Here is a 115,343-nt window from a genome sequence, read left to right as displayed (position 1 = left end):
GCCCTGTCACGGCGCAGCCGCGCGTGCCGGGCGTACGCCCAGGTCAGCAGGAAGGTGCTGAGGAACTGGCCGAGCCCCGCCAGCAGGGCGACGTTGACCGCCCCGACGACGGGCCGGGCCATGATCCCCGGCGCCATGGTGGCCGCGACCACGTAGGCGACGTACCAGAGGAAGAATCCGGCGGTCGCGGGGACGACGAACCCGCGGTAGCGGCTGCGGACCTCCTGGAAGGCGGCGCTGCGCTGCACTTCGAGGTAGATGTCGGATGCCCCGGGCGCGGCCCGGCCGCCGGCGGCGGGACGCGGGGGCGCCGGGTCCTCGCCCTCGCCCTCCCCCCAGCCGACGGCGAGCGCGTCGTACCAGGGGTCGTCGAGCCGGATCGTTCCGGCATCAGGACCTTCGTGCTTGTCCACCGAACTCTCCTTGTCCGCCGCCGCATTGGCCGCGTGCCCACAAGGATGTGCGGTATGGACGTTTTCCGGACTGGTGTCCCGGTGCTCTTCACTCCAACAGGTGATGGAGTGAAGAACACCGGTGTGCCGGTGCGCCCGTCAGGCGTCGATGCGCGAGCGGTCCAGCGTCGCCGCGGAGCTCGTGATGAACTCCTTGCGCGGCGCGACCTCGTTGCCCATCAGCAGGTCGAAGACCTGCTCGGCCGAGTCCAGGTCGCCGATGTTGATCCGGCGCAGCGTACGGAACCGGGGGTCCATGGTGGTCTCCGCCAGCTGGTCCGCATCCATCTCGCCGAGACCCTTGTAGCGCTGGATCGAATCCTTGTACCGGACGTTCTTGCGCTGGAATTCGAGCAGCGTCTGGCGCAGCTCGTTGTCCGAATACGTGTAGACGTACTTGTCCTGGCCCTTCTTGGGCTGGACGAGTTCGATCCGGTGCAGCGGCGGCACCGCGGCGAACACCCGGCCCGCCTCGACCATCGGCCGCATGTACCGCTGGAAGAGCGTCAGCAGCAGACAGCGGATGTGCGCGCCGTCCACGTCGGCGTCGACGAGCAGGACGATCTTCCCGTAGCGCGCGGCGTCGATGTCGAAGGTCCGGCCCGAGCCGGCTCCTATGACCTGGATGATCGCTCCGCACTCGGCGTTCTTGAGCATGTCCGAGACCGACGACTTCTGGACGTTCAGGATCTTGCCGCGGATCGGCAGCAGTGCCTGGAACTCCGAGTTCCGCGCGAGCTTGGCGGTGCCGAGGGCGGAGTCGCCCTCGACGATGAAGAGCTCGCTGCGCTCCACGTCGTCGCTGCGGCAGTCGGCCAGCTTCGCGGGCAGCGAGGAGGTCTCCAGTGCCGTCTTGCGGCGCTGCGCCTCCTTGTGCTGGCGGGCGGCGATCCGGGTCCGGGCGGCCGCGACGATCTTCTCCATCACGGCGCGGGCCTGCTGCTTGTCGTCGCGCTTCGTGCTGGTCAGGAAGGTCTTAAGCTCCTTGGCGACCACGGCCGCGACGATCCGGGCGGCCGCCGAGGTGCCGAGCACCTCCTTGGTCTGGCCCTCGAACTGCGGCTCGGCCAGCCGGACGGTGACGACCGCCGTCATGCCCTCCATCGCGTCGTCCTTGACCACGTCGTCCTCGGCGACGCGCAGCAGCTTCGCGGAGCGCAGCACCTCGTTCACGGTCTTGGCGACCGAGCGCTCGAAGCCGGTGATGTGGGTGCCGCCCTTGGGCGTGGCGATGATGTTGACGAAGGACTTGACTTGCGTCTCGTACCCGGTGCCCCAGCGCAGGGCGATGTCCACGCCGAGCTCGCGGGTGACCTCGGTGGGGGTCATGTGGCCCCGCTCGTCGAGGACGGGGACGGTCTCCTTGAAGGTGCCCTGGCCGGTCAGGCGCAGCACGTCGCAGACGGCCTTGTCCTGCGCGAGGTACTCGCAGAACTCGCTGATGCCCCCGTCGAAGCGGAAGGTCTCCTCGGTCTTGCCGGCCCCGTCGATGGCGCGCTCGTCGCGGACGACGATGGTCAGGCCCGGGACGAGGAAGGCGGTCTGGCGGGCGCGCTGGTAGAGCGTCTCCAGGGAGAGCCGGGCGTCCTTGAGGAAGATCTGCCGGTCGGCCCAGTAGCGGACCCGGGTGCCGGTCTTTCCCTTGGCGACCCGCTTGACCTTGCGCAGGCCGTTGGCGGGGTCGAACGGGCTGTCGGGGCCCTGCTCGGTGAACATGCCCGGGACGCCGCGGCGGAAGCTGATCGCGTGGGTGGAGCTGTTGCGGTCCACCTCGACGTCCAGCCGGGCGGAGAGGGCGTTGACCACGGAGGCGCCGACGCCGTGCAGGCCGCCGGAGGCCGCGTACGAGCCACCGCCGAACTTGCCGCCGGCGTGCAGCTTGGTCATGACGACCTCGACGCCGGACAGCCCGGTCTTGGGCTCGACGTCGACGGGGATGCCGCGGCCGTTGTCGCGGACCTCGACCGAGGCGTCCTCGTGGAGGATCACCTCGATGTGGTCGCAGTAGCCGCCCAGGGCCTCGTCCACGGCGTTGTCGATGATCTCCCAGAGGCAGTGCACGAGGCCCCGGGAGTCGGTGGAACCGATATACATGCCGGGGCGCTTGCGGACGGCCTCGAGGCCTTCGAGGACGAGCAGGTGCCGCGCGGTGTAGTTGGAGCCGTCCCGGTCTGCTCCGGACAGCAGCGCGCTGGAAGGCACGGACGTGTCGGCGGTCACGCAGTTCGCTCCTCGCTGAATTTCTTTTTCTGGCCCGTCGGGCGCAGGGTGGCTCGGTTGCCGGTCGAAGGGTACCGAGGCCTGGTAGAGCCGATGCAACGCCACCCTCGTCCTTCATCAGCCTAGTGCAGGGCCGCACGGGTGTTCGATCCCCCGGGGGAGTGAAGCAAACATCACGTTCCCTTCCAGGCATGAACCATTTAGGGTTCGGGCACGTCCTCATGAACAACCGGCACTCACGCCGGGGAGGACGGAACTGCTACAAGCGAACGACTGACAACGCGAAACCGTAAAGCAACGCAATACGGCTCCTTCGCCGCCAACCGGCAACAGCCGGCCAGCTTCGGAAGGTAGTTTCGAGGAAAAGCCGCGAGCGGGAACGTTTTCGGCCTGGTTGGATGTTGACCCTGGTACGACAGCTCGTCGAGCTAGAGAAGAGGCGACGTGACTACTGTTCTGACACCCGCGACCCCGCTGACGGCCGCTGACCGATGCGACCGTTGCGGCGCCCAGGCATATCTGCGCGTCGTCCTGCTGAGCGGCGGTGAACTGCTGTTCTGCGCCCACCACGGGCGTAAGTTCGAGCCGGAACTCAAGAAGATCGCCGCGGATATACAGGATGAGACCGAGCGGCTCACGTCCGCTCCGACGGCCAATGCCGACACCGAGGACCGCTGACACAGGCCTATACCTCGCATCCGACGAGCCAGGACCGGCCAGGCCGGTCGACGGGCGGCACCTCTGAGACCCAGGGGCGCCGCCCGTCCTCATGCCCGGAGCCCCGCCGGGGGCCCGATGGTGTGCGGGCTCGCCCGCCGGTGCCGTCCCCCGGGTGCTCCCGGGGGTCCCTGCGGCTCCCCTGCCACATGCCCCCGTACGGGCCGTGCAGCCGGTCGGGAGCGCCCTTGGGCACCCCACGCGATGTCCTGGCCGACGCCTTGCCGCGCGGCCGCCTCAGGGGCTGTCACGAAGCCGGTGAGCGGCGCGATCTTGGTGTACACCCCCGGACTGTCGGGGCGCCCGCAGCCCCGCCCCCAGGACACCAGCCCGATGAGCCGGCCCTGGGCGACCAGCGGCCCACCGCTGTCTCCCTGGCAGGCGTCCCTCCCGCCGTCGCGGTGCCCCGCGCACACCATGGACTCCGGCCGGTACTGCCCGTCCGCGTCCCCCGGGTAGGCACGCCGGCAGACCTCGTCCGACAGGACCGTCACTCGCGCGGCGTGCAGCGCGTACGCGTAGTCACCGAATCCGCTCGTGTCGCCCCAGCCGTACACGGCCGCTTCGCCGCCCGCCGCATAGCCGGGATGCCCGTCGCCGGCCATGGGGAGCACGTAGTGCGCGGGTACGGCCTCGTCGAGCTCCAGCACGGCCAGGTCGCCGGCATTGCTCCGTGTGTCGTAGCCCGGGTTCACCCGGGCCGAGCGGACCGCGATCTCCCGGCCCTCATCAGCCCGCAGCTCCGTACGCCCGGTGATCACCCGGAAGTCGGGGACGGACTCGATCGTGCCGCCCAGCACCTGGCGGCCCAGGCAGTGGGCCGCGGTCAGCACCTTCGTCGGGCCCACGATGACGCCCCCGCAGAACTGGCCGCCCCGCGTACCCCCGAACCGGTCACGGCTGGCGAGGGCCACCACCCACGGGCTGTCGGCCGCCTTCACCGGCCTCCCGCCGATCACCACACTGTCCGCAGCCGCGTGCGGTGCCTGGGCCAGAGGCGCCGCGGCCGCTCCCGCCACCAGGGCCAGCGCGCCCGCCAGAGCACGGGAAAAGGGACGACGCATGAGGCCTCCTGACTCTGAGTGTGCATGACTCCACCCAGAGTGGGACGCCCGGTGGCCGAGCGCACCCGCGCACGGCCACCTCGTACGGTCCCCGGCCCGGTCAGTCCAGGTAGTCGCGCAGGACCTGGGAGCGGGACGGGTGGCGCAGCTTCGACATCGTCTTGGACTCGATCTGACGGATGCGCTCGCGCGTGACGCCGTAGACCTTGCCGATCTCGTCGAGGGTCTTCGGCTGTCCGTCGGTGAGGCCGAAGCGCATCGAGACCACGCCGGCCTCGCGCTCGCTGAGCGTGTCGAGCACCGAGTGCAGCTGCTCCTGCAGGAGCGTGAAGCTCACGGCGTCCGCCGGGACGACCGCCTCGGAGTCCTCGATGAGGTCGCCGAACTCGCTGTCGCCGTCCTCGCCGAGCGGCGTGTGCAGGGAGATCGGCTCGCGGCCGTACTTCTGGACCTCGATGACCTTCTCGGGGGTCATGTCGAGTTCCTTGGCCAGCTCCTCCGGGGTGGGCTCGCGGCCCAGGTCCTGGAGCATCTGGCGCTGCACGCGGGCGAGCTTGTTGATGACCTCGACCATGTGCACCGGGATGCGAATGGTGCGGGCCTGGTCGGCCATGGCGCGGGTGATCGCCTGGCGGATCCACCAGGTCGCGTACGTGGAGAACTTGTAGCCCTTGGTGTAGTCGAACTTCTCGACCGCACGGATCAGGCCCAGGTTGCCCTCCTGGATCAGGTCCAGGAAGAGCATGCCGCGGCCGGTGTAACGCTTGGCCAGCGAGACCACGAGGCGGAGGTTGGCCTCCAGCAGGTGGTTCTTGGCGCGGCGACCGTCCTCGGCGATGATCTCCAGCTCGCGCTTGAGCTTGGGGGCCAGCTTGTCGGAGTTGGCCAGCTTGTCCTCGGCGAACAGGCCCGCCTCGATCCGCTTGGCGAGCTCGACCTCCTGCTCGGCGTTGAGGAGGGGGACCTTGCCGATCTGCTTGAGGTAGTCCTTGACCGGGTCGGCGGTGGCACCGGCGACCACGACCTGCTGGGCGGGGGCGTCGTCCTCGTCGTCGGAGATGACGAAGCCCTTGTTCTCCCCGCCCTCCTCCTCTTCCTCGGCCTCGGCCTTGGCGGCGTCGGGACCCTCGTCCGGGGTCTCGTCCTCGCCGCCCCCGTCCGCGTCCTTCTTGGATGCGGTCTTCTTCGCCGCCGTCTTCTTGGCAGCGGTCTTCTTGGCGGGCGCGGCCTTCTTGGCCGCCGTCTTCTTCGCCGCCGTCTTCTTCGCGGCAGGCTCGGTTCCGGGCTCCTCCGCGAGAGCGTCCACGGGCTCCGGGTCCACCGACTCGGCCGCCGGTGCCGCAGCGGCGACGGTCCGCGCAGCCGTCGTCTTCGCCGCGACGGTCTTGGTGGCCGTCCGCTTGGCCGGGGTCTTCGCTGCGACGCTCTTGCGGGTGGTGCGCTTGGGCGACTCCGCGGCACTGACCATCAGCGTCACACCCTCTTCCTCGAGGATCTGGTTGAGGCTGCGCAGAACATTCTTCCACTGGGTCGCAGGAATCTGGTCAGCCTCGAAGGCCCGACGCACGTCATCGCCGGCGATCTGCCCCTCGGCCTTGCCCCGCTCGATGAGCGCCATCACAGACTCGGAATCGGCGATCTCCGGCGGGAGCGTACGGGATGTGCTGGCCGACACGAACAACCTCTCGGAACGATGGAAACGGCTTCCGACCCCGGCCGGGTGGTGCTGGACCGGAGCCGACGACCACCGACTGGGGATGGGCCGGGGGCGCGGGCAGGGGCCGGGGAGCTGCACAGCACCCGCAAGGGCTGCTGTCTTCCCTCCGTCGGCCATCACCTCTCTAGGTCATCGCTTGACCTCGCGGAGTGTTACGCCCAATTCTTCGTGGCCCGAGTCACACCCCGATTGCCCCGATGCCGGTCATACGGTCGTACACGCGGGCCGGACACGGCCGGATGCCGTCGTGCGAGGTCGCCGACGGTGGTGCGGGGCCGGCCCCCGCCGGGCCCGTGTGCGCCGACCTGCGGTCGAACACGTGCGCTCGCCGGTGTCGCCTGGGCGTCTCCCCGGCCTCCCGCCGGGAGGCACCCCCACCGGACCGTGTCCCGGGTACCTCCAGGGCGTCGGCGCCACCGCCAACGCCCCCGGCGGCACGTGCGAGTACTCCCGCGCCGCCGTCCGTCCCGCCCGTCAGTGCTCGCGCGGGGCGGGGACCACGCGCTCGACCTCCGGATGCACCATCAGGAGCTGGCGCATGGCGTTCTCGGCGCCCGTCGCATCCCCGGCCGCGAGGGCCTCGACGATCCGGGCGTGGTGCGCGACGCAGGCCTCGCTGGGGCGCTCGCAGGCGATGACGGGGCTTCCCGAGACCTGGAGCGCGGAGGAGACGATGCCGGAGAGGTGCTCCAGCATGCGGTTGCCCGCGACCTGGATGAGGAGCGCGTGGAACTCGTTGTCGGCGCGCGCGAAGGTGATCGCGTCGCCTTGGCCGAGGGCGTGGCCCATGATCTCGACCATGTCGGCGAGGCGCTGCTGGATGTCGGGGCGGCCGTGGCCTGCGGCGAGGCGGGCGGCGAGCGGCTCGATGGTCCAGCGGAGCTCGTTGAGCTCGCGGCGCTGGTCGTCGCGCTGCGGGCCGAAGGCGCGCCACTCGATGATGTCGGGGTCGAGCAGGTTCCAGTCGGCGACGGGCCGGACGCGGGTGCCGACGTTGGGGCGGGCGCTGACGAGGCCCTTGGCCTCCAGCACGCGCAGCGATTCGCGGACCACCGTGCGGGAGACCTCGAAGCGCTGGCCGATCTCCTCGGGGACCAGCGGGCGGTCCGCGCCGAGGTCGCCGGAGACGATCATCTGGCCGAGCTGCTGGACGAGTTGGCCGTGCAGTCCGCGGCCGCGGCTGCCTGCCGCGCGGCGGCCGACCCGGCTCAACTCGACGTCGGCGCCGTCCCAGTGGGGAGCTCCGACGCGGTCGGTCCCGGAGGCTTCCGCGTAGGGGTAGCGGTCGAGTTCGCCCGGGCCGGCGAGGCCGGAGTCGGCATGGCGGGCGGTGGTCATCATGGTGTGCGCAAGGGTACTCACGAATCCTTTGTCGGCCTTGCCTCGATGACCCTTGAGGTCTTTGGTGAAAAGCACACGAAAGGGTGATCGGTGCCACCTACGCAATTGACGACTTATCGTAAAGAACCGGGCCCTTTGGGGGGAGTTGTGGTCCGGTTCACGTGATGTGGACCGGATCGGTCCTGTCGAGACATTCTCCGGCACCGGAACGATCACGAACGGTCCGTTACCAACGGACGCGGCTGCGCAGTCCTGTGAACCCATAGGCGCACAACAGGACCATCAGCGACAACACCAGTGCGGTGCCGACGGGTTGGGCCATCACCCGCAAGGCCCCCAGGACCAGACGGTCCGCCTCCGGGGGCCACTGCGCCCAGGCCAGCCCGCGCAGCCGGGCCGCGAGTCCGCTCGCCGGGTACGCGGACGGACCGTCCAGGGCCTTGCGGACCAGCGGGACGACTACGACCGGGACGGCGAGCACGGCGGCCAGGCCGGCGGTGGCCGACCGGAAGACGCCGGAGGCCAGCACGCCGGCCCAGGCGCAGCCGATGAGCAGTCCGGCCCAGCTCACGGCCGGGGAGACCCATTCCGCGGGGGTGCGCAGCGGGCCGCGGTCGAAGACGAGCTTCAGGGCGGCAGCGTCGGCGGCGACGGCGAGCGCACCGAACACCAGAGCGAGGCCCGCACAGACGGCCAGTTTGGCGGCGAGCAGGCCCATCCGGCGCGGCACGGTGCCGCGGTCGGCGGCGAGCGCGGGGTAGCGGTACTCCTCGCCGAAGGCCAGGGCGCCGAGCAGTCCCGCGCCGAGGGCGGCGGGGGGCAGGGGCAGCAACTCCGGCCAGGCGGCGAGCAGCCGGTTCTGCGGGGTGCCGCCGGCCCGGGCCAGCACCAGGGCGGTGACGGCGGAGACGGCGACGACGACGGCCGCGGTGAGGACGGGCATGGCGGTACCGAAGACCCGGCGCAGCTCGTAGCGCAGCGGCCGCAGCGGTCCGCCGACCCGGCGTACCGCCGAGGCCGGGGTCCCGCTGCGGGCAGCCGACCGGATGCCGCCTTGGGCGGGCAGGGACCCGGCTTCGGCCGGGGCGGCAGTACCCGCCGGGTCCGTGCCGGGCTCGCTGCGCGCCGGCGGCACCGGCGGTACGGACGGGCAGGGCGCCCCGGCGTCCCCGGTCTCGTCGGCGAGCTGGTGGACCAGCACGCCGTGCCGGAACGCCGCTTCGCCGACCTCCGCGCAGCTGCTGCCGTACACCGACAGGCGGCTGCCGGACTCCTCGACGATCTCCACCGCACGCTGGGCGTCCCGGGCCTCGCGGCCGAGCACGTCGGCCAGCCGGGCGGCGTGCGGGCTGCGCACGGCGACCCGCGGCCGAAGCCGGGTGCGGGCGAACTCGGCCGCGTCCTGGTCGGCGACGAGCCGGCCCGCCTCGATGCTCACGACCCGGTCCGCGCTGCGGGCGGCCTCCTTCGCGTCGTCGGTGGTGAAGAGCACCGCGCCGCCGAGGGAGGCGTGACCGCGCAGCAGCCCGTGCAGCCAGCCGCGTTCGCGGGGCGAGAGTCCGGCGGCGGGCTCGTCGAGGAGCAGCGTGCACGGATCGGCGAGCAGCGCCGCGGCCAGCGCCACCCGGCGGCCCATGCCGAGCGAGAGCGAGCCGAGCCGCTGGTCGCGCAGGCCCGCGATGCCGACGATCTCCAGCATGGTGTCGGCCCGGGAGGCCGGCACGTCGGCGGCGGCGCACAGCATCCGCAGCTGACCCCGGACGGTGCGCGCCGGGTTGCCTGGGACGTCGCCGAGCAGCACGCCGACCTCACGGCCGGGATGCGGGATCCGGTGCAGCGGGCGTCCGCGGAAGTAGGTGACGCCGCGGCCCGGTTCGAGTTCGAGCATGAGCCGCAGTGCGGTGGTCTTGCCCGATCCCGGTTCACCGAGGAGGGCGGTCACGGTCCCCGGGCGGGCCTCGAAGGTGAGGTCGTCCACGAGGGGCGGGAGGTCTCGACGGGGTGTGCTGGTGAGTCCGATGGCCTTGAGCATCGCTTCTCTCGCGGGGGGTGAGACCGCTCTGCGGCAGCGTGAGTACCGCAATCAAGATAACGCGATATGTCCGATTTTCGGCGCAACCAGGGTGCGTTCGCGGCCGTGTCGACGACGGACCGGGTGGCGATGGCCCGGGTCCCGATGGTACGGGTGGCGAGGGCGCGGTTGGCGGGGCCTCAGACTTCCGGGCGCAGCATGGGCGGGTTGAGCAGGTTCGCCCCGCCGGCCCGGAACAGCTGGGCGGGCCGACCGCCCTGACGGGTCGTCGTCCCCCCGGCCGGCACCAGGAACCCGGGGGTCCCGGTGACCTTGCGGTGGAAGTTGCGGGGGTCGAGGGCCACGCCCCACACGGCCTCGTAGACCCGGCGCAGCTCGCCGACGGTGAACGCGGGCGGGCAGAACGCGGTGGCCAGCGAGGAGTACTCGATCTTGGAGCGGGCCCGCTCCACGCCGTCGGCGAGGATCCGGGCGTGGTCGAAGGCGAGCCCCGAGGCCGCCTCGTCCTCGACGGCCAGGAGCTCGTCGACGGGGGCCCAGCGCGCGCTGTTGGCATCTCCGCCGGCCCGGGGTGCGGGCAGGTCCGGAGCCAGGACCAGATGCGCGACGCTGACGACACGCATGCGCGGATCCCGCTTCGGATCCCCGTACGTGGCCAGCTGTTCGAGATGCGCCCCGTTGCCCGCGCCCGGCTCGGCCGGGTCGTGGGCGCACAGGCCGGTTTCCTCGGAGAGCTCCCGGGCCGCGGCAGCGGCCAGGTCCTCGTCTCCGCGCACGAAGCCGCCGGGCAGGGCCCAGCGTCCCTGGAACGGCTGCTCACCCCGCCGGACGACCAGCGCGCAGAGCGCGTGACGCCGCACGGTGAGCACGACCAGGTCGACGGTGACTGCGAAGGGCGGATAGGCCGACGGGTCGTAGGGCGACATGCCGCGATCATAGTCGTCTGCCTGACGATAAACAGAGCTTTCGTGATCCCGAAGGCGGCGATCGGCAAGCTACCCGCCCAGTTGGAGCGCATCGGCAGCCTCCTCCACCATGGCCAGGCCGAGTCGGCTGATCCGGACGGCGAACGGCTGCCCCGAGACCCGCAGGCCGGAGAACCGGAGGGCCCCGAGGGGAGCACCGGGCAGCGGGACGAGGGCGACCGTGCCCGCGGGTGCGTCGGGACGGATCCCGGCGAGCGCGGTCAGGGCATGGACTCCGGCCGCCGCCGCCACCGCCGCGGGGCGGCAGGCCGCCGGGTGCGGAAGCGGAGCGCTGCCCACCGTGCGCTGCTCGGCGGCGTACATCTCCGGCAGCCGGTACCCGAAGCCCTCCGCGGCATCCAGCAGGCCGCGCAGCAGTCCGGCGGCCTCCTTCTCGAAGCCGGCCTGGGCCAGCCCGGCGACCGCCACGGCGCTCTCGTACGCCCGCACCGCGCCCGAGCGGTGGCCGAAGGGGTTGTGACCCGGCTCCCGGAACGCCATGCTGCGCAGCCCCCATCCCGAATCCATGGCGGGGGCCCCGAGGAGGCGGGCGAGCTGTTCGGTGCGGACCCGGTCCAGCAGCCCCGGGGCGAGCCGACCGCCGCCCAGCAGGCCGGTGTCCAGCAGGTGCACGGCCGCCCCCGTCAGCCGGGGCAGCGGCCGCCCGTCGGGGTGCAGGGCCGTCGCGGGCCGTCCGCCGTCCGGGCCGTCGATCCAGAACGCCTCCCGGAACCGCTTCCGCAGCGCGGCCGCCCACTCCCGCCACTCCTCGGCGCCGGCCCGCCCGCATCCGGCGAGCAGGTCGGCCCCGAGCAGCGCGGCCCGGTGGGCGTGGGCCTGGGTCTCGCAGCGGCGCGGACCGGGATCGGGATCCGCCAGGAACCCGTCCTGCCCCAGGGCGCCGCGCAGCCAGTCCAGGCACCGCTCGGCCGCCGGGAGGAGCCGGGCCACCTCCTCCTCGGGCATCCCCCAGCGCCGGGCCTCGGCGAGCACCGCCGGGAAGCCGAGGGTCGCCTCGGTGCCGGTGCACCCCGGAGGCAGCTGCGGACCCGCCCCGCGCAGCGGCCCCGGGATCTTCCCGGCGTCGGGGCCGCGGCCCCCCGTCTGGGTCCGGGCGAGGGTGCGCAGGGTGGCCGCGGCGAGCCCGGTCCCGAGCGGCAGGGCCATCCGGGCGGCCCAGAGGGACTCCGCCGGGGCCAGCCCGAGCCGCCACGGCACCCCGGCCGCGGCGAACGCGTCGGCCGGCTCCTCGCGGTCCCTCATCAGCAGCGCGCCGAGATCTTCGACGCTGGTGCGGAACCAGGCCTCGACCCGCGGGTCGTCCCCCTCGGCCCGGGCGTCGGCCAGCGGATTGGCCACCTGCCCGGCCGGGGCCCGCGCCGTGCGGTCCTGCGTGGTCCGCAGCTCGATGGTGCGGGACTCCCCCGGCCCCAGCTCGAGCTGCCAGCGCAGCAGTCCCGCCGAGGCGAGGGCGTCGTCGGGGGCCGGCTCGGCCGCGGTGACGGCCTGCGCCTCCCCGGTGCTCCAGCGCAGCCCGGCGGCATGCACCCCGGCCGGCAGTTCGGGCCCGGTCCGGCCGGCGGCCACCTCGGCCAGCTCCGCCAGGTCGGTGCCGAGCGCCACCTCCACCGGAAGGCGCATCGGCCGGGCCGTGAAACTGCGCAGGGTGATCCGCTCGGTGCCGTCCGCGTGCCGGACCCGTTCCACGCCGATGTCGGGGTCGGGGCCGGCTTCGGCCCCGGTACGGACGGTCGCGGTGAAGGCGGCCCGGTCGGAGCCGAGGCTGCGGCCCTGGACGGCGACCGGCTCCCGGCCGCCGACCCGGAGCACGCAGCGGGACAGCAGCCGCCGCCCGGAGCGGTAGATCCCGTCGATCCCCCGTCCGGTCAGCTGGCCGTGTTCCGGCGAGATGACCAGGCAGGGCGCGGCGACGCAGATGACGGCGCCGTGCACGGGCGGCAACTCGGTCCTGCGGGCGGGCGGTACGGAGTGGGCCATGGGTCGCCTTGTCTGCGCTGTCTGCGCTCCGGCCGGTTTCGGTGGGCGGCGGCGCGGCCGGGCTCCCGCCACCCTCCAGCTGAACGCCCCCGCCCCCGCCCGGGTCACGGGCCCCGGGGGCGGCTGCGCCCGTACTGGGCCGTGCCGGTGACGCAGTCGCCGCCGCAGGGCGGTGATCGCGGCGTTCCGGATCCGCCGCACGGGATTCCCTCGGCTCGGGCCCGAGCCCGCACTCCGGCCCCTGGCCCGGTTTCGGCTCACTGTTCGCTCCCTGCGGTGCGGCGGGGATCGCGGCGGGGCTGCGTCTCCCGGCGGCCCGGAGGGCGGGTGGTGGCCGCTGCACGCTTGCGGCGGGGTTCCCGGCGCCGCCGCTCCTCCCGCAGGCAGGCCCGCAGCCCCTCCGGGTCGATGCCCTCGTTGCAGGCGTGGTGGAGCAGTTGGGCGAAGCGGTACTCGGCATCGGCCCGCAAGGCCAGCCCGAGGGCGATCCGGGCGGTCGGCTCGTCGCCGGTGGACCACGAGACCCATCCGGCGAGGGTGAGCGGGGCCGCCGCGTGCTCCTCGTAGGCCCCGACGCAGCGGCGGGCCAGCGCCCGCCACAGCCGCAGGGCGGGGGCTGCTTCCTCGCCCTCCATCCACTCGGCCGCGACGTCCCGGATCTCGCGATCCTGGAGGCCGAGGATCACGGTGGCGGCCTCGTCGTGGCCGAGCAGGGCGTCGTCCCACTCGTCGGCTCCGGGGCCGCCCTCGACGGGTGGGGCGAGGGTCAACCTCCGCATCAGGGTGCGGGCCAGCGTGACGGTCTCCGCGCCGACCTCCTGCTGGGTGGCCCCGTCGAGGATCTTCGGCACGAGGGCGGCGGCCGCCCGGTCCAGGGCCCGCTCCATCTCCACCGCCGCACCGCCCCGCAGCGGTGCCAGCCGGCCCTCGATCTCCCGGAGGGAGCCCCTGACCTGGAGTCCGGCGAAGGTTGCCGTCGCCGCCATCACCGAGGTGCCGGTCGCGGCCAGTGGACTGCCCTCGGCCGGGCAGCACCGCCCGTCGGGGCAGCAGTAGGACCAGTACCGCCCGCCGGAGATGCAGAGCGCCTCCATCACGGGCACGTCGAGTGCGCCGCAGGCCAGCCGGATGCGTTGGGCCAGCGGCCGCAGCCGGGTCATCACCCGCTGGCCGCTCTCGCCGCCGGCCGGGTCCTGGCAGAGGAAGACGACGATGCCGTCGGGCTTGTCGCCGCGTCGCTCGCTGCCCCGGACCAGGCAGTCGGCGACCTGCCGGGCGGTGTCCTCCCATTCCGTGGGGGCCGAGGGGATGCCGACGCGGAGCCGGCCGCCGAATCGGCCGCCCTCGCCGTGCACGGTGACCATGACCAGGGAGTCGGTGGGATGGAAACCGAGCATGTAGGGCAGCGCGTCGGCCAGTTCGGCCGGGCTGCGCAGGGTGATCCGAGGGTCGAGGGCGGGTCCGGACGGGCTGATGGAGGGCCGGTCGGACGGGCTGCGTGATTCGCGGTCGTTCGTCATGTCCCGACGGTCCCGCGGACGATCGGATCCCGAAACCCCTGTGGATAACTATTGATCGTTCAACATCCACAGGTTCGGAGTGCCGTTGGCGCGATGTCGGAACCATCGCGTTGCATGGCGGCATGAACGCAGAAATCTGGCTCATGCCCGCACCGTCAAACTCCGTCCAGCGGCCGACTCCGCCGACCCGCGCGGCGGGCGCCCCATTCCCCGCCGACCAGCAGCCGGTCCAGAGCCGCGGGGAGTTCTGCACGCCGGCGGATGCTGAGCTTGCGGTACGCGTGGGTCAGATGGGTTTCGGCGGTACGCCGGGCCAGGTGCAGGAGCTCGCCGATCTCGGCGTTCGTCAGGCCGCCCGCGGCGAGTTCCGCGATGCACCGCTCGCTGTCGGTCAGCGCGGCCGGCCCGGTGTGCGATGTCGCGGCGCGCCGGGCGCCGCCCTCGCGCAGCACCTTCTCGGCCACGGCGCGCAGCCGGACCGCGCCGATCCGTTCGGCGCGCTCGGCCGCTTCCCGCAGCGGATCGCGGGCCCGGGTCCGGTCTCCGGCGGCGGCGAGCTGCCGGCCCGGAGCGATCAGCGCCAGGATCAGCTCCGTCTCGGCCGGCGTGTCCCGCAGCAGCGCTACGGCCTGCTCGGCCAGCTCCAGGCCGCGCAGACCCCCGGTCGCCGTGCCCAGGACGCGCAGGCAACGCCCCAGCAGGCGTGGTGTGTTCCAGAGCGTGGCCAGCCGCAGCCGGTGGTGATCCGCATGCCGGAGCCCGTGGTCCGCCGGATGCCGGCCACGCAGGGCGGCCGCCTCCAGAACCCCGGGAACCCGACCCCGGCCGCACCCCCGCCCGCCGCCACGTAGGGGGTCCGGCCGGCTCCGCCACGGAGTGCCGGCCGCGTGGGCGACGTTCAGCCTGCCGTCGCGAGGATCAGCGGAAGGACCGGCCCACTGCCCGCCTGGCGGAGCAGGCGCGCGGCGACCGCCAGGGTCCAGCCGGAGTCGGAGTAGTCGTCCACGAGGAGGACGGGCCCGGGCGACTGCGCGAGGGCGTCGGCCAGTTCCTCGGAGACGGCGAAGGTGCCGGCCAGCGCCCTGAGGCGCTGGGCGGAGTTGCTGCGGCGTGCCGCGTGCGCGCCGTCCGGCCCGGTGTAGGTCAGGGTGCCCAGGTACGGGAGGCGGCCGATGCTCGCGATCCCCTGCGCGAGGGAGCCGACGAGCTGCGGGCGGGCGAGGGACGGTACGGCGACGACGCCCACGGGCCGGTCGGAGGCGTCCGGGACATCGGGTGCCCAGCCGCCCGCAGAGCGCGCCCAGTCGGCGAGGACCGCCACCGCGGCGTGCAGGACGTCTTCGGGGACCGGCCCGTCGGGGGCGTTCTCGGCCAGCAGGGGGCGCAGCCGGTTGCCCCAGCCGATGTCCGAGAGCCGGCCCAGGGCCCGCCCGGTGGAGCACTGCTCGCCGGCCGGGATGCGTCCCTTGACGTTGATACCCAGTGCGGACATGCCCGTCGGCCACATCCGGCGCGGCTCCACCTCCACCCCCGGGCGGTCCAGTTCCTTCGCCGCCCCGCTCAGCGTCTCCGCCGACACGGAGGAATCGGCCCAGGCGCCCGCGCAGTTGTCGCACCGGCCGCACGGAGCCGCCCCCTCGTCGTCCAGCTGCCGGCGCAGGAACTCCATCCGGCACCCGGACGTGCTCACGTAGTCGCGCATGGCCTGTTGTTCGGCGGCCCGCTGGCGGGCGACCCACGCGTACCGCTCGGAGTCGTACGTCCACTCCCGGCCGGTGGAGGACCAGCCGCCCTTCACCCGCTTGACCGCTCCGTCGACGTCGAGCACCTTGAGCATGGTCTCCAGCCGGGTGCGCCGAAGCTCCACCGCCGCTTCCAGGGCCGGTACGGACAGCGGCCGTCCCGCATCGGCGAGGGCCGACAGGGTCTGCCGTACCTGGACCTCGGGCGGGAAGGCGGTATCGGCGAAGTAGCGCCAGATGGCCTCGTCCTCCTTGCCGGGCAGCAGCAGTACCTCGGCGTGTTCCACACCGCGCCCGGCGCGGCCGACCTGCTGGTAGTAGGCGATCGGCGAGGACGGCGAGCCGAGGTGGATCACGAAGCCCAGGTCGGGCTTGTCGAAGCCCATGCCCAGCGCCGACGTCGCGACCAGCGCCTTGACCCGGTTCTCCATCAGGTCGACCTCGGCCTGCAGCCGGTCGGCGTTCTCCGTCTTCCCCGTGTACGAGGCCACCGGGAAGCCGCGCTGCCGCAGGAAGGCGGCGGCCTCCTCGGCCGCGGCCACCGTCAGCGTGTAGATGATCCCCGAGCCGGGCAGCTCGTCCAGGTGCTCGGCGAGCCAGGCCAGGCGGTGCGCGGCGTCCGGCAGCTGCACCACGCCGAGGCGCAGGCTTTCTCGGTCCAGCGGGCCGCGCAACACCAGGGCCTCGCCGGCGCCCGTTCCCAGCTGCTCCGCCACGTCCGCGGTGACCCGGGCGTTGGCGGTCGCGGTGGTGGCCAGGACCGGCACACCGGGGGCGAGCTCGGCGAGCATGGCCCGCAGCCGGCGGTAGTCGGGGCGGAAGTCGTGGCCCCAGTCGGAGATGCAGTGGGCTTCGTCGACCACCAGCAGACCGGTGGTGGCCGCGAGCTTGGGCAGCACCTGCTCGCGGAAGTCCACGGAGTTGAGGCGTTCCGGGCTGACGAGGAGGACGTCGGTCTCGCCCCGCTCGACCTCCTCGTAGATGGTGTCCCACACCTCCGGGTTGGCCGAGTTGATGGTGCGCGCCTGGATACCGGCCCGCGCCGCCGCCTCGACCTGGTTGCGCATCAGCGCCAGCAGCGGCGAAATGATCACCGTGGGGCCGGATCCGCGCCGTCGCAGCAGGGCGGTGGCGACGAAGTACACCGCCGACTTACCCCAGCCGGTGCGCTGCACCACCAGGGCCCGCCGGCGCTCCTCCACCAGGGCCGCCACCGCCTGCCACTGGTCCTCCCGCAGCCGCGCCGAACCTCCCGGGGCGCCCACGAGCTCGGCAAGGACGGCATCGGCTTCGGTGCGGAGCTCCAGGTTGTCCATGCCCCCATGCAACCGGATGGCACGGACAATCGGCCAATTCACCCAACGTGACGAGCGTGTCACGGACGGCCTGCGCGTCGTACGGCGCGAGCGGCCACGCCGGGGAGAGTGCCTCCACCAGGCCTGGACCGGGACCCCGGCGCCGCCGTCGACTCTGGCCCGTAGCGAGTGTTTCCGCTGGTACTGGCGCTTCGGCCATAGTCGAATGAGTCATCTTCGGTGTGACGGGGCAAGGATATGAACGGCATACCGGCGAATTCCGGTCGGCGGCGCCAATTGCTCGTTGCCGCATGCTCACGGGCCACGCGAGAATCGGAGTGCTCCCGCTCGGCTCGACGGCGCTCTCCTGGGCCGCGCCGCGGCGTGCCCGCACTTCAGCTGTGCCCGTCCGCGGGCGTGTACCCGAAGGGAGGACCGTGACCTTCGGATTCGCCCCGCCCTCGACCACGTCTCTGACACAGGCAGCCGGCGGCGCCAGCCGGCACGGCCGACTGCTGGAACCCGCCGAGTGGAGTTCGGCGGGCATCCCCCTGCTGCGCAATCCGCGCGAGGTGGTCAGCGGGCTGCACTCCCGGCACGGTCCGGTGCCCTCGACGGCGGTGATCGCCGTCCTCGGCCCCGAGGAACAGCTCGTCGCGAGCGCCTCCTTCGTCCAGCGCTCGGCCTCGGCCGACGGATGGGAGTACCGCAACGCCCTGCTCGCCGCGCTGCGCCGGGTCCTCCCGCACGACCTGCGGCGCCGGACCCCGGTGCGGACGGCCGTCCTGCTGTACTGCCGCGAGGGCGACGAGCGGTGGACCGAGGAGGACGGCGCCTGGATGTGGGGTCTGCGGGACGCCTGCACCCTGCACGGGCTGCGCTGCGGCGCATACATCACGCTGACCCGCGGGGGCTGGCAGGTGCTGGGCGAAGGCCGGGGCGGCCGGCGGCCCAGCTCCGACTCGCGCCCCGAGCGCCTCGGCGACACCGTGGCCGAGTTCCCCCCGGTGACCCTGCGCACCGGCGGCGGCGCGCCCGAGGTCCTGCGCCGTACCGCCGCGCGCTGAGCCCCGCCGCACCCGTACGCCGGCCCGCCCGCGGGCAGCCCTCACGGCCGCACACCCTGGAGCGGGCGTACGACAGGTCAGGCCTCGGGCTTCAGCGGGGCCGGCTCCGCCGGACACCCCCTGGCCCCACCCCTCGACCGCGCCGGGGTACGGGGCGTCAGACGCCCGTGCCCAGCACGGAGTTGATCTGCTGCGGGTCGCCGCACACGATGAGCAGCGCACCGGCCCGCGTCAGCGCGGTCGGCAGGGCGGCGGCGGTCGCCTCGGCCGGTCCGCCGTTGGCCGCGAAGACCACGACGGGACGGCCCGCAGCGCGCTGGACCTGCGCCGCGTCCGCGTAGAAGACGTCGTCCCCGGCATCGTGCAGGGCCCAGTACGCGGCCTCGCCGAAGGACAGCTCGTGAGCGGCCCACGGGTGCGGGTCGCCGGTGGTGAACACCAGGATGTCGCCGGGCGCGCGCCCGGTGTCGAGCAGCAGGTCGACGGCCTCTTCGGCCGCGTCCAGCGCGCCCTCGGCGGAGGCCGGGATCAGCTGGATCTGCGGCACCGCCGCGGAGACGGACGGTGTGGTGGGGGCGTCGGGAACGGGTCCGGGGGTGGCCTGCGGCGCACGCTGCGCGGGCGGGGCGGGCCTGGGGGCGCCTCCCGCGCGGCTTGCCGCTGCGGGGGAGGGACCGGGGCGTCCGGGCCGCGGCACGGCGGCGGGACGCGGACCAGGTACGGGGCGGGGGGTCTGCGCGGTGCGGCTCGCAGCCGGCGTGACGCGGGGACCCTGGGCACTCTCGTGAATCTGAGGCTCCTCGGGGGTGAGAGGCATGAGTTGATGTCTATCAAACACCGGTACGAAACGTACCGGCGGGTGGCACGTGGGTGCGATCAGAAATCGAAGCCGAGTTGGCCTCCGTTTTCCAGCTCCACGGCCTCCTCGCTGCGGCGCACCTTCTTGAGGTGGCTCCACCGGGGCAGCGCATCGAGGTACGACCACGAGAGCCGGTGGTACGGGGTCGGCCCCAGTTCCTCGAGCGCGGCCCGGTGCACGGGCGAGGGGTATCCGGCGTTGTCACCGAAGGCGAAGTCCTCGACGCCGCCGCCCTGTTGACCGAGTTCGACCATCATGCGGTCGCGCCTGACCTTGGCGATCACCGAGGCCGCCGCGACGGCGACGCAGGACTGGTCGCCCTTGATCACCGTACGAACCCGCCAGGGCGGGCCGAGATAGTCGTGCTTGCCGTCGAGGATCACCGCGTCGGGCCGCACGGGCAGCGCTTCCAGGGCGCGCTCCGCGGCGAGCCGCAGGGCGGCGGTCATCCCGAGTGCGTCGATCTCCTCCGGGGAGGCGTGCCCCAGGGCGTACGCGGTGACCCAGGCCTCCAGGACGTCGAGGAGCGCAACGCGTCGCTTCTGGGTGAGCAGTTTGGAGTCGGTGAGCCCTGCGGGCGGCCGGCGCAGACCGGTGATCGCCGCGCACACGGTGACCGGACCGGCCCAGGCCCCTCGTCCGACTTCGTCGACCCCGGCGATGACCTTGGCACCGGTGGTTGCACGGAGGGAGCGTTCGACGGTGTGGGTGGGTGCTTCGTACGGCATGGCGCCAGCAAGGGTACGCCGCCCCGAGCCGACTGCACACCCCGGCCCGGGTGAGTCGGTGCGGCGTCTCACCCCCTGAGCAGCGGCACCATCACCTGATCGATCATTTCCGCGACGTCCGGATCGGTCCATTCGCTCCCGCACACCTTCGCGCCGTACATCATCATCGCCGGAATGACGTCGGCGACGAACGGGCCGGTCGCATCCGGCCGCACGTCTCCCCGCTCGATCCCCCGCTGGACAAGCTCCCTGATCAACCGGTGGGCGGGTTCGTGCAGCCCTGCCCGGATGACGTCGTGGAACCGGCCCGCATGGGTGTGGTCGCATTCGTGAAGGACGGCACGCAGCGCCTGGCCGGCCCGCGACTCCATCACCTCCCGCATCCGCACACACAACCGGATGAGGTCGCCCCGGATCGATCCGTGGTCGGCGATCCCCCCGATCGGCGGCAGCCCGGTCCGCAGCACGTCGGCCACCAGGTCCGCCTTCGAGGGCCAGCGCCGGTACACCGCCGCCTTGCCGGTGTGCGCACAGGCCGCGACGCCCTCCATGGTGAGCCCGTTCCAGCCGACGGTGCTCAGCTGCTCCAAGGCCGCGTCGAGAATCGCCCGTTCGAGTTCCGGACCCCGCCTGCGCCCCGGTGATGTCGCTGACCAGCGCGAACCCACCATCACCTCTGCCTCCGGCCGACCCACGCGCCCCTCGCACGCGTTTTCAGCCCTAGTGAACGGTTGCGTTCACTATCAAGGGCCTCCTACCGTGGACCCGCAGTGAACGGATGCGTTCACTATTTCACTATGGGGGGTTCCACGGTGAAAGGCTCTCAACTCGCCACGCCCCGGATACCGGGCGCGGCCCGCCGGGAAGGCCGCCCGGGCGTGGCGCTCACGGTCATCGCCGCGTGCCAGCTGATGGTCGTCCTCGACGCGACGATCGTGAACATCGCACTCCCGCACATCCAGACCGCCCTCTCCTTCTCCACCACCGACCTGTCCTGGGTGATCAGCGCGTACACGCTGGCCTTCGGCGGCCTCCTGCTGCTCGGCGGCCGGGCCGGCGACATCCTCGGCCGGCGCCGCGTGTTCCTGACCGGAATCCTGCTGTTCACCCTGGCCTCCCTGCTCGGCGGCTTCGCGCAGGAGCCCTGGCAACTGCTCGCCGCCCGAGCCCTGCAGGGGGTCGGCGGCGCGATCGCCTCGCCGACCTCGCTGGCCCTGATCACCACCACGTTCGCCGAAGGCCCCGAGCGCAACCGGGCGTTCGGGGTGTTCGCGGCCGTCTCCGCGGGCGGCGGCGCGATCGGCCTGCTGGCCGGCGGGATGCTGACCGAGTGGCTCGACTGGCGCTGGGTGCTGTTCGTCAACGTGCCGATCGGCGTGCTGATCGCCGCGCTCACCCCGCTGTACATCACCGAGTCCGAGCGCCACCCGGGCCGGTTCGACATCGCGGGCGCCCTCACCTCCACCGGCGGCATGGCCACGCTCGTCTACGGGTTCATCCGCGCCTCCGAGGATGGCTGGCGCGACGGGCTCACCCTCGCCTCCTTCGCCGCGGCCGTCGTCCTGCTCGCGCTCTTCGTGGCCATCGAGTCGCGGGCCCACGAGCCGATCATCCCGCTGCGGATGTTCGCCGACCGCAACCGCGCGGGCACGTACCTGATCATGCTCGGCCTCGCCGCCGCGATGTTCGGCATGTTCTTCTTCATCGTCCAGTTCGTCCAGAACGTGCTGGACTTCTCCCCGATCCGGTCGGGGCTCGGCTTCCTGCCCGTGACCGTCGCGATCGTCACCGCCGCCGGCCTCTCGCAGCGCTTCCTGCCACGCTTCGGCCCCAAGCCGTTCATGGTCGCCGGATCCGGCCTCACCGGCATCGGGCTGGCCTGGCTGACCCTCATCCGCACCGACAGCTCATACGTCTCCGGGGTCCTCGGGCCGATGCTGCTGTTCGGTTTCGGCATGGGCCTGAACTTCGTGACGCTCACCCTCACCGCCGTCTCCGGGGTCGCCCAGCGGGAGGCGGGCGCGGCGTCCGGGCTGCTCAACGCCAGCCAGCAGGTCGGCGGCTCCCTCGGCCTGTCGATCCTCGTCACCGTCTTCGGCACGGCCAGCCGGAGCGAGGGCGAGAAGCAGATGCCGGACTTCATGGCCCACGCCGATCCCGGGCAGGTGGCGGCCTTCACCGAGACCAAGCGGCTGCCCGACCCCTGGGGGGACCTCGTCCTCACCCAGGGCATCTCCACCGCCTTCACCGCGGCCGTCGCCATGGCCGGGCTCGCCCTGGCCACCGCGCTGCTGGTGATCCGGGTGCGCAAGAGCGACCTGGAGGCCCTTAACGGCGCCGCCGCGGAGGCCGGTCCGGCCGCCTGAGCCCGGTCCGGCGTACGGAGGCCCGGGCGCGGGGATGATCCCGCGCCCGGGCCCTCGTGCGGCCTCCGCCGGGCGGCTACCCGGCGGTGCGGCTGTGGAAGGTGCCGAGGCTCGAGCAGACCTCGTACGAGGCCTTCACCGGGCGCTCGCGAAGGATCTGCCGGGCCCGGTACTCACCGAGGCTCATCGCGTACCAGGGCACCCGACCGCCCCTCGACAGCTCGTTGTTGATGCCGCGCAGGGCGCAGGAGCGGCGGGGTTCGGGCAGCCGGTCCAGGGCGGGCACTGCATCCGCCGAGAGAGACTGGAAGTAGGCCAGGTCGATCTTGCCGTCCTGCTGGAAGCGGGCCATGTTCTTCTCGGCGACCATCCCGTCCGGGGACAGCAGCCCGAACGCCAGGACGGCGGCTGCCGCGCTGCCCGCGACCGCGCGCGGCAGCCGGCTCGCGCCGAACACCCCGGCAGCCATGATCAGTACGATGACCAGCCCGAGCCAGAGCTCCATCGCGGCCACCGAAACGCGCAGCCGGGTCAGTCCGTACGCGTCCACGTACAGGTCCATCCGGCGCAGCGCGGAGGCGACCACGACCAGGGTCAGCGCACACAGCATGCCCAGGACGACGCGGACGAACCGCCGGTCGCCGGCCCCGGCGCGCGGGGCCCAGCGCAGGGCGAGGGCGATCACGGCGAGGGTGAGCAGGGTGGCCCAGAGCAGCTGCCAGAAGCCCTGGCGGGCGTACTCGGCGTAGGTGAGCCCGGTGCTCTCCAGGACCTTGTCGTAGCCGCCGAACAGGACCGCCAGCTGGACGGCGTTGAAGCCGGCGAAGAGCAGGTTGAGCACGACGAGCGGAAGCGCCCATTCGACGCGGGAGCGCGGCTTTCCGGGCGCCACCCGGATCCGGTCCCAGCGCGAGGGCGCCGCGGCGGCGCGGGCGGCGGCGAGTGCGAGGAGGGCTCCGAGCAGGAACAGCAGGAAGCGCACCGGGCTGTTGCCGACGGAGACGTCGGGGGTCAGCCCGCTGAGCAGGTCCGCGAAGGCGGCGTCGGCGGAGGCGAAGAGTGCGCCGAAGAGCACCAGCAGGACCACGGCCACCAGCGCTGCCTTGGCCACAGGCAGCCAGCGGCTCCGGTCGACTCCGCTGCCGCGCGAGCGCAGCCCGCTCCAGGCCCAGCGGAACCCGAGCACGGTGGCGTCGACGAAGCCGAGCGGGCTGAGCAGGACGCCGGGCCAGGTGCGGCTGCCGTGCAGGGCCAGTGCGCCGAGCAGGACGGCGGCGAGCAGCGCGAGGGTGGAGGGCCAGCCGGCGTCGCGGAGCGCGGGTACGGCGAGGAGGGCTACGCAGCCGATCGCCCAGACCAGGGTCCAGGGGCGGGCGGTACGCCGGGCCGCGCGGGCGGCGACGTACGCGGCGGCGATGGCGGGCACGACGGCGAGCAGCAGGCCGGGGCCCAGGCCGTCGCCGAGGAAGAGGGCCGAGGCGATGCCGGCGACGACGGCGGAAACCAGCACGGCGGTGGGCACGGGCCCGGCCTGCCCCGGCCGCGCGAGCTCGGCCCAGGCGAGCGGCGCGATGGACCACGCCCCGGACTCGGCCCGCTGCTGCCGCACTTGATAGACCCGCCACGCTTTGGGATCCCAGCCGGCCGGCGCAACGCCGGCCGCCGCCCCGGCGGCTGCGCGGCGCCCCGCCGTTGCCGGAGCCGGCTGCCCCGGATCGGCAGCCGAGCCCCCGACCGCGTCCCCGGCCGCGGCGTCGGCCGCCCCTTCGGTGTGCTCTGACATCGGGTTCCCCTCCCCTGTCGGCCGCCCCCGTCGTCACGACGGAGGCGGCAGCGCGCGGACAGGGTAGGCCCGTGACGTGCGGCTTCAGCCATACCGGAACGGTCCCTGTGGCAGGACCGTGACAATCAGAACGGGGCATATCGCCCACCGCGGACGCCCGCTCCCCCGGCCCGGCGACCAGGCCGCAAGGCCACCCGGCCACCCGGCCACAGGCAACCGCGCCGTCGGCTAACGCGCCGCCGTCTCCGGCAGCCAGGCCGGCAGGGCCTCCGTACGGGCCAGCCAGGCGGCGGGCAGCACCGCGTCCCCGCGCGCCCCCAGCACCCCGCCGACGATCGCGCAGGTCGTGTCGACGTCGCCGCCCACCTGCGCGGTGGTCCAGAACGCCCGCTCGTAGTCGTCCAGCGACCGCGCCGCCGACCACAGGGCGAACGGCACGGTGTCGTGGGCGCTCGTGCGCCGCCCGCAGCCCAGTACCGCCGCGACCGTGGTCGCGTCGCCGTAGTCCAGCATGTCCCGCGCCCGCCGCAGCCCCGCTCCCACGGCGCTGCGCGGCACCAGCGCGATCACCCCGTCCAGCAGGTCGGCGGCCTTCGGCGGGCCGGCCGGAGCCGCCGCCAGTGCGGCCGCCGCGGCGACGGCCATCGCCCCGCACACCGCCTCGCGGTGCTGGTGGGTGGTGTAGGCGGAGATCTCCGCCTGGTGCGTGGCCTGCTCGGGGTCGTCGGCGTACCAGGCGCCCAGCGGCGCGATGCGCATCGCAGCGCCGTTGCCCCACGAGCCCTGCCCGTTGAACAGCTCGGCGGCCAGCGTGCGCCAGTCCTCGCCCTCCCGCACGAGCCGCAGCATCCGGTTCACGGCGGGCCCGTAGCCGCGGTCGAAGTCGTGGTGGTGGGCGAACGAGCTCGCCAGGGCGTCCTGGTCGATGCGTCCGTGGTCGGCGAGGACGGCGACCACCGAGCAGGCCATCTCGGTGTCGTCGGTCCACTGCCAGGTCTCGGTGCCGGCGGGCACCTCGCGGCGCTTGAGGAGGGGGTAGTTCACGGGGACGAAGTACTGGGAGCCCAGGGCGTCACCCAGAGCCAGCCCGCGGAGGCTGGCCATGGCGCGTGCGTAGCGCCTTTCGGAAGAGGAGTCAGAGGTCATCCCGCGTCACTTTAGCCGTCCAGGTCATAAGGCTCCGGTGTGGTCCACCGCTCAAATGGGCGGTCCATCCGGTATCGGCCGTCCGGACCGGGCACAAGCACCCGGAATTCGCCGTTCCCCGGGTTGGAGAGGGCCTCGAACTCGGCCACCGACCAGTGGAACCAGCGCATGCAGAACAGCCGCATGGTCAGGCCGTGCGTCACGAGCAGCACGTTCGGCGGATGGTCCGGGGCCTCGAAGCTTCGGTAGAGGCTCTCCAGGAAGGACCCGACGCGGTCGTACACGTCCGCGCCGGACTCGCCCTGCGCGAAGCGGTAGAAGAAGTGCCCGTACGCGTCGCGGTACGCCTTCTGCAGCCGTACGTCGTCCCGGTCCTGCCAGTTCCCCCAGTCCTGCTCGCGCAGCCTCGGCTCCTCGCGCATCCGGACCCGCACCGGGTCCAGCCGCAGCTCCCGGAAGGTCTGCAGGGTCCGGCGGTAGGGGGAGACGTACGCGCTGACGGCTTCGTCGCCGAACAGCTCGCGCAGCCGTACGCCGGCCTCCGCGGCCTCTTCGTGCCCCCGGCGGGTCAGGCGCAGGGCGTGGTCGGGCTCCCGCTCGTACACCGTGTCATCGGCATTGCCCTCCGATTCCCCGTGCCGGACAAGGACGATGCGCCGTGGTCGTGCCATTCCCCGACCCTATTCGGCCACCGGCGGGCCGGGCACGCCGGGCACGCCGGTCGGGCCCGCCGATCGTCGTACGGTCATACCGTCCAGGACGATTCGAGGTCGACGACGTCACCGGTGAGGGCTTCCACGTCGGCCTCGGTCTGGGCGCGCAGCGAGAGCCGTTCGACCCGTTCCTGACGGTACTTGCCGTGTTCGGCGGCGGCATGCCACATCGACAGCACGAGGAACTCCCGCCCCGGCGCCTCCCCGAAGAGGCCCCGGATCATTCCGGGTGAGCCGGCCATGGCGGGGTTCCACACCTTCTCCTGCATGAGGGCGAAGTGGTCCATGCGGCCCTCCCTCACCCGGGTGTGGGCCACGCGCACGACGTCCGCGTCGGTGAACCGCGGCTCGAAGCCGGTCTTCACGTCGAAGCGGTGGTCGAAGAGCGTCACCCGGGCATTGGTGTACGTGCCGGTCTGGGCCGCTGCCAGCCGGTCGTACGACCGGGCCATGAAGGAGTCGTAGAAAGAACGGCTCTCCCAGAACGCAAAGACATGCGCGACCCCCTGCCTCCCCCGGCTCCAGCCGCCACCCTGTCCCCGGAATCCCGGCTCGCCAGGCAGCCCCGCCCATTTGCGCTGCCCGCGCTCGAACCCGCGTCGGTCCGTCACCGTGCAGCGAATCCACTTGACCAGCACCGCGCCATCGTACGGGCCCGGCGCGGCCCCGGTCAGTCCCTATGGCGGTTGATCCGCGCCAGTTCCTCCGCATCCCGCCCGGACAGCCGAAGCCCGAACTCGCGGTCGAGCAGCGCGAGCAGCTCGTCCGGGGCCACGGACTGCCGCTCGACCCGCCCGTCGGCGTACAGCCGGGTGAGCTCGCGCCCCACCAGCGCCCGGCGAACGGGGTGGTGCACGAAATCGCCCGGGTGCTGGACGATCACCTGCCCGACGAAGGCGGAGCGGGGGTGGGAGGAGCTGTAGTGGTTGAGCAGGACGTAGTCGACGGGGTAGTAGGGCTGCGGGGAGAACGCGTACAGGTCCCGCCAGGCCCCCTCGCGCAGCATGCACAGCACGAGGATCCCGTCGCCCTCCTCGCGGACGGCGTACGTCCACTCCCCCTGCACGACCTCGGCTCCGGGCCGCACCAGCGGGACGGGCTCGCGCGGGCCCTGGTGGCCGAACCCGGCGTCACACAACCAGGGTTCCCCCTCGACGGTGGCGACGAGGACGGCGTGCGTCACCGCGAGCAGGGTGTCCCCCCGGGTGCGGTTGCGGGCGCCGCGCCCGGACACCTCGAAGCCGATCCGCTCCAGGGCAGCAGCCAGCAGCGAGTTCTGCTCGTAGCAGTAGCCGCCGCGGCGGTCGTGTACGAGCTTGTCCTCCAGGGCCTTGACACCCAGCTCGACGGGGCGGCCGAGCAGCACGTCCAGGTTCTCGAAGGTGATGGCGCCGGTGTGGGCCCGGTGCACTGCGTACAACGTCCCGAGGTCCGGCCGGAGTTCCCCGTCGTCCCCGACGGGCCCGTCGTAGCCGATCCGCGCCAGATAGGCATCGAGATCCAACTGGTCACCGCTCCACATGTCTCCCCCGCTTCCGCTCGTGAAACTGCAGGCACCCGATCGCCCCGCTGCGCACAATGATCACCATGACGGCCCTGCACACCAACCCGCTGTTCGCCCGGCTCGCCGAAGCCGAGCACATCCTGATCGCCGGTGCCGGCGGCGGATTCGACATCTACTCCGGCCTCCCGATCGCCCTCTCCCTCCTGCACCAGGGCAAGGACGTCCACCTGGCGAACCTCTCCTTCAGCGCGCTCGCGGGCCTGCCCATCGAGGACTGGGTGGCCCCCGACCTCGCCGCCGTCACGCCCGAAACCGCGCCCCACCAGGCCTACTTCCCGGAACGGACGCTGGCCCGCTGGCTCCGGCGGCACGGCTACCCGGCCACGGTGTACGCGTTCCCCCAGGTCGGCGTGCAGCCGCTGCGCGCCGCCTACCGGGCGCTGATCGACCTCCACCGGATCGACGCAGTCGTGCTCGTGGACGGCGGCACGGACATCCTGATGCGCGGCGACGAAGCCGGCCTCGGCACCCCGGAGGAGGACCTGACCAGCGTCGCCGCGCTGGCCGCACTGGACGACGTACCCGAACGGCTCGTCGTCTCGGTCGGCTTCGGCGTGGACGCCCACCACGGGGTCAGCCATGCCCTGGTCCTGGAGAACATCGCGGCGCTGGAGCGCGACGGGGCTTACCTGGGCGCTTTCTCGATCCCCCGCGCCACCCGCGAGGGCGCCCTCTTCCTGGACGCGGTGGCCCACGCCCAGGAGAACACCCCGGACCGTCCCAGCATCGTCAACGGTTCCATCGCCGCAGCCGTCCGCGGCTCCTTCGGCGACGTCCACTTCACCGACCGGACCCGGGGCAGCGAGCTGTTCGTGAACCCGCTGATGTCCCTGTGCTTCGCCTTCGACCTGCCCGGCCTGGCGGCCCGCTGCCTCTACCTGGACCGCATCGAGCACACCCACCTGATGCGCCAGGTCCACTCCGAGATCGCGGCCTTCCGCGAGGACACGATCACCCGCCCGGCCCGCCGCATCCCCCACTGACGAAGGGGACCGGCCTTGGGCCGGTCCCCTTCGTGAACTGCTGGTCAGCTGTCTGCCCGGGCTACGCCCGGCGTCAGATGGTACTGGTCGAGATCACTTATTCCTGGCGTGCGGTATTCCCCGCGTCGTGGGGCCCGTGCGATCCGTGGAAGACGTTGCGCTCCGTGGCACGCCGTCCTGGGTGGCGCCGTTCCTCCGCCGGGTAGCCGACCGAGACCAACAGGGCGATGGCCAGATCGTCACGGCCGTCGATCCCGATCACCTTCTTCACCTTGGCCTCGTCCCAACCGTTCATGGGCGAGGTCGCCAGACCCATCTCCGTAGCAGCGAGCATCAGGAATGAGGCCGCGATCATGGCGTCCTTGACCGCGTACTCCCGAAGCAGACCGCGCCGATCGAGATCCTCCTGGAAGGCCCTCGACGCGGCGCAGAACATCGCGATGAACTCGTCGTTCCATGCTCCGCTGCGCCGCGCCTGCTCATAGACGTCGCTGTGGTCATCACGCCAGGACTGCGGCTCGGCGACGAAGACCAGTACGATCGGGGCCTCTTGGGGCTGGGGCTGGCCTCCGGTAGCCCATGCCAGCCCCGCACGGCCTTCTTCTCCGGACACCACGACGATCGACCGGTCTTGCAGGTTCCAGCTGGTGGGGGCCTCGACCGCGAGATCAAGGAGCGCTTCGAGCGTGCTCGGCGGAATCGGGTCGGGCCGGTAGCGGCGGACGGTGCGGCGGGTGCGGATCGCTTCTGCGACAGACATCGTGTGGCTCGTCATGTACTCACTATTGGAGAGTGACTCTCCATCGGGAAGAGGGCACCTTTTTGTGCGCTACTCTCCCGGCATGAAGACCGTGGTGGAAGCATCCGGACTACCTGCCGACGTCTACTCCGCAAAGTGCCCGACGCGCCAGGTCCTCGACCACATCTCCGGCAAGTGGACGATCCTCGTCGTGGACGCCCTCCTCGAAGGGACCCTGCGGTACACCGACTTGATGCGGCGCATCGAGGGTGTCTCACAGAAGATGCTCACCCAGACGCTGCGCGGCCTGGAGGCCGACGGGTTCGTCACTCGCACCGTCTACCCCACCATCCCGCCCCGGGTCGAATACGACCTGACGGAGCTCGGTCGCAGTCTGGCGGAGCCGATCACTGCACTCCGCCACTGGACCGAAACCCATATCAACGAGATCGAGCGGGCCCGGGCCCGGAGCGCCTCGGAAGCGGCGGAAGCGGCGGAAGCCACCTGAGCAGTTGCATCGGATGCAACGGGCAGTGACGCCGACGGGGAGCCGGCATTTCGCCGACTCCCCGCTTTGACCAGGCACGTCATACCTGGTGGGCGCCTACTTTCAGCTGCAGCCGCTGGTCGAGCCGCAGCCCTCGCAGATGTAGCAGGAGCCTGCGCGCTGCATCTTCGTACCGCACGAGAAGCAGAGCGGGGCGTCGGCGGAGACGCCGAGCTGCATCTCGACCAGTTCGGCGTTGGAGTGCGCCGTCTTCGGGGCCTGGACCTCGACGACCGCGGCCGGCTTCGGGGCTGCCGGAACGGCGGCCAGCGGAGCCGACTGGGCCAGGGACTCCGTGTCCAGGTCGTCCTCGAGCGGCTCGTACGAGCCGGTGTCCAGGTGGCGCTGACGCTCCTCGGCGGTGTGGATGCCGAGCGCCGAGCGGGTCTCGAAGGGCAGGAAGTCGAGCGCCAGACGGCGGAAGATGTAGTCGACGATCGACTGCGCCATCCGCACGTCCGGGTCGTCCGTCATGCCGGCCGGCTCGAAGCGCATGTTCGTGAACTTCGAGACGTACGTCTCCAGCGGGACGCCGTACTGCAGACCGACCGAGACGGCGATCGAGAAGGCGTCCATCATGCCCGCGAGGGTCGAACCCTGCTTGGACATCTTCAGGAACACCTCGCCCAGACCGTCGTCCGGGTAGGAGTTCGCGGTCATGTAGCCCTCGGCGCCACCGACCGTGAAGGAGGTGGTGATGCCCGGGCGGCCCTTGGGGAGGCGCTTGCGGACCGGACGGTACTCGATGACCTTCTCGACCGCCGCGCGGATGGTGTCCTCCGCCTTGGCGGTGACCTCCACCTTCTCCTCTTCCTTCTTCTTCGCGGAGAGGGGCTGGCCGACCTTGCAGTTGTCGCGGTAGATCGCGAGCGCCTTGACGCCCATCTTCCACGCCTCGAAGTAGATCTCCTCGATCTCCTCGACGGTCGCCGACTCCGGCATGTTGACCGTCTTCGAGATCGCGCCGGAGATCCAGGGCTGGATCGCGGCCATCATCCGGACGTGGCCCATCGGGGAGATGGATCGCTCGCCCATCGCGCAGTCGAAGATCGAGTAGTGCTCGGTCTTCAGACCCGGGGCGTCGACGACCACGCCGTGCTCGGCGATGTGCGCGACGATCGCCTCGATCTGCTCCTCCTGGTAGCCCAGGCGGCGCAGGGCCTGCGGGACGGTGCCGTTGACGATCTGCATCGAGCCGCCGCCGACGAGCTTCTTGAACTTGACCAGGGCCAGGTCCGGCTCAACACCGGTGGTGTCGCAGGACATCGCGAGACCGATGGTGCCGGTCGGCGCGAGGACGGAGGCCTGGGAGTTGCGGAAGCCGTTCTTCTCGCCGAGGCGCAGGACGTCCTGCCAGGCCTCGGTGGCCGCGGCCCAGATCGAGTTGTCCAGGTCCTCGGTGCGCGGTGCGACACCGTTGGCGTCGGCGTGCTGCTTCATGACGCGCTTGTGTGCCTCGGCGTTGCGGGCGTAGCCGTCGTACGGGCCGACGATGGCGGCCAGCTCGGCGGAGCGCTTGTACGCCGTGCCGGTCATCAGCGAGGTGATCGACGCGGCGAGGGTGCGGCCGCCGTCCGAGTCGTACGCGTGGCCGGTCGCCATCAGCAGGGCGCCGAGGTTGGCGTAGCCGATGCCCAGCTGGCGGAAGGCGCGGGTGTTCTCGCCGATCTTCTGCGTCGGGAAGTCCGCGAAGCAGATCGAGATGTCCATCGCGGTGATGACGAGCTCGACGACCTTGGCGAAGCGCTCGGCGTCGAAGGACTGGTTGCCCTTGCCGTCGTCGTTCAGGAACTTCATCAGGTTCAGCGAGGCGAGGTTGCAGGACGTGTTGTCCAGGTGCATGTACTCGCTGCAGGGGTTGGACGCGGTGATGCGGCCGGACTCGGGGCAGGTGTGCCAGTTGTTGATCACACCGTCGTACTGGATGCCCGGGTCGGCGCAGGCCCACGCGGCCTCGGCCAGCTTGCGGAAGAGCGCCTTGGCGTCGACCTTCTCGATGACCTCGCCGGTCATGCGGGCACGCAGGCCGAACTCGGTGCCGTTCTCGACGGCCGTCATGAACTCGTCGTTCACGCGGACGGAGTTGTTGGCGTTCTGGTACTGGACGGACGTGATGTCGTCGCCGCCCAGGTCCATGTCGAAGCCCGCGTCGCGCAGGGCGCGGATCTTCTCCTCTTCCTTCACCTTGGTGGCGATGAAGTCCTCGACGTCCGGGTGGTCCACGTCCAGGACGACCATCTTGGCCGCGCGGCGGGTGGCGCCGCCCGACTTGATCGTTCCTGCGGACGCGTCGGCGCCGCGCATGAAGGAGACCGGACCCGAGGCGTTGCCGCCGGACGAGAGGAGCTCCTTGGAGGAGCGGATGCGGGAGAGGTTCAGGCCGGCGCCGGAGCCGCCCTTGAAGATCATGCCCTCTTCCTTGTACCAGTCGAGGATCGACTCCATGGAGTCGTCGACGGCAAGGATGAAGCAGGCGGAGACCTGCTGCGGCTGGGGCGTGCCGACGTTGAACCACACCGGCGAGTTGAAGCTGAAGATCTGGTGCAGGAGGGCGTACGTCAGCTCGTGCTCGAAGATCTCCGCGTCGGCGGGGGACGCGAAGTAGTCGTAGTCCTCGCCGGCCTTCGTGTACGTCTTCACGATGCGGTCGATGAGCTGCTTCAGACCGGTCTCGCGCTGCGGGGTGCCGACCGCGCCGCGGAAGTACTTGCTGGTGACGATGTTGACCGCGTTCACCGACCAGAAGTCGGGGAACTCGACGCCACGCTGCTCGAAGTTCACCGATCCGTCGCGCCAGTTGGTCATGACGACGTCACGGCGCTCCCAGCTCACCTCGTCGTACGGGTGCACGCCGGGGGTGGTGTGGATGCGCTCGATCCGAAGGCCGCTCTTGGCAGTCTTGGTCCCCTTGGCGCGGGAACCTCGTGCCGAGCTGCTCGCCGTCTCTGTCATGCCGCTTCCTCCCATATGCGGGCAAAAACGCCCTAAAGTGCCAGCGTTATTCCGCGGCACGGCCTGTCTTGTATCTACGTTTCTTCGCCTGAGCTTTCCGGGCGGCCGCGCTGCGCTGCGGCCGGCCGGTCAGTCGGCGGCGGAGGCGGGCACGGGGACCTGGACGGTCCCACCGGGCCCGCACTCTTCGGGGTGAGGCCGCGGCACGCGGAGTTCCGCGATGGCGGTCTCGAAGTCTTCGAGTGTGTCGAACGCCTTGTAAACGGAAGCGAACCGGAGGTACGCGACCAGGTCGAGCTCCTGCAACGGGCCGAGTATGGCCAGACCCACGTCATGGGTGGTCAGCTCGGCACTCCCGGTGGCGCGCACCGCCTCCTCGACCCGCTGGCCGAGCTTGGCGAGGGCGTCCTCGGTGACCGGCCGCCCCTGGCACGCCTTGCGCACGCCGGAGATGACCTTGGTACGGCTGAAGGGTTCGGTCACCCCGCTGCGCTTGATCACCATCAGCGAGGCCGTCTCCACCGTCGTGAAACGACGGGAGCAGTCGGGGCACTGACGGCGCCGACGGATCGACGTGCCGTCGTCCGTGGTGCGGCTGTCGACGACGCGGCTGTCGGGGTGCCTGCAGAAGGGGCAGTGCATGGTTCCCTCACCCTCCCTCTTGGCACGACTGAATCACCTCACGAGGCCCCTGAACGACGGGGACGGGTCCCTGTCGGGGGCTCGTGAAGCAGCCACCAGCATATGCGATGCCGAGGGCCTCGACGGACCGAGGACCACAACTTCTGGGCGGCAGCGCACATCCAACCACTAGATCTTGGGTTGTGGTGGATTTGGTTCGCTCCGCGTGTCGCCGGGTCCGATGCCCGGACCCGGGCGTTCCCGGTGCCACACTGGGCGCGGGACCGGAAGGCGGCGATCCGACCGCGAAGGGTACCGTAAACAGCGGAGGCGGGAACGAACCCGCGTTCGGCGGACCGATCGTCCATACACCCCTTGTTCTGACCACGCTGGACGATCTGCGATTTTTCACTCGAACGTGTGTTTGGCGCAACCTTTCGAAAGCTACTACCGTTGTCCAGCTAGGGAGAACATTTCGAGAGGGGCCGACGTGACCACCACCGCAGACAGTGCCACCATCACTGCCCAGAACCGCTCCCAGAGCCGACTCGAGCCGGTGCATCCCATGAATGACGCAAGCCTGAACCCGGAGGCGGAGCCCGTACGCCCCGCACGATCGCTGCCAGGCCGACCTCCAGGCATCCGCGCCGACAGCTCCGGGCTCACGGACCGGCAGCGGAGGGTCATCGAGGTCATTCGCGATTCGGTGCAGCGGCGCGGCTACCCGCCGTCGATGCGGGAGATCGGCCAGGCGGTCGGCCTGTCCAGCACGTCGTCGGTCGCGCACCAGCTGATGGCCCTCGAGCGCAAGGGCTTCCTGCGCCGGGACCCGCACCGCCCCCGGGCGTACGAGGTCCGCGGCTCCGACCAGCCCAGCTCGCAGCCCACGGACACCACCGGCAAGCCGGCCGCCTCGTACGTCCCTCTGGTCGGCCGGATCGCGGCCGGCGGCCCGATCCTCGCCGAGGAGTCGGTGGAGGACGTGTTCCCGCTCCCCCGCCAGCTGGTCGGCGACGGAGAGCTCTTCGTCCTCAAGGTCGTCGGCGACTCGATGATCGAAGCCGCCATCTGCGACGGTGACTGGGTCACGGTCCGTCGCCAGCCGGTCGCGGAGAACGGCGACATCGTGGCTGCGATGCTCGACGGTGAAGCCACCGTCAAGCGCTTCAAGCGCGAGGACGGCCATGTCTGGCTGCTCCCGCACAACGCCGCCTACCAGCCGATCCCCGGCGACGAGGCGACCATCCTCGGCAAGGTCGTCGCGGTACTGCGCCGGGTCTGACCCGCGTCGCTTCCCAGCCAGCCCCCGGGACCCACTGCGCCGGTCCCGGGGGTTGTTTCGTACCTCGGGACAGGCAGCGGAACTGCTCGGACTACTTACCGTCCGCCTTGGCCGTCGCGTCGATCGCGGCCAGCGAGCGACGGGCCTGGTTGCGGTCCGTGGTGTACCAGAAGTCCGGCAGCGTGGCCCGCAGGAAGCTCCCATACCGAGCCGTGGCCAGCCGGGGGTCCAGGACCGCGACGACACCCCGGTCGTCGCCGGCGCGTACGAGCCGGCCCGCGCCCTGGGCCATCAGGAGCGCCGCATGCGTGGCCGCGACGGCCATGAAACCGTTGCCGCCGTGCTCCTCGACCGACTTCTGCCGGGCGCTCATCAGCGGGTCGTCGGGACGCGGGAACGGGATCCGGTCCATGACCACGAGCTGGCAGCTGGGACCGGGCACGTCCACGCCCTGCCAGAGCGACAGCGTCCCGAACAGGCAGGTCTTCGGGTCCGCCGCGAACGCCTTGATCAGCTCGCCCAGCGTCTCCTCGCCCTGGAGCAGGATCGGGTTGTCCAGCCGGCCGCGCAGCTCCTCGGCGGCCGCCTTGGCGCCCCGCATGGAGGAGAACAGGCCGAGGGTGCGGCCGCCGGCCGCCTCGATCAGCTCGGCGAGCTCGTCCATCATGTCGCCGCGGGTTCCCTCCCGGCCGGGCGTGGCCAGGTGCTTCGCGACGTAGAGGATGCCCTGCTTGGGGTAGTCGAACGGCGAGCCGACGTCCAGGCCCTTCCAGACCGGCGCGTCCTCCCCCTCGACCCCTTCGGGAGACAGACCCAGCGAGGCCGCGACCCCGTTGAAGTCGCCGCCCAGTTTGAGGGTCGCCGAGGTCAGGACCACCGAGCGGTCCTCGAACAGCTTCTCGCGCAGCAGCCCGGACACCGACAGCGGGGCGACCCGGAGGGTGGCGCCGAAGCGGTCGTGCCGCTCGTACCAGACGACGTCGTATTCGGAGCGGAGCAGAATCCGCTCGGCCACCCCGTGGACGCTCTCCACCGCGGCCAAGGCCTGCTTGCGGACGGCGTCCTCGTCGTGGACGGACTTGTCTCGGGTCGCACCGATCGCCGAGATGACATTGCGCGCCGCGTCCCGCAGGGCCGCCAGTGCGTAACCGAGGTCCTCGGGGACCTCCTCCAGCCGGCCCGGGAGGGCCAGCTCCATGACCCGCTCGAAGGACTCGGACGCGGTCTGCAGCGAATCCGCGGTCTTCTCGTCGACCAGCTTGGCCGCGCGCTTCACGGCGCGGTTGACCTGGCCCGGGGTGAGCTCGCCGGTGGCGACCCCGGTCACCCGGGAGACCAGCTCGTGCGCCTCGTCCACGATCAGCACCTCGTGCTGCGGCAGCACCGGGGCGCCCTCGATGGCGTCGATGGCCAGCAGCGCGTGGTTGGTGACGACCACGTCGGCGAGCTTGGCCCGCTCGCGGGCGGCCTCGGCGAAGCACTCGGCGCCGTACGCGCACTTCGTCGCGCCCAGGCACTCCCGGGAGGAGACGGAGATCTGCGACCAGGCCTTGTCGGAGACACCCGGGGTCAGGTCGTCCCGGTCGCCGGTCTCGGTCTCGTCGGCCCAGTCGCGCAGGCGCAGCAGGTCCTTGCCGAGCTTGCTGGTGGGGGTGGCCGCCTCGAACTGGTCGAAGAGGCCCTCCTCCTCGTCCTGCGGCGCACCCTCGTGGAGCCGGTGCAGGCACAGGTAGTTGGACCGGCCCTTGAGCATGGCGAACTGCGGGCGGCGGCGGAGCTGCGGGTGCAGCGCGTCGACCGTCCGGGGCAGGTCGCGCTCGACCAGCTGCCGCTGGAGCGCGAGGGTGGCGGTGGCGACGACCACGCGCTCGCCGTGCGCGAGGGCCGGTACCAGGTAGCCGAGGGACTTGCCGGTGCCGGTGCCGGCCTGGATGAGCCGGTGCGTGTTGTCGTCGATCGCTTCGGCGACGGCTTCGGCCATGGCCACCTGGCCGGGCCGCTCCGTGCCGCCGACGGCGGAGACGGCGGCGTGCAGCAGGTCGGGGAGGGAGGGCTTCGTCATAGCAATGACAACCCTACGGGGCGCCACCGACAGTGACCGCCACGACGATGATTCATGGCCGGTACAAGGGGTTGGGCACCGTGCCGTACTCCACCACGCGCGGGCGGTCGGGGCGGTCGCGGTAGCCGTCCTCGTACAGCCGGTTCCGGTTCAGGCAGAGCCGCCCGATGCGCTCGCCGAGCAGGTCGAAAAGCTCGTAGCGCTCCTTGAGCTCGGGGAAGCGGGCCTGGTGGCGCAGGATCTCCCCCCGTACGAGCGACCAGAACTCCTCCTCCGGGACGCCGAGGCGGTCCTCGCACAGGGCGGAGAGGTAGCGGAAGACTCCGACGAAGAGGCCGGAGTGGATGTACTGGGGCAGGAAGTCCGCAGGCTTGTCGCGCAGCGCTGCGCGTACCTCGGCGGGCACGCCGGCGAGCTCGGGCAGCGGCTCGCGGCAGATGCTGACCTCGTCCACGAAGTCCTTGAGGGCGATCCGGACCGGGACGTCGTGCTCGTCGAAGATCACGGTGGTGTTCTCGCCGTGCGGGGAGAAGACGGTGCCGTAGCGGTAGAGGAAATGGAGCAGCGGCGGCAGCAGGGCGGTGAAGAGCCGCTGGAGCCAGCAGGCAGCCGTGAGCCCGGACCGGGCGACGAGCTCGGCGGTGAAGGACCGGCCGCGCGGGTCGACGTGGAGGAGGGAGGCGAGCGTACGGGCCCGCTCACCGGGGGTGAGCCGGCCGGTAAGGGGCTCGCGCCAGATCGCCCCGAGGAGCTCCTTGTACTGGTACGGGGCCTCGGGGAGCTCGTCGTAGACGGGGTGGCGCACGGTGACCGAGGCGACCTCGCCGAGGAGGACCACTCGGCATTCCTCGCGAAGGAAGGGGTCGGCGTCGTGGAGTGACCGGATCCAGGCGGTGACGGCGGGCGCGGCGGCGGAGTGGTCGGAGGGCAGGCCGCGCCAGACCAAGGTGTTGAAGACGGAGAGCGGCAGCTTCACGCTGTGCCGGTCGGGGCGGCTGAGGTTGAGAAAGGTGCGGACCGACTGCTGCGGGATACGTATGTCTGGATCGGCGGGGAGCGGGACCAGGGCACCCGAGGCCAGGGCCGGGGCGAAGAGGGGGAGCACGATCTCGTCCCACTGCCAGGGGTGGACCGGAAGGTAGAGGTAGCCGAGCGGGTCGAGGCCGCGGGCGCGCAGGGCCCGGTCGAAGGCGGCCCGGGTGACGGGGTCGAGCTCCTGGGCGTAGAGACGGGCCGGGTCTTCCAGGCCGGCCGTGCCGCGGTAGGCCGCGAGGGAGGTGTGGGCCGCGAGCCAGGGCAGCCGCTGGCGGGTGCGGGCCTCGGGGGCCCAGGCGGCGGTGTCGGCGGCGGACAGTCCTATGCGGCCTTTGTTGACGACGAGCCAGGGGTGGCCGGTCTGGTGGCCTTCGAGCTCGGCGTGGTCGAGATCGGCGAGGACGTCGGCGGTGAGCGCGGTGTGCTCGATGCGGGCGTCGGCGGCGAGGGTGGCGCTGAGCTCGCGGACCAGGTGGCCGAGGGTGGCGCCGTCGACACCGAGGAGGATGCGGGTGCGGATCAGGAAGGCGTACGGGTCCGCGAAGGCGGTCGGGGGCTCCGGTGACGGGGACGGCGGGCTGAGGGTGACGGTGTCGGGGGCGACGTGCCAGCTGCCGTAGGCGCGGCGGCGGGCCCGGAAGCCGAGGCTGCTGCCGTCGTCGAGGGTCAGCTGCCAGGCGTCGCCGGAGGTGGTGCCCGGGGCCGGGACGGGCCTGATGATCTCCTCGTACGCGAACTCGCCCAGCAGCTTGGCGAGCAGCCGACGGGCGGCGGACTCCCAGGTCGCGCTGTTGAGTTCGGGCGGTGTGCAGGGGTGCTGGGGGGGATGGCGGAACGGCAGGTTCCGAGAAGTGGGGGCCGGTGGAGTCGGGGGTGGCTGGGAAATTCGGCACGGGACTCCTCGGGGATCGGGAACTTTGCTGCGCGACGCAGAGTTTTCGAAGGGTGAGGCGTGAACGGGGAGCGCTGGACGGGGCGAACCGGGGGCGTGGAGCGGGGGACTGAACGGGGGAGGCGTGGAGCGGCGGGATCGCGGGACGTCGGGCGGCAATTCAGATGAGATTGCGCAGCGCCCGCTCCCGGATCATCAAGGCGGCGCGCTTCTCGGGAAGGTCGATCTCCGTGGAACAGCGGAATCCGGAGTTGAGAAAGGCTGATACGGAGGGGGTGTTGCGGATGTCCGGTTCGGCGATGACGCGTGTGCAGCGGGGACGGTTGTCGAGCACCAGGTCGGCCACGGCGCGCATCAGGACGGTGCCCAGACCGCGGCCGCGGTTCGTGCCGTCTCCGATGAGCAGGTGGATACCCGTGTCGTGGGGGCGCGCCGGGTAGTGGCGGGAGAGCGGGTCGAGGTCGGCCCGGTAGATCTCCCAGTAGCTCATCGGCGTGCCGTCGAGGAGGCCGAGGCAGGGGATGCTGTGGCCGTTCCCGTCGAGCTGGGCCCGCACGTGGGCGGCGGTGACGGCGGCGGGACCGGCGAGTTCCCAGTAGGCGGCCACCTCGGGGTCGTTCATCCAGCTGGTGAGCAGCTCCAGGTCGCGGCCGAGCCGTACGGGTTCGAGGCGGAAGGGTCCGGCCGGGGTGGTGGCGGTGCCCCATCCGGCCGGGGAGTCGAGGAGTTCGGCCTCGGCGAGCAGGGGCAGCAGCAAGGTGGTGAGCCGTCGTCCCGGGATACGGGTGCCGATGGTGGCGGTGGCGGTGCCGGTTGCCGTGGGGGCGGCGGTGACGGGGGCGAGGGCAGTGGTGAAGGTGTCGGTGGAGGGCATCGGCACTCAATCGTGGAGGGGGTTGGTGAGGGTGATGTAGACGGACTGGGAGTCGACGGGGCCGACGAGCTCGTCGAGGCCGCCCAGGCGGGTGAGCAGATTCGCCTTGCAGCGCAGGGTGGGTGAGTCGAGCAGCCGCGCGGGGAGCGGTCCGAGTCCGGAGGCCTTGCCGAGGAACCGGCGGAAGGCGGCGAGCAGGACGCGTTCGTCCGCGAGCTGCTGGGATCCGAAGGCGCCGATGAGGCCGAGCACGTTGTTGATGCCGAGGTAGTAGGCGAAGCGTTCGTCGGTGACGGCGTCGGAGACGAAGGTGTCGCTGGCGCTGCCGATGCCGGGGAGCCGGCGCTCGAGTTCCGCGCGGTGGGATGCGCGGAAGTAGTAGCCCTGGTTGTCGCGGTAACGGCCGCCGACCGGCCAGCCGGCCGGGTCGAGGAGGACCAGGGTGTTCTGCTGGTGCGCTTCGAGGGCGATCCCGGCGAGCGCGTCGAAGGCGAGGACCGGCAGAACGACGTGCTCGAGGTAGCGCAGGAACCACTCGGCGGCGACGGCGGAGGTCGGGCGTCCGGTGGTGGCGGCGAGTCGGGAGACGGCCTCGGCGAGCCGGGAGCGCATGGTGGTCCGGCCCGGCCACGGGCGGGGCGCGGTGAGTGCGGCGACGCAGACGGCGTCGTCGTGGGAGCGGAAGGGGTTGTGACGCAGCACGGCGTCGAGTCCGGGGACGGGGGTGCCGTCCGGGGCGTCGACGGCGATCCAGGCGGGGTCGCGCACGATGTCGAAGCCGGGGTGGGCCGCCTGCCACTGTTCCGCGAGGCCGGTGCGGAGCAGCCGGTGCACCTCGACACCGCGGTGGAGTTCCTTGCGGAGGTTCTCGCGGCGGGAGTTGGTGATGCGCAGGCCCAGGGAGAGCTTGAGCATCGCGGGGGTGCCGGGGCGGTGGACGGTGCGGACGGAGGAGGTGGGGTACCAGGGCTCGCCGTACGGGCCCAGGTCGTGCAGGAGACCGGCGTCGCAGAGGGCGGCGACGGCGGGGCGCTGGAGCAGGTCGCCGGCCTGCCAGGGGTGCAGGGGAAGGGGGGTCGTGCCGTCGGGCAGGGGGAGTCCGGGGGCGAGCCGGCCGAGGAGCCGGGCGGCGGACACGGGGCGGCCGCGTTCGGTCCAGGCGGAGTCGGTGGCGAGCGCAGAGGGTTCGACGGCGAGCCAGTGCAGGGGGAAGGAGCCGTGGAGTTCGGGTGAGTAGCGGCGTGCTTCGGCCTCGGAGAGTCCTTCGCGGCCCTTCGGGTCCGGTTGGAGGGGGTGGCCGAGGAGGAGGGACTGTTCGGCGGTGAGGAAGAGGTCGCCGGCGACGGGTTCGGGCGGGGTGGGGCGTTCGCGCCGGTCGGCGATGAACTCGGCGGTGCGGCGCACCGAGTCGGCGACCCGGCCGACGAGGTCGGCGCCGCCGCGGCCGCCGCTGTCGCCTTCGCGGGCGAGCAGTGAGGCGAGGGTGACGGCGTCCACGGCCGGGGCGTGGGCGGGCGCGCCTTCGAGCCGGGCGGGGGCGAAGCGGTGCCAGCCGGCCGGGGACCAGTAGCGGACGGCAACGAGCAGGGCGGCGCCGGATGCGGGGAGGGGGATACGGAGCAGGGTTCCGACGGGCCCGTCGGGACGACCGATGCCGTTTTCGCGGACCCAGCACCGCAGCAGGTTCTCCACCGCCGCGGCCTCGGCGGCGACGGCCGGGTCGGGGTGGTCCAACAGGTCGGGCAGCATCGCGGGTTCGGGCCCGACCGGACCGCCAGAGCCGACCCGGGCCCGAAGCGTCCCGTCCTTCTGCCGCGGCACGATCCCCCCACCGAGGGCACCAAGGCCACCGCTCCCCGGGGCGGCCTGCGAAGCCGCCCCCTGAGGGGACTGCGAGGCCGAGGCAGCGCCCTCCGGCGCGGGCTCCGGGATGAACCCCCCAAGGCCGCCGCTACTCCGGGGACCACCGGGGGCCCCGAGGCCCCCCGTTCCACCGGTCCCGGGGGTTGGCCACGGCATGGCCTGCGGGACCGGAGCGGAACCCTCCGGCACGGACTTCGGGGTGTCCGCGCCAAGGCCACCACCGACGCCGCTGCTCCGGGTGCCACCGGGAGCCCCGAGGCTGCCCGTTCCGCCCGGGCCGCCGGGCCCCGGGGCTGGCCACGGCATGGCCTGCGGGACCGAAGCGGTGCCTTCCGACACGGGCTCCTCGGTGGACCCGCCAACGCCGCTGGCGCCGCCATTCCCCTGGGTGCCACCAGGGACAGCAGGACCGCCGGTCCCTGCGACCTGGCCGGCCCCGCTCCCACCGTGGCCGCCCGACCCACCAGGGGCGCCGAGGCCATGGGTTTCACCAGGGCCGCCGGTCCCCGGGGTCGGCCGCCGGGCCGCCTGCAAAAAACCCGAGCCCAACGGGGACTGCGGGGCCGGGGCAGAGCCCGCCGACTCCACCGGCTGCAGCCCGGGACCGCCCCAGGTAGTGGAACCGCCGACGCTCCCCGAATCGCCGGGGGCACCAGGACTGCCCGTCCCTGCAGTCCCGTCGGCCCAGCAACCGCTCGGGGCGCCGGACGCATCGGGGCTGCCGATCTCGGCCTGCCGCGGGGTGAGCTGGGGGCCCGAGGACTCCAGAGCGGCGCCCTCCGGCCCGGGCTCCGAGGCGGACCCGCCGAGGCCTCCGGCGCAGCCGTTCCACTGGCCTCCGGGGACACCGAGACCCTCCATCCCTGCGACCCCGCTGCTCGGGCCGTCGGCGGGGGCCCCGAGACCTGCGGTCCCCGAGGCCTGCCACGGGGTGCCCTCGGCCTTCGGGCTCTGTGCCCCGCCGGCACAGCTCAGGCCTGGGCCGCCGGGCGCACCGGGACTGCCGATCCCTGCGGTCCCCTCGGCCCCGCTCGGGAGCGAGTTCCCGCCGGTTCCGGTCAGACCACCGGAGGCACGGAGGCTGCCGATGTCGGGGAACGGCCACAGGGTGGCCTTGGAGCCCGAACCCATCCAGGGCTGCCGGGCGGGGGCGAGGCCCGTCAACTCCGGCTCCGGGGTGGCCCCGCCGAGGTGGGTGGCATCGCCCAGGCGCTCCGGGGCACTGGTCCCGGCATGGACATCAGACCCAGGAGGCGGCAGCCGATGGGGCTGGGACGCCGAGCCTGGCAGGGGCTGCGGGGACCGGGTCGCGCCCGGCGCCTCCCGCTCCGGCGCGGGCTCGCCTGGGACGCCGGAACCGCAGAGCGGGTCGGGCTCGCCCGGGGTGCCGGTCCCGGCAGGGACACCAGACCCGGGCGGCGACCACGGCTTGGCCGGGGACGCCGAGCCTGACGGCTGCGGTGCGGGCTCACCGGTACCGGGGGCCGGCCACCCGGTGGGCTGCAGAGCCGAGCCCTTCGGCTGCTGGTCCGGTGCCGGGACGTCGATCCGGGCGGGACCACCCGGGGCACTGGTTCCAGGAGGCGGCGAGCGGAAGGCATGCAGGGCCGAGCCCGCCGGCTCGTGGTCCGGTGTGGAGTCACCGACCGCGGCGGGCCCGTCCAAAGCGCCGGTCCCAGGAAGCAGCCAGCGGAAGGCATGCGGGGCCGAGCCCGTCAGCTGCTGGTCCAGTGCCGGGGCGCCGACAGGGCCGGGCCCGTCCAGCGCCGCGTTTCCGGGGGGCAGCAGGCGGGTGGGGTCCGGACGCGAGGCGGAGCCGGGCTCCGTGCTGCTCGGGCAGACGGTGGCGGGGGGTCGGTGCGGGGTGGCCTGGGCGGAGCCCGACGACTCCGGCTCCGCCACCGGGCCACCACGACCGGCCGGGAACGGGCCGGCGGGGGCCGCAGCGGCGTCAGGCCCGTCCAGGGCGGCGGGGGCAGCGGCCCTGCCCGGGTCGGCGGGAGCGCCGGGCATGCCCGGGGCGGCAGAGGCGCCAGGCCTAGCGGGGGCGGCAGGGGCGCCGGGCTGACCCGGGGCCGCAGAGACGCCGGGCCTGCCCGCGGCGGCAACGGCGTCAGGCCTGCCGGGGGCCGCAGCGGCGTCAGGGCTGCCTGGGGTGCCGGCACCGCCCGGGGTGCCGGCGCTGCCCGGGGTGCCGGCGCTGCCCGGGGTGCCGGCGCTGCCCGGGGTGCCGGCGCTGCCCGGGGTGCCGGCGCTGCCCGGGGCGGCAAGGAATCGGGGGGGCTGTGGGGCTGTCGGGGGGTGGAGGGCCGAGGGCTCGTGCGTTCCGCCCGGGGGTGCGGGGTGGGGGGCCGGGGTCGCGGTGGCGGGGTGCTGCGAGTCGGGCATCGCGGGTCCTTGCGGGTCAGTGGAGCCGGCAGGCTGCGGCGGCGGCGGGGATGGCGTCGGCCAGGCGGTCCAGGACGGCGGAGGCCTGTTCGTCGGTGAGCGTCAGCGGGGGCAGGAGGCGGACGACGCTGGAGTGGCGGCCGCCGAGTTCGACGATCAGGCCGCGGTTCAGGCACTCCTGCCGGACGGCCGCGGCGAGGGCCTGCGCCGCGGTCCCGGTCTCGGGGTCGACGAGTTCGACGCCGATCATCAGGCCGCGGCCCCGCACGTCCCCGATGCAGGGATGGTCGGAGGCCAGCCCGCGCAGGGCCGCCAGCATCCGCTCGCCCAGGGCCCCGGCGCGCTCGGCGAGACGGTTCTTCCGTACGTACGCCAGGGTTGCGGCCCCGGCCGCCATGGCCAGCTGGTTGCCGCGGAAGGTGCCCGCATGTGCCCCGGGGGCCCACACGTCCAGGCCCGACCGGTACACGATCACCGCCAGCGGGAGGCTGCCGCCGATCGCCTTGGACAGGACCATCACGTCCGGCACCACCCCGGCAAGGTCGACGCCCCAGAATGCGCCGGTCCGCCCGACCCCCGTCTGCACCTCGTCGGCGATCAGCGGGATCCCCCGGGCCTCGGTGATCTCGCGCATCCGGCGCAGCCATGCGTCCGGGGCCGGGAAGACCCCGCCCTCGCCCTGCACCGGCTCCACGATCATCGCCGCGGGCGTCGGCACCCCGCCCTTGGGGTCGTCCAGCAGGCTCTCGGTCCAACGGGCCCCGAGCCGGGCGCCCTCGGGGCCGCCGACCCCGAACGGGCAGCGGAAGTCCTGCGGGAACGGCAGCCGGGTCACCCGTACGTCCGGGGCTCCGCCCGAGGCTCCCAGAGCCCCGGCGGTCATCCCGTGGTAGGCCCCGGTGAAGGCCAGCAGCCCCGAGCGCCCGGTGGCGGTGCGGACCAGCTTGAGCGCAGCCTCCACCGCATCCGTACCGGCGGGCCCGCAGAACTGGATGCGGGCGTCCGCCGACAGAGCCGGCGGGAGGCAGGCGAACAGCTCGGTGGTGAAGGCGTCCTTGACCGGCGTCGCGAGGTCCAGGACGTGCAGCGGCGCTCCGGAGTCGAGGACGCCCCGGACGGCTTCGAGCACCACCGGGTGGTTGTGCCCCAGCGCGAGGGTGCCCGCGCCGGAGAGGCAGTCGAGGTAGCGCCGCCCGTCCGCGCCCTCGATCGTCAGCCCCCGGGCGCGCACCGGAACGATGGGCAGCGAGCGCGCGTACGTCCGGGCGGCGGACTCCCGCAACGCCTGCCGGCGCAGGATGCCCTCCGCCGCGGCCGGCCCGCCGGGCCCCGCCGCCCCCGTCCCCCGGCTCCCCTGCGGCGGCACCTGCGGAACAGGCGGAACCTCCAAAGGCACCTGAAATACCGGAGACGCCTGAGGTGCCTGAGGTACCTGCGCGGCGGCCGCGCCCTGCTCGGTCAAAGCCACGACTGTCGGACCTCCCGCACGGACTGCTCCACCGGATTGCGCCTCGAACATGAACGCTGCTCCCCCATCCCCCGTACGTACCAACGACGGTGGCGGCGGCGGATCACGGGTGGGCCCAAGATCCTTGTCCCGCTCGGACTTCGAGGCGCCCTTCCAGGACCGGAACCGCGGCCCCGGGCTGTGCCGTCCCCAACGGCAGCGGCATAGTGGGGTGCTGCACTCGGCGGCACGCACCTCGCGTGCCCCACGCACCTCAACTGCACCGCGTCTCACGCCCAGAATCACCAGGGGGATTCACGACATGCGACCGAACCGACCGGTCACCGCGATCCTGTGCGCGGCGGCACTCGCCATGACCGCCGCGGCCTGCGGACCCGGCGACGGGGAGGCCGGCGGCGACGCCAAGCCGACCGTGGCTGCGAGCCTCCCGTCCGGAGCCGACGGGATCAAGATCCCGGACCAGCTCAAGGACAAGCTCAAGCAGCACGGCATCGACCTGGAGAAGTGGAAGGGGGGTGCGTGGAAGAACTGGAAGCAGGAGGACTGGCTCCGCGAGGCGGGCGACTACATCAACCCGATCATCGAGGACCTGTGGGACCCGGACCGGATGCGCGAGGCCGACAAGACCCCGCAGCCCCCGGCCGTCGACCAGGACGCCGGCAAGGACCAGGGCGTCACCGACCCGACCCCGGCGCCGGTACAGGCCAAGGCCGCCAACGCGCCGTACCACACGAGCGTTCCGGTCTCCGGCAAGGTCTTCTTCGACGGCCCCGAGGGCTCCATGGTCTGCTCGGCGACCGTGGTCAAGGACCCGGCCCACCCCGGCAAGTCCAACATGGTCTGGACGGCCGGCCACTGCGTGCACGCGGGCAAGTCCGGCGGCTGGTACCGCAACATCGCCTTCGTCCCGTCGTACAACAACGCGGGCAAGCCGGCGGCGCAGCTCAAGGGCGCCCCGCGCGAGCAGGTGGCCCCGTACGGCGTGTGGTGGAGCGACTGGGCGCAGACCTCGGACCAGTGGATCGCGAACGGCGGTCCGACCGGTGGTGCGGGTGCCCCGTACGACTTCGCGGTGCTGCACGTGACCCCGGAGAAGAGCACCGGTAAGTCCCTGGAGGAGACGGTCGGTTCGGCGCTCCCGGTGGAGTTCAACGCCCCGGCGGTGCCGAAGGTCGCGAGCATCACGGCGACGGGCTACCCGGCGGCGGCTCCGTTCGACGGCCAGAAGGCCTTCCAGTGCACGGACAAGCCGGGCCGGCTGTCGCTGGCCGCGAGCGCCCCGGTGATGTACCGCATCGGCTGCACGATGACCGGTGGCTCCTCCGGCGGCGGCTGGGTGGCCGCGGGCAGTGACGGCAAGCCGGCGCTGGTGTCGAACACCTCGATCGGCCCCGCCAAGGCGGGCTGGCTGGCCGGACCCCGGCTGGGCCCGGAGGCCAAGGGGATCTTCGACGCCGTGAGCGCCAAGTTCAAGTAGCCCCACCCGAAGTTCAAGTAGCCCGACCCGCGTAACGCCTCACAGCGCGGTACAAGACCGAGGGCCCCCTGCATCGCAGGGGGCCCTCGGTTCGTTCATACCGCGTACGCGTTACCGCTTCGCCGGCACGTACGGCGCCAGGTCCGCCGCCAGTTCCTGGTGGACCCGCACCTTGAGCAGGGTGCCCTCCGGGGTGTGCTCCTCGGAGATCACCTCGCCCTCGGCGTGCGCCCGGGCGACCAGCGAGCCGCGGGTGTACGGCACCAGGGCCTCCACCTCGACCTCGGGCCGCGGCAGTTCGGAGTCGATGAGCCCGAGGAGCTCCTCGATGCCCTGCCCCGTGCGCGCCGAGACGGCGATGGAGTGCCGCTCGATCCGCAGCAGCCGCTGCAGTACGAGCGGATCCGCGGCGTCGGCCTTGTTGATCACCACGATCTCGGGCACGTTGACCGCGCCGACGTCGCGGATGACCTCGCGCACCGCCGCCAGCTGCTCCTCCGGCGCCGGGTGCGAGCCGTCCACGATGTGCAGGATGAGGTCGGAGTCGCCGACCTCCTCCATCGTGGAGCGGAACGCCTCGACCAGGTGGTGGGGCAGGTGCCGGACGAAGCCGACGGTGTCGGCCAGGGTGTAGATCCGGCCGCTGGGCGTCTCGGCCCGGCGCACGGTCGGGTCGAGGGTGGCGAACAGCGCGTTCTCCACCAGTACACCCGCGCCCGTGAGGCGGTTGAGCAGCGAGGACTTGCCGGCGTTGGTGTAGCCGGCGATGGCGACCGAGGGCACCTTGTTGCGGCGCCGTTCCTGCCGCTTGATGTCGCGGCCGGTCTTCATGTCCGCGATCTCCCGGCGCATCTTCGCCATCTTCTCGCGGATCCGTCGCCGGTCGGTCTCGATCTTGGTCTCACCGGGGCCTCGGGTGGCCATGCCGCCACCGCCGCCGCCACCCATCTGACGGGACAGCGACGCACCCCAGCCGCGCAGGCGCGGCAGCATGTACTGCATCTGCGCGAGTGCGACCTGCGCCTTGCCCTCTCGGGACTTGGCGTGCTGGGCGAAGATGTCGAGGATCAGGGCGGTCCGGTCGACGACCTTGACCTTGACGACGTCCTCGAGGGCGATGAGCTGGCCGGGGCTGAGCTCACCGTCGCAGACGACGGTGTCGGCTCCGCTCTCGAGCACGATGTCGCGCAGCTCGCGGGCCTTGCCCGAGCCGATGAAGGTGGCCGGGTCCGGCTTGTCACGGCGCTGGATCACACCGTCGAGTACGAGGGCGCCCGCCGTCTCGGCGAGGGCGGCGAGCTCCGCGAGGGAGTTCTCGGCGTCCTGCACCGTGCCGGAGGTCCATACGCCCACCAGCACGACGCGCTCGAGGCGCAGCTGCCGGTACTCGACCTCGGTGACGTCTTCGAGCTCGGTGGAGAGGCCGGCCACACGGCGCAGCGCCGCACGCTCGGAGCGCTCGAACTGCTCGCCGTCCCGGTCTCCGTCGACCTCGTGGCTCCAGGCGACGTCCTCTTCCATCAGGGCGTCGGCCCGAAGGCTCTCGGTGAAGCTCTGCGAGTCAGGCACGTCCTGTGCGTCCCGCGCGTCCTGGGAAGGGGAAGAAGAGGAGGTCATTGGATCCTTACGTCGATATCGAATGGGGCCCGTGGCCAGGCCTGACAGTAACTCTCACACTGCCACGTCCAACGTGTCACATCGCCGGGAGATTCCCCCCGGCGTGCGGCCCTGTCGATGGTGACATGCCCGTTCCCTGCCGGTCACACGCTTTTCGGGCTGCCCCACTCCGGGTGCCCGGGCATCGCCGGGGTCGTCTTCCCGTACAGCCACGGCTTCAGGAAGGCCTCCAGATCCCGTCCGGCCACCTCCGAGGCCATGCGTACGAAGTCGTCGGTGCCGGCGATCCCGTCCTGGTGCTCCGCCACCCAGCGGCGCTCCAGGACGTCGAAGGCCTTCGCGCCGATCTCCTGCCGCAGCGCGTACAGCACCAGCGCGGCCCCGTCGTAGACCACCGGCCGGAACAGCCCGATCTTCTCGCCGGGGGCGGCGGGCTTCGGTGCGGCCGGGGGCCCGCCGGCCGCCCGCCACTGGTCGGAGCGCTGGTACGCCTCGCGCATGCGCCGCTCCATGGAGTACTTGCCGAGGCCGTCCGCGTACAGGGCCTCGTACCAGGTGGCGTGCCCCTCATTGAGCCACAGGTCGGACCATGTCCGCGGGGTGACGCTGTCGCCGAACCACTGGTGGGCGAGCTCGTGGACCATCACGGCCTCCACGTACCACTCGGGGTAGCCCGCTCCCGAGAACAGGCCGTTCTCGAAGAGCGAGAGGGTCTGCGTCTCCAGCTCGAAGCCGGTCTTCGCCCGCGCGATCAGTACGCCGTAGTTCTCGAAGGGGTAGCGGCCGACGTGCTGCTCCATCCACTGGACGTGCCCGGCGGTCTTCTTCAGCCAGGGTTCCAGCCGCTGCCGGTCCGCGGCGGGGACCACGTGGCGCAGCGGCAGCCCGTGCGGACCGGTGCCCGCCACCACGGCGGAGTCGCCGATGGAGACCTGCGCGAGTTCGGTGGCCATCGGGTGCAGGGTCCGGTACGTCCAGGTGGTCGAGCCTGCGGCCCGGGGGGCCGGGAGGGCGCTCGGCACCCCGTTGGCGACGGCGGTGAGACCGGCGGGCGCGGTGATCCGGAAGGTGAAGTACGCCTTGTCCGCCGGGTGGTCGTTGCACGGGAAGACCCGGTGGGCGGCGTCGGCCTGGTTGGCCATGGCCAGGCCGTCGTCGGTGGGCACCCAGCCCCCGTCGGCGATACCGCGCGGATCGCTGGTGTGCCGGATCGCGATGTGCAGCGGCACGTTGGCCGCGACGGGGCTCGCCGGGGTGAGCACGAGGTCCTCCCCGGCGCTCTCGAAGTGCGCCGGCTCGCCGTTGACCTCGACGGACGCCACCGTTCCGTGGGTGAAGTCCAGGTTGATCCGCTCCAGCGGCTCCAGGGCGCGGGCGTCGATGACGGTGACCGCGTCGAGCGGGCTCTTGTTGTCCTTGTACGTGAAGGACAGGTCGTACGAGAGGACGTCGTACCCGGGGTTCCCGAGCTGCGGGAACAGCGTGTCGCCGATGCCCAGCGGCTTCGGCGGGGGCAGCACGGCGGCGACGAGGGTGAGGGAGGCCGCGGCGAGCAGGGCGGCGCGCAGGCGCGGGGAGGAGAGCTGCATCCCCCACCGCTTACCAGCCCCCGCCGCGCACCCGGGCACGACGCGCGACGGTTCCACCCGAACGGGACCTTCCGGCGACGACGCGGCCCAGGCCCGGCCCGGGCTCGGCCGGGGTCCGGGCCTCGCTCGGCCCCGGTGCGGCCTACGCCCGGCGCACGTCGTAGACGCCCGGTACGTCCCGCATCGCCCGCATCAGGGCCGGCAGTCCGGTCGCGTCGGGCAGCTGCAGCGTGTACGTGTGCCGGACGCGCTGCTCCACGGGCGGTTCCACGGTCGCGGAGACCACCTCGACCCCTTGGCGGGCGATGGCCTCGGTCAGGTCGGCCAGCAGGTGCGGGCGGCCGAACGATTCGGCGAGCAGGGTGACCCGACAGTCCGCCGTGGCCCGCCAGTGCACCGCGACGGAGGTCCGCCCGAGCGAGCGCATCTGAGCCACCGCCGCGCAGTGGATGCGGTGGACGGTGACGGCCCCGCCCCGTACGACGAACCCGGCGACGGCGTCCGGCGGCACCGGCGTGCAGCAGCCGGCCAGCCGTACGGTGGCGTCCGGCAGGTCGGCGACCGCGTTGCCGCCGCCGCCCCGGGCGCCGACCACGGACAGCGGTGCCCGGGCGGGCGCAGTGGCGGGTTTCACCGAGTCGGGATGCGCCTGGAGCCAGCTGCTGATGGCGATCCGGGCGGCCGGGGTCCTGGCGTGCTCCAGCCAGTCGGCGGCAGGCCCCGAGGAGGCGTCCTGGGCGATCAGCAGCTGGACGGTGTCACCGTCGGACAGCCGGGAGGCCAGGGAGGTGAGGCGCCCGTTGACCCGGGCGCCGATACAGCCGTGGGCCGCCTCGCCGTACTGCGCGTAGGCGGCGTCGATACAGCTGGCCCCGGCAGGCAGGCTGATCGTGCCCGGGGCACCGCCGTCGGCGCGGAACACGGTGATCTCCCGGTCCTGCGCCAGCTCGGCGCGCAGGACGCTCCAGAAGGTGTCCGGGTCGGGCGCCGACTGCTGCCAGTCGAGGAGGCGCGACAGCCAGCCGGGCCGGGTCGGGTCGACCCGCTCCTCGTCGCAGTCGGCGGCGTCGGCCGGAGAGCCGGCCTCCGCGGGTGCGGCGGCCTCCGCCGCGGCGTGGGCGTACGGATTGCCGAGGGCGACCACGCCGGCCTCGGCGACCAGGTGCATCTGGCGGGTACGGACGATGACTTCGGCGACGTACCCCTCGGGCGTGGCGACGGCGGTGTGCAGCGACTGGTAAAGGTTGAACTTCGGGGCGGCGATGAAGTCCTTGAACTCCGAGACGACCGGGGTGAAGCAGGTGTGCAGCTCGCCCAGCACGGCGTAGCAGTCGGCGTTCTCGCCGACGAGCACGAGAATGCGGCCGAAGTCGGAGCCGCGCAGCTCGCCGCGGTTGAGGGCGATCCGGTGCACGGAGACGAAGTGCCGGGGCCGGACCTGTACCTCGGCGGCGATGCCGGCGTCGCGCAGGACGGCTTTGACGGAGTCGGCGATGGCGGGCAGCGGGTCGCGCTCCCCGGCGTGGGCCGCGATGAGCGCGCGGGTGTGCTCGTACTCCTCGGGGTGCAGGATCGCGAAGACGAGGTCTTCCAGCTCGGTCTTGAGGGCCTGGACGCCGAGCCGTTCGGCGAGCGGGATGAGGACGTCGCGGGTGACCTTGGCGATGCGCGCCTGTTTCTCGGGGCGCATCACGCCGAGGGTGCGCATGTTGTGCAGCCGGTCGGCGAGTTTGATGGACATGACGCGGACGTCGTTGCCGGTGGCGACGAGCATCTTGCGGAAGGTCTCGGGTTCGGCGGCCGCCCCGTAGTCGATCTTCTCCACCTTGGTGACGCCGTCGACGATGAAGCAGACCTCGTCGCCGAATTCGGCGCGGACCTGATCGAGGGTCACCTCGGTGTCCTCGACGGTGTCGTGGAGCAGAGAGGCCGTCAAGGTGGTGGTCTCGGCGCCGAGTTCGGCGAGGATCAGGGTGACGGCGAGCGGGTGTGTGATGTACGGCTCACCGCTTTTCCGCATCTGGCCGCGGTGCGAGGACTCCGCAAGCACGTATGCGCGGCGCAGGATGGACAGGTCCGCGTCCGGGTGGTGGGCGCGGTGCGCCTCGGCGACGTGGCCGATGGCATCGGGGAGCCGGTCTCGGGACGTGGGCCCGAGAAGGGCAGCGCGCCCAAGTCGTCGCAGGTCAAGGCGGGTCCGGCCTCGTCTGCGGAGTTCGGGGCGCGCTTCGGGTCGTGCTTCGGGGTTCGTGGCCTCTGCACTCATGGGCACCTCCGGCGGCTTCGACCGGCGGTGGTGGGCATGGGGTGAGCCCTCAGGGCCGGTGCCTGATGCTACCGACCCCACCACGTGGCGCAGTCCGCCTCTCGCTCAGCGTGAAACGGATCACCCATTAGAGGGAAGCTTCAGCCGAAAGCCGTTTCGGTGAGCCAGGCCGCGTCGAACTCGCCCGCGGCCACGATCACGGCCGGTCCGGTCATGTCGACCTGCCCGTCGGGGTGTTCGGTGATGAGGAGGGTGCCGCCGGGGAGGTCGACGGTGTACGTGACGGGCTCGCCGGTGACGGCCGGGTCGGCGCCGTCGCGGCGGATGGCGGCCACGGCGACGGCGCAGGCGCCGGTGCCGCAGGAGCGGGTCTCGCCGGAGCCGCGCTCGTGGACGCGCATGGCGACGTGCCGGGGGCCGCGGTCGACGACGAACTCCACGTTGACACCCGTCGGGTAGACCTCGGCGGGGCTGAACGGAGGCGGGTCGAGCAGCCTTCCGGCGTGGTCCAGGCTGTCAACGAACGCGACGGCGTGCGGGTTGCCCATGTTGACGTTGCGGGCGGGCCAGGCGCGCTCGCCGACCGTCACGGTGACCTGCTCCTCGGGGAGGACGGCGCGGCCCATGGAGACCGTCACGTCGCCGCTCTTGTCGAGGTGCACCCGCTTGACGCCGCCGCGGGTGGCGACGGCGAGGTCGCCGGGCTCGACGTGGCCGGCGTAATGGAGGTAGCGGGCGAAGACGCGGACGCCGTTGCCGCACATCTCGGCGACGGAGCCGTCGCTGTTCCGGTAGTCCATGAACCACTCGGCCTCGTCGGCCAGGTGCGCCGCCTCGGGGTGCGCGGCGGACCGGACGACGTGCAGCACGCCGTCCGCGCCGATCCCGGCGCGCCGGTCGCAGAGCTTCGCGACGGCGGTCGCGGACAGCTCGACGGCGTTGTCCGGGTCCGGGACGATCACGAAGTCGTTCTCGGTGCCGTGGCCCTTGAGGAAGGAGAGGCTCGTCTGCGTCACCCGCCCATGGTACCGAGCGGGGCCTTCGGGCAGGTCGGCGGCGTCCAGGGCCTGTCTTTCGGACAGGTGCTACCGGAGCCGCGCGACCCGGTACACGGCCAGTGCCACGAGTGCCAGCGCGACCAGGGCGTACAGCCCGGCCATGCGCCAGTCGGGGCGGCGGCCGCTGCCCCGGGGCGGGAGCCCGGGCCAGGTGTAGCCCACGCGGCGCGCGGCCATCATGCCCCAGCCGCCGGCGCAGGAGCTGATGAGGAAGCCGAGCATGGCGACCACGGCTCCCCCGTCGCCGAACTCGAAGGCGAGCGGGAAGGCGAACATCAGGGAGCCGGCCGCGGCCAGCATCACGATGGGGGCGATCTGCCAGATGCGCAGTCGGCGCTGCGGGCGCAGCTCGACCTCGAACTCGGGACCGGCGGCGGCCTCCGCCTCGGCGGTGTCCGGTGCGTCCGGGCCGTCGGGGGTCAGCCGTGCCGGGTCTGCGGGCAGCCCGAGGCCGTCGGGCACGGGAGGCTCCCCAGCTGCTGCTGGGAGGTGCCCGAGAAGCGTCGGGTCCGCTTCCCGTCTCGTCCCGTCCTGCCCAGTGTCGCGAGGGCCGGCCTCCATTGCCACACGCCCTCCCCACTCGGACTTCGCACGCCGTCGTTCACCGCTGGTGACCGCACCTGCGGAATTTGATGATGGCACGGCTCAGGGCCCCGAACGGGCGCGCGGGGCGTCCCGATGCCATCACGTGATCAGGCTGTAACCGCTCGTTCGACCAACGACTGCGCGAGTCCGACGAGTTCCCCCCGGTCGGCGACGGCGCCGCTGAGCCAGTGCACGCGGGGGTCCCGGCGGAACCAGGAGTCCTGCCGCCGGGCGAACCGCTTGGTGGCGCGGGCGGTCTCGGCCCGGGCCTCGTCCTCGGTGCACTCGCCGGCGAGGGCGGTCAGCACCTGCTGGTAGCCGAGCGCCCTGGAAGCGGTGACTCCGTCGCGCAGGCCCCGGGCCTCCAGCGCGCGCACCTCGTCCACGAGCCCGGCCTCCCACATCCGGTCCACGCGCAGCGCGATCCGCTCGTCGAGCTCCGGCCGGGCCACGTCGACGCCGATCTGCACGGTGTCGTAGACCGACTCGTGGCCGGGCAGGTTGGCGGTGAACGGCTTCCCGGTGATCTCGATGACCTCCAGGGCGCGGACGATGCGGCGCCCGTTGCTGGGCAGGATCGCCTGGGCGGCGGCCGGGTCGGCGGCGGCGAGGCGGGCGTGCAGGGCGCCGGGGCCGCGCAGCACGGCCTCCGCCTCCAGACGGGCCCGGACCTCCGGGTCGGTGCCGGGGAACTCCATGGCGTCGAGGGCGCCGCGGACGTACAGGCCCGATCCGCCGACGAGGACCGGCGTACGGCCCTGGGCGAGCAGCTTGTCGATCTCCGCGCGGGCCAGGCGCTGGTACTCGGCGACGCTCGCGGTCTCCGTGACGTCCCAGATGTCGAGGAGGTGGTGCGGGACGCCGCCGCGCTCCTCCGTCGTCAGCTTGGCGGTGCCGATGTCCATCCCCCGATACAGCTGCATGGAGTCGGCGTTGACGACTTCGCCGTCGAAACGGCGGGCCAGGGCTACGCCCAGATCGGACTTTCCGGCCGCGGTGGGACCGACGACGGCGATGACCCGCGGGGCGGGGGCTGCATTCCTCACCGCCCCAGTCTCGCAGCCCCCGGTCAAGGCACTGCCATGTACCCGATCGAGTTACGTGACGCGCTGTCGGCGGGGTCGTTGCCCTGGCGAGGTTCCGCCGGGCGTACGCCCGGCGGAGGCCGGGCCGCACAAGGCGGAACTTCACCCGCACGAGTACCGTTACAGGAGTAGACATGGGCGTTTTTGATCGGCTTTTTCGTCGTAAGGGCCAAGATGCGACCGCAGAGGTCGCGTCCGGGGACGTGACGACGGAGTCCGAGGCTGCGGTCGGCGAGACCGAGGCCGAGCCGGCCGCGACGGAGGCTCCTGCGGCGGAAGCCGTGGAGATCCCGAAGCAGCAGTCGGCGGAGGCCGCCGCGGACAGCGAGGCCGGCGAGAGCGCCCGTACGTAGCCACCGCCACTGGAAGGTGACCCATGGGCCTGCTGGACACTCTGAAGGCCAAGCTCGCTCCGGCGAAGGACAAGGTCGGCGACCTCGCACAGCAGCACGAGGGCAGGATCGGCCAGAACCTCGACAAGATGGCGCAGGCCGTGGACTCCAAGACCAAGGGCAAGTACCACGGCAAGATCGAGACCGGCACGAGCAAGGCGAAGGACGCCCTGGGCAAGATCGCGCACAAGGACGCCCCCGGCGGGCCGACACCGCCGGCGGCGGCTTCCTGACGCGGTCCCGCAAGGAAGGGGCGCGGGTTCGACGGAACCCGCGCCCTTTCTCGTTCCTGCCGGTCAGGACCAGGCGGCGACGAAGTAGCCGACCCCGTACGGGGCGTCCTCGTACAGCAGCCGCCCGTCGAGGCCCGCGCCCTCGGCGGCGCCGGCCAGCACCTGCCAAGGGGCCCGGCCGGCGGCCTTGAGCTCGTACGCGAGCTCGGTGTCGAGGGCGGCGAGCGCGGCCACGTCGGCGGCGGCGAGGGCGCGGGCCGCGGCGGCGTCGAAGGCGGCGGCGCGGTCGTCGAGGTAACCGGGGGCCTTCAGGGTGCGGCAGGCGCTGCCGTCGCCCATGACGAGGAGCGCGACGCGCTCTTCGCGCGCGGCGAGGTCCCGGCCGGCCTCCAGGCACCGGGCGGTCTCGAGCGGTTCCCCGACCCCGAGGCCCTCCACGGGCGCGGAGCCCCAGCCGGCGCGGCCGAGCAGCCAGGCGCCGACGGCGAGGGACGGAGGCAGCAGGCGCGGCCCCTCCTCCCCGTCCCCGAGTTGTACGTCGGCCTCGACCCCGAATCCGCGGAAGCCGCCGCGGGCGCCCTGCGGGTAGGGGCCGCGGTGGTCCTGGTCGGCGGCTCCGACAACGACCAGCAGGTCGGGGCGGGAGGCGGCGAGCACCGCGAGCGCGTCGGAGCAGGCGGTACGGGCGTCGCCGAGTTCGGCGGCGGCCCCCGCGGCGACCTCGGGCACGAGGAGCGGCGGGGCGGGGCAGACGGCGGCGGCAACGAGCATGATCCGCAGCCTAGCCCCGCGCGGCCCGCACTGAGGCCCCGCCGGGCCACCCCGCTCTCGCAGGGCCGGCCTCGCGTCCGGACCCGCGGGGCCGGACGCGGTCAGGAAGAAGTCGGCAGGGCGCAGCCCGAGGTGGCCACCGGGAGGGGGGCCGGGATGCCCAGGGTGGGGATGCCCAGCATGACGCCCTGGGGCTGCGCCGGCGCCGCATTGCGCTTCTCCCAGGCGTCCCCCGCCCGCGTACGGCGCACCGACTCCGTCGGGCCCTCCGCCAGGAGGTGGTGCGGAGCCGCGTACGTGATGTCGACGGTCACCACGTCACCGGGACGGACCTCCGCCTCCGGCTTCGTGAAGTGCACCAGGCGGTTGTCGGGGGCCCGCCCGGACAGGCGGTGCGTCGCACCGTCCTTGCGGCCCTCGCCCTCCGCGACCATGACCTCCAGCGTGCGGCCGACCTGCTTCTTGTTCTCCTCCCAGGAGATCTCCTCCTGCAGGGCGACCAGCCGCATGTAGCGCTCCTGGACGACCTCCTTCGGGATCTGCCCCTCCATGTCGGCCGCCGGGGTCCCGGGGCGCTTGGAGTACTGGAAGGTGAACGCGTTCGCGAAGCGCGCCTCGCGCACCGCGTGCATCGTCTGCTCGAAGTCCTCCTCGGTCTCGCCGGGGAAGCCCACGATGATGTCGGTGGAGATCGCCGCGTGCGGGATCGCGACGCGGACCTTCTCGATGATGCCGAGGAAGCGCTCCTGCCGGTACGAGCGGCGCATCGCCTTCAGGATCGTGTCCGAGCCGGACTGCATCGGCATGTGCAGCTGCGGCATCACGTTCGGCGTCTCGGCCATCGCCGCGATCACGTCGTCCGTGAAGTCCCGCGGGTGCGGCGAGGTGAACCGGACCCGCTCCAGGCCCTCGATCTGCCCGCAGGCACGCAGCAGCTTCGAGAACGCCTCGCGGTCGCCCAGGTCGGAGCCGTACGCGTTGACGTTCTGGCCGAGCAGGGTGATCTCGGAGACGCCCTCGGCGACCAGGGCCTCCACCTCGGCGAGGATGTCGCCGGGCCGGCGGTCCTCCTCCTTGCCGCGCAGCGCCGGGACGATGCAGAAGGTGCAGGTGTTGTTGCAGCCGACGGAGATCGAGACCCAGGCTGCGTACGCGGACTCGCGGCGGGTCGGCAGCGTGGAGGGGAAGGCCTCCAGCGACTCGGCGATCTCGACCTGCGCCTCCTCCTGGATGCGCGCGCGCTCCAGCAGGACGGGCAGCTTGCCGATGTTGTGCGTACCGAAGACCACGTCGACCCAGGGGGCCCGCTTGACGATCGTGTCGCGGTCCTTCTGCGCGAGGCAGCCGCCGACGGCGATCTGCATGCCGGGGCGCTTGGTCTTCATCGGGGCGAGCCGGCCGAGGTTGCCGTACAGCTTGTTGTCGGCGTTCTCGCGGACGGCGCAGGTGTTGAACACCACGACGTCGGCGTCGCCGTCGGAGCCCTCGGGCGCGCGCGTGTAGCCCGCGCCCTCCAGCAGACCGGACAGTCGCTCGGAGTCGTGCACGTTCATCTGGCACCCGTAGGTGCGCACCTCGTATGTTCCCTTGACGTCCACTGCCGTGCTCCGGTCGCTGCTGCTGGTCATGCAACAAGGGTAGGCGGTACCCGGAAGCCCTCCGGCCCCCCGTGCAGCCGGCCCGCGGGCAGGCGGCGCCCGAAGAGGACGAGCAGCAGGTCCTGGGCGGCCCCGTGTACGGGGGTTCCGCTGCCGTGGGACCAGTCGAGGTCGTCGGCGCACAGCCGGATGCCGGTCAGGTCGGCTCCGAAGAACCTCAGGCCGCGTGGCGTGATCGCGGAGAGCAGGGGGCGCAGCCGGTCCTCGGGGACGCGGCGCGGGTGGCCGAGGGCGACGGTGATGTCGAGGCCGTGGACCACGTCGTGGGCGAGCCCGGCGGTGGGCCCGCCCGCCGGGGGCTTCCACGGGTGGCCGGCGTTGTCGCGCAGCAGGGCCGCCAGTTCGTACGGGGTGAAGGCGGCGGCGTCGCGGCGGGGGACCGGCTGCGCGGCGTCGCGCGGACCAGGTTCGCCTCCGGGGCCGCACCGGCCCCCGGCTCCGGGGGCCCGGGACCGGGCCGCCCGTGACAGCGCGGCGGGTCGGTGGCAGGATCGCGGCCATGGCTCACGTACCGCCCCGCATCCGCAGGCGCACCGCCCTGTGGGGGCTGGTGGCCGTACTCGGGGTGCTGGCGCTGCTCGCATGGTGGCTGAAGCCCTTCGGCGAGCCGGAGCTGAAGGGCGGGCTGAGCTTCAGCACGGGCGTCCGCACCGGCGTCTACCACCGCTACGGCCAGCTGCTGGAGCAGGCACTCGCCCGGGACATGCCCGAAATGAAGGTGAAGCTGGAGACCAGCCAGGGCTCGCAGGAGAACCTCCAGCGGCTGGCTTCCGGGGAGGCCGACTTCACCATCGCCACCGCCGACGCGGTCTCCAAGTACCGGGCCGACGGGAAGCCGGGCGCGGACCGGCTGCGCGGCGTCGCGCGGCTGTACGACGACTACGTGCAGCTGGTGGTGCCGGCGGGCTCGCCGGTGCAGTCGGCGCGGGACCTGAAGGGCAAGCGGGTCGCGATCGGCCAGCAGGGTTCCGGGGTGCGGCTGATCTCGGAGCGGCTGCTGACGGCGGCCAAGCTGGACCCGGCGCGCGACATCACCCCGGTGTCCATCGGCATCGACACCATGCCGGCGGAGCTGGAGGCCGGTCGGATCGACGCGTTCTTCTGGTCCGGCGGCCTGCCGACGAACGCTGTGCGCGAGCTGTCGGACCGGTTCGAGATCCGGCTCGTGCAGCTCGGCGACCTGGTGGAAGCCCTCCAGGCGAGCGGGAGCCCGGCGCGGTACTACCGGGCGGCGGTGATGCCCCAGGACGCGTACACCCGGGCCCGGAACACCTCGGCGGTGGCGACCCTGGCCGTACCGAACCTGCTGGTCACCACCGAGGAGAAGGACCCGGAGCTGACCGAGCAGTTCACTCGGACGGTGATCCTCAGCCGCGACCGGATCGGGCACGAGGTGCACGCGGCGCAGCTGGTGGACCTGCGCACCGCGATCTACACGGACCCGCTGGACCTGCACGAAGGGGCCCAGCGGTACTACCGCTCGGTCAAGCCGTAGGAAGGCGAGCCGTAAGGACGCTCACGCAGCGCTCACGCGGCGGGCAGCAGCATCAGCGCCGCCGCAGCCGCGCCGATCAGTCCCGCGTGGGTGCCCAGGGCCGCCGGGACCACCTGCAGGCCCCTCACGAACGAGAGCGTGGCGTAGTCCGCCAGGTGTGCGCGGATCGGCGCGAACAGGGTGTCGCCCGAGGTGGCGACGCCCCCGCCGATGACCGCGATGTCCGTTTCGACGAGGGTCGCGGTGGCCGCGATGGCGGCGGCCAGGGCGCGGCCCGCCCGGTCGAAGGCGGCCACGGCGACAGGGTCCCCGGCCTCGGCGGCCACGGCCACACCCGCTGCGGTGGCGTCCCCGTCCGGGCTCGCCGGGGCCCAGCCCTGGGCCTTGGCCCACCGGGCGATGGCGGTGCCCGAGGCGATGGACTCCACGCAGCCGTGGCCTCCACAGACGCACTGCTCACCGTCGAAGGCCACGCTGATGTGGCCGATGTGGCCCGCGTTGCCCGTGGGGCCGGGGTGGAGCTGGTTGTTCAGGATCAGCCCGCCGCCCACCCCGGTGGAGACCACCATGCACAGGGCGTTCGCGTGCCCCCGGGCCGCGCCCAGCCAGTGCTCGGCGGCGGTCATCGCCGGCCCGTCGCCGGCGAGCACGGTGGGGAGGACCGCGCCGTGCCTGGCCAGTTCGGCCTCGATCCGGGCCTGGACCGGGAACTCCCGCCACGCCCCGATGTTGACAGGGCTCACCGTGCCGCGGGAGGCGTCCACGGGGCCCGCGCTGCCGATCCCGCAGCGGACCGCCGAGGGCCAGAGCGGGGAGGCCGCGAGGTCGGCGACGACCTCGGTGACGGCGGCGAAGACCGCGTCGCCGTCCGCGCCCCGCGGGGTCGGGCGGCGGGTGGTGGCCGTCATGGTGCCGTCGGGGTGCACCAGGGCGCCGGCGATCTTCGTACCGCCGATGTCGATCGCGACCGTCAGGCCGGTGGCCGAGGCGATGGCCCGCGGTGCGGGGAAGGCGGGGTGGGGACTCGTCACGGCAGCGGCTCCAGGAAGGGGTCGGATTCAGTATGCGGTCGGCGGCGGGGCCGTACTCTCCCGGGGCTCCAGCCGGGGCTGCTCGCTCTCGCGGGCCCGCGGCGGGCTCCCGGCGAGCACGGCGAGGAGCTCCTCGGCGGCGAGCCGGCCGAAGCCGGCGGTGTCGCGTACGAGGGCGGTGAGCCGGGGGTGGGTGACCCGGCACAGCGCGGAGTCGTCCCAGGCGACCATGGAGATCCGGCCGGGGACCGCGATGTCCAGCTCGGCGGCGACGGCGATGCCGGCCACCGCCATCACGTCGTTGTCGTAGACGAGCGCGGTCGGCGGTTCGGGCTCGGCGAGGACCCGGCGGGTGGCGGCCGCCCCCTCGGCGTCGGAGTAGTCGGTGACCACCGAGCGCACGTGCTCCGGGCCGAGCCCGCGCGCCTCGGCCTCGGTGCGCAGCGAGGCGATCCGGCGGGCGGTGTGGGCGAGGCCGGGCAGCCCGGCGATGTGGGTGATCCGGCGGTGGCCCAGCCCGTACAGGTGGTCCAGGACCTGGGCCATGGCCCGGGCGTCGTCGGCCCGGACGGAGGACAACGGGCCGGTTCCGCTTCCGTCGGCCCGGACCGACGACAGGGGGCCGGTCCCGCCCGCTGCGCCGATCATGACCGCCGGGAGGCCGAGCTGTGCGAGGAGCTCCGGGCGCGGGTCGTCCGTACGCGGGTCGACGACGAGGACCCCGTCCACGCGCCGTTCGGCCCACCAGCGGCGGTAGACGGCGCATTCGGCGTCGATGCCGTCCACGACCTGGAAGAGCAGGGCGACCCGGCCCGCGGACAGCACCTCCTGGATGCCGGAGACCAGTTGGAGGAAGAAGGACTCGACGCCGAGGGTCTGCGCGGGCCGGGCGAGCACCAGTCCGACCGCGCCGGAGCGTTCGCCGGACAGGGCGCGGGCGGCGCTGTTGGGCTGCCAGCCGAGTTCCTCTGCGACCCGGCGGATCCGGGCGCGGGTGTCCCGGGACACGCCGGGCCGGTCGTTGAGCGCGAAGGACACGGCGCTCTCGGACACCCCGGCCCGGCGGGCGATGTCCTTGATGGTGGGTCTGCGGGCCATGGCCTGCCTGCCTCTTCTTCATCCCTGGGGTACGTCGGGCACGCCGGATACGCGGACGGCGATGGCGGGACCGTACGCGATCCTGCCCTGGCAGGCCGCCTTGACCAGCATCCAGTACGTGCCCGGCACGGCTCCCGGCGGCGGCCGGAGCTCGAACTCCACCTCCGCCGGGTGGTCCGCCGGTACGTGCACGGGCTGTCCGGCGGGGCCGGTGAACTGCCAGGTCCCGTACGGGGAGACGGCATACGCCCGGCCCGTCAGCGGGCTCCGGATCCCGGTGCTGCCGATCCGGGCCCGTACGAGGGCCCGCCCGCCGGGGGCCACCTCCACCTCGGGATCGGGCGCCTCCACCCACAGCACGGGAGGGGCGTCCGGGTCGCCGGGCACATCGACGGCGAGGACGTCCTCGAACTCCCCCGCCGGAGTGCTCGCGAGGATGCGGACCAGGTGGGTACCGGGCCGGGCACCGGCCGCGGGGGTCACCGCCAGCGGGAGCCGCTCGTAGCCGCCGGGCGGCAGTTCGACCGTGCGCCGGGTCCAGGAGGCCTGCCAGCCCTCGGGGGCCCGGACCTCCAGCCCGACCGGGCCTCCGGCGCCTTCGCCGTGCGCCGCGACCGTCACCGCGGCGTCGGCCGGGACGCCCGTGCACGTCACCGCGTACGGCGCGTCGCCCAGGGGCGCCGTTCCCGTGTTGTGGAGCCAGTACCGGCTGAACACCGGCTGGTACGGCTCGCGTTCGCCCTGCCGCAGCGGCATGCCCGACGCGGCCGGCAGCAGCACGGTCGCCGTCCCCGCGCCGCCGATCCCGCCGGGGAACGGGCCGAGGGGGCGGTCCAGTAGATCCGCCTCGGCGGCGGGGGCCGCGGGCCAGTGCAGCCGGACCTGCGCCGGGCGGCCATGGGTCTCGTGCAGCCGGACCGCCAGAGCGCCCGAGCCGCCGGCCGCGCGCTTGACCGCCTCGATCAGGGCCCGGTCGGCGGGTTCGACGCCGAGCAGTGAACGGGCGGGCGGCTGCGGGCCGGCGTCCGGCGCGGCGGTGACGGCGGTCAGCGGCTTGTTGAACTCCCGGCCCCGGCGGACCAGATCGGTCTCCCGCCAGTCTCCGCATCCCGCGACCAGCGCGTGCTCGAAGACGTGGGTCCAGTGCTGGAGCTGGAAGGAGCTGCCGTCCGGGGCCGTGCGCCGCGGCGGGTCCATCAACTCCCCGGCGGGCCGGCCGGTGCAGGAGCGCATCAGGCTGCCGTGCAGCCGGCCCTCGGTGTCCACGGCGAAGCCGGGCGTCCTCTTGACCAGGATCCCGACGGTCCGGCCGGCGTACGGGGCTTCGGGCGGGCCGGGGTACGGGGCTTCGGGCGCGGCCGCCCCGGCCGGCGGGTCCACGGCCTCGAGCCTGCCCGACGCGGCGACGGCCGATGCAGCCTCCCCCGCCGGCCCGGCGAGCACCAGGACCGGCAGGTCCCGGATGCCGGTCAGGTCGCAGCCGGGGCTCCAGAGCGCGCGGAGCCCGGCCCGAGCCGGTACCCAGACCTGCGCGTGTTCTCGTACGGCCTTCTCGTACGCGGGATCGGCCGCCGCCAGCACCGCTGCCGTGAAGGTGTTCCGCTCGGGGCCGCCGAGTGCGATCCGGAAGTCCGGGAGGCTGCTGTCCGCGGCCAGGTCGCCCCAGCGCGGGCCGCCCGGCCGGGTCGGGGTGGCGGTGACCCCGTACCGGGCGAGCGCGACGACCAACTCCCGCAGGCCGTCAGGGGTTCCCGCGTCCGGGAGCACGATCTCGCCGGCTCCCACCGCCCGGCCCGGACCCCCGCCCCGGGCCCCGCCCACCACCAGCGGCGCCGAGAGCCCGAACCAGTTCAGGCACGGGCTGTCCAGGGTCCACGGAGCCCGCGTGTGGTCGGCCCCCGCATCCGCCTCGGGGAACGCGAACCCGCGCCCCACCACCGCGGCCGCCGTCTCCGCGACGGGCAGCGCCCCCGGCACGTCGGCCGGGATGCGCAGCCGCAGCAGCCGGTCGGAGCCGCTGAACTCATGCACGGTGGTGGTCAGTTCGACCCGGTCGAGGCCCTCCCACAGGGTCGTGGTCCGGGTCCAGCGGACCGGGCCGGTGCGCCCGGAGGCCACGATCCGCGCCCCCAGCGGCCCCCGCTCCACGCGGCAGGAGTCGGCGGGCGCGCTGCCCGAGCCGGTGCCGGGCCCCTTGGGCAGCAGATGCCAGGGGCCCTCCCCGAAGAACGGGTGCCGGTCGTACTCCTCCTGCACGACCAGCTCGTCCACCTCACCCGGCGTCAGCAGCTCGTCCCCCGTACGCCGGTCCAGCAGCCGGGCGAGGCCGCCGCCCCGCGTGGGATCGGCTTCCGCCCGGAAGTACGCGTTCTCGACGGCCAGGCCTGCCGCCGGCTCCCAGCCGCCGGAGACCGGCGACGGGGCGGCGGCGAGCCACCAGGTGCGGTGCCCCAGCGGCGGCACGTCGACGGCCAGGAAGGCCAGCTCCGCCCGGCCGCCGGCCACGGCTTCGAGGTGGACGGCCGCGCCGCGCCCCTCGGCGTCCAGGACCGTGATGCACCGGGCCTCCTCCACGCCCGCGCCCAGGCCCAGTTCCGCGAGGTCCACGGTCGTACGGACCAGGTCGGTCCGCGTCCAGGACACCGGGTTGTGGACGGTCACGGCGAGGGCGCCCGGCCCGCGGGTGTCGGCCGCCCGGGTCAGCGCGCGCAGCGCCTCCTCCCGTACGGAGGCGGCCAGTTCGTGGGCCTCCCGCCAGGCCGGGAGCAGGTCCAGGTACACCTGGTCGGAGAAGGTCCCGGTGGCCGCGTCGTGGTGCGCGGCGTGCAGCAGGTGCCGCCAGGCCTTGGCGAGGGTCTGCTCCGGGTAGTCCAGCAGCCCTTCCGCGCAGGCCAGCGCGGCGAAGGTCTCGGCCTGTTCGAGCAGGTTCTCGGCAGCCCGGTGGGCCTGTTTCACATCGGCGTAGCTGACGTCCTTGCCGGTGTACACCGGGCCCATCTCCCGGGTCACCGGCAGCGGCCGCTCCCCGCGGGCGGCCAGTTCGGCGCGGACGGCCTCGAAGTGGGCGCGCGGGCCGGAGTGCTCCATGCGCGGCCAGCAGTAGCGGCGGTTCCAGGCGTGCTGAACGTCCAGGCCCCAGCGGTGCGGCCAGGAGAAGTCGGTGCCCATCGGGATCAGGACGTTCCGCGTCGCGGCGCCGGTCCGGAGCAGTTCGTACAGCTCGAGCAGCTGCCCGGCGGCGGCCTCGGCGTCCGGGGCCTGGTGGGAGGGCCAGCCGGCCGAGTAGTGCGCGGGCAGGTAGTGCAGCAGCAGCCCCCGGCCGTCGGGCGCGATCCACTCGTACTCGGCGGGCAGCTGCATCGCGGACGGGGCCCGGAGCGTGTCGCCCCAGGTGTCCTGCATCGGGCCCCAGTGGTGGTGCGGGCCGCGGGCGAGGACGGCGGAGTCGAGCCCGGCGCCGGCCATCAGGGAGGGGAAGGAGGGGTCGTGGCCGAACACGTCGAGCTGCCAGGCGGTGCGCGGGTCGGCGCCGAGGGTGCCGCGGTGCAGGGCGAGTCCGTGGACGGCGCTGCGGATGGTGCTCTCGGCGGAGGTGAGGTTGGTGGAGGGCTCGTTGTACGTGCCGCCGACGATCTCGACGCGGCCCCCGGCGATCAGGGCGCGCAGCTCGGCGCGGTCCTCGGGACGGCTGTCCCAGTACGGCTTGAGGTAGTCGACTTCGGAGAGCACGAAGCGGTACGCGGGGTCCTCGCGCGCCTGTTGCAGGTGGAGCGGGATCAGGGTGAAGGCGGGGACGCCGGTGTACTCCCAGCCGCGCTCGGGCTCGCCGGGCCGCAGCGGGGCGTCCCACAGGGTGGTGTACGCGGCCTGGGTGTTCCACCACAGGGGGTCGTAGTGAAAGTGCGGGACGAGCCGGACAGTCCAGCCCGGCTCGGCGACGGCCAGGCCGAACGGCAGCTCGGCGAGCGGCCGCCCGTCGGGGGTGGCGACGCGGGCGGTGACGGGCAGTACGGCCCCGGGCGCGGCGCCGCCCGTGCGGACGGCGACCTCGACGGTGGACTCCACCGCCGCGCCGGTCCCGGCACCGGCGGTGTCCCACGCGTCGGCGGTGTCGGCGCGCAGGATGCGCGGGTGCGGGGTGCCGACTCCGGGGCCGTGCACGGTGACGTACAGCGGGCCGGCCGGACGCTCCCTGCGGATCCGCACGCGGACCACCTGCGCCGGGCTTTGCGCAGAACCGGTAAAGAGGGCCGGGGTGGCGACCTCGGTGACCGAAATGCCGCTGTCCATTTCCGCACGCTTTCCCGTGGCAGGACTAAACCGCATTAGCTCGATCAGCTTGGGAGGGCCGGAGCCCTTCTGTCAACGGGACTGAAGCGCATAAGTTCCCGTTCCGGAGGCGCTGTTGACTTACCCCGTGACACCCGGCAGGTTGTGCGTCACCCGGCGCATTTCCGAGAACTCCAGGACGCCTTGTGTACGACGAATCCGCCCCTCGTCCGCTCCGTTTCGGCGCCAACTACACCCCGGCCCGCGGCTGGTTCCACCACTGGCTCGATTTCGACCTCGACGAGGTCAGGGCCGACCTCGACTCGGTCGCCGCGCTCGGCCTGGACCACGTACGGGTCTTCCCGCTGTGGCCGGTGTTCCAGCCGAACCGGACGCTCATCCGGCCGCGCGCCGTCGAACAGCTCGTCGCGCTCGCCGACGCGGCCGCCGAGCGCGGGCTCGACGTCAGCGTGGACGGTCTGCAAGGGCACTTGTCGAGCTTCGACTTCCTGCCCGCGTGGACCGGGACCTGGCACCGGCGGAACATCTTCACCGACCCGGACGTCGTCACCGGGCAGGAGGAGTACCTGCGCACGCTGGCCGCCGCCCTCGCCGACCGGCCCAATTTCCTCGGCATGACGGTCGGCAACGAGATCAACCAGTTCTCCGACGCCCCGCACCCGGACCCGGACCGGATCACCCGCGAGCAGGCGGGCCGCTGGCTGGAGCGGATGCTCGCGGCCTGCGAGAAGGGCGCCCCGGGCCGCTTCCACCTGCACGCCGAGTACGACGCCGCCTGGTACCAGGACGGGCACCCCTTCACGGTCGCGCAGGCGGCCCGGCTGGGCGCGGCCACGGCCGTGCACTCGTGGGTGTTCAACGGCACCGCGCAGCGCCATGGCCGGACCGGGACGGCGACCGAGCACCACGCCGCGTACCTGGTCGAGCTGTCGAAGGCCTGGGCGCTCGATCCGCACCGGCCGGTGTGGCTCCAGGAGGTCGGGGCGCCCGCGCCGCTGATCCCGGCGGAGCACGCGGCCGCCTTCACCGAGGCGACCGTGGCGAACGTGCTGGACTGCCCGGACCTGTGGGGCGTGACCTGGTGGTGCTCGCACGACGTGTCCCGGGAGCTCGCGGACTTCCCGGAACTGGAGTACGGGCTCGGCCTGCTCACCAACGACCGCAAGGCCAAGCCGGCCGGCGCCGCCGTCGCCCGGATCGCCGCGCAGTGGCGGGGCCGGGAGCACCGCCCGGCCGTCCGGTCCACCGCGCTGGCCGTGGACGTCGGCGGGGCGGAGGCCGCGCCGAGGCGGTCGGTGTGCGCCCCGGGCGGGGCGTTCTTCGAGGCCTGGGCCGCGCTGACGGCCCAGGGGGTCCGCCCTGCGGTGGTCCTGGCGGAGCTCGCCGAGGACCCCGCCCATCTGGCCGCGCGCGGCATCACCGAGGTGCTGCGCGTGCCCGACGTCACCTGACGATCACCACGTCACCCGTCACCCGTCACCCGTCACCGAGGAGCCCCGCATGTCCGAGACCGGCAACGGCGCCGACCCTCGCACCGCCCGTTCCCTCCGTACGGCACCTCCGGCACCTCCGATGCATTCGGCCCGTACGGCGCCGCCGACCCGGCGCGGGGTGCTCGCCGCCGGAGCCGGGGCGGGTGCCGCCGCGCTGCTCGGCGCCACCGGCGCGACCACGAGAGCCCAGGCCGCAGCAACCGCTCCGGGAACTCGGTCCGGCGCCACCCCGTCCCCGGCCGACCTGGCCCCGTACGCCTCGTACTGGTTCCCCGACTCGCTCCCCCAGGGCTCCCCCGGCCCGGGCATCACCTGGCGCTCGCTGAAGCAGTGGACCCCCGAGTCCGACCCGGACCTCGCTTACAACACCGCGACCGTGCCGCTCGCGCCCCGCTTCACCCCGGTGCCGCCGAACGCGGGCGCCCGCAGTGGCCAGGCGCGGATCTCCTCCCTCGTGTCCTTCGGGCCCACCGCCCAGAACCCCTCCCAGGGCTCCGCGACCGCCGACCACTACGCGCTGACGCACTGGGCGTACCTCGACGAGCTGGTGTTCTGGGGCGGCTCCTCCGGCGAAGGCATCGTGCTCGCCCCGAACGCGCCCGTGGTCGACGCGGCCCACCGCAACGGCGTCCCGGTGCTGGGCAACATCTTCCTGCCGCCCGTCGCGTACGGCGGCGACCTCCGGTGGACGCGGGACCTGGTGCAGCAGGACGCCCTCGGCCGGTTCCCGATCGCCGAGAAGCTCGTCCAGGTGGCGCGGACGTACGGGTTCGACGGCTGGTTCGTGAACGCCGAGACCGACGGCGGGGACAGCTCGCTCGCCGCCCGGATGCGGGAGTTCCTGCGCGCCCTGCGGGCGGCCGGAGCCCCGCACGGCCTGCGGATCACCTGGTACGACGCCATGAACAGCACCGGCCGGGTCGGCTGGCAGGGTGCGCTCAACCAGCTCAACCAGGAGTTCTTCGAGGACCGGGCGGGCCGGGTCGCGGACACGATGTTCGTCGACTTCCGCTGGACGCAGCAGACCCTGGCCGCCTCCGGCGCGCTCGCCGGCCGGCTGGGCCGCTCCCGCCGCGAGCTGTGGGCGGCGCTCGACATGGAGTCCAACGGCTGGAATTCCACCGTCCGTTGGGATGCGATCATCCCGCGCGACCGCGACCACGTCGTCAGCATCGGCTTCTACCGCCCCGAGTGGACGCGCAACCACCTCACCGACCGCTCCCCCGGCGCCTTCCACCGCGCCGACGACCGGTTCTGGACGGGCGAGTCCCTGGACCCGGCGCACCCCGCGCCCGAGGGCACCTGGCGGGCGCCCGCCACCGCCGTCGCGGACCGGTCCACCGTCACCGCCCTGCCCTTCGCCTGCGCTTTCAACACCGGTCACGGGGAGCGCTGGTACGAGGACGGCAAGGTCACCTCCGACAGCGCCTGGAACCACCTCGGGCTCCAGGACCGGCTCCCGGGCCGCCGCTGGGCCGTGCAGAGCGCCGGGCAGCGCCCGACCGTCAGCCTGGACTTCGCGAAGGCCTGGCGCGGCGGCTCCAGCCTCCTCGTGGCGGGCAGACTCACCGCCCCGGCCGCGGTCGGGCTGCACGCGACCCGGCTGCCCCTGACCGGCTCCACCGTGCTGGAGCTGGTGCACACGACCGAGGCGGGCGCGCTCACCGTCGAGGTGGGCGTGGCCACGCGCGAGCCGGCCGCCCCGGGCGAGCCGGTCCCGTACACCTGGCTGAAGACGCAGGCCCAGGGCTCCGGCCAGGGCGGCTGGCGCACCTCCCGGGTCGGGCTCTCGTCCCTGGCGGGCCGGACCGCGTACGGGCTTGCCGTACGGATCACGGCCCGCGGGAACACGGCGGTGTCGTGGCGGCTCGGCGCCCTGTCGGTACGCGACGACACCGCGCGGCGGCGCCCGGCGTCTCCGAGTGCGCTGACCGTGGACGCCCAGACCCAGCAGGACGGCAAGGCCTCCGTGCGACTGTCCTGGCGCCGGGCAGCGGGGCCGGTCCGCCACTACGAGCTGTACCGCGTGCTCCCGGACGGCACCCGCCGCTTCCTCGGCGGCACCTGCGGCACGGCCCTCCACCTCCCGGCCGTCACCCGCGCCGGCCGGGAGCGGGCGGCCGCCTTCGAGGTCCGGGCCGTGGACGAGCTGTACGCGGCCTCCGCCCCGGCCGGCACCACCCTCCCGTGGGCCGGATCCGCCTGACCGGCCCAGACGGCCCCTGACCGGCCCTTGGCCCGGCCCCGCAGCGGCAGTGCTCAGGCCGTGTGCGTATCGCTGCGCGGGACGGCCACCGTGACCCGCAGCCCGTGCGGCGGGTTCGTCTCGTAGGAGAGGGACCCGCCGCCCGCGGCGAGGAGGGCCCGGGAGATCGACAGGCCGAGCCCGGAGCCCTTGATGTTCTGGTGGCGGCCGCTGCGCCAGAACCGGTCGCCGACGCGGAGCAGCTCCTCGTCGGTCAGGCCGGGGCCGCGGTCGGCGACGGCGACCTGCACGAAGGGCCCGGCCGCGGCGACTGACACCTCAACCTCTTCCCCCTCAGGGGTGAACTTGAGGGCGTTGTCGATGACGGCGTCGAGCGCGCTGGAGAGCGCGACGGGGTCGGCCCAGCCGGTGACGGCGGCCCGGCCCGTCTCGGTGAGCCGTACGCCCTTCTCCTCGGCGTACGGACGCCAGGCGGTCACCCGTTCGGCGGTCAGCGCCGCGATGTCGGTCAGGCTGAGCTCGGCGGAGGTGTGCTCGGCCAGCGCCAGGTCCAGCAGGTCGTCGAGGACCTGGGTCAGGCGCTTGCCCTCGGTCCGCACGGAGGCGATCTCCTCGTTGCCCTCGGGCAGTTCTAGGGCGAGCAGCTCGATCCGCAGGAGCAGCGCCGCGAGCGGGTTGCGCAGCTGGTGAGAGGCGTCGGCGACGAACGCCCGCTGCTGCTCCAGGACCTCTTCCACGTTGTCGGCCATCTCGTTGAACGAGTGGGCCAGGCGCTGGAGTTCCGGGGGCCCGCCGGCCGCCGCGACCCGGGAGTTCATCCGCCCGGTGGCAATGCCGTGGGCGGCCGCGTCCAGGGTCTGTACGGGCTTGAGCACCCAGCTGGTGAGCCGCAGGGCGGCGCCGAAGGCCACCAGCATGGCGGCGGCGAGCCCGGCGACGATCAGCAGCCAGCCGCTCAGGATCCGGGCCCGCATCTGGTCGGTGGGCGACTCGGTGACGACGACCGCGACGACGTCGCCGTCGAGGACGACCGGGGAGGCGACGAGGAGTTTGCCGTGGGTCTGCCAGGGCCAGACCTGGGGCGGGTCGTGGCTGCGCCGCCCGGCCAGCGCCTCCTGGAAGGCGCGGCGGCCCTCGCCCACCGCCGGGAGCTCCCACCAGCCGGGGGCCTGGGCCATGGCGTAGTCGTCGCGCAGGAAGACGCCGACTCGGATGCCGTACAGCTGCTGGTAGCGGGCAAGTTCGAGCTGGAGGGTGTCGCGCCGGTCGGCGGCGCCGGTGGATCCGGAGCCCTCGGCGTCGATGACGAACTGGGCGAGGGCGGCGAAGCGGGCGCTGTCGTCGATCCGGTCCACGACCACGCGCTGCTGCTGGCCGGCGGCCAGGCTCACGGCGAGCGGGAGGCCGAGGGCGAGCAGCACGCCCGCCATCAGGACGACGAGCAGCGGGAGCAGCCGGGCGCGCACGACGGGGCCCCGCTAGGAGGCGGCCGGGGTGACGAGCCGGTAGCCCACCCCGCGGACGGTCTCGATGAGGGCGGGCATGCGCAGCTTGGAGCGCAACGAGGCGACGTGGACCTCGAGGGTCCGCCCGGTGCCCTCCCAGCTGGTGCGCCACACCTCGCTGATGATCTGCTCGCGGCGGAACACGACCCCGGGGCGCTGCGCGAGCAGGGCCAGCAGGTCGAACTCCTTGCGGGTGAGCGGTACGTCGGTGCCGTCCACGCTGACCCGCCGGGTGGGCAGCTCGATGCTGACCGGGCCGAGCCGTACCACGTTGAGGGCGCCCGTCCCGGTGGCGGCGGCCTCCTCGGAGGCGCCGGTGCGCCGGGCGACGGCGTGGATGCGTGCGAGGAGTTCACCGGTGTCGTAGGGCTTGACGACGTAGTCGTCGGCGCCCATGTTGAGGCCGTGGATGCGGGAGCGGACGTCGGCGCGCGCGGTCACCATGATGACGGGCGTCGCGGTGCGCTTGCGGATCTTGCCGCACACCTCGTAGCCGTCCTGGTCGGGCAGGCCGAGGTCCAGGAGGACGACGCCGAAGGGCGGCGCTCCGGCGGGCAGCAGGGCCTGCAGGGCTTCCTCGCCGCTGCGGGCGTGGGTCACCTGGAAGCCGTGCCGGGCGAGGATCGCGGACAGGGCGGCGGCGACGTGGTCGTCGTCCTCGACGAGCAGCAGTCTCATTGCGTCCCCCTTTCCTGTTTTTTCTGATCAGGGCCCGCAGTCAGGGCCACCCTGCATCCACGCCGATGGAGAGGCCCACGTCAAGGGGGTTCCGGTCCGGCGCGTCTTCCGTTACGCACCCGGTACGGGCATCCTGGCCCACGCTGCCGCGGTGTGCACGGAGCGTATCGGGGCGAGGCCGTATCGTTATGCTCAATTCTCCCTCAGATGTGATGACGGTGTGCGCACCACGTCACTACTGTCCTCCCAACCGAGGAGGACGGAGCAAGTTGCCGATGAGCGGAGTATCAGTGACCAAGGACGTGCAGGATGCGGCCGGGGCCGCGGACGACCTGGTCGTACTGAGCAACGTCAACAAGCACTTCGGCGCGCTGCACGTGCTTCAGGACATCGATCTGAGCATTGCCCGCGGTGAGGTCGTCGTGGTGATCGGTCCGTCGGGATCGGGCAAGTCCACGCTGTGCCGGACCATCAACCGGCTGGAGACGATCGACTCGGGCACGATCACAGTCGACGGCAAGGAACTGCCCTCGGAGGGAAGGGAACTGGCCCGGCTGCGTGCCGATGTGGGCATGGTCTTCCAGTCCTTCAACCTGTTCGCGCACAAGACGGTGCTGCAGAACGTGATGCTGGGTCAGCTCAAGGTCCGCAAGACGGACCAGGCAGCGGCGCTCGAGAAGGCGAAGTCCCTGCTGGACCGGGTGGGCGTCGGCTCGCAGGCCGACAAGTACCCGGCGCAGCTCTCCGGCGGCCAGCAGCAGCGCGTGGCGATCGCCCGCGCGCTGGCGATGGACCCGAAGGTGATGCTGTTCGACGAGCCGACCTCGGCGCTCGACCCGGAAATGATCAACGAGGTGCTGGAGGTCATGCAGCAGCTCGCCCGGGAGGGCATGACGATGGTGGTCGTCACGCACGAGATGGGCTTCGCCCGGTCTGCGGCCAATCGGGTCGTCTTCATGGCCGACGGAAAGATCGTCGAAGAGGCCGCCCCCGAGCAGTTCTTCAGCAACCCGCGCAGTGACCGCGCCAAGGATTTCCTTTCGAAGATCCTGCACCACTGACGGTCTTGTCTGGTAGTGATCCCCTGGCGGCTCAGAGCACACGTGTCGCTCGTCGTTCAACAACGTCTCATCCGAGGGAAGTTCACCATGAAGGTTTTCAAGGCCGGTGCGGCCGCGGCCGTGGCCGCAGTCCTCGCTCTGACCGCGACCGCCTGCGGCGGCAGCAGCGACAAGGCGAGCAGTGACGGCGGCGCGTCCGGCGGCGCCAAGGACAAGATCGTCATCGGCATCAAGTTCGACCAGCCGGGCCTGGGCCTCAAGACCCCCGACGGCAAGTTCACCGGCTTCGACGTCGACGTGGCGACCTACGTGGCCAAGGAGCTCGGCTACCAGCCCGACCAGATCGAGTTCAAGCAGGCCGTCAGCGCCGAGCGCGAGAACCTGATCGCCAACGGTGACGTGAAGCTGGTCGTCGCGACCTACACGATCAACGACAAGCGCAAGGCGAAGGTCGACTTCGCCGGCCCGTACTTCCTGGCCCACCAGGACCTGCTGGTCCGCGCCGACGACACGTCGATCACCAAGGCCGAGGACCTCAACAAGAAGAAGCTCTGCTCGGTCACCGGCTCCACCTCGGCGCAGAACGTCAAGACCAAGCTCGCCCCCGAGGCGGACCTGCTGGAGCAGGGCGGCTACTCCGAGTGCCTGACCGGCCTGGAGAACAAGAAGCTCGACGCCCTGACCACGGACAACTCGATCCTCGCCGGCTACGCCGCCCAGGAGAAGAACAAGGGCAAGTTCAAGCTCACCGGCCTGAAGCTCAGCGACGAGCCCTACGGCATCGGCCTCAAGAAGGGCGACAAGGACCTCCAGACGAAGGTCAACGCCGCGCTGAAGAAGATGGTCGAGGACGGCTCCTGGCAGAAGGCGGTCGACGCGAACCTCGGCCCGGCCAACTACAAGGCCGAGCCGGCCCCGCAGATCACCGAAGGCAGCTGATTCATCGGTGAGGGGCGTCGCCGCCCGCCTGTCACGGGCGGCGGCGCACCTCACCGGCCATCCTGGGGAGAGCGCAGGGCAACGTGTTCGACTTTCTTAATTCCGGGCAGTACGACGTGCTCGGAGCCTTTTGGGTGACGGTTCAGCTCACCCTCTACTCAGCAGTCGGATCCCTGATCTGGGGCACGATGCTGGCTGGGATGCGGGTCAGCCCGGTGCCGCTGATGCGGGCCTTCGGCACCGCGTACGTCAACATCGTGCGCAACACCCCACTGACCGTCATCATCATCGGCTGCTCGCTGGGTCTCAACCAGACCCTCGGCATCTCGCTCGGCGGCGGCACGTTCAAGGAGATCGGGTTCCGGCTCGCGGTCCTGGGCTTCATCGCCTACACCGGCACCTTCGTCTGTGAGGCGATCCGCTCGGGCATCAACACGGTTCCCGTGGGCCAGGCCGAAGCCGCCCGCGCGCTGGGCCTGAGCTTCTTCCAGGTGCTCACCCTGATCGTGCTCCCCCAGGCCTTCCGGGCGGTCATCGCGCCGCTCACGAACGTACTGATCGCCCTCACCAAGAACACCACGGTGGCGGCGGCCATCGGCGTGGCCGAAGCGGCCCTGCTGATGAAGGAAATGATCGAGAACGAGCCGCAGGCGCTCTTCGCCGTCTTCGGGATCTTCGCTCTCGGCTTCGTCCTGCTGACCCTGCCCACCGGCCTGCTGCTGGGCTGGGTGGCCAAGCGAGTGGCGGTGAAGCGATGAGCTCCGTGCTGTACGACACCCCAGGTCCCAAGGCCAGGGCGCGCAACTGGATCTACACGGCGGCCTTCCTGGTCGTGTTCGGCCTGGTCATGTGGTGGGTCCTCGCCATCATGGCCGACAACAACCAGCTCGACGCCGACAAGTGGAGCCCGTTCGTCACCGACAGCGAGATCTGGACGACCTTCCTGCTGCCCGGGCTCGGCGAGACGCTGAAGGCCGGCCTCATCGCCATGGTCATCGCGCTGCCGCTGGGTGCGGTCCTCGGCATGGGCCGGCTCTCCGACCACCGGTGGGTCCGGATCCCCGTGGGCGCCTGGGTCGAGTTCTTCCGCGCCATCCCGGTCCTGATGCTGATGCTGTTCGGCTCCGCGCTGTACGTGAAGTTCAGCGCCGTCAGCTCCGAGCTGCGGCCGCTGTACGCGGTGGTCACCGGCCTGGTCCTGTACAACTCCGCGGTCATCGCCGAGATCGTCGTCGCCGGCATCCGGTCACTGCCGCGGGGCCAGACCGACGCGGCCAAGGCGATCGGCATGCGCAAGGGCCAGCTCATGACGTACGTCCTGGTCCCGCAGGCCGTGACGGCCATGCTGCCGGCGCTGGTCAGCCAGCTCGTGGTGATCCTCAAGGACACCGCGATCGGTGGTGCAGTGCTGGGCCTGGCCGAGCTGCTGTCGATGAACCGGCAGATCTCGGCGAACTACAGCAACACCATCGCAACCCTCGTCGTGATCGCACTGATCTTCATCGTGGTGAATTTCGGGCTGACCACCTTCGCCTCCTGGATCGAAGGGCGGCTGCGGAAGTCGAAGAAGGGCACCGGCGCGGTCGTCGCCGGGGACGTGGCCGAGGTCGACGCGGGCGGCGCGGCCGGCGTGGGCGAGGCTCCCTGACCCCCGGCCCGAGGCCCGGCGGACACGGCTCCCCGAACGCGGGATCCTGACACCCGGTCAGTACACTGACGTGACACCTGTGGTGCGGCGGAACTCATCCGTCGCACCACACGGCGTTGGCCGGACCGGCGTCACTTGACGCAGGCACCTCCAGTGGGTTGCATACGTTCTGTGATCACATACCGGACATCGGGAGCCGCATCATGGACCCGGTGATCGTCGTCGGCGCGGGGCCCGTCGGACTGTCCCTGTCCCTGGCCCTGGCCGGCTCGGGCGTGCCCAGCGTCGTGCTCGACGAGGGACCCGGCAAGGACCTGCCCCGACCTGCCCGTACGGTCGTCCTGCACGAGGACACCTCGGCCATGGTCCACCGGCTGGGCTGTACGACACTGCGCGACGAGGGCGCGCTCTTCGCCGCCTGGCGCACCATGCGGCGCCGCAGCCGCACCGACGACGCCCGGCACATCACCTTCGAGGACCGCCAAGCCCCCCTCCACCTGCCGCAGCACGCCCTCACGCGCGGGCTGCGCGACGCCGCGGCCGCACATCCGCTGGTCCAGCTGGTCACCGACAGCAAACTGGACTCCCTCGAACAGGACGACCGCGGGGTCACCGCGCACACCCGAGGCGCCGAGACCACGTGGTGGCGCGGGAGTTACCTGGTCGGCTGCGACGGAGCGCGCTCCACCGTGCGCAAGCTGCTCGGCATCCGCTTCCCCGGCCGCACCGCCGTCGAACGGCACGCCGTGGCCGCGCTGCGCACCGAACTCCCCTGGCCCGGCGAGGCCCTGCTGCACCGCGCCCCGGCGCCTGGCGTGCCCGAGGTCAGCGCCCGGCCGCTGCCCGACGGGGTGTGGCGGCTGGACTGGCTGCTCCCGGCCCGCGGGGAACTGGTCACGCCCGACGCCCTCGTCACCCTGATCCGGGACACCCTGGCCGTGTGGTGCGGGGGCGCCGCTCCCCCGTACGACCTCCTCGACACCGGGGTGTACACGCTGCACCACCGGCTTGCCCGGCGCTGGCGCGACCGCCGCGCCTTCCTCGCCGGGGACGCCGCCCACCTGCTGGGCGCGCTCGGCACGCAGGGGGTCGACGAGGGGCTCCGGGACGCCGAGAACCTCGCCTGGAAGCTGTCCCTGGCCTGGCACCAGGGCGCCTCCGAGGCCCTGCTCGACAGCTACGAGGGCGAGCGCCGCACCGCGGTCGCGGCCCGGCTGCGCGCCGCCGACCAGGCGATGCCCGTACTGCGCGGGGGCGGCGGGCTGCGGACGTACCTGCCCGGCGCCACCCGCTCCGGCGAGCTGCTGCTGACAGACGGCCACTTGGGCCGGGGGCCGCTGGGCGCGGCACCGACGTACGCCCCGCCGGTGGCCGTGCGCGAGGTGCCCACCGGCACGGAGCCGGGCGGCCAGGTGGCCAACGTTCCCGTCACCGCGCCCGACGGGGCGACCGTGCCGCTGCGCGACCTGCTGGGGCGGGGCCGCCTGCTGGTGGTCCTGGTCGCCCCGGGCACCGGGGTCTGGGACCGGCGGCACTGGCTGGGCGCCGGGCTGATGCCCCGGCTCGCGGCGGCGGTGAGCGCCCTCCCGGTCCGCACGGAACTACTGGTCGCGGACGGCTACCCGGGGGCTCCGGCGCACACCGTCCTCCTGGTCAGGCCGGACGGACACCTGGCGGCGACCTTCGCGGGCGTGCGGCCGGCCGAGCTGTACGAGGCGGCGGACACCGTCCGGCTGGGGGCGCCCGCCCCGCTCGAGTCGTCTTCGACTCATCCGGCCGTGATCGATTGACCGGTCTCCGGTCCGCATGCTTCACTCGCCGACATGACCGGCAACGACGTACGCCTGTGGCGGAGGGTCCATATGGACCTGCTCCGCTACGCGGGCTGCGTGTGTCGCCCTTCCTGCTGATTCGCCGATCCCTCCGCGCTCCGCGCGCACTTTCGCGAACCCCCAGGACGGTCACGCCCCCATGTATGCGCCCTTTGCACCCAGTGCACCCACTGCGCCCCTCTCACCTCCGCACGCGCCGATTCGGTGACGGCTGCGGAACTCCTCGACTTCGCCCTGCGTACCGCCGCCGACCCGGCGGTCATCGACTCCCTCCCCCTCGACCCCGAGGGCCGCACCTGGATCCGGCTCGACGGGCCGGGCGGCAGCGAGGCCTGGGTGATCGGCTGGCCGCCGGGCACCGGCACCGGCTGGCACGACCACGCCGAGTCGCGCGGCGCGTTCGCCACCGCCCGGGGCCGCCTCCGGGAGCACTCCCTGGCGGTCCGGCTGCCGTCGGAGGGCTGGCGGAGCCTGGAACTCGCCCCCGATCTGGACCGCAGCCGCAGCCTGGGCGCGGGGACGGGCCGGGCCTTCGGCGAGCACCACGTCCACGAGGTGCTCAACGAGTCGGAGGCGGAGCACGCAGTCTCGGTGCACGCGTACTACCCGCCGCTGCCCCTGATCCGCCGCTACAGCCGCACCGGCCAGGTGCTGACGCTGGAGCAGATCGAGCGCCCGGCGGACTGGCAGTGAGCGCCCCGATCGGCATCGACGCCCTGCTGGAACGGGTCCGTTCGGCATACACCCGCATCGACCCGGCGCAGGCGCACGCCGCGTTCCGGGCGGGCGACGCCCTCCTGGTGGACATCCGCTACCAGGCGCTGCGCGAGCGCGACGGCCTGATCCCGGGTGCGCTGGTGGTCGAGCGCAACGAGCTGGAGTGGCGCCTGGACCCCCAGGGCTCGCACCGCGCCCCCGAGGCCACCTCGCACGACCTCCGGGTGGTGGTGATCTGCAACGAGGGCTACGCCTCCTCCCTCGCGGCGGCCTCCCTCCACGCCCTGGGCCTCCACCGGGCCACGGACCTGACCGGCGGCTTCCAGGCCTGGAAGGCCGCAGGCCTTCCGGTTGCCTGACGCCGAGTCCGGACACCGCCCGCGACCTTCCACCCCGTCCGGCGCTCGAGGACCAAGCCCGGGCGGAGCCCAGGCCGGGCCCCGGGATGCTCCAGCCCGTCCGGCGCTTGAGGACCGGGTCCGGGCGGAGTCCGGGGAACGGTGGAAGGGCGGGTAGAGGACCAGCGCCGCAGGCCACGCCCACCACCGGGCCCGGGACCGGCACCACCGAAGCGGTGGGGCCCCGGGCCCGCGGGCGGCGGGCAGCGGGCGGCAGGCCCGCAGGTGGTGGCCGCTACCTCGAGGTGGCCACCTCCACCGGAGGGACCCGCAGCGCAACCCGGCCCGGCAGGGCGGTGGCCACGAGGGCCAGCAGCCCCGCCACCCCCAGCACCCCCACGTACACCACCGGCAGCACCGCCGGCGCAGCCGCCCCCGTCATGCCCACACTGAACGCGGTCAGTACGGCCAGCGAGATCCCCGACCCCAGCACCGCCCCGATCAGCAGCACCGCCAGCGCCTCCGTCCGCAGCATCCGCAGCACCTGACGCCGCTTCGCCCCCGCCAGCCTCAGCATCGCGAACTCCCGGAATCGCTCCGCCGTGGACATCGCCAGCGTGTTGACCACCGCGATCGCGGTGAAGGCCAGCACCAGCCCCATCGCCAGCAGGTTGATCTCGGCGCCGGCCTGCTGCCGCTCCGCCCGTACCGCGTCCGCGTCGCGCGCCGACAGCACCCCGACCCCCGGGAACTCCCGTACCGCCGCGGCCAGCTGCTCCCGCCCGGTCCCCGGCTCCGCCGCCACCAGCACGCTGCTCGCCAGCGGGTTGTCCACGTGCGCCGCGACCAGGTCGTGCGGCAGCGTCAGGTCCCCGAAGCCCAGCCCCCGCGCGTACACGGCCGAGACGGTCAGGGTGACGGGGGTCCCGTCGCCCAGCGCCAGCTTCAGCGGGCTCCCCGGCTTCAGCCCCAGCTGATCGGCGGCCAGTTCGCTCACCGCCACGCTCTTCTCGCCGAAGCCGTCCAGGCTCCCGCTCGTCACACCGGGGTCCCAGGTCCGGGTCAGCCCGGCCGGGGTCACCCCCTGCGCGCCGTACTTTGTCAGCCCCACCCGTACGGACGTGTGCACGATCTCGGTGGCCGCCGTGACCCCCGGGGTCCGGCGGATCCGCTCCGCGGCAGCGCCGGTGACACCCGGCCCCTGCGCGGCCAGCACCCAGCCGGCCCGGACCCCCTCACGGGCCTGCGCCCGGGCGGCATTGCCGAGCGTCGGCGTGATGAACAGGACGGTGCAGGTCATGCCGATCAGCAGGGCGAGCGGGGTGACGGCGGAGGCCATCCGGGTGGCGTTGCCGCGCAGGTTCGCGGCGGCCAGGTGCCCGCCCGCGCCGGCCAGCCGCAGCGGCCCGGCGAGCAGCGCGGTCGCGCCCCGTACGAGCAGCGGGCCGAGCAGCGAGACCGCCCCGGCGAGGACCACGACCGCCAGGAAGGTCACCGGGGTCGACGCCGGCTCGCTGCGCAGCACACTCAGCACAGCGACCAGCACCACACCGCCGGCGAGCAGCAGCACCCCGGTCGCGATCCGGATCCACGCGGGCCGCCCCCGCTCGAGGGCGGCTTCGGCCAGCGCCTCGGCCGGGCGGATCCGGGCGATCCGCCGCCCGGTGATCCGGGCCGCGGCCCAGGCTCCGAGCAGGCTCGCGCCGACGGCGGCGCACATCGGGAAGATCCCGGCGGTGCGCTCCAGGTTGGCGGGCACGACCCCGCTCTCGATGAACCGGCCGTGCAGCCAGGCGGCGAGCGGGAGCCCGGCGAGCGCCCCGGCGACACCGGCGGCCAGGCCCACGACCAGGGCCTCGCGGCCGATCATGCGGCGCAGCTGCTTGGGTGTGGCGGCGATGGCGCGCAGCAGGGCGAGTTCGCGATAGCGCTGCTGGACGGAGAGGGCGAAGGTTCCGACGACCACGAGGATCGCGACGAGCAGCGAGGTGCCGCCCATGGCCCCGCCCATGGAGACCAGCTTGATGCGTGCGCCGGCCGCGTCGAGGAACTCCACGGGCCCGCGTGCGTCGCCCACGGCGACCTGCGCGCCGGTGCCCCCCAATGCCTGCTCGATGCGTTCGGCCAGCTCGCCGGGGTCGGTCCCGGGCGCGGGCAGTACCCCGATGGCGGTGACCTGCCCGTCGCGGGCGGCCAGCCGCTGCGCCTCGGCGTCGCCGAAGAACAGTGCGTTCTGCCGTGCGAGATCGCCGCGGGCGGTCTGCGTGATCCCGCTGACGGTGTACGTCTTCGGCTCGCCGGTGGCCTGCACAGTGAGCGGGGAGCCGGTCTTCAGCCCCGCACGGGCGGCCAGTTCACGGTCGACGACGACCTCGCCGCCGCCCTGGGGGGCGCGGCCCTCGGTGAGCGTGAAGGGGGTGAGCGCGGCGGAGGTCCAGGCGTGCCCGTACGAGGGCTTCGCGCCGCCGGGGGCCTTGACCAGCGGGACGGCCTGGAAGCTGAGCTCCGGTACGGCCCGCTCGACGCCCGGCACGGACCCGACCGCGTCCACCGTGGAGGCGGGGAGCCATGCCCGCTCGGCGACGGGCTTGGCCTTGTGCTTCGTCTTGGCCTTGCCCTTCTTCTCCTTGACCGTGGTCTGGTGGACGTTCTGGTCCGCGGAGACGACGACCGGCGCGGCCGCGTAGCGCTCGGTGGCGATGTTTCCGCGGAGTCCGGTTTCCAGGAGCGTGCCGCAGGCGGTGACGAGGGCCGCCGCGCACAGGAGTGCGACGAAGGCGCCGAGGAAACCGGCCTTGCGGTCCCTGACGGTCTGGAGGGCGTAACGCAGCATCATGCGGGCAACTCTGCCGCCAGGCCTGCTTCTTGACAGTGGAGCACCCTGGCGTCCGCACGCGGAGGCTATCCCCACCCCCGGGTCCTGCGGCGCAGCTCAGAACCCCGGGTACCCCAGGTCGTCCGCCTCCGTGCCGTCGTCGCCCTCTTCCTCCAGCGCGCGCCGGACCACCCGCAGGGCCATGCCCTCCGGGTACCCCTTGCGGGCGAGCATCCCGGCGAGCCGCCGGATCCGCTTGTCCCGCTCCAGGCCCCGGGTGGCGCGGAGCTTGCGCTCCACGAGCTCCCGGGCGGTCTGCTCCTCCTGGTCGGAGTCCAGCTGTTCCAGGGCCTCCTGGACGAGGGTGGCGTGCACCCCCTTGGTGCGCAGCTCCTGGGCGAGCGCCCGGCGGGCGAGGCCCCGGCCGCGGTGCCGGGACTCGACCCAGGCTCCGGCGAAGGCGGCGTCGTCGATCAGGCCGACCTCCTCGAACCGGGAGAGGACCTCCTGCGACACCTCCTCGGGGATGCCCCGCTTGTCGAGGGCGTCCGCGAGCTGGCGCCGGGTGCGCGGCATCCCGGTGAGCAGGCGCAGGCAAATCGCCCGCGCCTGCTCCTCGGGACTCTGGGGCGGCAGTTCCTGGCGGCCTTCGCCACGGCCTTCGGCACGTCCTTCGCGACGGCCTTCACGGCCGCGTTCGCGGCTTCCTTCGCGACGGCCCTCCCGGCCGCCGTTCCCGCCGCCCCTTTCCTGCTCCCGCACGGGTCAGCTCTTGGCGACGGCGGCCTTGGCCGTCGTCTTGGCCTTCGATGCGGGGGCGGGCACGGCCGCGGCCTCGGCAGGCGCGCCGGCGGCCGCCTCGGCGGCGGCGTCCTTGCGCACGCCCACGCCCAGCTTCTCCTTGATCTTCCGCTCGATCTCGTTGGCGAGGTCGGGGTTGTCCTTCAGGAAGTTGCGGGCGTTCTCCTTGCCCTGGCCGAGCTGGTCGCCCTCGTACGTGTACCAGGCGCCGGCCTTGCGCACGAAGCCGTGCTCCACGCCCATGTCGATCAGGCCGCCCTCGCGGCTGATGCCCTGGCCGTAGAGGATGTCGAACTCGGCCTGCTTGAACGGCGGCGCGACCTTGTTCTTGACGACCTTGACGCGGGTGCGGTTGCCGACCGCGTCGGTGCCGTCCTTGAGGGTCTCGATACGGCGGATGTCGAGGCGCACGGAGGCGTAGAACTTCAGCGCGCGGCCACCGGTGGTGGTCTCCGGCGAGCCGAACATCACACCGATCTTCTCGCGGAGCTGGTTGATGAAGATCGCGGTGGTCTTGGACTGGTTGAGCGCACCGGTGATCTTCCGGAGTGCCTGGCTCATCAGACGGGCCTGGAGACCCACGTGCGAGTCGCCCATCTCGCCCTCGATCTCCGCGCGCGGTACGAGGGCCGCCACCGAGTCGATGACGATCAGGTCGAGAGCACCGGAGCGGACGAGCATGTCCACGATCTCCAGCGCCTGCTCGCCGGTGTCCGGCTGCGACAGGATGAGGTTGTCGGTGTCGACGCCGAGGGCCTTCGCGTACTCGGGGTCGAGCGCGTGCTCGGCGTCCACGAAGGCGACGGTGCCGCCGGCCTTCTGTGCGTTGGCCACGGCGTGCAGGGTCAGGGTCGTCTTGCCGGAGGACTCCGGGCCGTACACCTCGATCACGCGGCCGCGGGGCAGCCCGCCGACGCCGAGGGCGATGTCCAGCGCGGTCGACCCGGTGGGGATGACCTCGATGGGGTCGTTCGGCTTGTCGCCGAGGCGCATGACCGCACCCTTGCCGAATTGCCGTTCAATCTGTGCGAGCGCGGCGTCGAGAGCCTTCTCGCGGTCGGTGCCTGCCATGGGTTCCACCCGGTTTGCTTGAGTCGATCGCTTCACGCCATTGACGCTAACGCCTGCCACTGACAATGCGCTCCCACGTCCGGTTCGGCTGTGGATAACTCATCAGAATGGATGTTCGATTTCCCTGTCAAGCGCGCCACTCCCCACCCGGCGCGGGCCGCCCGGCGGACCCTGGCAACGGTCGCGGCCTGCGCCGTCGACTCCGCCACCGGGAAGGGCAACGGCCTGGGGCCGTTCCTCGCGTTCGCCGCGCTCGGCGCGGTGACGGGGCTCGCCACCCTGTTCGCCGGGCCGGTGCCCGACCACGCCACCGCTGCGGGCCGACGCCGCAGCCGCGAGGTCTTCGCGGACGAGACATGGTCGCCGCGGATCCCCTGGCCGGTGGCCGGTGCCCCTGTCCCCACGGAGGCCCGGTCCGCGCTCGCCGAGGTCGTCCGCCACGGCATCTCCCGCGCCCCCGCCACCCTGGCCCGCCCCGTGCCCGCGCCCCCGCCCTCCCCCACACCGCCCCACGAGGCCCCGGGGTGACCTCAGCCCCCAACTGACAACCCAGGGTTGACACCCTCTCGACTGTCAACCTACGGTTGCATCCATGACGAACCCTTCAGTGGAACCCGTTCGCATGACCAATCCGGTACGCCTCGACGACCTGATCGAGGCCATCAAGAAGGTCCACACCGACACCCTGGAGCAGCTCAGCGGCGCCGTCGTCGTCGCCGAGTCCCTCGGTGACGTCGCGGACCACCTCATCGGCCACTTCGTGGACCAGGCCCGCCGCTCCGGCGCCTCCTGGACCGACATCGGCCGCAGCATGGGCGTCACCCGCCAGGCCGCCCAGAAGCGCTTCGTCCCCAAGGCCGACAAGGAGGGCGAATCCGGTATCGACCCCAACCAGGGCTTCGGCCGCTTCACCCCCCGCGCCCGCAACGTCGTCGTCACCGCGCAGAACGAGGCGCGTGCCGCCGGCAACACCGAGATCCGCACCGAGCACCTCGTCCTCGGCCTGCTCGCCGAACCGGAGGGCCTCGCCGCGCTCGCCCTGCGCGCCCAGCAGGTCTCGGCGGACGACGTACGCGCCGCCGCGACCGCCGCCCTGCCCCCGGCCGCCGGGGACGTCCCCGAGCTCGTCCCCTTCGACGCCTCCGCCAAGAAGGCCCTGGAGCTCACCTTCCGCGAGGCCCTGCGCCTCGGCCACAGCTATGTCGGCACCGAGCACATCCTGCTCGCGCTCCTCGAACTCGAGAACGGCGAGGGCGTCTTCAGCGGCCTCGGCGTGGACAAGGCCGCCGTCGAGGCGACCGTCACCGAGGCCCTGGCAGCCTTCCTCGCCACGGCCGAGGAGAAGAAGTAGCCGGATCCGCGGCCGCCCCGGCGGCCCCGGCCGCCCCTTCCGTCACCTCGTACCGCTTCACGTACGCGCCGAGGAAGGCCTGCAGCGTGGCGACGGCCGGGATCGCGATCAGCGCCCCGACCGCGCCCAGCAGGGCGGTGCCCGCGATGACGGACCCGAAGGCCACCGCCGGGTGGATGTCGACCGTCCTCGCGGTCAGCTTCGGCTGCAGCACGTAATTCTCGAACTGCTGGTAGACCACCACGAATCCGAGGACGTACAGCGCGTACCAGGGCGAGTCCGGGAAGGCGATCAGCATCGGCAGCGCGCCCGCCAGGTAGGTGCCGATGGTGGGGATGAACTGGGAGACCAGCCCCACCCACACCGCGAGCGCGGGCGCGTACGGCACGTCGAGGACCACGAAGACGACGTAGTGCGCGATGCCGGAGACCAGGGCCATCAGTCCGCGCGAGTAGAGGTAGCCGCCCGTCTTGGCGACGGCGATCTCCCAGGCGCGCAGCACCTCCGACTGCTTCGCAGGGGGCAGTACGGAGCACAGCGCGCGCCGCAGCCGCGGCCCGTCGGCGGCGAAGTAGAAGGAGAAGAGCCCGACCGTCAGCAGCCTGAAGAGCCCGCCGAGCACGGTGGCGGACACGTCGAGCACGCCGGTCGCGCTGTTCTGTACGTACTTCTGGAGCCAGTCGGAGTGCAGCAGGCTGTCCTGGATCGCGAGCCGGGACAGCTTGGTGTGGAAGGTGGTGTTGATCGAGCCGATCACCGAGTCGAGATAGCCCGGGAAGCCCTGCACCATCGCCACGATCTGCCCGGCGAGCATCGAGCCGAGCAGGACGACGAAGCCGACGGCCGCGACGAACACCCCGAGGAACACCAGGAAGGTGGCGAGCCCGCGGCGCATTCCGCGGGCCGACATCCTTGCCACGGCGGGTTCGATCGCGAGCGCGAGGAAGAACGCGATCAGGATGTTGACGAGCAGCCCGGTCAGCTGGTGGAAGGCCCAGCTGCCGAGCTGGAAGCAGGCGATGAGGGCCAGGACGAGGACGACGGCGCGCGGCAGCCAGCGCGGCATCCGGGCCCCGGGCGCCGCCTGGGCGGTGGCGCCGCCGGGAGGCCCTGCGGGACCGGCGGGACCCGGCCCGGTCCGGCCGGTCGCCGCCTCGGCCGTACCGGCCGACCCGGTGGTGTCGGCGGTGCCGGTCGTCGTCACGGTCGTCTCATCGGTGGCTGCCACGCGCCCCAGTCTGTCCCACCCGCCGCGCGGACGGGGAAGCGGCCGCCGGCATCAGCGCAGCGAGGCCGGCACGTCCATCGCCGAACACACCGCGCGCCACACGTCCTTGGCCTCCCAGCCCGCCTCCAGCGCCTGGTGGACGGTGCGTCCGCCGAGCTCCGTCATGACGTGGTCCCGCGCGAAGGAGTCCGCGTAGCCCGCACCGAAGTGCTCGGCCATCCGCTCCCAGAAAATCGTCAACCGCATGCCCCCAGTATCCCGCCCCGGGAGAGTGCACCGGCGCTGTTCGCCCCCCGTCCCCGCACCGCCGCGCCCTACGGTTTCACGCATGCCTGGAGACGAAGCTTCCTCGCTGGCCCCACCCACCCCACCGACCCCGCTGGCCCGCGCCGAGCAGTTCATCTGGCTCACGGCCCGGGTGCTGGAGCAGCGGCGGTTCGCGTTCCACTTCCTCGGCGGCGACCCCGACGCGGTGGACACCGCCCTCGGCTCGTACCTCAACGCCGACGGCGGCTACGGCCACGCTCTCGATCCCGATCTGCGCGGTCCGCTCAGCCAGCCGCTGCACACCGCGCACGCCCTGCGGGTCCTGGACAGCCTGGGCCGCTGCGCCGGGCAGCGGATCGAGCGGCTCTGCCGCCACCTCACCCGGGTCTCGACCGCGGACGGCGCGCTTCCGGTGCTCCTCCCGGCCCCGCGCGGCTACCCCGGGGCCCCGTACCACCCGCTGTACGACGATCCGTCGGCCGAGCTGCTGACCACGGGCCCGGTCGTCGGCGTACTGCACCGCAACCGGATCTGGCACGCGTGGCTGTTCCGGGCCACCGACTTCTGCTGGGACCGGGTCGAGACCCTGCGCCGCGCGGACCCGTACGAGATCCAGAGCGCGGTGGCCTTCCTCGACGGCGCCCCCGACCGGCCGCGGGCGGTGGCGGCCGCGGACCGGCTGGGGCGGCTCGTGCGCGAGCAGCGGCTCGTCGTACTCGATCCGCGCCGCCGCCGGGAGTACCCGCCGTACCCCGGCCACGCGCCGGGCGAGCAGTTGTTCCCGCACGATGTCGCCCGGCGGCCGGAGTCGCTGGCGCGCGGCTGGTTCACCGACGAGGAGCTGAGGCGTTCGCTGGACTTCCTGGCCGCCGCGCAGCAGCCGGACGGCGGCTGGCCGGTGCGCCGCCTCGCGTGGGCGCCGGGCAGCTCGCTGGAACGCCGCCCGATCGCCACCCTGGAGGCCCTGCTGACCCTGCGCGCGTATGGGCGCCCCCTGGCCGGCGATCCCCGTGGAGCGGCTAACCGCCCAGAGCCCGGACGCCCGCGGTGACGACCACGGCGGCGCCGACCACGAGCAGGAACGGGGCCCGCAGCAGCAGCGCGAGCCCGGCGGCGGCCAGCCCGGCGGCGCGGGCGTCGAGCACGAGCTCGTGCCCGGTGCCGAAGGTCTGCTGGGCGGTGAGCGCGGCGAGCAGCGCGACCGGCAGCAGCGCGGCGAGCCTGCGTACGAGCGGCCGCTCCAGTGCCCCGGCGGGTACGAGCAGCCCGGCGAGCTTGACGGCGTAGCAGCCGACGACGGTGAGCCCGATGGCGAGCCAGACGTTCACGAGCGGCGTCCCTTCAGCCAGAGGATCACGGGGGCGGCGAGGGCGGCGACGAGCACCGGCAGCCCGGCGGGCAGCACGGGGAGCAGGCCCAGCCCGAGGACGACGGCGAGCGCGGCGACGGCCCGCTCGGTGGCGGTCTTCAGCATCGGCGCGAGCAGGGCCAGGAAGACGGCCGGTCCGGCGGCGTCCAGCCCCCATGCGGCGGTGTCCCCGAGGGCTTCGGCCCCGAGGACACCGAGCAGGGTGGTGAGGTTCCACAGGACGTACAGGCTCAGCCCGGTCACGGTGAACCCGAGCCGCGCCGACCTGCGGTCGGGCTGCGCCAGCGACACGGCGGTGGTCTCGTCGATCACCCAGTGGGCGGCGAACGGCCGCACGGCCCCGGGTAGGTTGAGCAGCTGCGAAAGCCGCAGCCCGTAGAAGGCGTTGCGCGTACCGAGGAAGAAGGCACCGGCGGCCGCGGTGAACGGGTTCCCGCCTGCGGCCAGCGCCCCGACCAGCGCGAACTGCGAGGCTCCGGTGAACACGAACAGGCTCAGCACACAGGCCTGGAGCACGCTGATCCCGGACCCGGCGGCGGTCACGCCGAACGCGAACCCGGACAGCCCGACGGCCACCCCGACCCCGAGCGCGTCGCGTACGACGGCGCCGCGCGGCCGCCCGGCGACCTCCTCGGGGGTCTCCTGCATCAACGTCCGATGTTCTTCCACCCGGCGAAAGTACGCAGGCCAGGGGGGTCGGGTCTTGTACGTTCTTGCAGGTCCCGTACGTCTTGCGGGTCCCGTACGTCTCGCAGGTCCTGTACGTCTCGCAGGTCCCGGCGGATCAGCCCCGGCGCCGCACCGGCTCGCCGAGCAGGGCCGTCAGCTCCGCCTCCACCGCACCGAGCAGCCCCGCGCCGAAGACGGTCAGCGTGTGCTCCCAGGGGTGGCCGAAGGTGCCGAAGCGCAGCGCGGGGTCCACGTAGAGGTAGAAATCACCGTCCGGATACGCCTGGCCCGGGCACTCCGGCTCCCCGGGGCCGCCGACCCGGTGGGGGTCGAAGGCGTAGCAGGGGTGCTGCCAGTCCAGCCAGTACACCTGTTCCCCGGGCGCGGTGACGGCCCTCAGCCCGCGCAGGACGATCCGGTCCAGCGCAGCGACCAGCGCCTCGTGGGGGTCGCCGAGCGGCCAGGTGGCGGACGGGCCCGGGGCGGCGAAACCGGGGATGTCCACGACCTTGGTTCGGAAGCCGAATTCGTTGCGCAGCCGGTCCCACAGCACCTCGTCCTCCGACCCCGCGAGTTCCCGGACGGGACGGGTCCGGGCCGGGGGGCCGGCCAGGTCCAGCCGGAAGGTGCGTACGGTCGTGAGCTCGGCGAAGCCCGCCGCGAGGAGCGCGGTGCGCAGCTCCCCGTCGGCTTCGGCGATGCAGTACGCCGCCGCGCCCGGCCGGTGGTGGTTCGCATCGCCGGGCGGCGTCCAGTGCCGTACGAAGGCGGCCGCCGCCGCGGGGTCGGTCAGCCCGCCGACCAGCATGAAGTCGGTGCCGCGGGCGACCTCCAGCCAGCCCGCGGCCACCACGCGCCCCTGCTCGATCAGCACGGAGAGGTCCCCCGGGTCGCAGCGCCAGCCGCGGTCGGCCTCGAACTCGGCGAGCGGCTTGGCGTGCGGCCCGCTCGCGGCGGCCAGGGCCTTCCACGAGGAATCCCCCTGCAGACCGCTGTAGACCGAACGGACCCCGGTCTCCCGGCCCGGCGCGAGCCGCGCGAGATCCGCGACGAGCAGCGAGCGCGGGGCGTCGGCGGTGAACCCGGCCGCGGCCAGCTCCTCCGCCAGATCCGGCGGGTCCTCCCCGTACACCTTCCACTGCACGGGTTCGCCGCGTGCCGCGAAGGCCTCCTGCTGCCGCCGCACCAGCCCGGCCAGCTCGGCGCGCGGGATGTCCGTGAGCGGCCGGTGCCCGACCGTCCCGTGCGTGCCGTAGTGGGTCCGTACGAAGGGCCCGTCCTGCTCCACCACCGCGCCCGTCGGCGGCCACTCGGGCACCCGCCCGCGCACCTGCGCCGCGTACGCCCGCCACACCCCGGCCTGCTCCACCCCGTCCACGGCGGGAGCCTAACCGCCCGCCCGCCCCCGTCGGTACGCGCCCGGCGGCACGCCGACGATGCGGGTGAAGTGCCGGTTCAGGTGCGGCTGGTCGGTGAAGCCGACCGCTACGGCCGCCTCCGCGGGCGGGGTGCCCGCGTCGAGCAGCCGGCGGGCCTGCCGGACCCGGGCGTCGGTCAGCCAGGTGTGCGGCGGCATCCCGTACCGCTCCCGGAAGGCCCGCAGCAGGGCGAACGGGCTGGTCCCCAGCTCCGCGGCCAGCCGTTCCAGCGACGGCGGCTGCGCCATCCGCTCCTGGAGCACCGCCCGGGCCGCCGCGGCGTCGGCGGCTCCGGCGCTGCGGACGGTACGGACGGGCAGCGGCCCGGCGTGCCGGGTCAGCATCCGCGCCACCGCACGGCGCAGCAGCGTGTCGGCGGCCAGCGCGTTGCCCTCCTCGGCGGCCCGGTGTACCTCGGTGATCACGTGCGAGGTCTGCGGGTCGGCGACCGAGTCGGCGGTGAAGCCGGGGGTTCCGCGCAGGCTGCCGATCTCCGCGGCGACCTCGGCGATCAGCTCCCGGGAGGGGTACAGGGTGGCGTAGGCCCAGCCTTCCGGAACCCCGGCCCGCGCGGTGTGCGGCACCTCGGGGTTGATCAGGACCACGCTCCCGGGCCCGGCCCGCACGATGCCGCCGGGCAGGCCGACTTCCTCGATGCCGCCGGTGACCGCCGCGATGACGTACCCGTCGTGGGCGTGGCGCGGGAAGGTGTGGCGTACGTAGTGGGCCCGCAGCAGGTCCAGGCCGGGCAGTTCCGCGTACTGCCAGTGCCGGGCCCACTCCCGCTCGACCGCCTCGTCCGCCATCCCCCCATTCTCCGCCTCGGGGTGGCCGGCGGATCAGGGCCGGGCCCGGTCCGGGTGTTTCCCCAGGTCCGGGCCATTGTCGGTGCCCGGGTGCAGGATGGGGGCATGGCCGGCTCTGCGCTCGACTCGTTCTCCCCCGCGACCCGCTCCTGGTTCACGGGGGCCTTCCTCCAGCCCACCTCCGCGCAAGAGGGAGCCTGGCGGGCCATCCGGGAGGGCTCCGACGTGCTCGTCGTCGCGCCGACCGGCTCCGGGAAGACCCTGGCCGCCTTCCTCGCCGCCCTCGACCAGCTCGCGTCCACCCCGCCGCCGGCCGAGCCGAAGAAGCGCTGCCGGGTGCTGTACGTGTCCCCGCTGAAGGCCCTCGCGGTCGACGTGGAGCGGAACCTGCGCAGCCCCCTGACCGGGATCCGCCAGGAGTCGGTCCGCCTGGGCCTGCCCGAGCCGGAGATCCGGGTGGGGATCCGCTCGGGGGACACCCCGCCGGCCGAGCGGCGGTCGCTGGCCACCCGGCCGCCGGACATCCTGATCACCACGCCCGAGTCGCTGTTCCTGATGCTGACTTCGGCGGCGCGGGACGCACTGGCCGGGATCGAGACGGTGATCCTGGACGAGGTGCACGCGGTCGCGGGGACCAAGCGCGGCGCGCACCTGGCCCTGTCCCTGGAGCGGCTGGACGAGCTGCTGCCGCGCCCGGCGCGCCGGATCGGGCTGTCGGCGACGGTCCGGCCGGTGGACGAGGTGGCCCGGTACCTCGCGCCGCGCGGCAAGGTCGAGATCGTCCAGCCGCCCTCGGCGAAGGAGTTCGACCTGTCCGTGGTCGTCCCGGTGCAGGACATGGGCGAGCTTGTGGGGGTCCCCCCGGCGAAGCCAGGGGGAGGATCACCGGCCTCCGAGGGGAAGGACGGCGGGGACAGGCCCTCGATCTGGCCGCATGTGGAGGAGCGGATCGCGGACCTGGTCCAGGCGCACCGCTCCACGATCGTGTTCGCCAACTCCCGCCGCCTCGCCGAGCGGCTGTGCAACCGGCTGAACGAGATCGCGTACGAGCGCGCCATGGGCGAGAAGCTGCCCGAGGGCGCGCCGCCGGCCGAGATCATGGCGCAGTCGGGGGCCGCCCACGGCGCCCCGGCGCTGCTGGCGCGGGCGCACCACGGCTCGGTCTCCAAGGAGCAGCGGGCGCTGGTGGAGGAGGATCTGAAGGCGGGCCGGCTGCCCGCCGTGGTCGCCACCTCCAGTCTGGAACTGGGCATCGACATGGGCGCCGTGGACCTGGTGGTGCAGGTGGAGTCCCCGCCCTCGGTGGCCTCCGGGCTCCAGCGCGTGGGCCGGGCCGGGCACCAGGTGGGCGCGGTCTCCACGGGGGTCGTGTTCCCCAAGTACCGCGGGGACCTGGTCCAGGCGGCGGTGGTCACCGAGCGGATGCGCACCGGGTCCATCGAGTCGCTCCGCATCCCGTCGAACCCGCTGGACGTCCTCGCGCAGCAGCTGGTCGCGATGACCGCGATGGACACGTGGCAGCTGGACGAGCTGCTGGCGCTGGTGCGGCGGGCGGCGCCGTTCGCGGCGCTGCCGGAGTCGGCGTTCACCGCGGTCCTGGACATGCTGGCGGGCCGGTATCCGTCCGATGCGTTCGCGGAGCTCAGACCGCGGGTCGTCTGGGACCGGGTGGCGGGGACGATCACCGGCCGCCCCGGCGCGCAGCGGCTGGCGGTCACCTCCGGCGGCACGATCCCCGACCGCGGGCTGTTCGGCGTGTTCCTCGCGGGCGCGGACCCGAAGAAGGGCGGCGGCCGGGTCGGCGAGCTCGACGAGGAGATGGTCTACGAGTCCCGCGTGGGCGATGTGTTCACCCTGGGCACCACCTCCTGGCGGATCGAGGACATCACCCGCGACCGGGTCCTGGTCTCCCCCGCCCCCGGGGTCCCCGGCCGGCTGCCGTTCTGGAAGGGCGACCAGCTGGGCCGGCCGCTGGAACTGGGCCGCGCGGTGGGCGCGTTCCTGCGCGAGCTCGGCGGGCTGCCCGAGGAGGACGCCCGGCTGCGGCTGTTGGCGGCCGGCCTCGACGCGTGGGCCGCGGAGAACGTCCTCGCGTACCTCGCGGAGCAGCGCGAGGCCTGCGGCCACGTCCCGGACGACCGGACGATCGTGGTCGAGCGGTTCCGCGACGAGCTCGGCGACTGGCGGGTCGTGGTCCACTCCCCGTTCGGCGCCCAGGTGCACGCCCCCTGGGCGCTGGCCCTCGGCGCCCGCCTCGCCGAGAAGTACGGCATGGATGCGCAGGTCATGCATGCCGACGACGGGATCGTGCTCCGGCTGCCCGATGCGGACCTGCTCTCCATGGACCTGCTCGACCACGACCCTGCTGCCTCCCACTCATTCGAGTTCGACGACGAACAGGCCCCGCTGGGCGCCGCGGACGTCGCCTTCGACCACGGCGAGATCAACCAGATCGTCACCGACCAGGTGGGCGGCTCCGCCCTGTTCGCCTCCCGGTTCCGCGAGTGTGCGGCGCGCGCCCTGCTGCTGCCCCGCCGCAGTCCCGGCAAGCGCACCCCGCTGTGGCAGCAGCGCCAGCGCGCCTCCCAACTGCTCCAGGTGGCTTCGGAGTTCGGATCGTTCCCGATCGTGCTGGAAGCCGTACGGGAATGCCTCCAGGACGTCTTCGACGTACCGGGCCTGACGGAGCTGATGGGGGACATCGAGGCGCGCCGGGTCCGCCTGGTCGAGGTCACCACCCCCGAACCGTCCCCCTTCGCACGCTCGTTGCTCTTCGGGTACGTCGCCCAGTTCCTGTACGAGGGGGACTCGCCGCTCGCCGAGCGCAGGGCGGCCGCGCTCTCGCTGGACTCCCGCCTGCTGGCGGAGCTGCTCGGCCAGGCCGAGCTGCGCGAACTGCTCGATGCGGAGGTACTGGAGGAGCTGGAGCGGGAGCTCCAGTGGCTGACCGAGGACCGGCGGGCCAAGGACGCCGAGTCCGTGGCCGACCTGCTGCGCCTGCTCGGCCCGCTGACCACGGCCGAACTGGCCGAGCGCGGCGCCGACCCGGCCTGGCCGAAGGCGCTGGCCCAGGCCCGCCGGGCCATCGCGGTCCGGATCGGCGGCGCGGACCACTGGGCGGCGATCGAGGACGCGGGCCGGCTGCGCGACGCGCTCGGCACGGCGCTCCCGGTCGGGGTCCCGGAGGCGTTCACCGAGCCGGTCAAGGACCCGCTCGGCGACCTCCTGGCCCGGTACGCCCGCACCCACGGGCCGTTCACCACGACCGCCGTGGCTGCCCGGTTCGGCCTGGGCGCGGCGGTGACCGAGGGCGCCCTGCACCGGCTCGCGGCGGCGGGCCGGGTCGTGCAGGGCGAGTTCCACCCGGCCGGCATCGGCCAGGAGTGGTGCGACGCGACCGTGCTGCGCAGGCTGCGCCGCCGCTCCCTGGCGGCGCTGCGCCAGGAGCTGGAGCCGGTGCCGCCGGCCTCCCTGGCCACGTTCCTGCCGCAGTGGCAGCACCTGGGCGGTGCCCTGCGCGGCATCGACGGCCTGGCCCGGGCCGTGGAACAGCTCCAGGGCGCCCCGGTCCCCGCCTCGGCGCTGGAGCGGCTGATTCTGCCCTCGCGGGTCTCGGGGTACTCCCCGACCCTGCTGGACGAGCTCACCACCACCGGCGAGGTGGTCTGGGCGGGCGCCGGGGCCCTCCCGGGCAAGGACGGCTGGGTCTCGCTCTACCTGGCGGACGCGGCCCCGTTGCTGCTGCCGCCGCCGCACCCGCTGGAGCTGACGCCTCTTCACCAGTCGATCCTCGACACTCTGTCCGGCGGGTACGGGCTGTTCTTCCGCCAGCTCGCGGAATCGGTGCGCGCCAAGTGGTCCGAGGCCACCGACCTCGAACTGTCCGAGGCCGTCTGGGACCTGGCCTGGTCGGGCCGGCTGACGAACGACACCCTGTCCCCGCTGCGCTCCCTGCTCGGCTCGGGCCGTACGGCGGGCGCCACCGCCCACCGGGCCCGGCGCACGATCCCCCGCGGCCGGTACGGGACGCTCGGCGCGCAGGTGTCCCGCACGGGCCCGCCCACGGTGTCCGGCCGCTGGTCGCTGCTGCCCGCCCGGGCCCCCGACCCCACCCACCGGGCGCACGCGCTGGCCCGGACCCTGCTGGACCGGCACGGGGTGGTCACGCGGGGCGCGGTGGCCGCCGAAGGCGTCGAGGGAGGCTTCAGCGCGGTGTACCGCGTCCTGTCGGCCTTCGAGGACAGCGGCCAGGCCCGCCGGGGCTATGTGGTGGAAGGCCTGGGCGCGGCCCAGTTCGCGATGGACGGGGCGGTGGACCGGTTGCGGTCGGCCGAGCGGAACCCGCCCCCGCTGGCGGCGGTGGTCCTGGCGGCCGCCGATCCGGCGAACGCGTACGGGGCGGCCCTGCCCTGGCCGGAGCCCCCGGCCGGGGCCACCCACAAGCCGGGCCGCAAGGCGGGCTCGCTGGTGGTCCTGGTCGACGGCGAGCTCACCCTGTACCTCGAGCGGGGCGGCAAGACGCTGCTGGCCTGGCCCCCGGCGGACGACCCCCGCCTGGCGGCGGCCACCGCGGCCCTGGCGGCCGGGTCCCGGATCGGCACCCTCCCGGCGCTCACGGTGGAACGCATCAACGCCACCCCGGCGTTGACCTCTCCCCTGGGCCAGGTCCTCGAGACCGCCGGATTCCACGCCACCCCGCGGGGCCTGCGCCTGCGCTCGTGAATCCGGCAGCCGAATCCGACATTCCGGTCTCGACCATCGCGCTTACGTTCCACTTATGTCTTGAGCACGTCACGAAGCCCCTCTCGACTGGCAACCCCGCCCTTTTCTGGACTATCAAGATCACCGCAGGCATCAAGCATGACGATGCCACGTCAAAAGATCACACTCATGGGGGAGCAGAAAAGTGAGCACCAACACCATGCGGCGAGCGACAACGGGCGTCATCGGTCTGGCGGTTGCCGGAACCCTGACCCTCACCGGCTGCAAGAACGGCAACGAAGAGGTCGCACCCGCGCAGTCGAGCGCGCCGGCCGCCCAGCCGAGCTCGGGCGGATACGACTCCGCGCAGCCCAGCACCCCGGCCAGCCCCTCCACCGGCGGCGGCCAGGCCCCTGCCGGCGCGGCGGGCCAAGCGAAGCCCGGCCAGACCTTCAAGATCGGCGAGACGGCGCAGGTGCCGTTCAGCTACGGCAGCACCAAGGGCGGCACCATCGCCCTCACCGTCACCGCCGTCGAGCAGGGCCAGCCGGCCGACCTGGACGCGCTCAAGCTGGGCGACAAGGTCAAGGGGATGATCCCCTACTACGTCCGCTACTCGGTCAAGAACATCGGCACCGTGGACCTCTCGTACGCCTCCGTGGGCCACATGAAGGGCCTGCTCCCGGACGGCACGGAAGCCCAGGGCGTCTCCGTCATCGGCAAGTTCGAGAAGTGCAAGGACGAGACGCTGCCGAAGGGCTTCACCAACGGCCAGACGCAGACCAGCTGCGCGATCGCCCTGGCGCCCTCGGCCCAGACGAAGGTGGTCGGCGCCGAGTACTGGGGCGACCCGTACAACAACCTGAACGACGGCAAGGGCCTCTTCTGGAAGTAGCAGCCCAGCGGAAGCGGTGGCGGTCACCTCCGCACCTTCCCTGCCGGCCGGAGCCCCCGCCGCGCCACAGCGCGGCGGGGGCTCCGGCCGTCCCGGCCCACCGCGCACCGCGCATCCCCCGGCCCCCGCGGGGCGACAATGGCGCCATGCCCGAAGGAGACAGCGTCTGGCGTGTGGCGGCCCGGTTGCACACGGCCCTGGCCGGCCACGAGCTGGCCCGCTGCGACCTGCGCGTCCCCCGCTTCGCCACCGCCGACCTCACCGGCCGCACCACCCTGGACGTCACCCCGCGCGGCAAACACCTCCTCGCCCGCTTCGAAGGCGGCCTCACCCTCCACACCCACCTGGGCATGGACGGCGCCTGGCGCGTCTTCGCCGCGCAAGAGAGGTGGCACGGCGGCCCCGCCCACGAGATCCGCGCCGTCCTCGGCACCGCCGGGCACACGGCCGTCGGCTACCGGCTCCCCGTCGTCGAACTGCTCCGCACCGCCGAAGAGGACCGCGCCGTCGGCCACCTCGGCCCCGATCTCCTCGGCCCGGACTGGGACGCCGACCAAGCCGCCGCGCACCTCCTCGCCACCCCCGGGCGCCCCCTCGGCGAGGCCCTGCTCGATCAGCGCAACCTGGCCGGCATCGGCAATATCTACAAGAGCGAGCTCTGCTTCCTGGCCCAGGTCACCCCCTGGACCCCGGTCGGCGACCTCCCCGACCCCGCGACCACCGCCGTCCGCCTCGCCGGCGCCGCCCACCGCCTGCTGCGCGCCAACATCGGCGACCACCGGATCCGCAACACCACCGGCAGCCGCCGCCCCGGCCAGGAGCTCTTCGTCTACGGCCGCACGCACCGCCCCTGCCTGCGCTGCGGCACCCCCATCCGCGAGGCCCCGCAGAACGACCGCCCGACCTACTGGTGCCCCCACTGCCAACCCGGCCCGACAGCCTAGTTGACGCTCCGTCAGATCCGGTCGTACGGTCCCGGCATGCCCACACCCAGAGCCCCGTACGACCTCTCCGGCCGGACCGCCCTGATCACCGGCGCCGCGAGCGGCATAGGCCGCGCCACCGCCGTCCTCCTCGCCGGGGCGGGCGCCGCCGTACACTGCGCGGACCGCGACGGGCCCGGCCTCGCCGAGACGGCGGACCTCGTCGCCAAGGCCGGCGGATCCGCCACCGTCCACCCCCTCGACGTCACCGACCGCGCAGCCCTGCGCGCCGCCGTCGCAGCCGCCGGACCGCTCGACATCACCGCCGCCATCGCCGGGATCATGCACACCAGCAGCGTTCTGGAGACGGCCGACGAAGACCTCGACCGGGTCCTGGACATCAACTTCAAGGGCATTCTGCGCACCTGCCAGGAGGCCGCCCGCGCCATGATCGCGGCCGGCCGCCCCGGCTCGATCGTCACCATGGCCTCCGGCGCCGTGGACGCCGCCCAGCCCGGCCTGCTCTGCTACAGCGCCGCCAAGGCCGCCGTCGTCCAGCTCACCAAGACCCTCGCCACCGAGGCCGGCCCCCACGGCATCCGCGTCAACGCCGTCGCCCCCGGCTGGATCCGCACCCCGATGACCGGCCGGCACAGCCCCGAGGTCCAGGAGCAGACCGAGGCCGCGATGGTCCGGATGTCCCCCCTGCGCCGCGTCGGCGAGCCCGAGGACATCGCCCAGGCCGTGCTCTACCTCGCCTCGGACGCCTCGTCCTTCATGACGGGCCAGATCCTCCGCCCGAACGGGGGAGTGTCGATGCCCTGGTAGCCGCCCGGTCGGCCGCCGCCCCATCGGGCTCCGCGCCGTCGGGCTCCGCGCCGCCGCCCGCCGCCCGCCGGGCCCTGCGTACGGGCCTCGGCGTGCAGTGCACCGGCAGCAGGCCCAGCCCCCAGCCGCCCACCGCCACGGCGCCCTCCACCGGCCCCGACTCGCCCGGGGCCAGCGCCAGCCGCAGCACCGCCCACCACCACAACACGCCCATCGCCAGCGCGAGGGGTATGAGTAACCGCCGCACGGCTACCTCCCAGCGGCCGGGGACCCGGACGGGACCATCGTCCCGCAACCCCTCCGCCCCCGCACCCAGAACAGCACGGCACGCAGCGGGCCGGCGGGCGGCCCCGGGCCGCGCCACAGGCCCCTGCAAGCGCAGCGAACGGCACGGAGCCCCGGCCGGTGCATCACACACCGACCGGGGCTCCGGCCACGCTCATTTCTTCACAGCTCGCGCATCGAGCTCAAGCGGCTACGACATTCACCGCTTCCGCAGGCGCCTTGATGGTCACCCGCTCCGGGCCACCCGCAACCGAAGTCACGGAGACCGAATTGAGCATCGGGCGGACCGGCACCGTCACCGGTTCGCTTGCCGCGGCCGACTGCGCCAGCTCAGCCAGCGACAGCTCGTCACTGACCTCGCGCATCAGCTCGGACATCCGTACGTCCAACGCGTCGCAGATCGCGGAGAGCAGCTCGGAGGATGCCTCCTTCTGCCCCCGCTCCACCTCGGAAAGATAGCCGAGAGAAACTCGGGCGGACGAGGAGACTTCGCGCAGAGTACGGCCCTGGCGCTGGCGCTGCCGACGCAGCACGTCACCCAGCAGGCGACGGAGCAGAATCATCGGTGGCTCCCTCCTCTGACCGTGTAGCCGCATCCTTCACGCCCCACCGTACCGCCTCGCGCCGCGGCCGTGCGGGGAGCTATGTCGTGTTCACTCAGGGCTGCAAACATCAAATCCCCCCGTTCTGTTCCGTATCCTGCCCCCGCACATTCTCGCGGAGTTCGCTCGAGAGCAGTTCGAGCACTGTCCGTGCACTCTCCCTACGGATTTCCGTGCGGGAGCCGTTCAACCTCAGCGGGACGGTTTTCCTGCCCACCGGACCCGCCACTGCGATGAAAACGGTGCCCACCGGCTGCCCGTCCTGCGGGTCCGGACCGGCCACCCCGGTGGTCGCGATCCCCCACGAAGCCCCCAGCACGCGCCGCACCCCGGCCGCCATCTCGGTCGCTACCTGCGCGTTCACCGCGCCTTCGGCGGCCAGCAGCTCGGCGTCCACCCCCAGGAGCCGGTGCTTCAGCTCCGTCGCGTACGCCGTGACCGAACCGCGGAAGGACCGGGAGGCCCCGGCGACGGCCGTGAGTTCCGCGGCGACCATCCCGCCCGTCAGCGACTCGGCGACGGCGAGGGTCTGGTCACTCTCCGCAAGGAGGCGCAGCACCTCCGCAGCGATCGCGGCGGTGTCCCCGGTCCCGGCCGCCGCCCCCGCGACATCCGGAGCCGCCCCACCGGCCACCGGAGATTCCCCCACCGGTTGTGTCACCTTGCGGCCTGCTCCGCAGCCAGACCCTTGCGCCGCAGCACCACGGCCTGGCGGATGTAATCCAAACCGGTGACCAAGGTCAGCACGACAGCGACCGCCATCACCCAGAAGCGCATGGTCGCCAGCGCCCCGGTCAGTGCGAGCACGTACATACCCACCGCCGTTCCCTGGGCCAGGGTCTTGAGCTTGCCGCCCCGGCTGGCGGGAATCACTCCGTACCTGATGACCCAGAAACGCATGAGCGTGATCCCGAGTTCCCGCCCGAGGATCAGCCCGGTCACCCACCAGGGCAGGTCACCCAGCCAGGAGAGACAGATCAAAGCCGACCCCATGATCGCCTTGTCGGCGATGGGGTCGGCGATCTTCCCGAAGTCCGTGACCAGGTTGTACGTACGGGCAAGGTGCCCGTCGAAGATGTCCGTGATCATGGCGACGGCGAACGCGGCCCAGGCCCACGCGCGCCACACCGGGTCGTACCCGCCGTCGGCGAGGAGGAGCAACACGAATCCCGGCACCAGGACGAGCCGGATCATCGTCAGGATGTTGGCGATGTTCCACAGGCTGGCCTGATCGACCGCCGCAGCCCCCAGCTTCGCGCCGGGCGCGGGCCGGCGGCCGGTCCCGCCCGCCGCAGATGCCGGGACTCCGGTCATCCGGCCGCCTCCTCGAGGTGCAGGGGTTCGGCCACCAGGTCCACGCCCAGTGTGCCGACCACCTTGGCCGTCACGATACGGCCGGGCACCAGGCCCGTGCTGTCCGTGAAGACGACCTGGCCGTCGGTCTCGGGCGCCTGGTGCGCGGCGCGCCCGTAGGCGCCGTCACCCTCGTCGTCGACCGCCTCGACGGACTCGACGAGTACCTCCAGGGTCTCTCCGATCCGCTCCTCCGCGCGCTGCGAGGTGAGCTCCTCGGCGAGCCGCTGCATGTGGGCGAGCCGCTCGGCGATCGTGTCCTCGTCCAGCTTGCCGTCGTACGTGACGGCCTCGGTGCCGTCCTCGTCGGAGTAGCCGAAGACGCCGATCGCGTCGAGCCGCGCGTGGGTGAGGAACCGCTCCAGCTCGGCGAAGTCCGACTCCCTCTCGCCGGGGAAGCCGACGATGAAGTTGGACCGGACGCCGGCCTGCGGGGCCTTGCTGCGGATGGTGTCCAGCAGCTCCAGGAACCGGTCGGTGTCACCGAAGCGGCGCATGGCGCGCAGCACGTCGGGGGCCGAGTGCTGGAAGGACAGGTCGAAGTACGGCACGACCTTGGGGGTCGAGGTCAGCACGTCGATCAGGCCGGGACGCATCTCGGCGGGCTGGAGGTAGCTGACGCGGACGCGCTCGATGCCGTCCACCTCGGCCAGCTCGGGCAGCAGGGTCTCCAGCAGGCGGATGTCGCCGAGGTCCTTGCCGTACGAGGTGTTGTTCTCGGAGACCAGCATGATCTCCTTGACGCCCTGCTCGGCGAGCCAGCGCGTCTCGCCCAGCACGTCGCTGGGGCGGCGGGAGATGAAGGAGCCGCGGAAGGACGGGATGGCGCAGAAGGAGCAGCGGCGGTCGCATCCGGAGGCGAGCTTGACCGACGCGACCGGGCTCTTGTCCAGGCGGCGGCGCAGCGGCGCGCGCGGCCCGGAGGCGGGGGCGACCCCGTCCGGCAGGTCGGCGGGGGCTTCGGCGACCTCCGCCGACGAAGTCGGCTCACCGGGCACAGCCTGCGCGTGGCCGGGCAGCGCCACCTTGGTGTCCTGGCGGGCCGCAGGGCTGATCGGGAGCAGCTTGCGCCGGTCACGCGGGGTGTGGGAGGCGTGGATGCCGCCGTTGAGGATGGTCTGCAGGCGGTCGGAGATGTCGGCGTAGTCGTCGAAGCCGAGCACGCCGTCGGCCTCGGGGAGCGCCTCGGCGAGCTCCTTGCCGTAGCGCTCGGCCATGCAGCCGACGGCGACGACGGCCTGGGTCTTGCCGTGATCCTTGAGATCGTTGGCTTCCAGCAGGGCGTCTACGGAGTCCTTTTTGGCGGCTTCGACGAAGCCGCAGGTGTTGACGACGGCTACGTCCGCATCGGCGGCGTCCTCGACGAGCTCCCAGCCATCCGCCGCCAAGCGGCCTGCGAGCTCCTCCGAGTCCACCTCGTTACGGGCGCAGCCAAGAGTGACAAGGGCGACGGTGCGGCGTTCGGGCATGGGCTCAAGACTACTTTGTCCAAACGCCGACCCCCGCCCCAAGTCCCGGTAAACCAAGATCCCCGGAGTGCGGCGCAGCACTCCGGGGACCCGGAATCACGGATTCAGCGCCATATCAGCCCGCCTGTGCGGCTCCCTGGCGGGGGTCGTCCTTGGTGTATGTGAGGCGTTCCACCTGACCCGGCCGGAATTCGTCCTTGATCTCCTTGCCGTTCACGAAGAGCTTCACGACCCCGGCGTCGCCGAGGACGAGGTCGATGGATTCCTTGTCCGTAAAGGTCTTGGACTCGCCCGGGGCCAGCGTCCCGTCGAACAACAGGCGGCCGCTGTGGTCCTTCGCGGAGATCCAGCTCTCGCCCTCGTTGGCCGTCAGGACGACCGTGACGAGGTCCTTGGGCGCGGCGGCGATGGCACTGTCCGAGGGCTCCGGCTGGGGCGTCTTCGGGGCCTGCGGGGGCTGGGCGGCCGGCTTGCCGGCCGACTGCTTGGGTGCGGCCTGCGGAGAGGCGGAACCTTCCGCCACCGGCCGCTTGTCCTTCGCGTCGCCGCCGCCGAAGGCGGTGAAGCCCACGAAGCCGATCACGGCGACGATGGCGGCGACCATGGCCGCGGTCCAGTTGGGCCGCTGCCGCTCGGGACGGATCCGCTCGGCGTCGAACATCGGCGCGGCGGGCGTGGGTGCCGGCCGGCCACCGTGGGCGGCGTCGTACGCCTCGACCAGGGGTTCCGGATCGAGGTGGACGGCGCGGGCGAGCGTACGGATGTGACCGCGGGCGTAGACGTCGCCGCCGCACCGCGTGAAATCGTCAGCTTCGATCGCGTGCACGATCGGGATGCGCACGCGGGTGGTGGAACTGACCTCGTCGACAGTGAGCCCGGCAGTGATCCGGGCCTTCTTCAGGGCCGTCCCGATGGACGGTCCTTCGACTGTGGGTTCGATGATGCGGTCCTCGGACCGGTCGTCGGTCGAAGGCCGCTCATCTTCGGGGGAGTTGGAGTTGCCGATGGACACGAGGGCGCCTTTCGAGCGTGTAGCCACCTGCTGGATGTCCAGTCTAGGGGGGTGACGAAAGGGTGGAGCAACCGGAGGGTGGACTTCCTACGCCATCCGAATGGCAATCCGAACAGAGCAGGAAGTCCGGGTGCTGCGGCGGACCGGCACCGGGCGCGGTACCGCCACCTCCCTCAACTTGACGCGGACCCAAGGGAAACGGTTGCCCGCCCAAGAATTACGGTTGGGTCTCTCCCCGGATGACCGCGAGGACCCCGTCCAGCTCGTCCGCCTTCACCAGCACGTCGCGCGCCTTCGACCCCTCGCTCGGGCCGACGATCCCCCGCGACTCCATCAGGTCCATGAGCCGGCCGGCCTTCGCGAAGCCCACCCGGAGCTTGCGCTGGAGCATCGAGGTCGACCCGAACTGGGTGGAGACCACCAGCTCGGCCGCCTGGCACAGCAGGTCCAGGTCGTCGCCGATCTCCTCGTCGATCTCCCTCTTCTGCTTCTGCCCGACGGTGACGTCGTCCCGGAAGACGGGCGCCATCTGGCCCTTGCAGTGCTGCACGATCCCGGCGATCTCGTCCTCGGTGACGAAGGCGCCCTGGAGGCGGACCGGCTTGTTCGCGCCCATCGGCAGGAACAGCCCGTCGCCCTTGCCGATGAGCTTCTCGGCGCCCGGCTGGTCGAGGATGACCCGGCTGTCGGCGAGCGAGGAGGTGGCGAACGCGAGCCGCGAAGGCACGTTCGCCTTGATCAGGCCGGTGACCACGTCCACCGAGGGCCGCTGGGTGGCGAGCACCAGGTGGATGCCGGCCGCGCGGGCAAGCTGGGTGATACGGACGATCGAGTCCTCGACGTCGCGAGGGGCGACCATCATCAGGTCGGCGAGCTCGTCGACGATCACGAGCAGGTACGGGTACGGGCTGAGCTCCCGCTCGCTGCCCGGCGGCAGCTTGATCTTGCCGTCCCGGATGGCCCGGTTGAAGTCGTCGATGTGGCGGTAGCCGAAGGCGGCCAGGTCGTCGTAGCGCAGGTCCATCTCGCGCACGACCCACTGGAGCGCCTCGGCGGCCCGCTTGGGGTTGGTGATGATCGGCGTGATCAGGTGCGGGATGCCCTCGTACGCCGTCAGCTCCACGCGCTTGGGGTCCACGAGCACCATCCGGACGTCGTCCGGGGTGGCCCGCACCATCACCGAGGTGATCAGGCAGTTGATGCAGGAGGACTTTCCGGAGCCGGTGGCGCCGGCGACGAGCACGTGCGGCATCTTCGCGAGGTTCGCCATGACGTAGCCGCCCTCGACGTCCTTGCCGAGCGCCACCAGCATCGGGTGGTCGTCCTCGGCCGCGTCCGCCAGGCGGAGCACGTCCCCCAGGTTGACCATCTCGCGGTCGGTGTTCGGGATCTCGATGCCGACCGCCGACTTGCCGGGGATCGGGCTGATGATCCGGACGTCCGGCGAGGCCACGGCGTACGCGATGTTCTTGGTCAGGGCGGTGATGCGCTCGACCTTGACCGCCGCGCCCAGGGTGACCTCGTATCGGGTGACCGTCGGCCCCCGGGTGAAGCCGGTGACGTCCGCGTCGACCTTGAACTCGGTGAACACGTTGCGCAGCGAGGCGACCACGGCGTCGTTGGCGGCGCTGCGGGTCTTGCCGGGCCCGCCCTTCTCCAGCAGGTCGAGCGAGGGCAGCGCGTACGTGATGTCCCCCCGCAGCTGGAGCTGCTCGGCGCGGGGCGGCAGCGGCTGGGGCGGCGGAGGGGCTTTGGTGAGGTCCGGCACGGCCAAGGTCCCGGAAGCCGCGGCGGTGGTGTCGTGCGGCGGCCCGGCCGGCTCCGGGGCGGCGGCCTTGGGCCGCTCCTCACGGGCGGCCGGCACCGGAGCGGTGACCTCCGCGCCCGCGCGGTCGGCGGCGATGCCGTGCGTCAGGTCGGCCACCAGCGGGGAGGGCGGCATCCCGCCGTAGACCACGCCGTCCAGCGCGGCGGCGGCCGCCGCGGCCACGTCGACGGCGTCCATCTCCCGCTCCCGGGCGGGCCGGACCGGGGTCCGCCGCGGGCGCCGCCGCCGGGCGAGCGCCTGCTCCTCGGCGGTGTCGGCGGAATCGACAGGGTCGACGAGGCCGGCATGATCACCGGAATCGGCGGCGCCGGAGCGGGCCCGCCACTGCTCGGGGTCGTGCCGGCCGGCGGCGCCGTCCTCCCCGAAGCCCTCGTCGTACTCGTTCGGGGCGATGATCCCGAGCCGGATGCCGAGCCGCCGCAGCCGCTGCGGGATCGCGTTCACCGGGGTCGCCGTGACCACGAGCAGCCCGAAGATCGTGAGCAGCACCAGCATCGGCACGGCCAGCGGCGCGCCCATGGTGAAGATCAGCGGCTTCGAGGCGCCCCAGCCGATCAGCCCGCCCGCGTTCTGCATGGCGGTGGTGCCCTCGTCCCGGCCCGGCGCCCCGCAGGCGATGTGCACGAGGCCGAGCACCCCGATGACGAGCGCGGAGAGGCCGACGCCGATCCGGCCGTTGGCGTCGGGCTGTTCGGGATGGCGGATGAAACGTACCGCCATGACGCCGAGCAGGATCGGCACGAGCAGATCCAGTCGCCCGAAGAGACCTGTGATCAGCATGGTGACCAGGTCCCCGACGGGACCGCTCAGGTTCGACCAGGTACCGGCGGCGACGATCAGCGCGAGGGCGAGCAGCAGCAGCGCGACGCCGTCCTTGCGGTGGGCGGGGTCGAGGTTCTTGGCCCCCTGGCCGATCCCGCGGAACACCGCGCCGACCGCGTGCGCACAGCCCAGCCACAGGGCGCGCACCAGCCGCACCACGCCCCCGGTCGGGGACGGCGCGGGCTTGGGCGCCACCTTCTTGACGGGGGCGCGCCGGGCCGCCGCGGCTTTCTTCGCGGCAGGCTTGCGGGCGGGGGCCGCCTTCTTCGCCGGCGCCGTCGTCCGGCCGGTGCGGCCCTTCGCGGTGCCCGCAGTGCTCTGGGAACCCTTGCCGGACGTACGTGAGGCCATGGGGCCGAGGTTACCGGTGCGCGCGCCGGTGGACACGCGTGCCCACCCCTTCACCCGTTCGTGTCGCGTGCCGTGTCGGTGCTTTGACGGACCGCCAGACCTGGCACCCGCCCGAACGGCCCGGCTGTCAGCCCCTCGACACGCTCAGCTCTGCGCAGGCAGCACCGGCGCTCCCCCGCCGGTCCCGGGCTCGAGCGCATCGAGCGCCCGCCGCAGACCGGTGAGCTTGCGCTCCAGGTGGGCCGCGGTCGCTACGACCGCCGCATCGGCCGATTCCTCGCCGAGCTGCTTGGTCAGCGCCTCGGCCTGCTCCTCGACCGCCGCGAGCCGCGCGGAGAGCTCGGCCAGCAGGCCGGCCGTCTCCTTGCTGTCGCCGCCCGAGCCGCCGCCCTCCAGCTGGAGCCGCAGCAGCGCCGCCTGCTCCCGGAGCTGGCAGTTCTTGGTGTACAGCTCCACGAACACCGAGACCTTGGCCCGCAGCACCCACGGGTCGAAGGGCTTGGAGATGTAGTCCACCGCGCCGGCGGCGTAGCCGCGGAACGTGTGGTGCGGACCGTGGTTGATCGCGGTGAGGAAGATGATCGGGATGTCCCGGGTCCGTTCACGCCGCTTGATGTGCGCGGCCGTCTCGAATCCGTCCATCCCGGGCATCTGCACATCCAGCAGGATGACCGCGAAATCGTCCGTCAGCAGCGCCTTGAGCGCTTCCTCCCCCGACGACGCCCGGACCAGTGTCTGATCGAGCGCGGAGAGGATGGCCTCCAGCGCCAGCAGATTCTCCGGCCGGTCATCGACCAGGAGGATCTTGGCCTTCTGCACCATGCCCTGTCCTCCTCGCCCCGGCATGGGGCCTCCCCGGCTCCTGGCACCGGCCTGTACGCCGGGCCCCGCCCCAGAAGAGGACGGCATCCTTACGCCGTCCGTCCTTGTGCCGGTCATCGTAGCCCCAGTCCCGAGATCGCCACACCCTGTCACCAAGATGTCACTGTGCACGAAGCAGAAACGGTGTGGGAGAGCAGAAGGTTCCCCGTCTCCCGCCCTTCCACACCGTTTTCGCCACAGTCAGTCAGCAATTGGTATCAGAGCGCTCTGCAGTCGATCACTTGCCGCGCATCCATTGCTCCATCACCGACAGCAGATAGTCCGGGTCGACCGGCTTGGTGACATAGTCGGAAGCACCGGAATCGATCGCCTTCTCCCGGTCCCCCTTCATCGCCTTCGCCGTCAGCGCGATGATCGGCAGCCCGGCGAACTGCGGCATCCGCCGGATCGCCGAGGTCGTCGCGTACCCGTCCATCTCGGGCATCATGATGTCCATCAGCACGACGGTCACATCGTCGTGCTGCTCCAGGACTTCGATGCCCTCCCGGCCGTTCTCCGCGTACAGCACCGCCAGCCCGTGCTGCTCCAGCACACTAGTGAGCGCGAAGACGTTCCGGACGTCGTCGTCCACGATGAGCACCTTCTCACCGCGGAAGTCATACGTCCGGGGCACCACCGGAAGCTCCTCTTCCGGATTGGCCCAACCGTCCACGGGTCCCTGCGCGTTCGGCTGCCCCGGCACCGCCGTACGCGGCTCCAGGTCGCTCAGCGCCTTGCGCCGCCGCCGGAACAGCGCAGCGCCGCCCTGTCCCTGACCGGCCGTCTCGGCGGCCGGCACCCCGGGCCGTACGTGCTGCGGCTGCACCTGCGCTGCGGTGACGGGCGCCGCCGGGGCCGCCGGCAGCGCGGGCCGCGGCCCGTCGACCTGCCTGCGGTACACCTCGCCGCGCCCGCCGCCGGGCGTGGGCGGCGCGTACCCCTGCGGCGGCAGCTCACTCGGGTGCAGCGGCAGGTACAGCGTGAACGTGGACCCGCGGCCGGGCTCGCTGGCCGCGTGGATCTCCCCGCCCAGCAGCCGGGCGATCTCCCGGCTGATCGACAGCCCCAGGCCCGTACCGCCGTACTTCCTGCTGGTGGTTCCGTCGGCCTGCTTGAACGCCTCGAAGATGACCAGCATCTTGCTCGCCGCGATCCCGATCCCGGTGTCCGTCACCGAGAAGGCGATCAGGTCCCCGTCCGCCTCCCGCAGCGAACCGGCCTCCAGCAACTGCTCCCGGATCGCCGTCGGCACGTCCGACCCGGCAGGCCGGATCACCAGCTCCACCGCCCCGGTGTCGGTGAACTTCACCGCGTTCGACAGCAGGTTGCGCAACACCTGGAGGAGGCGCTGCTCGTCCGTGTGCAGGGTCGCGGGCAGCTCCGGGGAGACCCGTACCGAGAAGTCCAGGCCCTTCTCCGCGGTCAGCGGCCGGAAGGTGGCCTCCACGTAGTCCACGAGCTGGACCAGCGCGATCCGGGTCGGCGAGACGTCCATCTTCCCCGCCTCGACCTTCGACAGGTCGAGGATGTCGTTGATCAGCTGCAACAGGTCGGAGCCCGCACCGTGGATGGTCTCCGCGAACTCCACCTGCTTCGGCGACAGGTTCTCGTCCGCGTTGTCGGCGAGCAGCTTGGCCAGGATCAGCAGCGAGTTGAGCGGCGTACGCAGCTCGTGCGACATGTTCGCCAGGAACTCGGACTTGTAGCGCATCGAGACCGCGAGCTGCTCCGCACGCTCCTCGAGGACCTGCCGGGCCTCCTCGATCTCGGTGTTCTTCACCTCGATGTCCCGGTTCTGCTGGGCCAGCAGCTCGGCCTTCTCCTCCAGTTCGGCGTTGGCCGCCTGAAGCGCCTTCTGCCGGTTCTCCAGCTCGTCGGAACGCTCGCGCAGCTGCTCGGTCATCTCCTGCGACTGCTTGAGCAGCATCTCCGTCTTGGAGTTGACGCTGATCGTGTTGACGCTCGTACCGATCATCTCGGCGATCTGGCTCAGGAAGTCCTTCTGGATCTGCGTGAACGGCTGGAAGGACGCCAGCTCGATGACGCCGAGCACCTTCCCCTCGAACAGCACCGGCAGCACGATCACGTGCGCCGGCGGCGCCTCCCCGAGCCCCGAGGAGATCTTCAGGTAGCCGGGCGGGGTGTTCTCGACGAGGATCGTCCGCTTCTCCTCGGCGACGGTCCCGATCAGCCCCTCCCCCGGCCGGAAGGAGGTGGGCATCTGACCGCCCGCGTACGCGTAACTCCCGCGCATCCGCAGCTCGTACGCACCGTCGGGACCGCCCTCGGTCCCGATCTCGGTGGTGCCGCCCGACGGAAGCGCCAGGAAGAACGCCCCGTGCTGCGCCGAGACCACCGGGGTCAGCTCGCTCATGATCAGCGAAGCCACGTCGTCCAGCTCGCGGCGGCCCTGCATCAGGGCCGAGATCCGGGCGAGGTTGCCCTTCAGCCAGTCCTGCTCCTTGTTGGCCAAGGTGGTGTCGCGCAGGTTCGCGATCATCGTGTTGATGTTGTCCTGGAGGACCTGGATCTCGCCCGCCGCGTCCACGTCGATCTTCAGGTTGAGGTCACCGCGGGTCACCGCGGTGGCCACGGCCGCGATCGCGCGCACCTGCCGGGTCAGGTTCCCGGCCATCTCGTTCACGGACTCCGTGAGGTCGCGCCAGGTGCCGTCCACGTCGCGGACCCGCGCCTGACCGCCCAGGATCCCCTCGGTGCCCACCTCGCGGGCCACCCGCGTCACCTGGTCGGCGAACGAGGACAGCTGGTCGACCATCGTGTTGATCGTGGTCTTGAGCTCCAGGATCTCGCCGCGCGCATCGATGTCGATCTTCTTGGTCATGTCGCCCTTGGCGATGGCGGTCGTGACCATGGCGATCTGCCGCACCTGGCCGGTGAGGTTCGAGGCCATGAAGTTCACCGAATCGGTGAGGTCCTTCCACGTCCCGGAGACCCCCGGCACGTGCGCCTGACCGCCGAGCCGGCCCTCCGTACCCACCTCGCGGGCGACTCGCGTCACCTCGTCGGCGAACGAGGACAGGGTCTTCACCATCGTGTTGACCGTGTCCGCGAGCTGCGCGACCTCGCCGCGCGCCTCGACCGTGACCTTCTTCGTCAGATCACCGTTGGCGACCGCCGCCGAGACCTGCGAGATGTTGCGCACCTGCGAGGTCAGGTTGTTGGCCATCAGGTTGACGTTGTCGGTCAGGTCCTTCCAGATGCCCGTCACCCCGCGCACCCGGGCCTGGCCGCCGAGGATTCCCTCGGAACCCACCTCGCGGGCCACCCGCGTCACCTGCTCCGCGAACGAGGACAGCTGGTCCACCATCGTGTTGACGGTCGTGACCAGCTCGAGGATCTCGCCCTTGGCGTCCACGGTGATCTTCTTGGAGAGATCACCCATGGCGACCGCCGTCGTCACCTCGGCGATGTTGCGCACCTGAGAGGTCAGGTTGTTCGCCATGAAGTTGACGGACTGCGTGAGGTCCTTCCAGGTGCCTGAGACCCCCTTCACCTCCGCCTGGCCGCCCAGGATGCCCTCCGTACCCACCTCGCGGGCCACCCGGGTCACCTGCTCCGCGAAGTTCGAGAGCTGGTCCACCATCGTGTTGAGGGTGTTCTTCAGCTCCAGGATCTCGCCGCGCGCATCCACGTCGATCTTCTGCGACAGGTCACCACGGGCCACCGCCGTCGCGACCTGCGCGATGTTGCGCACCTGCGAGGTCAGGTTCCCGGCCATGCCGTTCACCGAGTCGGTCAGGTCGCGCCAGACACCGGCCACGCCCGGCACCTGCGCCTGACCGCCGAGGCGGCCCTCCGTACCCACGTCCCGGGCCACCCGGGTCACCTGCTCGGCGAAGGCGGAGAGCTGGTCGACCATCGTGTTGATGGTGTTCTTCAGCTCCAGGATCTCGCCGCGCGCATCCACGTCGATCTTCTGCGACAGGTCACCGCGGGCCACCGCCGTCGTCACCTGCGCGATCTGGCGCACCTGGGAGGTCAGGTTGCCGGCCATGAAGTTGACGGAGTCGGTGAGCTCCTTCCACGTCCCGGACACCCCCTCCACCCGGGCCTGACCGCCCAGGCGGCCCTCCGTACCCACGTCCCGCGCCATCCTCGTGACCTGGTCGGCGAAGCTCGACAGCTGGTCCACCATCGTGTTCACGGTGTTCTTCAGCTGGAGCATCTCGCCCGAGACGTCCACGGTGACCTTCTGCGACAGGTCGCCGTTGGCCACCGCCGTCGTCACCTGCGCGATGTTGCGCACCTGGCCGGTGAGGTTGCGGAAGGCGGTGTTCACCGAATCGGTGAGGTCCTTCCACGTACCCGCCGCACCCGGCACCTGCGCCTGACCGCCGAGCTCACCCTCGACGCCGACCTCACGGGCCACTCGCGTCACTTCCGCACCGAAGGACTGGAGCTGGTCCACCATCGTGTTGACGGTGTTCTTCAGCTCCAGCATCTCGCCGGCCACGTTGACCGTGACCTTCTGCGACAGATCGCCGTTGGCCACGGCGGTCGTCACCTGCGCGATGTCCCGTACCTGCGTGGTGAGGTTGCGGAAGACCGTGTTCACCGAATCGGTGAGGTCCTTCCACGTACCCGCCGCACCCGGCACCTGGGCCTGGCCACCGAGCAGGCCCTTCGCTCCGACCTCGCTGGCCACCCGCGTGACCTCGTCCGCGAAGGTCCGCAGCGTCTCCGTCATCTGATTGATCGTTTCGGCCAGCTGCGCCACCTCGCCGCGCGCGCTGACCCGTACCTTCTGCGACAGATCACCATTGGCGACAGCCGTCGTGACCTGCGCGATCCCGCGCACCTGAGCCGTCAGGTTGCCCGCCATCGTGTTGACGGAGTCGGTCAGGTCCTTCCACACACCCGCGACCCCGGGCACCTTCGCCTGGCCGCCGAGCTCACCCTCCGTACCCACCTCACGGGCGACCCGCGTCACCTCGGAGGAGAACGACGACAGCTGGTCCACCATCGTGTTCACGGTGTTCTTCAGCTGGAGCATCTCGCCGGCCACGTGCACCGTGACCTTGCGCGACAGATCGCCCTTCGCGACCGCCGTCGTGACGAGAGCGATATCACGCACCTGAGCGGTGAGCCGGTACGCCATCGTGTTGACGGAGTCGGTCAGATCCTTCCAAGAACCCGACATTCCCCGCACTTGGGCCTGACCGCCGAGCTTGCCCTCGGTACCCACCTCCAGCGCCACGCGCGTCACCTCGTCGGTGAACGCGGACAGCTGGTCGACCAGGTTGTTGACCGTACGCCCGACCTTCAGGAACTCACCGCGCAGCGGATGCCCGGCCCCGTCCGCGGTCTGCGTCCGCAGCTCCATCCGCTGGTCCAGATCACCCTCGGCGACCGCCGACAGCACCCGGCCCACCTCGGACACCGGCCGGGCCAGATCGTCCACCAACTGGTTGGAGGCATCGATCGCGGCCGCCCAGGAACCCTCGCAGGCACCTGTTTCCAGCCGTTCGCTCAGCTTCCCCTCGCGGCCCACCATCCGCCGCACCCGGGAGAGCTCTCCCGTCAGATGGAGATTGCGGTCGGCGACCTCGTTGTAGACGGCGGCGATCTCCGCCATCACGCCCTCGCCGGACACCGTCAGCCGCTTGCGGAAATTCCCGTCCCGCATCGACACCAGGGCCGTGAGCAGCCGGTTCAGGGCGGCGGTATCGACTTCCGTCGTGCCGTTCCGGCGGGACCTCCCGCCTTTCGGGCGCGTTCCCGTACGTCGCACCGCTGCGCCAGACTCCACCGTGTCCCTCCCGAAAGGGTCGACCGCTGTTCCACCGACACCCGGCGAGTCGCACGCCCGGCTATCCGATCCTGCCCAGTGTTTCACCCTGGCCGAACCTGGCCATAACACTTCGGCACCATCGCACACCGGCCGCACCCTGTGGGTGGAATCCCTGACGACGGCACCAAGCCGACCGTGAAGGTAAGTAACCTGGCATCCGATGTCCAACCGCGGCGAAGGAGATTCGTGATCACGGCTCGGGCGGCTGCCAGCTTCGACCCCCTCGGGCGCTCGGTCGCCGCGGCCCGAGCGTTCGTCCGCGACACCCTCCAGGGCTGGGGCTTCGCGGACATCGTCGACGACGCCGTGGTGCTCACCAGCGAGCTCGTCACCAACGCCGTGGTCCACGCCGGCACCAAGGCCGAGGTCCTGTGCCTGCGCTCCGGGGACGGGGTACGGGTCGAGATCGCCGACCGGTATCCCGAACGCGAGCTCCCGCTCCGGCACCCCGACGAGCGCCCGTACGCCGACCCCGACCGCGAGAACGGCCGCGGGCTGATGCTCTGCGCCGCCCTCGCCACCCGCTGGGGCGTCGAGTACACCGCCACCCACAAGCACGTGTGGTTCCGGCTCGACCTGCCAGACCGGCCGGTCGGTACCCGCTCCGCCGGGCCCGTCGTCCCGGACCGGCTCCTCCCGCTCGCCGACAGCCGGGTCCGCGTCGCCGTCCTCCAGATCGACGCCTCCGACTCCATCTCCGCCTGGAACGAGGACGCCGAGCACGTCTTCGGCTACTCCGCCGAGAAGGTCGTCGGCCGCCCCCTCGCCGAGCTCGCCGCCTGGCCCCAGACCCCCGGCACCGGCACCGGCATCGCCGAGGCCCTGCGCCTGTCCCGCTGGGAGGGCAGCTACGGCATCCGCGGCGCCGACGGCCGCGTGATCCCCGTGTACGCCTCCCACCTGCGCGTCCGCGATGCCCACGGAGAGCCCTCCATCGTCTGCCTGCTGGTCCACGACGACGAGCGGGCCCTGCTCCAGACCCCCGTACGGGTGGCACCCGCCGACGGCCTCCAGCTCACCGAGCCCCGCCCCGCGGACCCCTTCGAGGTCTTCATCGGCTCCCCCGCCCCCGACGACCTCGACGGACTCCTCCAGCGCACCGTCGAACGCGCCCGTGACATGCTCGACGCCGACTCCGCCTTCCTGCTGCTGGCCACCGACGACGAGACGGAGCTCGAGGTCCGCGCCACGACCGGGCTCCCCTCCACCCGCCAGCGCTTCGCCCGCGTCCCCGTCGAGGCCGGCACGAACCGGTACGGCTCCGCCCGCATGCCCGCCGTCCACGACGACCTCGCCGCCGTCCCCGGAGCCGTCCCGCTCCTGGAGGCCACCGGCATGCGCTCGGTGATCACCGTCCCGCTCAAGGTCGAGGGCCGGCTCACCGGTTCGCTCGGCGTCGCCACCGAGAACCCCGGCCGCTACTCGAACGCCGACGCCCTGCGCCTCCAGTTCGCCGCCGACCGCATCGCCCTGGCCGTCGAATCCGCCCGTCTCGGCGAGCTGGAACGCCTGCGCCGCGGCTCCCTGTCTTTCCTCGTCGAGGCCTCCGACCTGCTCGCCGGCACCCTCGACCGGGACCAGACCCTGGCCCTCATGGCCCAGATGACGGTCCCGACCCTGGCGACCTGGTGCGCCGTCTACACCATCGCCGACCAGTCTTCCGATCCGTACCTCTCGTACGTCCTGCACGAGGACGAGGAGCGCATCGACGGCCTCAAGGCCCTGCTCTCCCGTGTCAGCCCGCCCGAACCGGTCCGCGAGGCCGGCGCCCGCCCCTGGCCCGCGACGACCTCGGCGGTCGGCGGGGAGACCGTCGTCCTCCCCCTCCTGGCCCGCAACCGCGTGATCGGCATGCTCACCCTCGGCAAGCCGTCCGAGGAGCACTTCCGCCAGGAGATCCTCGAACTTGCCGAGGACCTCTCACGCCGCGCCGCCCTCGCCCTCGACAACGCCCGCCTCTACTCCGAGCGCACCGCCATCAGCCGCTCCCTGCAACGCAGCCTGCTCCCGCCCGGCTCCCCCGCCATCCCGGGGATGGAGGTCGAGGTCATCTACCGCGCGGCCGGCGAGGGCAACGAGGTGGGCGGCGACTTCTACGACGTCTTCCCGATCCGCGACGGAGCGTACGGCTTCGCCATCGGCGACGTCTGCGGTACGGGCCCCGAGGCGGCCGCCGTCACCGGCCTCGCCCGGCACGCCCTGCGCCTCCTGGCCCGCGAGGGCCTCGGAGGCCCGGCGGTGCTGGAACGGCTCAACGCGGCCATCCTCGACGAGGGCGCCCGCAGCCGCTTCCTCACCCTCCTGTACGGCGAGCTCCACCCGCAGCCGGACGGCGGCGCCCTGATGAAGGTCGTCTGCGCCGGCCACCCGCTGCCGCTCCGGCTGCGCCCGGACGGCCGGGTCACCCCGGCCGCGGACCCGCAGCCCCTGCTCGGCGTGATCGACGACCTCGACCTCTACGAGCAGACCCTCACCCTGGACCCGGGCGATGTCCTCCTCTGCGTCACGGACGGCGTGACGGAGCGCCGCGAGGGCACCCGCATGCTGGGCGACGACGGCCTCACCGAGGTCCTCACGACGTGCACGGGCCTCACCGCCGGCGCCGTCGCCGCCCGCGTCCTGCGCGCGGTGGAACGCTTCGCGGCCGAACCCGCCTCGGACGACATGGCGATCCTGGCCTTCCGCGTCCCCCACCAGCGCGAGGGCGACTAAGTCGCGACTAGTCGGGCTTCATGTGACGGGTGGCGGAGCGCAGTGCGAAGGCCATCACCACTTCGAACACGCCCAGCAGGACGAGCCAGAGTCCCAGCAGCCGTGTCAGCGCGACCGCGGAATCCACCGGGAAGCAGAGCACGACGATTCCGGCGACGGTGCCGAGAACGCCCAGGCCGAAGAGCAGGCCCCGGTGCAGGATCTCACGGTCCGCGATCGCGGTGTAGGCCGTGAGTACTCCGCTCAGCAGCCAGAACACCCCGAGGATCAGGGACAGCGCGCCGATCGTCTGCATCGGATGCCGCAGCACCAGGACGCCCGCCAGGAACGCCAGCATGGAGACCAGGACGCCCGCCAGTCTGCCGCCGCCGTCGCTGCTGCGCGAGAAGGCGCTGACGAAACGGAAGACACCCGCCACAAGGAGCTGCAGACCGATGATGACGGCCAGGATGTGCAGCGTCTCGTCGGGCCAGACGAGTACCAGGATGCCGGGAATCAGGGTCGCGAGGGCGAAGCCGAGTGCCCAATGCCAGGTGCTTCCGACCTGCTTGAGGACGTCTTCGGGGTCGCTCTGCGGGTGCTGCGGTGCCGCGTCGAAGGGTACGGTCATCACGCCTCCCAGGCCTGCCGGGCGCCCCTCAGGGCACCGCGAAGCCGCCGGTCATGCCTTGTCCACCCTTGCCGCCCATTTTAGAGAGTTGTGGTGCAGCCCGCCCGTCCAGCGGACGGGCCAACTCCCGGAAACGCAAAAAGGCCCCCGCCATGAGGCGGGGGCCTTTTCTTTGGAGCCCTTTAACGGAATCGAACCGTTGACCTTCTCCTTACCATGGAGACGCTCTACCGACTGAGCTAAAAGGGCGGGTTGTTCGGCGGCGTCCTACTCTCCCACAGGGTCCCCCCTGCAGTACCATCGGCGCTGAAAGGCTTAGCTTCCGGGTTCGGAATGTAACCGGGCGTTTCCCTAACGCTATGACCACCGAAACACTATGAAATTTGAACGCTGGTGTTGACACAGCTGTTCGTTATTTCAGAACTAA

At 72.6% G+C, this 115,343-nt stretch carries 85 protein-coding genes, 1 tRNA gene, 1 rRNA gene and 3 pseudogenes (1 of these 90 running past the window's edge); 28 read left to right on the top strand and 62 right to left on the bottom strand.

The window, feature by feature from the left end:
• Both AB0M76_RS19440 and AB0M76_RS19435 read right to left on the bottom strand, forming a co-directional pair.
• Positions 1-413, bottom strand: partial view of a DUF485 domain-containing protein gene (locus tag AB0M76_RS19440; RefSeq protein ID WP_266662990.1) — the 5' portion only. It extends 79 nt beyond the left edge of the window; 413 of the gene's 492 nt are visible here — the first part of the coding sequence; its start codon is at positions 411-413; the stop codon falls past the left edge of the window.
• Between the two features lie 138 nt (positions 414-551).
• Positions 552-2,672, bottom strand: a complete 2,121-nt coding sequence (locus tag AB0M76_RS19435; RefSeq protein ID WP_365954001.1) for a DNA topoisomerase IV subunit B — start codon at positions 2,670-2,672, stop codon at positions 552-554.
• A 444-nt stretch (positions 2,673-3,116) separates the two neighbouring features.
• Here AB0M76_RS19435 and AB0M76_RS19430 point away from each other — a divergent pair, with 444 nt between their 5' ends.
• Positions 3,117-3,350 (top strand): hypothetical protein, encoded by a 234-nt coding sequence (locus tag AB0M76_RS19430; protein WP_030154305.1) that lies wholly within the window; start codon positions 3,117-3,119, stop codon positions 3,348-3,350.
• 299 nt (positions 3,351-3,649) lie between these two features.
• Here AB0M76_RS19430 and AB0M76_RS19425 read toward each other — a convergent pair.
• The 9 genes and pseudogenes from AB0M76_RS19425 to AB0M76_RS19385 all read right to left on the bottom strand — a co-directional run.
• A pseudogene (locus AB0M76_RS19425) lies at positions 3,650-4,453 on the bottom strand (serine protease); the annotation flags it as partial.
• A 100-nt stretch (positions 4,454-4,553) separates the two neighbouring features.
• Entirely contained in the window at positions 4,554-6,128 is a 1,575-nt protein-coding gene (locus tag AB0M76_RS19420; protein WP_365954000.1) for an RNA polymerase sigma factor, read from the bottom strand.
• A gap of 516 nt (positions 6,129-6,644) precedes the next feature.
• Positions 6,645-7,586 (bottom strand): FadR/GntR family transcriptional regulator, encoded by a 942-nt coding sequence (locus AB0M76_RS19415; protein ID WP_365953999.1) that lies wholly within the window; start codon positions 7,584-7,586, stop codon positions 6,645-6,647.
• Between the two features lie 151 nt (positions 7,587-7,737).
• Entirely contained in the window at positions 7,738-9,543 is a 1,806-nt protein-coding gene (locus AB0M76_RS19410; protein WP_365953998.1) for an ATP-binding cassette domain-containing protein, read from the bottom strand.
• A 179-nt stretch (positions 9,544-9,722) separates the two neighbouring features.
• Entirely contained in the window at positions 9,723-10,469 is a 747-nt protein-coding gene (locus tag AB0M76_RS19405) for an NUDIX domain-containing protein (protein ID WP_266636031.1), read from the bottom strand.
• 69 nt (positions 10,470-10,538) lie between these two features.
• Entirely contained in the window at positions 10,539-12,506 is a 1,968-nt protein-coding gene (locus tag AB0M76_RS19400; RefSeq protein WP_365953997.1) for a glycogen debranching N-terminal domain-containing protein, read from the bottom strand.
• Positions 12,507-12,763: 257 nt separating this feature from the next.
• Positions 12,764-14,026, bottom strand: coding sequence for a DUF4192 domain-containing protein (locus AB0M76_RS19395; protein WP_365953996.1), 1,263 nt, complete (start codon positions 14,024-14,026; stop codon positions 12,764-12,766).
• Between the two features lie 155 nt (positions 14,027-14,181).
• Positions 14,182-14,760: pseudogene (locus tag AB0M76_RS19390) on the bottom strand (LuxR C-terminal-related transcriptional regulator); the annotation flags it as partial.
• A gap of 164 nt (positions 14,761-14,924) precedes the next feature.
• Entirely contained in the window at positions 14,925-17,084 is a 2,160-nt protein-coding gene (locus AB0M76_RS19385; RefSeq protein WP_365953995.1) for a RecQ family ATP-dependent DNA helicase, read from the bottom strand.
• A gap of 416 nt (positions 17,085-17,500) precedes the next feature.
• Here AB0M76_RS19385 and AB0M76_RS19380 point away from each other — a divergent pair, with 416 nt between their 5' ends.
• Positions 17,501-18,130, top strand: a complete 630-nt coding sequence (locus AB0M76_RS19380; RefSeq protein ID WP_365953994.1) for a hypothetical protein — start codon at positions 17,501-17,503, stop codon at positions 18,128-18,130.
• Positions 18,131-18,287: 157 nt separating this feature from the next.
• Here the strand turns inward: AB0M76_RS19380 and AB0M76_RS19375 are convergent, their stop codons facing one another.
• The 3 genes from AB0M76_RS19375 to AB0M76_RS19365 all read right to left on the bottom strand — a co-directional run bounded on the left by AB0M76_RS19375 (position 18,288) and on the right by AB0M76_RS19365 (position 20,388).
• Positions 18,288-18,947 carry a hypothetical protein gene (locus AB0M76_RS19375; RefSeq protein ID WP_365953993.1) on the bottom strand — a complete coding sequence of 220 codons (660 nt, stop codon included), beginning with the start codon at positions 18,945-18,947 and terminating at the stop codon, positions 18,288-18,290.
• Positions 18,948-19,006: 59 nt separating this feature from the next.
• A complete protein-coding gene (locus AB0M76_RS19370; RefSeq protein WP_365953992.1) occupies positions 19,007-19,717 on the bottom strand; it encodes a ribonuclease HII in 711 nt (236 codons plus the stop codon).
• Positions 19,718-19,785: 68 nt separating this feature from the next.
• Entirely contained in the window at positions 19,786-20,388 is a 603-nt protein-coding gene (locus AB0M76_RS19365) for a TetR/AcrR family transcriptional regulator (RefSeq protein ID WP_365953991.1), read from the bottom strand.
• A gap of 126 nt (positions 20,389-20,514) precedes the next feature.
• Here AB0M76_RS19365 and AB0M76_RS19360 point away from each other — a divergent pair, with 126 nt between their 5' ends.
• On the top strand, positions 20,515-22,083 hold the full coding sequence (locus tag AB0M76_RS19360) for an MFS transporter (RefSeq protein ID WP_365953990.1): 1,569 nt from the start codon (positions 20,515-20,517) through the stop codon (positions 22,081-22,083).
• A gap of 76 nt (positions 22,084-22,159) precedes the next feature.
• Here the strand turns inward: AB0M76_RS19360 and AB0M76_RS19355 are convergent, their stop codons facing one another.
• The 5 genes from AB0M76_RS19355 to AB0M76_RS19335 all read right to left on the bottom strand — a co-directional run bounded on the left by AB0M76_RS19355 (position 22,160) and on the right by AB0M76_RS19335 (position 27,247).
• Positions 22,160-23,866, bottom strand: a complete 1,707-nt coding sequence (locus tag AB0M76_RS19355) for a DUF4173 domain-containing protein (RefSeq protein WP_365953989.1) — start codon at positions 23,864-23,866, stop codon at positions 22,160-22,162.
• 228 nt (positions 23,867-24,094) lie between these two features.
• Positions 24,095-25,012, bottom strand: a complete 918-nt coding sequence (locus tag AB0M76_RS19350) for an ADP-ribosylglycohydrolase family protein (RefSeq protein WP_266663026.1) — start codon at positions 25,010-25,012, stop codon at positions 24,095-24,097.
• Positions 25,013-25,023: 11 nt separating this feature from the next.
• The gene (locus tag AB0M76_RS19345) at positions 25,024-25,683 is read right to left on the bottom strand and encodes a histidine phosphatase family protein (protein ID WP_365953987.1); all 660 of its coding nucleotides are present in this window, start codon (positions 25,681-25,683) and stop codon (positions 25,024-25,026) included.
• A gap of 74 nt (positions 25,684-25,757) precedes the next feature.
• Entirely contained in the window at positions 25,758-26,363 is a 606-nt protein-coding gene (locus tag AB0M76_RS19340) for a YdbC family protein (RefSeq protein WP_365953986.1), read from the bottom strand.
• A gap of 32 nt (positions 26,364-26,395) precedes the next feature.
• Positions 26,396-27,247: an arylamine N-acetyltransferase gene (locus AB0M76_RS19335; protein WP_365953985.1), complete on the bottom strand. Its 852-nt coding sequence runs from the start codon at positions 27,245-27,247 to the stop codon at positions 26,396-26,398.
• 65 nt (positions 27,248-27,312) lie between these two features.
• Here AB0M76_RS19335 and AB0M76_RS19330 point away from each other — a divergent pair, with 65 nt between their 5' ends.
• Positions 27,313-28,272 carry a DUF1152 domain-containing protein gene (locus tag AB0M76_RS19330; protein WP_365953984.1) on the top strand — a complete coding sequence of 320 codons (960 nt, stop codon included), beginning with the start codon at positions 27,313-27,315 and terminating at the stop codon, positions 28,270-28,272.
• A gap of 97 nt (positions 28,273-28,369) precedes the next feature.
• Here the strand turns inward: AB0M76_RS19330 and AB0M76_RS19325 are convergent, their stop codons facing one another.
• Positions 28,370-29,047, bottom strand: coding sequence for a nitroreductase family protein (locus AB0M76_RS19325; protein ID WP_365953983.1), 678 nt, complete (start codon positions 29,045-29,047; stop codon positions 28,370-28,372).
• Positions 29,048-29,114: 67 nt separating this feature from the next.
• Between AB0M76_RS19325 and AB0M76_RS19320 the strand changes: the two genes are divergently transcribed.
• A complete protein-coding gene (locus AB0M76_RS19320) occupies positions 29,115-29,519 on the top strand; it encodes a helix-turn-helix domain-containing protein (RefSeq protein ID WP_365953982.1) in 405 nt (134 codons plus the stop codon).
• A gap of 102 nt (positions 29,520-29,621) precedes the next feature.
• Here AB0M76_RS19320 and AB0M76_RS19315 read toward each other — a convergent pair whose 3' ends face one another.
• Positions 29,622-32,510: a vitamin B12-dependent ribonucleotide reductase gene (locus AB0M76_RS19315; RefSeq protein WP_365953981.1), complete on the bottom strand. Its 2,889-nt coding sequence runs from the start codon at positions 32,508-32,510 to the stop codon at positions 29,622-29,624.
• A gap of 129 nt (positions 32,511-32,639) precedes the next feature.
• Positions 32,640-33,152, bottom strand: coding sequence for a transcriptional regulator NrdR (gene nrdR, locus AB0M76_RS19310; protein WP_266663039.1), 513 nt, complete (start codon positions 33,150-33,152; stop codon positions 32,640-32,642).
• 469 nt (positions 33,153-33,621) lie between these two features.
• Between nrdR and lexA the strand changes: the two genes are divergently transcribed.
• Positions 33,622-34,413: a transcriptional repressor LexA gene (lexA, locus tag AB0M76_RS19305; protein ID WP_030301390.1), complete on the top strand. Its 792-nt coding sequence runs from the start codon at positions 33,622-33,624 to the stop codon at positions 34,411-34,413.
• Between the two features lie 91 nt (positions 34,414-34,504).
• Here lexA and AB0M76_RS19300 read toward each other — a convergent pair whose 3' ends face one another.
• The 5 genes from AB0M76_RS19300 to AB0M76_RS19280 all read right to left on the bottom strand — a co-directional run bounded on the left by AB0M76_RS19300 (position 34,505) and on the right by AB0M76_RS19280 (position 45,046).
• Positions 34,505-36,475 carry an ATP-dependent DNA helicase gene (locus tag AB0M76_RS19300; protein ID WP_365953980.1) on the bottom strand — a complete coding sequence of 657 codons (1,971 nt, stop codon included), beginning with the start codon at positions 36,473-36,475 and terminating at the stop codon, positions 34,505-34,507.
• A 52-nt stretch (positions 36,476-36,527) separates the two neighbouring features.
• On the bottom strand, positions 36,528-38,351 hold the full coding sequence (locus AB0M76_RS19295) for an IucA/IucC family siderophore biosynthesis protein (protein ID WP_365954151.1): 1,824 nt from the start codon (positions 38,349-38,351) through the stop codon (positions 36,528-36,530).
• A gap of 211 nt (positions 38,352-38,562) precedes the next feature.
• The gene (locus AB0M76_RS19290; RefSeq protein ID WP_365953979.1) at positions 38,563-39,276 is read right to left on the bottom strand and encodes a GNAT family N-acetyltransferase; all 714 of its coding nucleotides are present in this window, start codon (positions 39,274-39,276) and stop codon (positions 38,563-38,565) included.
• Positions 39,277-39,282: 6 nt separating this feature from the next.
• Complete coding sequence (locus tag AB0M76_RS19285; RefSeq protein WP_365954150.1) at positions 39,283-41,295, bottom strand: IucA/IucC family protein; 2,013 nt, start codon at positions 41,293-41,295, stop codon at positions 39,283-39,285.
• A 2,248-nt stretch (positions 41,296-43,543) separates the two neighbouring features.
• Complete coding sequence (locus AB0M76_RS19280) at positions 43,544-45,046, bottom strand: diaminobutyrate--2-oxoglutarate transaminase family protein (RefSeq protein ID WP_365953978.1); 1,503 nt, start codon at positions 45,044-45,046, stop codon at positions 43,544-43,546.
• A 250-nt stretch (positions 45,047-45,296) separates the two neighbouring features.
• Here AB0M76_RS19280 and AB0M76_RS19275 point away from each other — a divergent pair, with 250 nt between their 5' ends.
• Positions 45,297-46,472, top strand: coding sequence for a hypothetical protein (locus AB0M76_RS19275; RefSeq protein WP_365953977.1), 1,176 nt, complete (start codon positions 45,297-45,299; stop codon positions 46,470-46,472).
• 111 nt (positions 46,473-46,583) lie between these two features.
• Here AB0M76_RS19275 and hflX read toward each other — a convergent pair whose 3' ends face one another.
• The 6 genes from hflX to miaA all read right to left on the bottom strand — a co-directional run bounded on the left by hflX (position 46,584) and on the right by miaA (position 54,633).
• Positions 46,584-48,089: a GTPase HflX gene (hflX, locus tag AB0M76_RS19270; protein WP_266636118.1), complete on the bottom strand. Its 1,506-nt coding sequence runs from the start codon at positions 48,087-48,089 to the stop codon at positions 46,584-46,586.
• Positions 48,090-48,232: 143 nt separating this feature from the next.
• Complete coding sequence (locus AB0M76_RS19265; protein ID WP_365953976.1) at positions 48,233-49,678, bottom strand: M1 family metallopeptidase; 1,446 nt, start codon at positions 49,676-49,678, stop codon at positions 48,233-48,235.
• 142 nt (positions 49,679-49,820) lie between these two features.
• Positions 49,821-51,944 carry an HD domain-containing protein gene (locus tag AB0M76_RS19260; protein WP_365953975.1) on the bottom strand — a complete coding sequence of 708 codons (2,124 nt, stop codon included), beginning with the start codon at positions 51,942-51,944 and terminating at the stop codon, positions 49,821-49,823.
• A 140-nt stretch (positions 51,945-52,084) separates the two neighbouring features.
• The gene (dapF, locus tag AB0M76_RS19255) at positions 52,085-52,960 is read right to left on the bottom strand and encodes a diaminopimelate epimerase (protein WP_365953974.1); all 876 of its coding nucleotides are present in this window, start codon (positions 52,958-52,960) and stop codon (positions 52,085-52,087) included.
• 69 nt (positions 52,961-53,029) lie between these two features.
• Positions 53,030-53,563, bottom strand: a complete 534-nt coding sequence (locus AB0M76_RS19250) for a hypothetical protein (protein ID WP_365953973.1) — start codon at positions 53,561-53,563, stop codon at positions 53,030-53,032.
• Positions 53,564-53,694: 131 nt separating this feature from the next.
• Positions 53,695-54,633 carry a tRNA (adenosine(37)-N6)-dimethylallyltransferase MiaA gene (miaA, locus tag AB0M76_RS19245; protein ID WP_365953972.1) on the bottom strand — a complete coding sequence of 313 codons (939 nt, stop codon included), beginning with the start codon at positions 54,631-54,633 and terminating at the stop codon, positions 53,695-53,697.
• 242 nt (positions 54,634-54,875) lie between these two features.
• On the opposite strand from miaA, the gene AB0M76_RS19240 reads away from it, so the two are divergent.
• Positions 54,876-55,025, top strand: coding sequence for a gliding motility protein (locus AB0M76_RS19240; RefSeq protein WP_323139547.1), 150 nt, complete (start codon positions 54,876-54,878; stop codon positions 55,023-55,025).
• A gap of 23 nt (positions 55,026-55,048) precedes the next feature.
• A complete protein-coding gene (locus AB0M76_RS19235) occupies positions 55,049-55,297 on the top strand; it encodes an antitoxin (RefSeq protein ID WP_266663068.1) in 249 nt (82 codons plus the stop codon).
• A gap of 63 nt (positions 55,298-55,360) precedes the next feature.
• On the opposite strand, the gene AB0M76_RS19230 is transcribed toward AB0M76_RS19235, so the two are convergent.
• From AB0M76_RS19230 to AB0M76_RS19220, 3 genes and pseudogenes are all read right to left on the bottom strand, one after another.
• Positions 55,361-56,068: a hypothetical protein gene (locus AB0M76_RS19230; protein WP_365953971.1), complete on the bottom strand. Its 708-nt coding sequence runs from the start codon at positions 56,066-56,068 to the stop codon at positions 55,361-55,363.
• A 101-nt stretch (positions 56,069-56,169) separates the two neighbouring features.
• Positions 56,170-57,696: a tRNA (N6-isopentenyl adenosine(37)-C2)-methylthiotransferase MiaB gene (gene miaB, locus AB0M76_RS19225; RefSeq protein ID WP_365953970.1), complete on the bottom strand. Its 1,527-nt coding sequence runs from the start codon at positions 57,694-57,696 to the stop codon at positions 56,170-56,172.
• Positions 57,693-58,106, bottom strand: a pseudogene (locus AB0M76_RS19220) (hypothetical protein); the annotation flags it as partial. The gene miaB and the pseudogene AB0M76_RS19220, both read right to left, overlap by 4 nt.
• Before the next feature lie 119 nt (positions 58,107-58,225).
• Between AB0M76_RS19220 and AB0M76_RS19215 the strand changes: the two are divergent.
• Entirely contained in the window at positions 58,226-59,221 is a 996-nt protein-coding gene (locus AB0M76_RS19215) for a TAXI family TRAP transporter solute-binding subunit (protein WP_365953969.1), read from the top strand.
• Between the two features lie 32 nt (positions 59,222-59,253).
• Here AB0M76_RS19215 and AB0M76_RS19210 read toward each other — a convergent pair whose 3' ends face one another.
• The 3 genes from AB0M76_RS19210 to AB0M76_RS19200 all read right to left on the bottom strand — a co-directional run bounded on the left by AB0M76_RS19210 (position 59,254) and on the right by AB0M76_RS19200 (position 65,640).
• Entirely contained in the window at positions 59,254-60,195 is a 942-nt protein-coding gene (locus tag AB0M76_RS19210; RefSeq protein WP_365954149.1) for an ROK family protein, read from the bottom strand.
• Between the two features lie 84 nt (positions 60,196-60,279).
• Complete coding sequence (locus AB0M76_RS19205; protein ID WP_365953968.1) at positions 60,280-61,350, bottom strand: LacI family DNA-binding transcriptional regulator; 1,071 nt, start codon at positions 61,348-61,350, stop codon at positions 60,280-60,282.
• An 18-nt stretch (positions 61,351-61,368) separates the two neighbouring features.
• Positions 61,369-65,640 carry an NEW3 domain-containing protein gene (locus tag AB0M76_RS19200; protein WP_365953967.1) on the bottom strand — a complete coding sequence of 1,424 codons (4,272 nt, stop codon included), beginning with the start codon at positions 65,638-65,640 and terminating at the stop codon, positions 61,369-61,371.
• Between the two features lie 185 nt (positions 65,641-65,825).
• Between AB0M76_RS19200 and AB0M76_RS19195 the strand changes: the two genes are divergently transcribed.
• Positions 65,826-67,091 (top strand): glycosyl hydrolase, encoded by a 1,266-nt coding sequence (locus AB0M76_RS19195; protein WP_365953966.1) that lies wholly within the window; start codon positions 65,826-65,828, stop codon positions 67,089-67,091.
• A gap of 121 nt (positions 67,092-67,212) precedes the next feature.
• Positions 67,213-69,339 carry an endo-beta-N-acetylglucosaminidase gene (locus tag AB0M76_RS19190; protein ID WP_365954148.1) on the top strand — a complete coding sequence of 709 codons (2,127 nt, stop codon included), beginning with the start codon at positions 67,213-67,215 and terminating at the stop codon, positions 69,337-69,339.
• 53 nt (positions 69,340-69,392) lie between these two features.
• On the opposite strand, the gene AB0M76_RS19185 is transcribed toward AB0M76_RS19190, so the two are convergent.
• On the bottom strand, positions 69,393-70,805 hold the full coding sequence (locus AB0M76_RS19185; RefSeq protein ID WP_365953965.1) for a HAMP domain-containing sensor histidine kinase: 1,413 nt from the start codon (positions 70,803-70,805) through the stop codon (positions 69,393-69,395).
• A 12-nt stretch (positions 70,806-70,817) separates the two neighbouring features.
• On the bottom strand, positions 70,818-71,522 hold the full coding sequence (locus AB0M76_RS19180; protein WP_365953964.1) for a response regulator transcription factor: 705 nt from the start codon (positions 71,520-71,522) through the stop codon (positions 70,818-70,820).
• A gap of 275 nt (positions 71,523-71,797) precedes the next feature.
• Here AB0M76_RS19180 and AB0M76_RS19175 point away from each other — a divergent pair, with 275 nt between their 5' ends.
• From AB0M76_RS19175 to AB0M76_RS19140, 8 genes are all read left to right on the top strand, one after another.
• Positions 71,798-72,583 carry an amino acid ABC transporter ATP-binding protein gene (locus tag AB0M76_RS19175; RefSeq protein ID WP_323139548.1) on the top strand — a complete coding sequence of 262 codons (786 nt, stop codon included), beginning with the start codon at positions 71,798-71,800 and terminating at the stop codon, positions 72,581-72,583.
• 87 nt (positions 72,584-72,670) lie between these two features.
• Complete coding sequence (locus AB0M76_RS19170; RefSeq protein ID WP_365953962.1) at positions 72,671-73,522, top strand: glutamate ABC transporter substrate-binding protein; 852 nt, start codon at positions 72,671-72,673, stop codon at positions 73,520-73,522.
• An 83-nt stretch (positions 73,523-73,605) separates the two neighbouring features.
• A complete protein-coding gene (locus tag AB0M76_RS19165) occupies positions 73,606-74,280 on the top strand; it encodes an ABC transporter permease subunit (protein ID WP_365953961.1) in 675 nt (224 codons plus the stop codon).
• Positions 74,277-75,170, top strand: coding sequence for an amino acid ABC transporter permease (locus AB0M76_RS19160; RefSeq protein WP_365953959.1), 894 nt, complete (start codon positions 74,277-74,279; stop codon positions 75,168-75,170). The genes AB0M76_RS19165 and AB0M76_RS19160 overlap by 4 nt, the downstream gene beginning before the upstream one ends.
• Positions 75,171-75,373: 203 nt before the next feature.
• Positions 75,374-76,960 carry an FAD-dependent monooxygenase gene (locus AB0M76_RS19155; RefSeq protein WP_365953958.1) on the top strand — a complete coding sequence of 529 codons (1,587 nt, stop codon included), beginning with the start codon at positions 75,374-75,376 and terminating at the stop codon, positions 76,958-76,960.
• Positions 76,961-76,993: 33 nt separating this feature from the next.
• Complete coding sequence (locus AB0M76_RS19150) at positions 76,994-77,080, top strand: putative leader peptide (protein ID WP_311318651.1); 87 nt, start codon at positions 76,994-76,996, stop codon at positions 77,078-77,080.
• 126 nt (positions 77,081-77,206) lie between these two features.
• Positions 77,207-77,695 (top strand): cysteine dioxygenase, encoded by a 489-nt coding sequence (locus tag AB0M76_RS19145; RefSeq protein ID WP_365953957.1) that lies wholly within the window; start codon positions 77,207-77,209, stop codon positions 77,693-77,695.
• On the top strand, positions 77,692-78,078 hold the full coding sequence (locus AB0M76_RS19140; RefSeq protein WP_365953956.1) for a rhodanese-like domain-containing protein: 387 nt from the start codon (positions 77,692-77,694) through the stop codon (positions 78,076-78,078). The genes AB0M76_RS19145 and AB0M76_RS19140 overlap by 4 nt, the downstream gene beginning before the upstream one ends.
• A 274-nt stretch (positions 78,079-78,352) precedes the next feature.
• Here the strand turns inward: AB0M76_RS19140 and AB0M76_RS19135 are convergent, their stop codons facing one another.
• From AB0M76_RS19135 to recA, 3 genes are all read right to left on the bottom strand, one after another.
• Positions 78,353-80,893: an FtsX-like permease family protein gene (locus tag AB0M76_RS19135; protein ID WP_365953955.1), complete on the bottom strand. Its 2,541-nt coding sequence runs from the start codon at positions 80,891-80,893 to the stop codon at positions 78,353-78,355.
• 96 nt (positions 80,894-80,989) lie between these two features.
• Positions 80,990-81,634 carry a recombination regulator RecX gene (gene recX / locus AB0M76_RS19130; RefSeq protein ID WP_365953954.1) on the bottom strand — a complete coding sequence of 215 codons (645 nt, stop codon included), beginning with the start codon at positions 81,632-81,634 and terminating at the stop codon, positions 80,990-80,992.
• 3 nt (positions 81,635-81,637) lie between these two features.
• Positions 81,638-82,744, bottom strand: coding sequence for a recombinase RecA (gene recA / locus AB0M76_RS19125; protein ID WP_365953953.1), 1,107 nt, complete (start codon positions 82,742-82,744; stop codon positions 81,638-81,640).
• A gap of 111 nt (positions 82,745-82,855) precedes the next feature.
• On the opposite strand from recA, the gene AB0M76_RS19120 reads away from it, so the two are divergent.
• Complete coding sequence (locus AB0M76_RS19120; RefSeq protein ID WP_365953952.1) at positions 82,856-83,272, top strand: hypothetical protein; 417 nt, start codon at positions 82,856-82,858, stop codon at positions 83,270-83,272.
• 64 nt (positions 83,273-83,336) lie between these two features.
• The gene (locus AB0M76_RS19115; RefSeq protein ID WP_365953951.1) at positions 83,337-84,095 is read left to right on the top strand and encodes a Clp protease N-terminal domain-containing protein; all 759 of its coding nucleotides are present in this window, start codon (positions 83,337-83,339) and stop codon (positions 84,093-84,095) included.
• On the opposite strand, the gene AB0M76_RS19110 is transcribed toward AB0M76_RS19115, so the two are convergent.
• Positions 84,046-85,161: an AI-2E family transporter gene (locus AB0M76_RS19110; RefSeq protein WP_365954147.1), complete on the bottom strand. Its 1,116-nt coding sequence runs from the start codon at positions 85,159-85,161 to the stop codon at positions 84,046-84,048. The genes AB0M76_RS19115 and AB0M76_RS19110 overlap by 50 nt on opposite strands.
• A 213-nt stretch (positions 85,162-85,374) precedes the next feature.
• Positions 85,375-85,569: a DUF3046 domain-containing protein gene (locus AB0M76_RS19105; RefSeq protein WP_030650223.1), complete on the bottom strand. Its 195-nt coding sequence runs from the start codon at positions 85,567-85,569 to the stop codon at positions 85,375-85,377.
• 82 nt (positions 85,570-85,651) lie between these two features.
• On the opposite strand from AB0M76_RS19105, the gene AB0M76_RS19100 reads away from it, so the two are divergent.
• On the top strand, positions 85,652-86,641 hold the full coding sequence (locus tag AB0M76_RS19100) for a hypothetical protein (RefSeq protein ID WP_365953950.1): 990 nt from the start codon (positions 85,652-85,654) through the stop codon (positions 86,639-86,641).
• Here the strand turns inward: AB0M76_RS19100 and AB0M76_RS19095 are convergent.
• The 4 genes from AB0M76_RS19095 to AB0M76_RS19080 form a co-directional block, all read right to left on the bottom strand.
• The gene (locus AB0M76_RS19095) at positions 86,610-86,918 is read right to left on the bottom strand and encodes an AzlD domain-containing protein (protein WP_053790491.1); all 309 of its coding nucleotides are present in this window, start codon (positions 86,916-86,918) and stop codon (positions 86,610-86,612) included. The two genes, AB0M76_RS19100 and AB0M76_RS19095, sit on opposite strands and share 32 nt — an antisense overlap.
• Entirely contained in the window at positions 86,915-87,607 is a 693-nt protein-coding gene (locus tag AB0M76_RS19090) for an AzlC family ABC transporter permease (RefSeq protein WP_365954146.1), read from the bottom strand. The genes AB0M76_RS19095 and AB0M76_RS19090 overlap by 4 nt, the downstream gene beginning before the upstream one ends.
• A gap of 136 nt (positions 87,608-87,743) precedes the next feature.
• The gene (locus AB0M76_RS19085; protein ID WP_365953949.1) at positions 87,744-89,006 is read right to left on the bottom strand and encodes a DUF2716 domain-containing protein; all 1,263 of its coding nucleotides are present in this window, start codon (positions 89,004-89,006) and stop codon (positions 87,744-87,746) included.
• Between the two features lie 9 nt (positions 89,007-89,015).
• A complete protein-coding gene (locus AB0M76_RS19080) occupies positions 89,016-89,852 on the bottom strand; it encodes an AraC family transcriptional regulator (RefSeq protein WP_365953948.1) in 837 nt (278 codons plus the stop codon).
• 105 nt (positions 89,853-89,957) lie between these two features.
• Here AB0M76_RS19080 and AB0M76_RS19075 point away from each other — a divergent pair, with 105 nt between their 5' ends.
• The 4 genes from AB0M76_RS19075 to AB0M76_RS19060 all read left to right on the top strand — a co-directional run bounded on the left by AB0M76_RS19075 (position 89,958) and on the right by AB0M76_RS19060 (position 97,199).
• Positions 89,958-94,574, top strand: coding sequence for an ATP-dependent helicase (locus AB0M76_RS19075; RefSeq protein ID WP_365953947.1), 4,617 nt, complete (start codon positions 89,958-89,960; stop codon positions 94,572-94,574).
• A gap of 184 nt (positions 94,575-94,758) precedes the next feature.
• Positions 94,759-95,448 carry a hypothetical protein gene (locus tag AB0M76_RS19070; protein ID WP_365953946.1) on the top strand — a complete coding sequence of 230 codons (690 nt, stop codon included), beginning with the start codon at positions 94,759-94,761 and terminating at the stop codon, positions 95,446-95,448.
• Positions 95,449-95,594: 146 nt separating this feature from the next.
• Positions 95,595-96,392, top strand: coding sequence for a DNA-formamidopyrimidine glycosylase family protein (locus tag AB0M76_RS19065; RefSeq protein ID WP_365953945.1), 798 nt, complete (start codon positions 95,595-95,597; stop codon positions 96,390-96,392).
• A gap of 36 nt (positions 96,393-96,428) precedes the next feature.
• Positions 96,429-97,199, top strand: a complete 771-nt coding sequence (locus AB0M76_RS19060) for an SDR family NAD(P)-dependent oxidoreductase (RefSeq protein WP_365953944.1) — start codon at positions 96,429-96,431, stop codon at positions 97,197-97,199.
• On the opposite strand, the gene AB0M76_RS19055 is transcribed toward AB0M76_RS19060, so the two are convergent.
• The 9 genes from AB0M76_RS19055 to AB0M76_RS19015 form a co-directional block, all read right to left on the bottom strand.
• Positions 97,147-97,413, bottom strand: a complete 267-nt coding sequence (locus AB0M76_RS19055; RefSeq protein WP_365954145.1) for a hypothetical protein — start codon at positions 97,411-97,413, stop codon at positions 97,147-97,149. The two genes, AB0M76_RS19060 and AB0M76_RS19055, sit on opposite strands and share 53 nt — an antisense overlap.
• 253 nt (positions 97,414-97,666) lie before the next feature.
• Positions 97,667-98,047 (bottom strand): helix-turn-helix transcriptional regulator, encoded by a 381-nt coding sequence (locus AB0M76_RS19050; RefSeq protein ID WP_030301503.1) that lies wholly within the window; start codon positions 98,045-98,047, stop codon positions 97,667-97,669.
• Between the two features lie 109 nt (positions 98,048-98,156).
• Positions 98,157-98,657 carry a CinA family protein gene (locus AB0M76_RS19045; protein ID WP_266672642.1) on the bottom strand — a complete coding sequence of 167 codons (501 nt, stop codon included), beginning with the start codon at positions 98,655-98,657 and terminating at the stop codon, positions 98,157-98,159.
• Positions 98,658-98,743: 86 nt separating this feature from the next.
• Complete coding sequence (gene pgsA / locus AB0M76_RS19040) at positions 98,744-99,400, bottom strand: CDP-diacylglycerol--glycerol-3-phosphate 3-phosphatidyltransferase (RefSeq protein WP_266636184.1); 657 nt, start codon at positions 99,398-99,400, stop codon at positions 98,744-98,746.
• Positions 99,397-100,908, bottom strand: a complete 1,512-nt coding sequence (gene rimO / locus AB0M76_RS19035; RefSeq protein ID WP_365953943.1) for a 30S ribosomal protein S12 methylthiotransferase RimO — start codon at positions 100,906-100,908, stop codon at positions 99,397-99,399. The genes pgsA and rimO overlap by 4 nt, the downstream gene beginning before the upstream one ends.
• A gap of 115 nt (positions 100,909-101,023) precedes the next feature.
• A complete protein-coding gene (locus tag AB0M76_RS19030; protein ID WP_365953942.1) occupies positions 101,024-101,920 on the bottom strand; it encodes a RodZ domain-containing protein in 897 nt (298 codons plus the stop codon).
• 217 nt (positions 101,921-102,137) lie between these two features.
• Entirely contained in the window at positions 102,138-104,921 is a 2,784-nt protein-coding gene (locus tag AB0M76_RS19025; RefSeq protein WP_365953941.1) for a DNA translocase FtsK, read from the bottom strand.
• A 144-nt stretch (positions 104,922-105,065) separates the two neighbouring features.
• Positions 105,066-105,743, bottom strand: coding sequence for a response regulator (locus AB0M76_RS19020; RefSeq protein WP_133896729.1), 678 nt, complete (start codon positions 105,741-105,743; stop codon positions 105,066-105,068).
• Positions 105,744-106,020: 277 nt separating this feature from the next.
• Positions 106,021-111,552, bottom strand: coding sequence for a HAMP domain-containing protein (locus AB0M76_RS19015; protein WP_365953940.1), 5,532 nt, complete (start codon positions 111,550-111,552; stop codon positions 106,021-106,023).
• Positions 111,553-111,780: 228 nt separating this feature from the next.
• On the opposite strand from AB0M76_RS19015, the gene AB0M76_RS19010 reads away from it, so the two are divergent.
• Entirely contained in the window at positions 111,781-114,306 is a 2,526-nt protein-coding gene (locus AB0M76_RS19010) for a SpoIIE family protein phosphatase (protein ID WP_365953938.1), read from the top strand.
• Between the two features lie 7 nt (positions 114,307-114,313).
• Here the strand turns inward: AB0M76_RS19010 and AB0M76_RS19005 are convergent, their stop codons facing one another.
• The 3 genes from AB0M76_RS19005 to rrf form a co-directional block, all read right to left on the bottom strand.
• The gene (locus tag AB0M76_RS19005; protein WP_365953937.1) at positions 114,314-114,916 is read right to left on the bottom strand and encodes a DUF308 domain-containing protein; all 603 of its coding nucleotides are present in this window, start codon (positions 114,914-114,916) and stop codon (positions 114,314-114,316) included.
• Between the two features lie 173 nt (positions 114,917-115,089).
• A tRNA-Thr gene (locus AB0M76_RS19000) sits at positions 115,090-115,165 on the bottom strand.
• Positions 115,166-115,170: 5 nt separating this feature from the next.
• Positions 115,171-115,287, bottom strand: a 5S ribosomal RNA gene (gene rrf / locus AB0M76_RS18995).
• Positions 115,288-115,343: the final 56 nt, after the last annotated feature.

This window comes from Streptomyces sp. NPDC051364, from assembly GCF_040682115.1.
Taxonomy (GTDB): Bacteria; Actinomycetota; Actinomycetes; order Streptomycetales; family Streptomycetaceae; genus Streptomyces.
This window is presented reverse-complemented; position numbering and strand designations above follow the sequence as displayed.

Coding starts and splice junctions, on each gene's coding strand:
- AB0M76_RS19180 (WP_365953964.1), bottom strand. CDS start 71,522: ATGAGACTGCTGCTCGTCGAGGACGACGACCACGTCGCCGCCGCCCTG.
- AB0M76_RS19100 (WP_365953950.1), top strand. CDS start 85,652: ATGCCTGGAGACGAAGCTTCCTCGCTGGCCCCACCCACCCCACCGACC.
- AB0M76_RS19330 (WP_365953984.1), top strand. CDS start 27,313: ATGACGGCCCTGCACACCAACCCGCTGTTCGCCCGGCTCGCCGAAGCC.
- AB0M76_RS19405 (WP_266636031.1), bottom strand. CDS start 10,469: ATGTCGCCCTACGACCCGTCGGCCTATCCGCCCTTCGCAGTCACCGTC.
- AB0M76_RS19385 (WP_365953995.1), bottom strand. CDS start 17,084: ATGGACAACCTGGAGCTCCGCACCGAAGCCGATGCCGTCCTTGCCGAG.
- AB0M76_RS19250 (WP_365953973.1), bottom strand. CDS start 53,563: ATGGAGGCCGGCCCTCGCGACACTGGGCAGGACGGGACGAGACGGGAA.
- nrdR (WP_266663039.1), bottom strand. CDS start 33,152: ATGCACTGCCCCTTCTGCAGGCACCCCGACAGCCGCGTCGTCGACAGC.
- AB0M76_RS19280 (WP_365953978.1), bottom strand. CDS start 45,046: ATGTTCGAGGCGCAATCCGGTGGAGCAGTCCGTGCGGGAGGTCCGACA.
- hflX (WP_266636118.1), bottom strand. CDS start 48,089: ATGACCTCCTCTTCTTCCCCTTCCCAGGACGCGCGGGACGCACAGGAC.
- AB0M76_RS19235 (WP_266663068.1), top strand. CDS start 55,049: ATGGGCCTGCTGGACACTCTGAAGGCCAAGCTCGCTCCGGCGAAGGAC.
- AB0M76_RS19065 (WP_365953945.1), top strand. CDS start 95,595: ATGCCCGAAGGAGACAGCGTCTGGCGTGTGGCGGCCCGGTTGCACACG.
- AB0M76_RS19155 (WP_365953958.1), top strand. CDS start 75,374: ATGGACCCGGTGATCGTCGTCGGCGCGGGGCCCGTCGGACTGTCCCTG.
- AB0M76_RS19360 (WP_365953990.1), top strand. CDS start 20,515: ATGGGGGGTTCCACGGTGAAAGGCTCTCAACTCGCCACGCCCCGGATA.
- AB0M76_RS19205 (WP_365953968.1), bottom strand. CDS start 61,350: ATGGCCCGCAGACCCACCATCAAGGACATCGCCCGCCGGGCCGGGGTG.
- AB0M76_RS19320 (WP_365953982.1), top strand. CDS start 29,115: ATGAAGACCGTGGTGGAAGCATCCGGACTACCTGCCGACGTCTACTCC.
- AB0M76_RS19110 (WP_365954147.1), bottom strand. CDS start 85,161: ATGCCGCGCTGGCTGCCGCGCGCCGTCGTCCTCGTCCTGGCCCTCATC.
- AB0M76_RS19200 (WP_365953967.1), bottom strand. CDS start 65,640: ATGGACAGCGGCATTTCGGTCACCGAGGTCGCCACCCCGGCCCTCTTT.
- AB0M76_RS19005 (WP_365953937.1), bottom strand. CDS start 114,916: ATGACCGTACCCTTCGACGCGGCACCGCAGCACCCGCAGAGCGACCCC.
- AB0M76_RS19335 (WP_365953985.1), bottom strand. CDS start 27,247: ATGTGGAGCGGTGACCAGTTGGATCTCGATGCCTATCTGGCGCGGATC.
- AB0M76_RS19150 (WP_311318651.1), top strand. CDS start 76,994: ATGACCGGCAACGACGTACGCCTGTGGCGGAGGGTCCATATGGACCTG.
- AB0M76_RS19355 (WP_365953989.1), bottom strand. CDS start 23,866: ATGTCAGAGCACACCGAAGGGGCGGCCGACGCCGCGGCCGGGGACGCG.
- AB0M76_RS19315 (WP_365953981.1), bottom strand. CDS start 32,510: ATGACAGAGACGGCGAGCAGCTCGGCACGAGGTTCCCGCGCCAAGGGG.
- AB0M76_RS19395 (WP_365953996.1), bottom strand. CDS start 14,026: ATGACGAACGACCGCGAATCACGCAGCCCGTCCGACCGGCCCTCCATC.
- rimO (WP_365953943.1), bottom strand. CDS start 100,908: ATGCCCGAACGCCGCACCGTCGCCCTTGTCACTCTTGGCTGCGCCCGT.
- AB0M76_RS19080 (WP_365953948.1), bottom strand. CDS start 89,852: ATGGCGGACGAGGCGGTCGAGCGGGAGTGGGCCCGGCACTGGCAGTAC.
- AB0M76_RS19215 (WP_365953969.1), top strand. CDS start 58,226: ATGGCTCACGTACCGCCCCGCATCCGCAGGCGCACCGCCCTGTGGGGG.
- AB0M76_RS19050 (WP_030301503.1), bottom strand. CDS start 98,047: ATGATTCTGCTCCGTCGCCTGCTGGGTGACGTGCTGCGTCGGCAGCGC.
- AB0M76_RS19120 (WP_365953952.1), top strand. CDS start 82,856: ATGTTCGATTTCCCTGTCAAGCGCGCCACTCCCCACCCGGCGCGGGCC.
- AB0M76_RS19345 (WP_365953987.1), bottom strand. CDS start 25,683: ATGGCACGACCACGGCGCATCGTCCTTGTCCGGCACGGGGAATCGGAG.
- AB0M76_RS19290 (WP_365953979.1), bottom strand. CDS start 39,276: ATGCCCTCCACCGACACCTTCACCACTGCCCTCGCCCCCGTCACCGCC.
- AB0M76_RS19230 (WP_365953971.1), bottom strand. CDS start 56,068: ATGCTCGTTGCCGCCGCCGTCTGCCCCGCCCCGCCGCTCCTCGTGCCC.
- AB0M76_RS19350 (WP_266663026.1), bottom strand. CDS start 25,012: ATGACCTCTGACTCCTCTTCCGAAAGGCGCTACGCACGCGCCATGGCC.
- AB0M76_RS19300 (WP_365953980.1), bottom strand. CDS start 36,475: ATGACGAAGCCCTCCCTCCCCGACCTGCTGCACGCCGCCGTCTCCGCC.
- AB0M76_RS19090 (WP_365954146.1), bottom strand. CDS start 87,607: ATGCAGGAGACCCCCGAGGAGGTCGCCGGGCGGCCGCGCGGCGCCGTC.
- AB0M76_RS19135 (WP_365953955.1), bottom strand. CDS start 80,893: ATGATGCTGCGTTACGCCCTCCAGACCGTCAGGGACCGCAAGGCCGGT.
- AB0M76_RS19115 (WP_365953951.1), top strand. CDS start 83,337: ATGACGAACCCTTCAGTGGAACCCGTTCGCATGACCAATCCGGTACGC.
- miaB (WP_365953970.1), bottom strand. CDS start 57,696: ATGACCAGCAGCAGCGACCGGAGCACGGCAGTGGACGTCAAGGGAACA.
- AB0M76_RS19400 (WP_365953997.1), bottom strand. CDS start 12,506: ATGGCCCACTCCGTACCGCCCGCCCGCAGGACCGAGTTGCCGCCCGTG.
- AB0M76_RS19170 (WP_365953962.1), top strand. CDS start 72,671: ATGAAGGTTTTCAAGGCCGGTGCGGCCGCGGCCGTGGCCGCAGTCCTC.
- AB0M76_RS19190 (WP_365954148.1), top strand. CDS start 67,213: ATGCATTCGGCCCGTACGGCGCCGCCGACCCGGCGCGGGGTGCTCGCC.
- AB0M76_RS19410 (WP_365953998.1), bottom strand. CDS start 9,543: ATGCTCAAGGCCATCGGACTCACCAGCACACCCCGTCGAGACCTCCCG.
- AB0M76_RS19075 (WP_365953947.1), top strand. CDS start 89,958: ATGGCCGGCTCTGCGCTCGACTCGTTCTCCCCCGCGACCCGCTCCTGG.
- pgsA (WP_266636184.1), bottom strand. CDS start 99,400: ATGACCGGAGTCCCGGCATCTGCGGCGGGCGGGACCGGCCGCCGGCCC.
- AB0M76_RS19260 (WP_365953975.1), bottom strand. CDS start 51,944: ATGAGTGCAGAGGCCACGAACCCCGAAGCACGACCCGAAGCGCGCCCC.
- AB0M76_RS19370 (WP_365953992.1), bottom strand. CDS start 19,717: ATGCCGTACGAAGCACCCACCCACACCGTCGAACGCTCCCTCCGTGCA.
- AB0M76_RS19175 (WP_323139548.1), top strand. CDS start 71,798: ATGAGCGGAGTATCAGTGACCAAGGACGTGCAGGATGCGGCCGGGGCC.
- AB0M76_RS19325 (WP_365953983.1), bottom strand. CDS start 29,047: ATGACGAGCCACACGATGTCTGTCGCAGAAGCGATCCGCACCCGCCGC.
- AB0M76_RS19105 (WP_030650223.1), bottom strand. CDS start 85,569: ATGCGGTTGACGATTTTCTGGGAGCGGATGGCCGAGCACTTCGGTGCG.
- recA (WP_365953953.1), bottom strand. CDS start 82,744: ATGGCAGGCACCGACCGCGAGAAGGCTCTCGACGCCGCGCTCGCACAG.
- AB0M76_RS19160 (WP_365953959.1), top strand. CDS start 74,277: ATGAGCTCCGTGCTGTACGACACCCCAGGTCCCAAGGCCAGGGCGCGC.
- AB0M76_RS19020 (WP_133896729.1), bottom strand. CDS start 105,743: ATGGTGCAGAAGGCCAAGATCCTCCTGGTCGATGACCGGCCGGAGAAT.
- AB0M76_RS19265 (WP_365953976.1), bottom strand. CDS start 49,678: ATGCAGCTCTCCTCCCCGCGCCTGCGCGCCGCCCTGCTCGCCGCGGCC.
- AB0M76_RS19275 (WP_365953977.1), top strand. CDS start 45,297: ATGCGACCGAACCGACCGGTCACCGCGATCCTGTGCGCGGCGGCACTC.
- AB0M76_RS19060 (WP_365953944.1), top strand. CDS start 96,429: ATGCCCACACCCAGAGCCCCGTACGACCTCTCCGGCCGGACCGCCCTG.
- AB0M76_RS19055 (WP_365954145.1), bottom strand. CDS start 97,413: ATGGGCGTGTTGTGGTGGTGGGCGGTGCTGCGGCTGGCGCTGGCCCCG.
- AB0M76_RS19365 (WP_365953991.1), bottom strand. CDS start 20,388: ATGGTGGGTTCGCGCTGGTCAGCGACATCACCGGGGCGCAGGCGGGGT.
- AB0M76_RS19375 (WP_365953993.1), bottom strand. CDS start 18,947: ATGCCTCTCACCCCCGAGGAGCCTCAGATTCACGAGAGTGCCCAGGGT.
- AB0M76_RS19025 (WP_365953941.1), bottom strand. CDS start 104,921: ATGGCCTCACGTACGTCCGGCAAGGGTTCCCAGAGCACTGCGGGCACC.
- AB0M76_RS19285 (WP_365954150.1), bottom strand. CDS start 41,295: ATGCCGTGGCCAACCCCCGGGACCGGTGGAACGGGGGGCCTCGGGGCC.